The sequence below is a fragment of the Chitinimonas lacunae genome (assembly GCF_042650885.1).
Lineage (GTDB): Bacteria > Pseudomonadota > Gammaproteobacteria > Burkholderiales > Chitinimonadaceae > Chitinimonas_A > Chitinimonas_A lacunae.
Window position 1 is genome coordinate 1025861 of sequence record NZ_JBHSBU010000001.1, and the last position, 115343, is coordinate 1141203.

At 63.8% G+C, this 115343-nt stretch carries 89 protein-coding genes and 1 pseudogene (1 of these 90 cut by a window edge); 65 read left to right on the forward strand and 25 right to left on the reverse strand.

The features are described from left to right. Positions 1-645: 645 nt before the first annotated feature. From ACFOW7_RS04535 to ACFOW7_RS04645, 23 genes are all read left to right on the forward strand, one after another. The gene (locus tag ACFOW7_RS04535; RefSeq protein ID WP_378161504.1) at positions 646-2373 is read left to right on the forward strand and encodes a S8 family peptidase; all 1728 of its coding nucleotides are present in this window, start codon (positions 646-648) and stop codon (positions 2371-2373) included. A gap of 729 nt (positions 2374-3102) precedes the next feature. Beyond that, positions 3103-3372 (forward strand): hypothetical protein, encoded by a 270-nt coding sequence (locus ACFOW7_RS04540; protein ID WP_378161506.1) that lies wholly within the window; start codon positions 3103-3105, stop codon positions 3370-3372. Next, the gene (locus tag ACFOW7_RS04545) at positions 3369-4010 is read left to right on the forward strand and encodes a DUF4255 domain-containing protein (protein WP_378161508.1); all 642 of its coding nucleotides are present in this window, start codon (positions 3369-3371) and stop codon (positions 4008-4010) included. Before ACFOW7_RS04540 ends, ACFOW7_RS04545 begins: the two co-directional genes overlap by 4 nt. After that, positions 4010-5188 (forward strand): hypothetical protein, encoded by a 1179-nt coding sequence (locus tag ACFOW7_RS04550; RefSeq protein ID WP_378161510.1) that lies wholly within the window; start codon positions 4010-4012, stop codon positions 5186-5188. Before ACFOW7_RS04545 ends, ACFOW7_RS04550 begins: the two co-directional genes overlap by 1 nt. 81 nt (positions 5189-5269) lie before the next feature. Beyond that, the gene (locus ACFOW7_RS04555; RefSeq protein ID WP_378161512.1) at positions 5270-9082 is read left to right on the forward strand and encodes a phage tail sheath subtilisin-like domain-containing protein; all 3813 of its coding nucleotides are present in this window, start codon (positions 5270-5272) and stop codon (positions 9080-9082) included. A 175-nt stretch (positions 9083-9257) separates the two neighbouring features. Then, positions 9258-9710, forward strand: coding sequence for a phage tail protein (locus tag ACFOW7_RS04560; RefSeq protein WP_378161515.1), 453 nt, complete (start codon positions 9258-9260; stop codon positions 9708-9710). 15 nt (positions 9711-9725) lie between these two features. Next, entirely contained in the window at positions 9726-11747 is a 2022-nt protein-coding gene (locus tag ACFOW7_RS04565) for a phage tail sheath family protein (protein WP_378161517.1), read from the forward strand. Beyond that, positions 11744-12298 carry a phage tail protein gene (locus ACFOW7_RS04570; protein WP_378161519.1) on the forward strand — a complete coding sequence of 185 codons (555 nt, stop codon included), beginning with the start codon at positions 11744-11746 and terminating at the stop codon, positions 12296-12298. The genes ACFOW7_RS04565 and ACFOW7_RS04570 overlap by 4 nt, the downstream gene beginning before the upstream one ends. Further along, positions 12295-12504: a hypothetical protein gene (locus ACFOW7_RS04575; protein WP_378161521.1), complete on the forward strand. Its 210-nt coding sequence runs from the start codon at positions 12295-12297 to the stop codon at positions 12502-12504. The genes ACFOW7_RS04570 and ACFOW7_RS04575 overlap by 4 nt, the downstream gene beginning before the upstream one ends. Beyond that, entirely contained in the window at positions 12501-13196 is a 696-nt protein-coding gene (locus ACFOW7_RS04580; RefSeq protein WP_378161523.1) for a CIS tube protein, read from the forward strand. Before ACFOW7_RS04575 ends, ACFOW7_RS04580 begins: the two co-directional genes overlap by 4 nt. 5 nt (positions 13197-13201) lie before the next feature. Then, positions 13202-14425 carry a phage late control D family protein gene (locus ACFOW7_RS04585; protein ID WP_378161525.1) on the forward strand — a complete coding sequence of 408 codons (1224 nt, stop codon included), beginning with the start codon at positions 13202-13204 and terminating at the stop codon, positions 14423-14425. A 2-nt stretch (positions 14426-14427) separates the two neighbouring features. Further along, positions 14428-14937 carry a phage baseplate assembly protein V gene (locus ACFOW7_RS04590; RefSeq protein WP_378161528.1) on the forward strand — a complete coding sequence of 170 codons (510 nt, stop codon included), beginning with the start codon at positions 14428-14430 and terminating at the stop codon, positions 14935-14937. 8 nt (positions 14938-14945) lie between these two features. Next, positions 14946-15710 (forward strand): hypothetical protein, encoded by a 765-nt coding sequence (locus ACFOW7_RS04595; RefSeq protein ID WP_378161530.1) that lies wholly within the window; start codon positions 14946-14948, stop codon positions 15708-15710. After that, positions 15710-16105 (forward strand): GPW/gp25 family protein, encoded by a 396-nt coding sequence (locus ACFOW7_RS04600; RefSeq protein WP_378161532.1) that lies wholly within the window; start codon positions 15710-15712, stop codon positions 16103-16105. Before ACFOW7_RS04595 ends, ACFOW7_RS04600 begins: the two co-directional genes overlap by 1 nt. A 29-nt stretch (positions 16106-16134) precedes the next feature. Further along, complete coding sequence (locus tag ACFOW7_RS04605; RefSeq protein ID WP_378161534.1) at positions 16135-18096, forward strand: putative baseplate assembly protein; 1962 nt, start codon at positions 16135-16137, stop codon at positions 18094-18096. After that, positions 18093-20429 (forward strand): phage tail protein, encoded by a 2337-nt coding sequence (locus ACFOW7_RS04610; protein WP_378161536.1) that lies wholly within the window; start codon positions 18093-18095, stop codon positions 20427-20429. Before ACFOW7_RS04605 ends, ACFOW7_RS04610 begins: the two co-directional genes overlap by 4 nt. Before the next feature lie 51 nt (positions 20430-20480). Next, positions 20481-22973, forward strand: coding sequence for a YncE family protein (locus tag ACFOW7_RS04615; protein WP_378161538.1), 2493 nt, complete (start codon positions 20481-20483; stop codon positions 22971-22973). A gap of 4 nt (positions 22974-22977) precedes the next feature. Next, positions 22978-24921, forward strand: a complete 1944-nt coding sequence (locus ACFOW7_RS04620; RefSeq protein WP_378161540.1) for a hypothetical protein — start codon at positions 22978-22980, stop codon at positions 24919-24921. 26 nt (positions 24922-24947) lie between these two features. Further along, positions 24948-26936 (forward strand): H-type lectin domain-containing protein, encoded by a 1989-nt coding sequence (locus ACFOW7_RS04625; RefSeq protein WP_378161542.1) that lies wholly within the window; start codon positions 24948-24950, stop codon positions 26934-26936. A 159-nt stretch (positions 26937-27095) separates the two neighbouring features. After that, on the forward strand, positions 27096-27317 hold the full coding sequence (locus ACFOW7_RS04630) for a hypothetical protein (RefSeq protein WP_378161544.1): 222 nt from the start codon (positions 27096-27098) through the stop codon (positions 27315-27317). 13 nt (positions 27318-27330) lie between these two features. Beyond that, positions 27331-29064 (forward strand): hypothetical protein, encoded by a 1734-nt coding sequence (locus ACFOW7_RS04635; RefSeq protein ID WP_378161546.1) that lies wholly within the window; start codon positions 27331-27333, stop codon positions 29062-29064. Between the two features lie 6 nt (positions 29065-29070). After that, entirely contained in the window at positions 29071-31182 is a 2112-nt protein-coding gene (locus ACFOW7_RS04640; protein ID WP_378161549.1) for an ATP-binding protein, read from the forward strand. A gap of 201 nt (positions 31183-31383) precedes the next feature. After that, positions 31384-34566, forward strand: a complete 3183-nt coding sequence (locus ACFOW7_RS04645; protein ID WP_378161551.1) for an eCIS core domain-containing protein — start codon at positions 31384-31386, stop codon at positions 34564-34566. Positions 34567-34571: 5 nt separating this feature from the next. On the opposite strand, the gene ACFOW7_RS04650 is transcribed toward ACFOW7_RS04645, so the two are convergent. Further along, complete coding sequence (locus tag ACFOW7_RS04650) at positions 34572-34781, reverse strand: hypothetical protein (protein ID WP_378161553.1); 210 nt, start codon at positions 34779-34781, stop codon at positions 34572-34574. A gap of 91 nt (positions 34782-34872) precedes the next feature. Further along, entirely contained in the window at positions 34873-35862 is a 990-nt protein-coding gene (locus tag ACFOW7_RS04655; protein WP_378161555.1) for a sigma-54 interaction domain-containing protein, read from the reverse strand. Positions 35863-36554: 692 nt separating this feature from the next. Here ACFOW7_RS04655 and ACFOW7_RS04660 point away from each other — a divergent pair. Continuing rightward, positions 36555-37472 carry a LysR family transcriptional regulator gene (locus ACFOW7_RS04660; protein ID WP_378161557.1) on the forward strand — a complete coding sequence of 306 codons (918 nt, stop codon included), beginning with the start codon at positions 36555-36557 and terminating at the stop codon, positions 37470-37472. Between the two features lie 155 nt (positions 37473-37627). Here the strand turns inward: ACFOW7_RS04660 and ACFOW7_RS04665 are convergent, their stop codons facing one another. From ACFOW7_RS04665 to ppsA, 3 genes are all read right to left on the reverse strand, one after another. Then, positions 37628-38041, reverse strand: coding sequence for a hypothetical protein (locus ACFOW7_RS04665; RefSeq protein ID WP_378161559.1), 414 nt, complete (start codon positions 38039-38041; stop codon positions 37628-37630). 151 nt (positions 38042-38192) lie between these two features. Continuing rightward, a complete protein-coding gene (locus ACFOW7_RS04670; RefSeq protein WP_378161561.1) occupies positions 38193-38531 on the reverse strand; it encodes a hypothetical protein in 339 nt (112 codons plus the stop codon). A gap of 94 nt (positions 38532-38625) precedes the next feature. Beyond that, positions 38626-41007, reverse strand: a complete 2382-nt coding sequence (gene ppsA / locus ACFOW7_RS04675) for a phosphoenolpyruvate synthase (protein ID WP_378161563.1) — start codon at positions 41005-41007, stop codon at positions 38626-38628. A gap of 233 nt (positions 41008-41240) precedes the next feature. On the opposite strand from ppsA, the gene ppsR reads away from it, so the two are divergent. From ppsR to ACFOW7_RS04705, 6 genes are all read left to right on the forward strand, one after another. Then, positions 41241-42068, forward strand: a complete 828-nt coding sequence (gene ppsR / locus ACFOW7_RS04680; RefSeq protein WP_378161565.1) for a posphoenolpyruvate synthetase regulatory kinase/phosphorylase PpsR — start codon at positions 41241-41243, stop codon at positions 42066-42068. 52 nt (positions 42069-42120) lie between these two features. Next, the gene (locus tag ACFOW7_RS04685) at positions 42121-43011 is read left to right on the forward strand and encodes a mechanosensitive ion channel family protein (RefSeq protein ID WP_378161567.1); all 891 of its coding nucleotides are present in this window, start codon (positions 42121-42123) and stop codon (positions 43009-43011) included. Positions 43012-43220: 209 nt separating this feature from the next. Continuing rightward, on the forward strand, positions 43221-44006 hold the full coding sequence (locus tag ACFOW7_RS04690) for a substrate-binding periplasmic protein (protein WP_378161569.1): 786 nt from the start codon (positions 43221-43223) through the stop codon (positions 44004-44006). Positions 44007-44188: 182 nt separating this feature from the next. Beyond that, positions 44189-46231, forward strand: a complete 2043-nt coding sequence (locus ACFOW7_RS04695) for a DUF4034 domain-containing protein (protein ID WP_378161571.1) — start codon at positions 44189-44191, stop codon at positions 46229-46231. 313 nt (positions 46232-46544) lie between these two features. Beyond that, a complete protein-coding gene (gene mutS / locus ACFOW7_RS04700) occupies positions 46545-49139 on the forward strand; it encodes a DNA mismatch repair protein MutS (protein ID WP_378161573.1) in 2595 nt (864 codons plus the stop codon). 269 nt (positions 49140-49408) lie between these two features. Continuing rightward, a complete protein-coding gene (locus ACFOW7_RS04705) occupies positions 49409-49831 on the forward strand; it encodes a hypothetical protein (protein ID WP_378161575.1) in 423 nt (140 codons plus the stop codon). Between the two features lie 376 nt (positions 49832-50207). On the opposite strand, the gene ACFOW7_RS04710 is transcribed toward ACFOW7_RS04705, so the two are convergent. Further along, positions 50208-51170, reverse strand: a complete 963-nt coding sequence (locus ACFOW7_RS04710; protein WP_378161577.1) for a C40 family peptidase — start codon at positions 51168-51170, stop codon at positions 50208-50210. Positions 51171-51308: 138 nt separating this feature from the next. Between ACFOW7_RS04710 and ACFOW7_RS04715 the strand changes: the two genes are divergently transcribed. Next, complete coding sequence (locus ACFOW7_RS04715) at positions 51309-52988, forward strand: ABC1 kinase family protein (protein WP_378161579.1); 1680 nt, start codon at positions 51309-51311, stop codon at positions 52986-52988. Positions 52989-53278: 290 nt separating this feature from the next. Further along, entirely contained in the window at positions 53279-54139 is an 861-nt protein-coding gene (locus ACFOW7_RS04720; RefSeq protein WP_378161581.1) for an SDR family NAD(P)-dependent oxidoreductase, read from the forward strand. Positions 54140-54161: 22 nt separating this feature from the next. On the opposite strand, the gene ACFOW7_RS04725 is transcribed toward ACFOW7_RS04720, so the two are convergent. Then, complete coding sequence (locus ACFOW7_RS04725; protein WP_378161583.1) at positions 54162-54602, reverse strand: Lrp/AsnC family transcriptional regulator; 441 nt, start codon at positions 54600-54602, stop codon at positions 54162-54164. A 147-nt stretch (positions 54603-54749) separates the two neighbouring features. Here ACFOW7_RS04725 and ACFOW7_RS04730 point away from each other — a divergent pair, with 147 nt between their 5' ends. After that, complete coding sequence (locus ACFOW7_RS04730; RefSeq protein WP_378161585.1) at positions 54750-55763, forward strand: S41 family peptidase; 1014 nt, start codon at positions 54750-54752, stop codon at positions 55761-55763. 630 nt (positions 55764-56393) lie between these two features. Beyond that, a complete protein-coding gene (locus ACFOW7_RS04735) occupies positions 56394-57251 on the forward strand; it encodes a hypothetical protein (protein WP_378161587.1) in 858 nt (285 codons plus the stop codon). 56 nt (positions 57252-57307) lie between these two features. Here the strand turns inward: ACFOW7_RS04735 and ACFOW7_RS04740 are convergent, their stop codons facing one another. Both ACFOW7_RS04740 and ACFOW7_RS04745 read right to left on the reverse strand, forming a co-directional pair. Next, complete coding sequence (locus tag ACFOW7_RS04740; RefSeq protein ID WP_378161589.1) at positions 57308-59095, reverse strand: pseudouridine synthase; 1788 nt, start codon at positions 59093-59095, stop codon at positions 57308-57310. A 217-nt stretch (positions 59096-59312) separates the two neighbouring features. Further along, positions 59313-60308: a lipase family protein gene (locus ACFOW7_RS04745; protein ID WP_378161591.1), complete on the reverse strand. Its 996-nt coding sequence runs from the start codon at positions 60306-60308 to the stop codon at positions 59313-59315. 370 nt (positions 60309-60678) lie between these two features. On the opposite strand from ACFOW7_RS04745, the gene recA reads away from it, so the two are divergent. From recA to ACFOW7_RS04780, 7 genes are all read left to right on the forward strand, one after another. Continuing rightward, positions 60679-61722, forward strand: a complete 1044-nt coding sequence (gene recA, locus ACFOW7_RS04750; RefSeq protein WP_378161593.1) for a recombinase RecA — start codon at positions 60679-60681, stop codon at positions 61720-61722. Further along, a complete protein-coding gene (gene recX, locus ACFOW7_RS04755; RefSeq protein ID WP_378161595.1) occupies positions 61723-62166 on the forward strand; it encodes a recombination regulator RecX in 444 nt (147 codons plus the stop codon). It abuts the gene before it with no gap. Between the two features lie 56 nt (positions 62167-62222). Continuing rightward, positions 62223-64304, forward strand: coding sequence for a prolyl oligopeptidase family serine peptidase (locus ACFOW7_RS04760; RefSeq protein WP_378161598.1), 2082 nt, complete (start codon positions 62223-62225; stop codon positions 64302-64304). A gap of 301 nt (positions 64305-64605) precedes the next feature. After that, the gene (locus ACFOW7_RS04765) at positions 64606-67056 is read left to right on the forward strand and encodes a two-component system response regulator (protein ID WP_378161600.1); all 2451 of its coding nucleotides are present in this window, start codon (positions 64606-64608) and stop codon (positions 67054-67056) included. 177 nt (positions 67057-67233) lie between these two features. Further along, on the forward strand, positions 67234-69126 hold the full coding sequence (locus ACFOW7_RS04770; RefSeq protein WP_378161603.1) for a PAS domain S-box protein: 1893 nt from the start codon (positions 67234-67236) through the stop codon (positions 69124-69126). A 168-nt stretch (positions 69127-69294) separates the two neighbouring features. After that, positions 69295-69753 carry a peroxiredoxin gene (locus ACFOW7_RS04775; RefSeq protein WP_378161605.1) on the forward strand — a complete coding sequence of 153 codons (459 nt, stop codon included), beginning with the start codon at positions 69295-69297 and terminating at the stop codon, positions 69751-69753. Between the two features lie 48 nt (positions 69754-69801). After that, the gene (locus ACFOW7_RS04780; protein WP_378161607.1) at positions 69802-71205 is read left to right on the forward strand and encodes a PhoH family protein; all 1404 of its coding nucleotides are present in this window, start codon (positions 69802-69804) and stop codon (positions 71203-71205) included. Between the two features lie 260 nt (positions 71206-71465). Here the strand turns inward: ACFOW7_RS04780 and ACFOW7_RS04785 are convergent, their stop codons facing one another. The 3 genes from ACFOW7_RS04785 to ACFOW7_RS04795 form a co-directional block, all read right to left on the reverse strand. Continuing rightward, positions 71466-72659, reverse strand: a complete 1194-nt coding sequence (locus ACFOW7_RS04785) for an MFS transporter (protein ID WP_378161609.1) — start codon at positions 72657-72659, stop codon at positions 71466-71468. 211 nt (positions 72660-72870) lie between these two features. Further along, positions 72871-73962, reverse strand: a complete 1092-nt coding sequence (locus ACFOW7_RS04790) for a 3-deoxy-7-phosphoheptulonate synthase (RefSeq protein WP_378161611.1) — start codon at positions 73960-73962, stop codon at positions 72871-72873. 25 nt (positions 73963-73987) lie between these two features. After that, the gene (locus tag ACFOW7_RS04795; protein ID WP_378161614.1) at positions 73988-75973 is read right to left on the reverse strand and encodes a TonB-dependent receptor domain-containing protein; all 1986 of its coding nucleotides are present in this window, start codon (positions 75971-75973) and stop codon (positions 73988-73990) included. Positions 75974-76309: 336 nt separating this feature from the next. Between ACFOW7_RS04795 and ACFOW7_RS04800 the strand changes: the two genes are divergently transcribed. From ACFOW7_RS04800 to ACFOW7_RS04855, 12 genes are all read left to right on the forward strand, one after another. Then, on the forward strand, positions 76310-77512 hold the full coding sequence (locus tag ACFOW7_RS04800) for an isochorismate synthase (protein ID WP_378161616.1): 1203 nt from the start codon (positions 76310-76312) through the stop codon (positions 77510-77512). Next, entirely contained in the window at positions 77509-79146 is a 1638-nt protein-coding gene (locus ACFOW7_RS04805; RefSeq protein ID WP_378161618.1) for a (2,3-dihydroxybenzoyl)adenylate synthase, read from the forward strand. The genes ACFOW7_RS04800 and ACFOW7_RS04805 overlap by 4 nt, the downstream gene beginning before the upstream one ends. Positions 79147-79218: 72 nt before the next feature. Continuing rightward, the gene (locus ACFOW7_RS04810) at positions 79219-80100 is read left to right on the forward strand and encodes an isochorismatase family protein (protein ID WP_378161620.1); all 882 of its coding nucleotides are present in this window, start codon (positions 79219-79221) and stop codon (positions 80098-80100) included. A 366-nt stretch (positions 80101-80466) separates the two neighbouring features. Further along, entirely contained in the window at positions 80467-84390 is a 3924-nt protein-coding gene (locus ACFOW7_RS04815) for an amino acid adenylation domain-containing protein (RefSeq protein WP_378161623.1), read from the forward strand. Positions 84391-84405: 15 nt separating this feature from the next. Continuing rightward, complete coding sequence (locus ACFOW7_RS04820; protein ID WP_378161625.1) at positions 84406-85233, forward strand: siderophore-interacting protein; 828 nt, start codon at positions 84406-84408, stop codon at positions 85231-85233. A 606-nt stretch (positions 85234-85839) separates the two neighbouring features. Continuing rightward, on the forward strand, positions 85840-86763 hold the full coding sequence (locus tag ACFOW7_RS04825; RefSeq protein ID WP_378161627.1) for an ABC transporter substrate-binding protein: 924 nt from the start codon (positions 85840-85842) through the stop codon (positions 86761-86763). 25 nt (positions 86764-86788) lie between these two features. After that, positions 86789-87817: a FecCD family ABC transporter permease gene (locus ACFOW7_RS04830; protein ID WP_378161629.1), complete on the forward strand. Its 1029-nt coding sequence runs from the start codon at positions 86789-86791 to the stop codon at positions 87815-87817. Further along, positions 87814-88866 (forward strand): FecCD family ABC transporter permease, encoded by a 1053-nt coding sequence (locus tag ACFOW7_RS04835; RefSeq protein ID WP_378161631.1) that lies wholly within the window; start codon positions 87814-87816, stop codon positions 88864-88866. The genes ACFOW7_RS04830 and ACFOW7_RS04835 overlap by 4 nt, the downstream gene beginning before the upstream one ends. A gap of 2 nt (positions 88867-88868) precedes the next feature. Then, complete coding sequence (locus ACFOW7_RS04840; RefSeq protein ID WP_378161633.1) at positions 88869-89693, forward strand: ABC transporter ATP-binding protein; 825 nt, start codon at positions 88869-88871, stop codon at positions 89691-89693. A 61-nt stretch (positions 89694-89754) separates the two neighbouring features. Next, entirely contained in the window at positions 89755-90531 is a 777-nt protein-coding gene (locus ACFOW7_RS04845) for a 2,3-dihydro-2,3-dihydroxybenzoate dehydrogenase (protein ID WP_378161635.1), read from the forward strand. A gap of 279 nt (positions 90532-90810) precedes the next feature. After that, complete coding sequence (locus ACFOW7_RS04850; RefSeq protein WP_378161637.1) at positions 90811-91398, forward strand: NAD(P)H-dependent oxidoreductase; 588 nt, start codon at positions 90811-90813, stop codon at positions 91396-91398. 31 nt (positions 91399-91429) lie between these two features. Beyond that, positions 91430-92380 carry a Na/Pi cotransporter family protein gene (locus ACFOW7_RS04855; protein ID WP_378161639.1) on the forward strand — a complete coding sequence of 317 codons (951 nt, stop codon included), beginning with the start codon at positions 91430-91432 and terminating at the stop codon, positions 92378-92380. A 75-nt stretch (positions 92381-92455) separates the two neighbouring features. Here the strand turns inward: ACFOW7_RS04855 and ACFOW7_RS04860 are convergent, their stop codons facing one another. Next, a complete protein-coding gene (locus ACFOW7_RS04860) occupies positions 92456-92953 on the reverse strand; it encodes a KGG domain-containing protein (protein WP_378161641.1) in 498 nt (165 codons plus the stop codon). Between the two features lie 389 nt (positions 92954-93342). Here ACFOW7_RS04860 and ACFOW7_RS04865 point away from each other — a divergent pair, with 389 nt between their 5' ends. After that, entirely contained in the window at positions 93343-93813 is a 471-nt protein-coding gene (locus tag ACFOW7_RS04865; RefSeq protein ID WP_378161643.1) for a hypothetical protein, read from the forward strand. Positions 93814-93974: 161 nt separating this feature from the next. On the opposite strand, the gene ACFOW7_RS04870 is transcribed toward ACFOW7_RS04865, so the two are convergent. The 3 genes from ACFOW7_RS04870 to ACFOW7_RS04880 form a co-directional block, all read right to left on the reverse strand. Next, entirely contained in the window at positions 93975-94316 is a 342-nt protein-coding gene (locus tag ACFOW7_RS04870; protein WP_378161646.1) for a hypothetical protein, read from the reverse strand. A 134-nt stretch (positions 94317-94450) separates the two neighbouring features. Further along, a complete protein-coding gene (locus ACFOW7_RS04875) occupies positions 94451-94711 on the reverse strand; it encodes a hypothetical protein (protein ID WP_378161648.1) in 261 nt (86 codons plus the stop codon). Then, a complete protein-coding gene (locus ACFOW7_RS04880; RefSeq protein WP_378161650.1) occupies positions 94708-95004 on the reverse strand; it encodes a multicopper oxidase domain-containing protein in 297 nt (98 codons plus the stop codon). Before ACFOW7_RS04880 ends, ACFOW7_RS04875 begins: the two co-directional genes overlap by 4 nt. Before the next feature lie 8 nt (positions 95005-95012). On the opposite strand from ACFOW7_RS04880, the pseudogene ACFOW7_RS04885 reads away from it, so the two are divergent. Next, a pseudogene (locus tag ACFOW7_RS04885) lies at positions 95013-95363 on the forward strand (IS30 family transposase); the annotation flags it as partial. A 50-nt stretch (positions 95364-95413) separates the two neighbouring features. Here ACFOW7_RS04885 and ACFOW7_RS04890 read toward each other — a convergent pair. The 3 genes from ACFOW7_RS04890 to ACFOW7_RS04900 all read right to left on the reverse strand — a co-directional run bounded on the left by ACFOW7_RS04890 (position 95414) and on the right by ACFOW7_RS04900 (position 98683). After that, complete coding sequence (locus tag ACFOW7_RS04890; protein ID WP_378161651.1) at positions 95414-96436, reverse strand: cytochrome d ubiquinol oxidase subunit II; 1023 nt, start codon at positions 96434-96436, stop codon at positions 95414-95416. Next, complete coding sequence (locus ACFOW7_RS04895; RefSeq protein WP_378161653.1) at positions 96429-97811, reverse strand: cytochrome ubiquinol oxidase subunit I; 1383 nt, start codon at positions 97809-97811, stop codon at positions 96429-96431. The genes ACFOW7_RS04890 and ACFOW7_RS04895 overlap by 8 nt, the downstream gene beginning before the upstream one ends. A 275-nt stretch (positions 97812-98086) precedes the next feature. Beyond that, positions 98087-98683, reverse strand: a complete 597-nt coding sequence (locus ACFOW7_RS04900; RefSeq protein ID WP_378161655.1) for a hypothetical protein — start codon at positions 98681-98683, stop codon at positions 98087-98089. Between the two features lie 113 nt (positions 98684-98796). Here ACFOW7_RS04900 and ACFOW7_RS04905 point away from each other — a divergent pair, with 113 nt between their 5' ends. Continuing rightward, on the forward strand, positions 98797-98991 hold the full coding sequence (locus ACFOW7_RS04905) for a hypothetical protein (RefSeq protein ID WP_378161657.1): 195 nt from the start codon (positions 98797-98799) through the stop codon (positions 98989-98991). Between the two features lie 144 nt (positions 98992-99135). Here the strand turns inward: ACFOW7_RS04905 and ACFOW7_RS04910 are convergent, their stop codons facing one another. The 4 genes from ACFOW7_RS04910 to ACFOW7_RS04925 form a co-directional block, all read right to left on the reverse strand. Beyond that, positions 99136-99663 carry a DUF421 domain-containing protein gene (locus ACFOW7_RS04910; protein ID WP_378161659.1) on the reverse strand — a complete coding sequence of 176 codons (528 nt, stop codon included), beginning with the start codon at positions 99661-99663 and terminating at the stop codon, positions 99136-99138. Between the two features lie 13 nt (positions 99664-99676). Next, on the reverse strand, positions 99677-101458 hold the full coding sequence (locus ACFOW7_RS04915; protein WP_378161661.1) for a thiamine pyrophosphate-requiring protein: 1782 nt from the start codon (positions 101456-101458) through the stop codon (positions 99677-99679). A 452-nt stretch (positions 101459-101910) separates the two neighbouring features. Further along, complete coding sequence (locus ACFOW7_RS04920) at positions 101911-102828, reverse strand: NAD(P)H-hydrate dehydratase (RefSeq protein ID WP_378161663.1); 918 nt, start codon at positions 102826-102828, stop codon at positions 101911-101913. Between the two features lie 25 nt (positions 102829-102853). Then, the gene (locus ACFOW7_RS04925) at positions 102854-103621 is read right to left on the reverse strand and encodes a histidine phosphatase family protein (RefSeq protein WP_378161665.1); all 768 of its coding nucleotides are present in this window, start codon (positions 103619-103621) and stop codon (positions 102854-102856) included. Positions 103622-103970: 349 nt separating this feature from the next. Here ACFOW7_RS04925 and ACFOW7_RS04930 point away from each other — a divergent pair, with 349 nt between their 5' ends. Then, positions 103971-106034, forward strand: a complete 2064-nt coding sequence (locus tag ACFOW7_RS04930; protein ID WP_378161667.1) for a TerD family protein — start codon at positions 103971-103973, stop codon at positions 106032-106034. Positions 106035-106194: 160 nt separating this feature from the next. On the opposite strand, the gene ACFOW7_RS04935 is transcribed toward ACFOW7_RS04930, so the two are convergent. Then, a complete protein-coding gene (locus ACFOW7_RS04935; protein ID WP_378161669.1) occupies positions 106195-107022 on the reverse strand; it encodes an OBAP family protein in 828 nt (275 codons plus the stop codon). A 223-nt stretch (positions 107023-107245) separates the two neighbouring features. Beyond that, entirely contained in the window at positions 107246-107737 is a 492-nt protein-coding gene (locus ACFOW7_RS04940; RefSeq protein ID WP_378161671.1) for a hypothetical protein, read from the reverse strand. Between the two features lie 51 nt (positions 107738-107788). Between ACFOW7_RS04940 and ACFOW7_RS04945 the strand changes: the two genes are divergently transcribed. The 8 genes from ACFOW7_RS04945 to ACFOW7_RS04980 all read left to right on the forward strand — a co-directional run. Continuing rightward, positions 107789-109045: an SDR family oxidoreductase gene (locus ACFOW7_RS04945; protein WP_378161673.1), complete on the forward strand. Its 1257-nt coding sequence runs from the start codon at positions 107789-107791 to the stop codon at positions 109043-109045. A gap of 15 nt (positions 109046-109060) precedes the next feature. Further along, positions 109061-109525, forward strand: coding sequence for a DUF2269 family protein (locus tag ACFOW7_RS04950; RefSeq protein ID WP_378161676.1), 465 nt, complete (start codon positions 109061-109063; stop codon positions 109523-109525). Between the two features lie 142 nt (positions 109526-109667). Then, positions 109668-110270 (forward strand): DUF4142 domain-containing protein, encoded by a 603-nt coding sequence (locus ACFOW7_RS04955; protein ID WP_378161679.1) that lies wholly within the window; start codon positions 109668-109670, stop codon positions 110268-110270. Positions 110271-110856: 586 nt separating this feature from the next. Then, a complete protein-coding gene (locus ACFOW7_RS04960; RefSeq protein ID WP_378161681.1) occupies positions 110857-112002 on the forward strand; it encodes a hypothetical protein in 1146 nt (381 codons plus the stop codon). 249 nt (positions 112003-112251) lie between these two features. Beyond that, on the forward strand, positions 112252-113592 hold the full coding sequence (locus ACFOW7_RS04965) for an erythromycin esterase family protein (RefSeq protein WP_378161683.1): 1341 nt from the start codon (positions 112252-112254) through the stop codon (positions 113590-113592). A gap of 21 nt (positions 113593-113613) precedes the next feature. Further along, the gene (locus ACFOW7_RS04970) at positions 113614-114270 is read left to right on the forward strand and encodes a phosphoribosyltransferase (RefSeq protein ID WP_378161685.1); all 657 of its coding nucleotides are present in this window, start codon (positions 113614-113616) and stop codon (positions 114268-114270) included. Positions 114271-114475: 205 nt separating this feature from the next. Continuing rightward, entirely contained in the window at positions 114476-114844 is a 369-nt protein-coding gene (locus ACFOW7_RS04975) for a DUF4288 domain-containing protein (protein WP_378161687.1), read from the forward strand. Between the two features lie 236 nt (positions 114845-115080). Beyond that, positions 115081-115343, forward strand: the 5' end (the start) of a protein-coding gene (locus tag ACFOW7_RS04980; RefSeq protein ID WP_378161690.1) for a VRR-NUC domain-containing protein. It continues 1375 nt past the right edge of the window; only the first 263 of its 1638 coding nucleotides appear in the window; its start codon is at positions 115081-115083; its stop codon lies beyond the right edge, outside the window.

A 115343-nucleotide genomic window follows, 5' to 3' on the forward strand; every position in this document is an offset into this window, starting at 1 on the left:
AAGCAAGCCGGAAATGCAGTCTCACCCTGACCAGGCGAGCAGTAGGTCAGCCAAATTTAAAAATTCAGGAAAATCAAAGGCAAGACTTAAAGCCAATTTAATATAAAAACTAAAGATATTTTTCTTGTACCTTTTCACAGCCTACGGGCAGGTCGCTATTGCATGACACAGCCATAAAGCGACCGTCTTCTTAGCACTAATTATTATTTAATTGTTCAGCAACTATCTGTTGCCGATGCGCGACAGCATTAGCAATTCAGAGAATCTCGTCAAACCAACAGCATGAAAATTGGCCTGTTTTCAACGATTTCTCCCTGACAAAACATGCCAGCATCGTTACTGTGCCCCTGAGCGCTAAGCACTGTGCTGCCAATGACTTAGGTCAAGAAACCGGGGTTTTCATGGAATTCGACCCCATGCCAAGTCACCGAAGCAACCACTTGGTCAACTGTCATCCATGACAGTTGTGTGACGAGTTTAAGCTGGACAACTATTTGTCCCGGGTTCCGCCGCTATGGTGCGGCTCCGCTCGATGGGGAATGTCTATCAATAGACAAATTGAACTGACTGGTCTGCTGATCACAGGTTCGCGAGCGGTTGGGAACCCGCTATCGTCATGAGGGGAAAATCTTGAAAAAGTCCAATATGCTTCGTCCGGCTCTGCTGGGCGCTTTGGTGGTCGGCGCGTTGTCGGCCCAAGCTGCCGGTGTGGTCAAGACCGACCGGTTGATCGTGAAGTACAAGCCCACCCTGAATCGCGCCGCCGGTAATACAGCCAATCAGTTCACCGCCACCGCGACCTTGAAGTCGCTGGGCCTCGAAGCCAAAGCGGAACGCACCATCGGCACCGGTGCCCAGGTGATCAAGCTGGCCCAGCCGCTGAGCGAAGCCGAAGCACAGATGCTGGCCGACAATATGGCCGCCCTCGACCGTAACGTCGAATACGCCGAGCCCGATCTGATGATGCGTCACATGATGACGCCCAATGACAAGGGCTTTAACCTGCAATGGGACTACACCGACCCGGTCGGTGGCATGAATCTGCCGGCAGCCTGGGACAAAGCCACCGGCAAGGGCGTGGTGGTGGCAGTGGTCGATACCGGCTACCGCCCGCACGCCGACCTGAAGGGCAATATCGTCGGCGGCTACGACTTTATCAGTGACAAGGATGTCGGCAACGATGGCGACGACGGTCGTGATGCCGACGCCCAGGATCCGGGTGACGCCAATGCCCAAGACGAGTGCGGCCCGGGCGAACCGGCTTCGCCGAGCAGCTGGCACGGCACCCATGTGGCCGGCACGGTCGCCGCCGTCACCAACAACGGCAACGGGATCGCCGGTGTGGCGCCGGATGCCAAGGTACTGCCGGTCCGCGTGCTGGGCAAATGCGGTGGTCTGACCTCCGATATCGCCGACGGCATCATCTGGGCCGCTGGCGGCAAGGTGGACGGTGTGCCGACCAACCCGTATCCGGCCAAGGTGATCAACCTGTCGCTGGGCAGCCCGAAGCCGCGCGCCTGCTCGCCGACCACCCAAGCCGCCATCGACAAGGCCCGCGCCTTGGGCGCCGTGGTGGTGGTGGCCGCCGGCAACGACAACGGCAATGCCGATCTGTACGCCTCGGCCAACTGCAAGGGCGTGGTGGTGGTGGCCGCGACCAACAAGCTCGGCGCACGTGCTCCCTACTCCAACTACGGTTCGGTGGTAACGGTGTCGGCCCCGGGCGGCGATCTGAGCGAGAAGGCCGAGAACGGGATTCTGAGCACGCTCAATATGGGCAAAGCCGGTCCGGAAGCCGATGGTTACGCCTACTACGAAGGCACCTCGATGGCGACGCCGCATGTGGCCGGTCTCGCTGCACTGATCCTGAGCAAGTTCCCGAAACTGACCCCGGATCAGGTCGCCGAGCGACTGAAGAAGAATGTCCGTCCGCTGAGCGAGCGTTGCGACGGTTGCGGTAGCGGTATCGTCGATGCTGCCCGTGCCCTGTCGGACGACATCATCATCGATCCGCCGACCGGCCGCGAAGTCGAGCCCAACGACAGCCAGTCGGGCGCTCAGGATGTGGCCAAGGCCGGCACCATCAACGGCACCTTCACCAGCAGCCGTGACCAGGACTACTACAAGGTCACCCTGCCGCCGGGTGCTACCCTGACTGCCACGCTGACCCCGAACAGCAGCTCGGACTACGATCTGGTGATCTACAACAGCACCGGCAGCGAAATCGGCCGCAGCGAGGAAACCGGCAGCAAGGGGGAAAAGCTGTCCGTCACCAACCGCCTGAGCACGCCGCTGGTGCGCTATGTCCGCGTCCAGTACTACAAGGGCCTCGTAGGCAGCAGCGGCACCTATCAGCTCAAGCTGAGCTGGTAAGTTCAAACCTGCATTACCCCTAAGTTCCAACCAACTTGTGCAAACGGACCGCATCGCGGTCCGTCTTTTTTTGGGGTTTCAGAAAAAATTAAAATATCCAGAAAACCGTCTGTAAGGATCAGAAAGGCATACAAATAAAATATATATTTTTCTGCTCATCCTCCATCAACCCTCCACTATCTATATATAGAGAGAAATCCTCCCTACCATCTCCCCCCGGCACCACCGACCTCCCCGGCTTCCATCGCCTCAGACTCGAATCAGCTTCTACCCCGCCTTACGCCAATCGGCTTTCAACAAGGCGTCCAGCCAAGCAAAGCCACCTTGGCATGAGGGGATTTCCGTTTGAATCGGCGTTGCCACGAAGCCTGCTTGAGTACTGGGTGTCGGGGGTTGAGGTCTGGACAAGCTGACTCCGCATTGGCTGGAAATGCGCTGGAGGCGATGGCGTCGGTTATTCATTGCACGCTGTTTCCTGCCCATGGCCCGATGACTTTCACCTGGGGCGGAATCGTCCCACCCTAGGGCCGTTTGGTCCCACCCTCTGTTTTGCTTGCCGGGCCTTGGATGCGCCGTCCTGGGCCTTGGCTTTCACAGCCGCCTGCCTGGGTGCGCACGGCCTCATGCCCTCGGCACGTATTCCCCAAAAAATCCTTAAAAATCAAACCAATAACAAGCTGGAACAGTGCTTGCGTTGATAGGGACCGTAGAGCCTGGCAGGAGAGCGGAGTGACGACGGCGCGCGAGGCGCGGTTCGAGGCCGAAGCGATCTGGGCTGCGCAGGGAATCCGAGCCTATCTGGCCGAGCGACCCCAAGCGGCGGACACCCGTGACGGCATTATCCGCTGGTGGTTGGGCGCTTTATGGTGCGACCCGCGCGCCGTACAGCGTGCCCTGGACCGTTTGGTCGCTGCCGGCGAGCTGGAGCTGTATCTATTGCCTTCGGGCCAGGCGCTGTATCGCGCGGCCCAGAACCCGGGAGTGGAATCCACATCATGAAAACGGCGATCCGCGATGTCAGCCAGAGTCTGCGCCGCTTTGTCGAGCTGGCACTCCAGGACGACCCCGAGCTGTCGCCCTATTTCGACCCGGCCGACCCCAATCCCGATGCCATCGGCACCATGATCGTGACGCTCGACAACCCGCAGGAACTCGAAGAGAAGGAAAACGAAGGGGTCTCGATCTGGCTGTATCTGCTGCAACGCGAAGAATGCACCCTGAACCGGCCGCTGCGCCGGGTCGCGGCGGATAAGCTGGAGCGGCGGCCGCTCCCGCTGCGTCTGCACTATCTGATCACCCCGCTGGTCGACCACAGCACCCGCAATGATGCGACCGAGCTTGAGCAGTTGATCCTTGGCAAGATTCTCCAGACCTTTCACGACGAATCGAGCCTGAGCGGCGCGCGTCTGCTGGCCAGTCTGGCCGGCTCGGGGCTGGAGCTGTTCATGCGCCTGGAAACGCTGTCGCTCGAAGAGATCACCCGGGTATGGGATGCGCTCGACAAGCCCTACCAGCTCTGTGTGTCGTTTGAACTCAGCATTGTCCCGATCACCTCGGGTCAGGATGCCGAGCAGGTGAAGCCGGTCGATGCGCTGGTATCCGAAACGGGCGCGGCCCGCTTCAAGGAAGCCGTCTGATGGACTGCCGCGAAGAAACGGCCGGCGCTGCCCGCTTCCACTTCTGCCCCGACCGGGCGCCGCCGCCTGCCGACCGATTGCGTGCCCTGGTCCAGGCGCGGGTGCTCGACGAGATCAGCGGGCAGCCGATCGAGCGCTGCCGTGTAACGATGCCGGACCCGGCACTCGCGCCGCATATGGCAGCCCGGGTGGCGGCAGGCGGACTGGTCGGACTGGTGGGGCACCCGGCCCGGCTATTCCCCACACTGGCCACCAGCGCGGTGACGCTGCCGATACAGCTCGAAGCCGATGGCTATCTGCCGCGCCAGCTCAGCGGCACGCTCGGGCCGGTGACAGGCTTTCCCGCCCAGTTTGCCCCACTTGACCATGGCGACGTGGTACTGCATCGGCTGGGCGTGAGGTTCAGCGGCCGGGTGGTCGCACGCGGCACACCGGCCAATCAGCCGCTTGCAGGCGCCCAGCTGCGCATCGATGGCCTGTGGTCCACCTTTCCGCCTGCCAATGCCGCCCCGGGTCCGCTGATGGAACCGGCCCGGATCGTAGGACTCACCCCTGGCCTTTATGCCGACTACCCGACCGCCACCCTGGCGCGCTGCGATGTGGTGCCCGATCTGCCGCGCAGCAAGACGCTGCTGGCGACCGCCCCCCCCGGCAGCCAGCGCCTGCGGCTGAGCGACCGGCGCACGCTGGCAGTCGGCATGGCACTGCTGATCGACGGCAGCGACCCTGATCGGCATGAGCTGATGCCACTCGCCCATATCGATACCAGTTCGTCCGACGACCAGCCGGCCTGGGTCGAACTGGCCCATCCGCTGCGCCATCTGCACCGGCTCAACAGCCCGGCCGTGCCGGCAGCGATACCGGCGACCCACGACCCGCATACCCTGAGCCGCGCGGCCCTGACGGGCGATGCGGTGGCCTTCCTCAATGCAGCGCCGCCATGGAGTGCCGGGACGGTCATCCGGATCGACGACAGCGTTCGGCCGGTCGAGTACCACTGGCTCGAACGTTATGAAACCAGCGCAGACGCCGAAGGCTATTTCCGCCTGCCATGTCTTGCCCGGGTGGCACTGACGCGCTTGCGCGTCACTCATCCAAGCCAGCCGCAGCCGTTGAATCTGGTGGTCGAGCCGAATTACCGGCTGGTCCAGCAAACCCTGGTGGTGGCATTCGAATGAAGTCCGCCGCCCCTGTCGAGTGCCGCCGCGCCCTGGCGCCCGGCCAGATCTCCACCCCAACCCACGCATCGGGAGACCGCCATGCCTGAGTACCTCGCCCCCGGCGTCTATGTCGAGGAAGTCCAAGCGAGCCACAAGCCCATCGAGGGCGTCAGCACCAGCACGGCGGGGCTGGTCGGCGTCACCGAGCGCGGCCCGGTCGACGTTCCGCAGCTGGTGACCAGCGTCGGTGAATACCAGCGCCTGTTCGGCGGCCTGCTGCCACAGGACGAATTCACCGATCCGGCCGGGCGCAGCCACGCCTATCTGCCGCACGCGATCGAAGGCTTTTTCCTCAATGGCGGCAAGCGGGCCTGGGTCAGCCGGGTGCTGCCCGACACGGCCCGGCGTGCCAGTCGCCTGATGTTCCATGCCGATCCGCTCAACAGCGCCGTCGGCCGCAGCGTGCTGCTGCGCACCGCCCAGCAGAACACCGGCACGGCGGTCAATCTGCCGCGGCTCTATGTGCTCGACCCGGCCAATCTGGCGATCGGCGACTGGCTGCGCGTCGGCGACGGCAGCCGCGCCGACTACCGGCGGGTCCAGGCAGTCGGTGCCAGCCAGCAGCATGTGGCGCTGCGCTTCCCGCTCCATGCCTCGCACCCGGCCGGTGCCCCGACCCGGCTGGTGGCCATCACCCCGGCCGCGCCGGCGATCAATCTGACGCTGCAACAGCCGATCAGCGCCGGCGCCAGCGTGATCGTGGTAAGCGGCAGTGCGGCCAGCATCACCAATCTCAACAATGCCCTGAGCGCCGCGGGTTCGCGCCAGTTGCTCCAGGTCGGCTCGACCGCCGCAGCGGCCGAATACGTCCATGCCCTCTCCGCCAGCGCCCTCGGCAGCACCTCGGCCAGCGTCACCCTGGCGCAGCCGCTGCGGCTCGACTACCCGGCCGGCGCCACGGTACGCGGGATGAGCATTCCAGCCGGGGCCAATGTCAATCTCGATCTGGCCGCCAGCGCCGGCGACAGCGTGGTGTACGGGCCAAGTTCGAGCGACACCACCCGGCTATTGGTGGTCGGGGTCGGCAGCGCCCAGGAGGAAGTCCACGCCGTCGGCCAACTGGCTACCCTGCCGCTGGCCGTGCCGGCCTATGCTGCCTATCCGGCCGGCAGCAGCGGCCGCCGCGTCACCGCGGCCGTCGATCAGCGCCAGGTGGTGGCGATTCCGTCCAACCGGGTGGTCCCGCTCGACAGCGTGGCCGGCATGGCCGCCGGGATGGTATTTGCACGCGGCAGCGATGTCGGCGTCGTGGCGACGGTCGACCCGCTGCTTGGCCTGGTCCGGCTGATCGACCCACTACCGGGCGCCGCGCTCGCGGCCGGCGCTGCTGTCACGGTCGGTGGGATTGCCGCCAATGTGGTCGGCTATCCGACCCGCTCGGTACTGCCGCTCAACAGCGTCCATGGCGTCGAAGTCGGCATGACCCTGGTCCATGGTGCCAATAATGGCGTCGTCACCAGCGTGATTCCCGATCTGCGGGTGGTCACGCTGGCCGCGCCGCTTGCCGGGATCGTCGCGGCAGGCGATGCGGTCACGGTCGGCGGCAATCCGTTCACGGCCCAGGCCATGCTGCGGGCCGATGTGATCCCGCTCGACAATGTGGACGGGCTGGTGGCGGGGATGAACCTGACCATCAGCGGCAACAGCCGCCCCATCAGCGCCATCAACACCACGGTCGGCGTCGCCATCCTGCAAAGCCCGCTGCCGGCCGTCCCGGCTGCCGCCACGGCCGCCAGCCTCGATCAGCGCCAGTTGACCGAGGCGGCCAGCGCCGGGGCGCGCACGCTGGCACTCGATAACCGCCTGGGGCTGGTGCCCGGCGATGTGCTGCGCATCGGCAGCTCACCCAACGAGGAATACCTCTCCATCGCCCGCTCGCTCGGCGAGCAGGGTGTGGCGCCCGATGCCGGTGCGCTGCAACTGGTCCATGCGCTGCAAGGCGACTACCCGGCCGGCACCCAGGTCAGCCGGGTCAGCGTCAGCATCGACGCGACCCGCCAGCCGGCCCTGCTAGCCCTGCCGGTCGCCGCCGGCGGCAGCGAACTGCTGGTCAGCGACGGCAGCAGCTATGCCGCCAACGATCTGCTCAGATTCCATGGTCGCGACGGTGTGGTCTATCTGCACCGCCTCAATGGCGCGGCAATCGCGGCCAACCCGCGTGAACTGACGCTCGACGCGGCGCTCGAGCACACCCATGCCGCCGGCGAACCGGCGCTGGAGCGCGATCCGCTGTTTGAGGTCCGCGCGCTCGACGCCGGCGCCTGGGGTGACCGGCTGATGGTGTCCTGTCGCGAAGAAGCCGGTGGTCTGGCGCCGGGAGCGGCGGTCCTGGCGGCCAATCCGCCACCCGGACCCGGCCTGTTCTCCTCCTTGCAACTGACCACGCTCAACGGCATCGAGCCGGGCACCATCCTCGAATTGCTCGACCCCGACGGTGTGTCCGTCAACGGCGCGCCGCTGCTCAAGGCCCGGGCGCTCGATCGGCCCAACCGGCGCGTGCTGCTCGACCCGCCCGGCTTGCAGCCGGCCCATATGAACGCCGTGGCGGCGGCACTCGCTGCCGGCCGCTTTGCCCAGGTCCGTTCGCGCGAATTCAGCCTGACCGTGATGCTGCGCCAGCGTCCCGACCCGGCGGTGCCGACGCGCGATGACAATCTGCTCGATCAGGAGGCTTTCCGCCTGCTGTCGATGGACCCGCGCCATAGCCGCTATATCGAGCGGGTGATCGGCGCAACCTTTAGCCCGGGCGCCCCGGCTGACGACGCCGGCCTGCCGCTGCGCCGCTGGGATCGTCGCTCGGAAGGGGCGTCGGCCTATATCCGGCTGCGCGACCTGGCCGCCGTGGCCAATCGCCAGGCCATCCGGCCCGGCCCCGAGGCGCTGGTCGATCCACAGCCGTCGGGACTGGCCCGGCCGGCCCGGCATCGTCTGAGCGGCGGCAGTGACGATGTGTCCTTGATGAACGATGCCCTCTATGTCGGCGCCGATCATCACGAGCCGAACCGGCGCACCGGACTCTATGCCCTGAAGAATCCGCAGGACCTGTCACTGGTCGCCGTGCCCGGTCAGACCACCGCCTCGGTGCAGCAGGCCCTGATCGACCATTGCGAAGCGATGCGCTACCGCTTTGCCGTGCTCGACGGCCCGGCGCCCGCCAACGACACCCTGAGCGATGTGCAGAATCTGCGCAGCCGCTACGACACGCGCTACGCCGCGCTCTATCACCCCTGGCTGACCCGCAGCGATCCGTTCCCGACCGGACTGGCACGCGACCTGGCCGTGCCGCCTTCGGGCCATATGCTGGGCGTCTATGCCCGGGTCGACAACGAACGCGGCGTCCACAAGGCCCCGGCCAACGAAGTGGTGCGCGGCATCACCGGCCTCACCCGCTACTTCAGCCGGGGCGAGCAGGACCTGCTCAACCCCTATCCGACCAATGTCAATGTGATCCGCGACTTCCGCACGCAGGGCCGTGGCATCCGGGTCTGGGGCGCGCGCTGCATCACCTCGGATGAGGAATACAAGTACATCAATGTGCGCCGCTTGCTGATCTTCCTTGAAGACTCGATCGACCGCGGCCTGCAATGGGTGGTGTTCGAGCCCAATGCCGACGAGCTGTGGGCCCGGGTGCGGCGCAGCGTGAGCAACTTCCTCACCACCGTCTGGCGCAATGGCGCGCTTGAAGGCACCACGCCCGAGCAGGGTTTCTTCGTCAAATGCGACCGCACCACCATGACCCGCGACGATCTCGATAACGGCCGACTGGTGTGCGTGATCGGGGTGGCGCCGGTCAAGCCTGCTGAATTCGTGATCATCCGGCTGGGTCTGTGGACGGCCGACGCCACGTCCTAGCGTCGCTGGGACGACTTTCCCGGGCGCCGCAGCCAAGCCGACTCTCCAATCGGGCTGCGGCGCCCCAGGGACCGATTTTTTACATTTAAATAAATAGACCGCCATACATATAGCACTGCTCTGGCGCAAATATTTATTCAAACCCAGGCGTCCAGTCCTGTCGAGGAGAACCGCGATGACCACCGATGTCCGCATCGACCCGTTCCGGGGATTTAACTTCCGTGTCGAAATCGACGGCCTGACCGTGGCCTCGTTCAGCGAGGTGGGCGGTCTGACCGCCGACGGCGATCCGGTCGATTACCGCGAAGGCAAGGACCCGACCAATGCCGTGCGCAAGCTGGTCGGGCTGCGCAAATACACCAATCTGAGCTTCAAGCGCGGCTATGTGCAGGACAACACGCTGTGGCTCTGGTACCAGCGCATCGCCAACGGCATCCCCGACCGCCGCAGCGGCAGCGTGGTGCTGATGAACGAAGCCCATCGCGATGTGATGCGCTGGAACTTCGAAAACGCCTGGATCAACAAGATCGAAGGCCCGGGCCTCAACGCCACCGGCAATCAGGTCGCCATCGAATCGATGGAGCTGTGCCATGAAGGCTTGATGCTCGAACTCGAGCCGTCGAGCTAAGACAGGGAGGACCGTATGCGCTACGCAACGCCCGGCGTCAGCATCGAACGCACCGACGCAGCCAGCGTCGAGCCCATCGTGCTGCGCACCGATATCACCGGCTTTGTCGGCCTGGCCGAGCGCGGACCGCTCGACACGCCGCTGCCGGTGGAATCGTGGCGGCAGTTCCAGGCGCATTTCGGTGAGCCCCTGTCGAGTGCCTATCTGGCCCATGCCCTGCGCGGCTTTTTCGACAATGGCGGCCGGCGGGCCTGGGTGGTCCGGGTGGCGGCGCGCCAGTTCGGCGCCGACGGCGACCTGGCCTTCGAGGCAGCGGGCGGAGCCTGCCGCGCTGCCCGGCTGATCCACGATACCGCTGGCCGTCCGTGCTGGCGCATCGCCGCCAGCTCGCCCGGCAGTTGGGGCAACGGACTCAGTATCGCCATCCGGCGCGAGCGGCCACAGACCCAGGCCGCCCGCCAGGTCGAGCCGGGTGCCGTGGTGCTGGCCAGCACGGCCGGTTTTGCGGTGGGCGAGCTGGTGCGCTTGAGCCAGCCCGGCCGTCCCGCCGCCTATCGGGTCCTGGTCCAGCTCGACCCCGGCAGCCACACCCTTTACTGGGTCCATCCCGACCCGCTGCGCCGCGACCCCGGTCAGACCTCCTGGCATGGCCACGACCCGGCCCGTCCACTGCTGGTCGAGCGGGTCGCCTATGCCCTGGCGCTGTGGCGCAACGGCCGCTTTATCGCCCAGTACCGCGACCTGCACCCGGCTCCCCAGCATCCGCGCCATATCGGCACGCTGCTGCGTCCGCCCTACCCCTCACCGCTGGCCTTGCTGCGCATGCCGCCCAATAGCGATGGCAATCAGGCAGCGCCCTCGCTGATCCAGGTCGAAGTGCTGGGCAGCGGACCGTCGCTGCCGGTCGAGCCCGACGCCGATGGGCCGCTCTGGCTCACGGGCGGTGCCGATGGCCTGGCGGCGCTGGGGCCGGACGACTTTATCGGCGCGCCGTGCTCCCCGCTCGACGGCGACCTGGTGCGGCTGCGTGCGCTGCGCGGCTTGCAGGCGCTCAGCCATATCGATGAGATTTCGCTGCTGGCCATCCCCGATATCCTGATCCGCCCCGAGCAGGAACCGGTCTATCTGGCCCCGCCAGCCCCACCGTCCCCATCGTGCCGCCCCTGCCCGCCCCCCGAGCCCGTGCGCCGCCCCCATCAACCGCTGCCCCCGGGCGAGCTGCCGCCCAGCTTCGACGAAGCGGCCGTGCTGCGCGTCCAGACTGCCCTGATCGTCGATTGCGAAGCACGCGGCGACCGCTTTGCCCTGCTGTCGCTGCCCTATGAACGGGCGACCGATCCGCGCCAGGGCCCACGCGCCGCCATCGAATGGCGCGGTCTGCTGACCGAGCATCAGGCAGCCCGCCAGGCTGCCCTCTATTCGCCCTGGTTGGCCATTGCCGGCCAGGGCGGACGGGTGCGCTGGATTCCCCCGTGCGGCCATATCGCCGGTGCCATCGCCCGTACCGATCTGTCACGCGGCGTGATGCGGGCACCGGCCAATCTGCCGCTGTCCGGGGTGGTCGATCTGCGGATCGAAGCCGACGCCGTGCAGCACGGCCAGCTCAATCAGGCCGGCGTCAATGTGCTGCGGGCACCGACCGGGCGCGAACCGTTGCTGTTGGGAGCGCGCACGGTCAGCGATGAACCCGAGTGGCGCTATGTGAATACCGTGCGCATGGTGCTGGCGCTCAAACGGGCCTTTGCAGTGGCGCTGCGCTGGGCGGTGTTCGAGCCGGCCGCGCTGACCACCCGCGATGCGGTGGTCAGCACGCTTACCGCCATCCTGACGCTGTTTCACGAGCGCGGCGCCTTTGCCGGCGCCACGCCCGCCGAGTCGTTCTTCGTGCGCAGCGAGGGCGATGGGCGCGACGGCCGGCTGATCGCCCTGGTCGGCATCGCCCCGGTGGCGCCGGCCGAATTCATCGTGCTGCGCGTGGGCCGCCAGGACAATCTGCCAGTGGTGACGCTGGCCCAGGATGAGGCTTTGCTGCCATGAGTATCGATACCCGACTCGACCCGCTGCTTGGCTACAACTTCCTGATCAGTCTGTATGACTCGACCGCCTCGACCGGCGCGGCCGTCAGCCGGATCGCCCTGTCGCCGTTGACGCCCGGCCCCGTGGCCGGTTTCAGCGAATGCAGCGGACTCGATATGAGCATGGAGACCGAGGACTACCGCGAAGGCGGCCTCAACGGCACGGTGCTGCGCTTTCCCAAGCATATCCGCCCGGCCGACCTGACCCTGCGGCGCGGGATCGGCCGCAGTACCGAATTGTTCGACTGGTTCTACGCCTTCACCCAAGGCGCCGGCAAGCGCAAGGACGGTCTGATCACCCTGTGCGACGCCGAACACAAGCCACGGGTGGTATGGGGCTTCCGCCGCGGTCTGCCGATCCGCTACGCCGGACCGCAGCTCAATGCCCAGCAGAACCAGGTCGCCATCGAATCGATCACCATCGCCCACGAAGGCCTCTATCAAATGGCAGGCGCCGCCCAATTGGCCGCTGCCGTCGGCGAGGCGGCGAACGCCATCGGGAGCCTGTTTTGAGCCAGCAAGTCATCATCGACCGGGTGGTCAGCCGGATACGCACCGTAGACGGCGCAGGCGGCCTGTCGGCCGAGACCCTGCGCAGCATCATCGAAGCCGTGCTGCCGGCCGTGGAGGCCATGCTGGCCCATCACGAGCAGATCCGGCGTGAGCGCTCGACCGCCAACGGTTATCTCGACTGGATAGATCAGGGAGGCGAACGATGACCATCCCGGCCAAAGGCATGCTGATGGTGGATACGGCGCCCGATCGGCTCGATATCTACGACATCCAGTACAACCCGACCGAGCTGCAATTCGAGAAGCAGACCCAGCTGGCCGAAATCGCCCTGCCCGGGCTCGATGCCCCGCTCCAGCAGTTTGTCCGCGGCAATGCCGAGAAGCTGTCGCTGGAGATCTTCTGCGATACCACCGACGCCGGCATGGGGCTCGGCGCCACCTCGGTCACGCGCGAGACCGACAAGTATTACCAACTGGTCAAGATCATCCCCGAGCTCCATGCCCCGCCGGTCGTCACCTTTATCTGGCACGACCAGTTCTTCGGCAATGCGCTCGACAGTGCCTGGGGCAACCAGCGCCGCAACAGCTTCACCGGGGTGGCCGAGAGCGTGCGCAGCCGCTTTACCCTGTTCAGCCCCGAAGGCGTGCCGCTGCGCGCCACGGTCAATCTGGTGCTGCGCGAATGGCGGCCGCTCGAGGAGCAGTTGCGCCAGCTCAATCTGAGTTCGCCCGATCGCAGCCATCGCCATGTGCTGCAACAGGGCGAGACGCTGACGGCGCTGGCCACCCGCTACTACGGCGGTCCGGCCGAATGGCGCCGGATTGCCGATGCCAACCGTATCGAAGACCCGCGCCGGCTGGTGGCCGGCATGTCGCTCACCGTGCCCTCGATCCGCTGACCGCCATGACCGATATCGACTTCCAGACCCTAGAACAGACCTCAGTGCAGGCGGGCGGCTTCCGGATCCCGCGCTTTGAGCTGACCATCGACGGCGTCTCGCTCGACCACCGGGTGCTGCGCGATGTGGTAGACCTCAACTACCACGACCATATCGACCAGATCGACGGCTTCGAGCTGACCGTGGCCAACTGGGACAGCAGTCAGCGCCGCCATAAGTACATCGGCTCCGAAGCGCCCGACGGGCCACGCAGCGAACTCGAAACCCTGTTCGAGCCGTGCAGCAAGGTAGTCAGGCTCAAGCTCGGCTATGGCGGCGAACTCAGTGAAATGATGAGCGGCCACTTCACCACCATGGAGCCGACCTTCTCAAGCAACGGCCCGCATACCCTGGCGGTGCGGGCGCTCAATGTGCTGCACCGGCTGCGCCGCAAGAAATACGACGGTCATTGGCAACAGAAGACCGACAGCGAAATCGCCCGCAGCTTCGACGGCCTGACCGACCCCGAGTGGCGCAATGCCGGGCAGGATGCCCGCCGTATCCCGATGCCGGTGCAGATCAACTCCAATGCCCAGGGCAGCGAGCCCACCCTGGTGTTCGTCGGACAGAAGAACGAATACGACATCGACTTCCTGTGGCGACGCGCCCGGATTCGCGGCTATGTGATCGAGATCCGCCGCGACGAGGCCGGCCACGACTATCTGTATTTCGGCCCGTCCGAGCGCAACGGCCCGACGCCCTATCTGCTGCGCTGGGGCGCCGGTCTGATCGAGCTCAAGGCCACCCTGACCACCGCCAACCAGGTGCGCAAGGTCACCGTGCGCGGCTGGGACCGGGCCGCCCAGCGGCCGATCGAGGAGTCGGCCGATTGGGACGACCCGCGCGTGCGCCAGCTCAACCCGTCCCTATCGGAAGTCGTGCGCAACTGCGATCCGCGCGAAGAACGGATCGTCACCCGCCCGGTGGCCACCCGGGCCGAAGCCCAGGCGCTGGCGCGCGATATCCTGCTCGGCCACGCCCAGGAGCTGGTCAAGGTCCAGGCCAGCGTGGTCGGACTGCCCCAGTTGCGGGCCGGCTCGCGGGTGCGGATCGAGGGTATCGGCGGGCGTTTGTCGGGCGAGTATTTCGTCACCGAATCGATCCACAACTTCAGCCATTCGGGCTATCTCACTAAATTCACCGCCCGCCGCGAAGACCCCGATAGCGGCGAACGACTGACGGGAGCGTAGGCATGAGCCATGAACGCAGCGCCGGCATCGTCATCGGCAAGGTCATCAATGTCGACGACCCGGAGAGCCTGGGCCGCATCCAGGTCAACTACCCCTGGCTCAGCGGTCCGGAACAGCGCTGGATTCCCGTTGCCGCGCCGATGGCCGGCCATGATCGCGGGATGTTCTTTATGCCCGAGATCGCCGACGAGGTGATCATCGCCTTCGAGCAGGGCATGTGGGACCACCCCTACGTCATCGGTTTTCTGTGGAATCCGCAGCAGCGGCCGCCGTCGGACGACCCGCGCCAGCGCATGATCCGCTCGGTCAACGGCCATTCGATCCGCTTTCTCGATTCGACCCCGGCCTCAGGCAATCTGGGCTCGCTGATCATCGAAGACGCCCACGGCAACACCATCGTGCTGACCAACGGCTCGATGCGGATCGAAGCAGTCGGCCGGCTCAGCATCCATGCCAGTGGCGATGTCACCATCCAGAACCGGCTGGTACGCCCGCTCGGCGGACCGATCTAGGAGGCCCGATGGATACCCCGATCGATATTCCGCTTCCCGACGGCCTGCGTGAGCTGCTCAGCCAGCCGGCCTGCCTGAGCCTGCCGCGCACCGGCCGATCGACCATCCATCTGCCCGGTGGCGGCACGATGCAAGGGATGGTCGATGTCACCCGCGGCATTCCCGACGACTGCTCGCTCAATTTCTCGCTGGTGATGCCACTGATGTCACTGCTGAGCAGCACCGAATGCCTGATCAAGCTGCTCAAGCTGGTCAAGCCCCTGATCGACATCGTGACCGGGCTGACCAAGGTGCCCCCGGCGCCGCCGGTCGAGGCCGTGGGGGAGTTCGCCAAGGCGGCGGCCGAACTGGCGCCCTGTCTGCTGCTGCCTACACCCGCCGCCATGATTCCGTTCGTGCGCGACATCCTGCTGCTGATCATCAAGCTGCTCAAATGCATCACCGGCCAGCTCAAGAGCATTCTGGCCGTGATGGGCGGGCTGTCCTTGCAGATCAGCTCGGCGCGCCAGAACGGCAATACCGAACTGCTGGCTGCACTCGAATGTGCCCAGGGCAACGCCCAGGCTTCGGCCCAGCACATGATGTCGGCCATCGATCCGGTACTGGTGCTGCTGTCGCTGGCCGAACCATTCCTCGGCATGGCCGGCGTCTCGCCGATCAAGACCCCGGCGCTGGCACCTGGCGAGAGCCTTGAAGCGATGACCGAGGTGGTGACCACGCTCGACGACCTGGTCAAGACCCTGCAACTGATCGCCGACGGGCTGGGGGGATGATGGCAAGCGATTTCCTGGGCGCCGGTTTCGCCTTCCCGTTCGGGGTCACGGCACGCGGCAAGCTGGCCTGGGCCCGGGCCGAGCAGCGGATCGAGGAATCGATCTATCTGATCCTGGCCACCCGGCTGGGCGAGCGGCTGATGCTGCCGCAGTTCGGCTGTGCCGTGCACGACAGCCTGTTTGCCCCCAACGGCCCGGCCACCCGGACCCGGGCGGTCGACAGCGTGCGCCGCGCCCTGGTGGCGTGGGAGCCGCGTATCGACGTGCTCGACGTCAGCGCCGAGGAAGACCCGGCCGAGCCCAGCCTGCTGCTTTTGCGGATCAACTATCGCATCCGCGCCAATAACGCCCTGGCCAATCTGGTCTATCCCTTCTACCTCAACGAATCGAGCTAGCGGCCATGCCTCTCAAGGACTTATACCCGGTGATCGACGACAGGCGCTTTGCCGACCTGGTGGCCGAAGCCCGCACCCGGATTCCGCGCTATACGCCGGAATGGACCGATGTCAACGACAACGAGCCCGGCATGGCCGTGGTGCAGTTGATGGCCTGGATGAGCGAGTTGCTGATCGCCCGGCTGGGCCGCGTGCCGCAGCTCAATTACCTCAAGTTCCTCGAATTGCTCGGGGTCGAGCTGACGCCGGCGCGGCCGGCACGGACCGAGCTGACCTTCCCGGTCCTCCCGGGCGCTACTTCGCCCACCGTGATCGTGCCCTTGCACACCCAGGTCTCGGCCGAGGCGCCCGACGGCGGCCCGGCGGTGATCTTCGAGACCGAGCGCGCGCTGGTTGCCCTGGCTGCCCGGCTTGACGCGGTCCAGGTCGACCAGGGCCGCCAGATCGTCGATGTCAGCCCGGCCAACGCCGAACTGCAAGCGGGCTTCCTGCCCTTCGGCGCCACGGCGCGCACGGGCAATGCCCTGCTGCTGGGCTTCGATTCGCCGCTCGAATTTCCGTCTGTCCCGATCGATCTGACGCTATGGGTAGGCCAGGCACGCCAGCGCGCGCCGCTCTATGTGGACAGTCCCCTGGTCGGGGCGCCGCCCGCCACCTTGGCCTGGGAATACTGGAACGGCAAGGACTGGTATCCGCTCGACACCCTGAGCGATGAAACCGCCGCCTTTACCCGCAGCGGCCATATCCTGATCGGTGCCGCCCCGCGCGGCGGCTTGCAGCGAGCCACGCTGGGCCAGTTTCCCAAGCCGCGCTACTGGCTGCGCGCCCGGCTCGCCGCTGGCGGCTATGTGCAGGCGCCGCGCCTGCTGGCGCTGCGCACCAACACCGTACCGGCCCTGGCGGCAAGCTCGGTCGATGCCGAAGTGGTCGGCCGCAGCAATGGTCTGCCCGATCAGGTATTCCAGCTGGCGCAGCGGCCGGTGCTGGCCGGCACGCTGGCCCTCACCGTCGATGAGGGCGATGGGCCCAAGCCCTGGGTCGAAGTCGCCGACTTCTTCGGCTCGGGCCGTGACGATCCGCACTATGTGCTCAACCGCAGTACCGGCGAGATCCGCTTCAACGGCACCGCCGGCCGCATTCCGGTGGCCAATCCGTCGCGGGTCGCCAATATCGTGGCCCAGCGCTACCGGGTCGGCGGCGGGGCAGCCGGCAATGTCGCGGCCGGTGCCATCGATACCTTGCGTGGCCATCTGCCCGGTATCGATGCCGCCCGGGTGGGCAATCTGTTTGCCGCCTATGGCGGCGCCGACGAGGAGAGCCTCGATGCCGCCCGATTGCGGGCGGCCGGCGCGCTGAAGAGCCGCGAGCGGGCCGTGACGCGCGAGGATTTCGAGCTGCACGCCATCAAGGTCGGCGGCGTGGCCCGCGCCCGGGCGCTGCCGCTCTACCATCCGGCCTTTCCTGCGGTCGCCGTGCCGGGTGCAGTCAGCGTGCTGGTGGTGCCGCAGGCAAGCGACCCACTGCGGCCGCTCGACGATCCTGCCCCCCAGCCGACCGAAGGACTGCTGCGCCAGGTCTGCGCCGAACTCGACGCCAGACGGCTGGCCACCACCGAGCTTTATGTGATCGCCCCGAGCTACCGCCTGTTGCGACTGAGCGCCACCCTGACCGTCAGTGCCGATGCCGATCTGGCGGCGGTCAAGCAAACGGCGCTGTTGACGCTGCGGCGCTATTTCCACCCGCTGATCGGCGGCGAGGACTGCACGCTGACACGCGACGGCAGCGGCTGGCCCTTCGGCGGCGATATCCACTATTCGCGCGTGGTGCAGCGGCTGCTGCTGCCTGGGGTGAACAGCGTGGACGATCTGCTGTTCGAGCTGGATCGGGTCAGCTACCCGCCTTGCAGCAACGTCAGCCTGGACGGCACGGCACTGCTGCGACTCGAAGACGATTCGCTCGACCTGCGGCTTGATTACGAGGTCGAGCCATGAACCAGCCCTGCCATCTGCCATCAAGCACCAGCCCGGCCGGCCCGACCTCGTTTGCCGCTTATCTGCCGCCGCCACCGCGTCCCCCGCACGACCCCTATACCCTGCCCCTCGATGGCCGGCTTGGCTGGCGTGGCGAAGCGGCCTTGCCGGCGGCACTGATGCCACGCGAGACGGACGGCGCCTTGATGCTGCCGGCGCAGCCCGAGTCGGGCCGACGCTTCGATGAACCTGGCGGCAGCTTCGGCGGACTGGTATTGCCGCGCCATCTGGCCTGGACCGAACCGGGCCGCGCCCGCCGCACCGTGCTGCTCTATACGCCGCGCCGCCTGCTGCGCTTCGATCCTTGCGACTGCGTCTTCCACGAGCCCTTCTGCTTTCGCCGCAACGACCCACGCCTGCCGCTTGGGGAGGCCGCCATTGCCGTGGTCTGTCAGCGGCTCTATCTGGCCGATCGGCTCGGACGCCGGGTCATCCTCCTCGACGCCATCCACGGCGCCGCACGCGGGGTATGGCGCGCACCGTTGACCACGCCGGCCGGGCAGTTGGCGCAATGGGAGCCGGTGGCCTTGGCAGCGGGTCCCGATGGCAGCGTCTGGGTGGCGGACCGACTCAACGGCGTATTGCTGCGTTTTGCCGCCGAGGGTCGGGTCATCGAGCGTCACGATGGCTTCGGCGCCGTCTGGGCGCTCGCGCGCGACCGGCATGGCCGCTTGCTGATCCAGTGCGACGGCCATGCCGAACCGATCGACTACGACCCGGTCAGCCGCATCCGCTACCCTTCACCGACCCGGCCGGACGAGTTGATCGAGCGCTTTGCCCCCTTGCCGCTGACCGTTTTCCCCGACGGCTCGGTCGATCTGGCCGGTCTGTGCCTGCCGCCCCGCTCCACCGCGCACCCGTTCGGCCCCGACGGCCAGCCGCTTGCCACGCTGCCCGCCCTCCCGCCCGTCCTGTTCCCGACCCAGGGCCAATGGTGGTCGCAGCCGCTCGATAGCGGGATCGCCGATTGTGTATGGGACCGGATCGTCCTTGATGCCGAATTGCCGCCGCATACCACGCTGGCACTCGATGTCCTGACCGCCGACACCGAACTGCCGCCCGACGAGCTGGTAGCCAGCCGCGACTGGTACACCGTCCTGACGCTCCATGGCGAGCCCGATCAGGCCGAGCGGTTGAGCGGACTCGACTTCCTGCTGCGCGCCCCGCCCGGCCGCTATCTATGGCTGCGGCTGCGCATGTATGGGCAGGGCGGCGACAGCCCGGCGCTCACGGCGCTGCGGATCGACTTCCCGCGCATCAGCTGGCGCCGCTATCTGCCTGCGGCCTTCGGCGCCGAACCGGTCAGTGCGGAATTCACCGATCGCTGGCTCGCTCTGTTCGACCGCACCTTCCGCCAGATCGAGGCGCAGATCGACGGCCAGGCCGGCTGGTTCGATCCGCTGTCCGCCCCAAGCGGCGACGGCGCCGATTTTCTGTCCTGGCTGGCCAGTTGGGTCGGCGTGACGCTCAGCGGCAACTGGCCGCTCGAGCGGCAACGCGAATTCCTCAAGCAGGCGCCGCGCACCTATGCCTGGCGCGGCACCCCGCGTGGCTTGACGCATACCTTGTATCTGCTGCTGGGCCTACAGCGCTGGTGCGACCATCAGCCAGCCCAGGCCGACTGCGTCCCGTGCGGCCTGACCATCGCTGAACGCTACCGCTGGCGGCCGCCGCGTCTGCTGCTCGAACACCATCTGCTGCGGCGTTGGCTGTGGCTGGGCCATGCCCGCCTGTCCGACCATGCCCGGCTGTGGGGCGAGCGCATCGTCAATCGCAGCCAGCTTGGCGCCGGCGCGGCCAAGCCGCCCCAGCCCGGTTGTCCGCGACCAGCCGGCAGCGAAACCGACGGCGAGGCCGGGGTCAGCGATCTCTATATCCAGGGCGCCGTCCCGCCGGCCGCCGGCCGGCCCGGCCAGGCGCAGCTCGGCGTCACCCAGCTCAAGACGTCGCAAGACCCGGCGCGCGATCCCTTCCATGTCTATGCCCACAAGCTGTCGGTGTTCGTGCCGGCCGCCTGCATCAACACGCCCCAGCGCGCCCGCGCGCTCAGCCGGATGCTGCACGCCGATACGCCCGCCCATGTCGAGACCCGGCTGGTGCCGGTCGAGCCGCGTTTCCGGATCGGGGTCCAGGCCATGCTCGGTCTCGATGCCGTGATCGGCTACCGGGCTGCCCCGACCGAGCTCGACGGCATGACGCTGGGCCGGGGCACGGTACTTGACGAGGCCGCCGATGGACGGGCTGGCCTCAGGGTCGGCCACCGCCGCATCGGGATGGATACCAGCCTGCAATAAACAAGCGGCCGATGGCCTGCGCCACCGGCCACAGCTGCCTACGAGGTGAATATGGACCACGCCACGCATAGCCCCTGCGCCGGTTGCGGCGAAAGCTGCCCAAGTTGCGATACCCAGCCGCCGCTGCGCAACCATTACTTCTTCGGCAAGCTGATGGATGTGCCGGATTTCGACGTCGAACAGGCTTATGTGGTGGAGAAGTTCAAGCGCCACCACAGCCGGCTCCATGGCAGCGGGGTGGTCTGCGGCCTCGAAGTGACGGCCCACCCCAACCCGGCCTGTCGCGACCGCTATCTGGTGGTCAAACCGGGCGGCGCCATCGACTGCTGCGGCAACGAGATTCTGCTGACCGAAGAGGAAACGCTCGATCTGGCCGACTACCCCGCGGTACTGGCGCTGGCCGACGAGCCGGACCAGCAGGACCATCTGCTACAGATCTGCCTGCGCTACCGCGAGTGTCCGACCGAGGAAGTGCCGGTGCTCTACGACGAGTGCGGCTGCGACGATACACGCTGTGCGCCGAACCGGATCCTGGAGAGCTATGCGCTCGATGTCCGGGTTGACCCCGAACTGCCGACCACCCCACCGGGCCAGGCACAGCCGCCGACCCTCGAGTGGCAATCCACCGTCGGTCTACCAGGCACTTTCGTCGCCTTGCCCCATAGCGCGAGCGATCGGCTCTATGTCGGCGCCGACCTCGGCAGCGGCAGCGCCCTGCTGCAGCAGTACCGGCTATCGACCCAGGCCCCTGTCGCGCCGCATACCTTTGCCACCATGGTCCACGCGCTGGCCGTGCAGGCCGACGGGACGCGACTGGCCGTCGCCCTCGACAGCGGTGACCCGACCAAGCCCGCCCGGGTGGCACTGCTCGACACCACCACCCCGGCCGCCTTCTCGGGCGCCGAACTCGACAGCCTCGACCTGCCCGGCAGCGAAGCCCCCGACAGCATCCGCCTGCTGACCCTCGCCCCCGACCGGCTGGCCGTGCTGGTCGTCAAAGGCAGCGCCAGCGTGCTCTATCGGCTTGGCATCGATCCGGGCGACCAATGGAGCCTGATCGACAGCGTTGCGCTCACCTTTGCCACCACGGCCTGGACACTGGGCAGCGACGGACGGACGCTTTATCTGGCACCGGCCAGCGGGGCGTTCCGTGCCGTGGATACGGCCGCCAGTCCGCCCACCGTCTCCACGCTGGCGGCCAGCGGCGCCGACATCAGTGCACTTGCCATCATCAAAAGCGCCCTGCCCGATGCGCTGGCCTGGACCGAACACAGCACCCGGCTGCTCAAGCTCGCCAAGACCGACGGCAGCACCATCGGTCAGCTCAATCTGATCGAGCCACCTGTTGCGCTTTATGCCGACGAGGCCGGCCATTACCTCTATGTGCTGATGCAACCCACGGCCGGCAATGCCCTGGTGCAGGCGGTGGACCTGCACCGGCTGCTCGAGCAGAAGCCACCGCTGCTGTCGGCCCCGCTGGCCATCGGCCCGCGGGGACGGATGCTGGCCCTGGCTGACGACCGCCTATGGGTCGCTTATCAGGATGGCGTGGCGGTAGTGGACATCGCCTTCACCGACTGCGCCGACGCAATGGCGCCCCATCCGTGTTCGGCCTGCGTCAGCCCAGATTGCCTTGTACTCGCCACCATCGCCGGCTATCGGCCGGGACGACGGATCGAAGACCCGACCTCGCCACCGAGCGACCCGCTCGCCGATGCCGCAGCCGGGATTGCCCGTCTCGACAATCTGACCTGGCGCCCCTTACTGCCCAGCGTCAACGATCTGGCCATGGCGGTGCGCTGCCTGCTGGAGCGCCGCTGCGATGGCAGCGGCGGCAAGGGGGATAAGGGAGATAAAGGCGATAAGGGCGACAAAGGAGACAAGGGAGACACGGGCGACCCAGGGGAGCCTGGCGAGAAAGGTGACAAAGGCGACAAGGGCGATAAAGGCGACCCGGGCGATCCGGCGCTTGATCCTGATCTGCCACATATCTGCGACATCAGCTGGCGGCACGGTGGCGTGGTGCCGATCCGGCGCAGCACCGTCACCGAGCTGTCGCTGATCATCACCTTTGACACCAATATTCTGGCCATCGACCTGCATCCACAGAGCATCCGGCTGCTGATCCGCCGCCCCGAGATCGAGACCGGCGGCATCGTGCACTGCTGGTGCGAGGTGGCGCTCAGTTCGCAGATGATCCAGCCGGGCGAAACCGAACGGGACTGCGACAGCCGTGGCGCCTTCCGCCCCGTGCCGGTGGGCGGCATGGCGCGGGCGGTACGGATTCGCACCCCGGTCGACCGGCTGTTCGTCCAGACCGAGTCACTCGATTTCCGGGTACTGGTGATGGGCGACTTTATCCGGGGCGAGCATCTACGGACCCGCCGGCTCTGCGCGCTTGACGCCGACCATCTGCCCAAGCGCGACCCGGCCCAGCCGGCCCAGCCGCCGACCTGGCTCTATCCCGGCAGCGAAATGCTGAGCGGCGATGGCATCGAAGGCGGCATTTTCGAAAGTTGGTTCACCCTGAGAGCGGAAGGATAGGCCGATGAACAGCGTCAACGATCTCTACCGCGGACGCCAGGGGGCAAGCCCCAGCGCCTGCCCACCCGAAACGGTCCGCTGCGGCGGCTGCGGCATGCTCGAATGCCTGTGCCGACCCCGCTTCTTCGCCGGCCAGATTCTCAGCGCCGACGATCTCAACCGGCTCGATGCCTATATCCGCGCCAAACACCGGCTGCATAACCGCCAGTTACACGGCTGGGGCGTGGTCAACGGGCTCGAAGCCACCTGCAACCCCTGCGGCAACGGGGTGGCAGTCGGCTGCGGCTATGCCCTTGGCCCTTGTGGCGAGGATATCGTGGTCTGCGAACCCGTCACGGTCGATATATGCGAGCTGATCCGCCGCTGCCGCGATGCCGAGCGCCACACCCAGCCGTGCCAGCCCGGCAATGGCCATCACCCGTGCAATGCCGAGGAGGAAGAATGGATATTGGCCATCCGCTATGCCGAATCGCCGTCACGCGGCGTCAAGCCCCTGCGTCCGAGCGAAGCCTCAGGCAGCCGCAGTTGCGGCTGCGGTGCCGGCAGCACGGCCGGCTCGTGCGGTTGCGGCGGCAGTTGCGGCTGTCATGGCAAGACCTCATCTTCCACCCGGCCACGCAGTGCGCCGGTACAGTGCGAACCGACCGTGGTATGCGAAGGCTTTGCCTTTGAGGTCTACCGCAAACCGGTGGACCAGTCGGACCTGATCAAGCGGCTGTTCAACCTCGACGCCGCCGCGCCCGAGTCACCGCTCTACCAGCGTTTTCTGTGCTGTACCGATCTGCTGATCAAGCAGATGCCGAAGATGCCCGGCAGTTTCAGCAGCCAGGCGGTGATGCAGCAGCCGGCACAGTGGAGCCACTGGGGTCGTCAGTTCCGGGCGGGCCTACAGCGCTATTTCGATAGCCATGGGGCTTATCACTGTTCCTTGCAGGGTCAGTTGCAACAGGTGGTGTTTCCGACCGACCCCGACGACAACGACGTCGCCGGCATCGTCAACGGCATCACCACCCTGACCGTGGTCTGGCTCAATGCCTTGATGGAATGCCTCTGCTCGGCGCTATTGCCACCCTGCCCCGGTCCGGCCGAGCAGACGGGCGTGCCGCTTGCGGTCGTGCGCGTTCGCAATAATCCCTGCCGGGTGATCGAGGTATGCAACTGGACCATCCACCGCAAATTCACCACTACCTTCCCGGCCATCGAGTACTGGTTGTCGATCCTGCCGTTCGGCAACTGGCTGCGCCAATTGATGGAACTCCTGTGCTGCGGTGACTTCGGCGCCTTCACCCGCAATCCCGGCACGGTCGATCACCTGCCCGACCACAATCACGACGGCCCCGCCACCAACCCCGACATCAGCTCACCACCGGTCGGCGGCATCGGCGACAGCGTGATCAAGCCCAAGCTCGCCACCGCCGAGTTGCCGGACGAGAAGCCCTACAGCCGGGCCGACCAGCGGCTCAACCCGAGCCTGCCCAATCTGCGGCGGCTCCATGGCATCAGCGAGCTGTCGAGCAAGGCGCTGCGCCGGGGCAGCAAGGCGCTGCCGTTCCGCACGCTGTTTGAGAGTCTGCTGGCGCCAGAGAGCGCCACGACCGGCAGTGCGCGCCTGTCGGCGGCCGAGATGGGCAATCTGCCGCAGCTGCTGTTGGCCGACCAGTTCCTGCGGCCGCTGGTCAGCGAGATGCTGGGGCCGATGATCGGGGGTCTGCTGGGCGGGGGCCTTGGCAATGTCACGGACCTGGTTCGCGGCCGAGAGGACACCGCCAAGCCTGCCGCGGCAGAACTCGATCTGCTCAAGAGCGAAATCGCCGCCTTGCGCGGCCGGCTCGAAGCGCAGGACCGCCAGATCGCCAGCCTCGCGCAGCACACGGGCAACAAGCCCAAAGCCCCCGGCGGCAAGTCCGAGCCCAAAGCACGCAGCAGCAGGGGTGGCAACAAGCCCTAATCTCAACCGCAAGCGGGAGAGCGCCGATGAGCACCGTATTCGCCGAACGGCCGCAATTCTTCGAAGGCCAGTATCTGGGCGCCAGCGATCTGCAAGCCTTGCTGGACTATCTGAGCGAGTTGCAGCAACGCCATCAGCTATCGAGCCATAGCTGGGGCATCGCCGCAGGAATCGATCTGATCTACCAGACTTCGCCGCTGGGTCATCTCGAAGCCTATCTGACCCCGGGCGTGGCCAGTGACGGCTATGGCCGCACCCTGGTGGTCAATCAGGCTTTCCCGCTTGATCCGAGCCTGTTCACCAGCCAGCCGACCGGACTGGTCAAGGTCTGGCTGCGTTACGACGAGCTGGCCGGTCAAGGGGTACGCCAGGGCTTTGAAGTCTGCGGCACGAGCGACGCCTATGCCCGGGTCAGCGAATCCTTTCTGGTCGAAGTGGGCGAGCGCGTGACCATAGACCGGCGCCAGAGCGGGGTGAACGTCGACCAGACCTTCTACCCCGACGCCCGCGAAGCGCTGGGCGACGCCCTGCCGGGCCAGCCGATCGCACCCGATGGCGCGGTGGCGGCCCAGTTGTTCCCGGGGCCAGACGACCTCAGCCTCTGGCTGGTGCCGGTCGGTCTGGTGCATTGGCAGGGCGGCAAGCTGATGGCGCTCAGTGCCACCGAGCGCAAGCTGTCGCGGCTGTTCCGGCGCTATAGCGGCTGGGTCGGCGAAAGCCTGTCGGGCAGCGGCGGTCTGCTGCGGCTCGGTCGGCGTTTTCTGCCGCGCGAGGCGGGCAAGAGTGTCGAAGCGATCTGTCAGGCGGTCCAGCCGACTGAACTCGATATGATCTATTGCGAAAACGATAAGGACACCCCGGTCTTTCGCGAACCGATCTGGCTCGACAGCCACACCCGGGCCCGTGGCGATCTGCGCTTTTACGGTTCCCGCGCCGAATGGCTCGACCGCGAAGGCACCGACTATCTGGCCGACGGCACGGTCAGCGCCCTGCGCCGCAATGGCCGCAGCCCGCTCAACGGGGTCGATCTGGAAGTATTGCTCGGCAAACGGGCCGGTTCAGCCGGGCCGACCCGGCTGGTGGTGGGTGCGGCCAGCGTCAAGGGCAGCGATCCCTGTGCGGTCGATTTCACCCTGACGGCCGGAATGGTGATCCAGGAAGACGGCTATGTCGGCATCGGCAGCACCAGCACGGTGCTCGACAAGCCGCTGACGCTCAAGGCCGCCACCGCCCACAACGGGCTGATCGGCTTTGAGAACAGCTCGGGGGCGCTGGCCTTCCAGCTCAATCTGGGGCCGGCTGGCGAAGGGCTCAATCTGACCCGCTCCGACCCTGCCAAGAGCGATCTGCTGATCGCCAACAACGGCACCGTCGGCATCAATACCCTGCAACCGTTTGTCGCGCTGACCGTACAGGGCTCACTGGGCTTCAAGGCCGGCAGCGCCCCCGAGATCTATCTGTTCGAGAGCGGCACCCTCAACCCGGACCGGATGATCCTGACCCACTCGCCCGCCTTCCAGGATTGGGGCCTGCAATACCGCGACAGCAACGACAGCTTCGTCTTTCTGGGCGACGGCCAGCCACGTTGCTATATCGGTCTACAGGACGGCCGGGTCGGCATCGGCACCGTCTCTCCGGTCGCGCCGCTTGAAGTACGCGGCGATATCCGGCTCGGCAGCAGCGGCAACTATTTCGCCGTCGGCGCCGGCAATTCGCTGACCATGGTGGCGGGCCGGGTGGCTTCCAACGGCACGCTACAGAGCGGCAGTGGCTTTTCCTCATCGCTGACCAGCACCGGCCAATACAACATCACCTTCAGCAGCAGCTTCGCCGGCACGCCGGTCGTGGTGGTCAGCTCGACGTCGGACGACGCCAGCGGCGTGGACAACCAGGTCTCGACTTCATCGATTTCGACCTCGGGCTTCCGGGTGTCGGCGCGCGATGTCGGCGGTGGCGGCGTCCCCACGCCACAGAACACCTCGTTCACGTTTATCGCGATCGGCCCGCGTCCGTAGTCTCCGCAAAAAAGGAAATTTTCATGCAATTTTTCAGCAATATTTTCTGATGAAAAAACATGTAAATACATAAAGACAGACAATTACTCGAATCGCCCGCCAAGCCAGGCTGAAAGCAGTTTCCGCCCCAGGTTCCGCAGTGGCGTCAAGGAGATCATCATGCAGTCTTCCAACCATCTCGACCGCAGCGTCCTGGTCGCCCGGCTGACCACGCTCAAGAGCGAGTACAGCGCCGGCCAGCGCCAGCTCGCCGAACTCGAAGCCCGTGCCGCCACGCTGCGTGAGCAACTGCTGCGTATCAACGGCGCGGCCCAGGTGCTGGCGGAACTGCTCGACAGCCCGGTCGCCGAGCCGTTCGCCGCCCAGGAACTGGCCGACTAGGCCGGAGCCCGCCATGCGTGGCGTCGATCTGCATATCCATGAGTGGCTCAACGACTACCGTATGCCGCGCGAGCAGCCGGCGGCGCCGACCCTGGGCGCCGATCTCGACCGGCTGGCACCGCGTGTGGCCGCCCTGCTGGCGGAACGGCTGGGGGAATTGCTCGGTGAGGCCGAGGCCGTGGTGCTGCTACCCGATATTGCCGTCGATCTGACGCTTGATATCGCCTCGCCACCCGAGCGCCTGGCGGCCCATTGGTCCGATCAACTTGCCCTGGCCCTTGGCCGGGCGATCTACGACCCGGGCAGCGGCGCCGTGCACTATGCCTCGCAAGCCGCCTATCGGGCGGCGTTTCTCGGCGATCTGCTGCAAGACCGCGCCTGGCATTCCTGGCGCTACCGCCGCTTCGATGGCCTGCGCATCCTGCCCGCTGCGGCGGCTGCCCGGACTTTGCTGGTCGAGGACACGGCGCTGGGTCTGGCCACCCTGGCCCTGCTCGATGATGCCGTCTGGCCGGCCTTTGCTGCCCTGCTGACACCACGCGAAGCACTGCGCATCCTGCTGGCCTGGCACGCTGCGCCACCAGAGGCTTCGGCCGGCACTCCGGGTCGCAGTGACCCTCCTGGCCATCCACTACGCAGCCTCACCGGCCCCTTGGCCGCCCTGCGCCACGTGGCACTCTGGCAGCGTCAGGCCCCGACAGCGGACCTTGCCACGGCCTGTTGGCTAGCAGCACTGCGCTCGCTGCCAGCCAACATCTCCCCAGCCGAACTCGAACGCCTCGTCCGCACCAACGACCTGCGCCGCCTGTTTGCCGGCAGCGGTCCTGCTGCCCACGCCCCGCCCGCCGACCCAGACTGGTTGAGCCTGCTGGCCAGCGCGCCCTTGCCGGCCCGGCTCGCAGCGACCGCGCTGGCGGTGGTCGAGCGGCAGGAGGCAGCGGCAAGCGCAGCCACGCTGTCCGTTCCCGACCTGCTGGATGCCCCATTCGGCGGCCTGGTCTGGCTGCTGCCCTCGCTCCAATCGTTGCTGACGCCGACGCTGCTGGCGGGCTTGCCGGCGCCGGCCGGCTGTTCATCGCTGGACGCCCTGGCGCTGCTGACGCTTGCGGTGGCCACCGGCCCACAGGCCGATGCCGTCTGGCGCGATCCGTTCTGGCGCACGTTCTTCCGTCTGCCGCCACGCTTTGATCAGGTGGCGCTGGCAGCGTGGCTGGCCAAGGCCGAGCCGGCCGCCTTGATGACGGCACTTGCCAATGCCCTCCAGCACCAGGCACGCGGCGAGGCGGTTCGCTTGCGCTACCCGCTTCAGCGGGTACGCCGCGACCGACTGATCGACAGCGCGACGGGCGGCTGGCTTGGAGCGGTGGCGACGGAACAGCCGGTTTCCTGGCGAAGCCGGCTGGCGTTGACGCGCCAATCGCGCCGCGATGAGCGTCTGCTCAGTCAGGCCGGCCCGCTCGCCGCGCTGCCGCCCGGCTGGCATGAACCGGTCCTGCTGCTGGCCCAGGCTGCCCTGCGCCATACCGCTTACCGCATCCCGGGCCATGCCCGCAGTTCGCTGCCTTATCTGTTTGCCCGGCTGTTTGGGGTCAGCGGTCAGGCCGAACTCTGTGCGCCGTGTCAGTGGCGACTGAGGCTGGTCCGACCGCCGCTCCATGTCCTGCTCAGTCTGAGCGGCATGACGCGGCTGCGGCTGCAATGGCCCGGGCAACCCTCGCCAACCCTGACCCTGAGCTGTTCCGGATAAGCCGCTATGAAACGCGACGACCCACTGCTGCCTGCTGCCTGGCCCACGCCCCACCCGTTCGGCAACGAGCGCCTATGGCTCGATTGCCTGATCGAGCGCGAAATCCTGCGTCTGCGTGCCCGCTATGCCTTGTCCCTGGACGAGCTGCGCGGGCTTTATGTATCGGATCGCCAAGTGGACGAACTGGTCAGGCGCCATACCGACTTCCAGGCAGCCGACCCGGCGGACAGCCGCGACCCGATTGCGCTGCTGAGCGCCCAGGCCACGCAGTGGCGCGAGCATTTCGCGGCCGATTCGCCGCTGGCGCTGCTGGGGGAACGCTTGGGACTGGACCAGGAATCGCTGGCACTCGTCTTCGTCGCTGCCGCGCCGGAACTCGATCTGCGCTACGAGACGCTGTACGCCTATCTCAACAACGATGTGACGCGCAAAACCGCTACACCCGATCTGGTGCGCCGGCTGTTGAGCGAGGGCGACGGACGCCCCGACCATGCGCTGGCCGGTCGTCTTCAGGCGCTGCTGGACGCCGGCATACTGGAGCGGCCCGAGGCCGACCCGCAGCGCAGTGCGCTCGGTCAGGCGGTGGTGGCCAGCGGCCCGATACGACGGTTTCTGCTCGGCATCGCACCGCTGCCCAGCGAAGCGGCCGTCCGGCTTGAAGCGGGTACGGGCGTGCCGACGCTGACGCCACGGGGCGAATTATTGATCTGTCGCGGCGACGAAGCGGAGCGCCAACACGGCTGGTGCCGCCAGTGGCTTGGCCGGCGCGGCCTGCATGGCTTGCAGGCGACCGCTGCGGCCTGTCTGCACCAGCCCGAACTGGGGCTGTTGGCTCGACTCGCCCAGGCAGCGCTGGTGCTGCGCGACCCGGCCGGCATCACGCGGGAACCTGCAACCGCCGCACAACTGGCCGAGCGGCTGCGCGGCTGGGTCAGCCTCGGCATCACCATCCTCTGGCTGACCCCACGCCATACCCAGACGCCGGCCGCCTGGGCCGATCTGCCGCTGACCGTGCTCGATCTGCCGCCCACCTGCGCCAGCGAACGTAGCGCCGCCTGGCTCGCGGCGCTGCGCAACAGCCACCTGCCGTGGGAGGACGAAGCACTGATCGAGCAGGAAGCCGACGCGCTGGCCCGCCGCTTCACCCTGGGTCACGAAGGCGCGAGTCAGGCGGTGCGGGCGGCCGAGCTGCTGTACGAGGCCGACCCGGCGGGCCAGGACTGGCGCACCGCCCTGTCCCGTGGCGCCCGCCAGCAGGCAGCGCAGGCGCTGACCCAGGTGGCGCAGCGGGTCGAAACGCCGCATGGCTGGGAACAGCTGGTTCTGCCGGCCACCACGCTGCAACTGCTGCACGAGATCGCCGCCGCCATCGCCGCGCGCGATCAGGTCTACCGGCACTGGAATATGCAGGGCCGCACCGGCCGCAGCGCCGGGCTGATGTTGCTGTTCGCCGGCAGCTCCGGCACCGGCAAGACCATGACCGCCTCGGTGCTGGCCAACCATGTCGGACTCGACCTGTTCCGGGTCGATCTGGCCGGCGTTGTCTCCAAATACATCGGCGAGACCGAAAAGAACCTCGACCGCATCTTCAGTGCCGCCCGCAGTGCCGATGCACTGGTGCTGTTCGACGAAGCCGATGCCTTGCTCGGCAAACGGGCCGAAGTGAAGGACGCCCACGACCGTTACGCCAACCTCGAAGTCGCCTATCTGCTGCAAAAGATGGAGGAGCACGACGGCGTGGTGATCCTGGCCAGCAATCTGCCGAAAAACCTCGATCCGGCCTTCTCCCGCCGTATGCACTACATGGTCGAGTTCGCCCACCCCAACGCCGCCCTGCGCGAACAACTGTGGCGCGGCATGTTCCCCGCCGGCGTCCCGCTTGCCGACGACATCGACTACGGGTTTCTGGCCGAACAGTTCGATTTGAGCGGCGGCGATATCCAGACCCTGGCCCTCGAAGCCGCCTTCCTGGCGGCCGGCCTCGGTGAGCGGGTCGGCATGAGCCACCTGATGCGCGCCATCGCCCGCCGCCAGACCAAACACGGCGACCCGGGCGTGGCCGCACGGTTTCGCCAGCACCAGGAGAACCTGGAACGCGGGCAGAGCTGGCAGACCTGATGGAGTGGTGCGGCGCCGGAGAGCGACTACCGGAACTCCCAGCCAAAAATAAAAATTCAGGAAAAACGACAGCAAGGCATATAGTTATTTTTAGTTGAAATAGAAAATTACCACCAAAACAAGAGATGGCAGCAAGCCACCAGCAGACCGGTCCTGGACCGCCACTCCCTGCCGGCCCGAGCGAACGATCAAGGAGCAGCCATGAGCAAGACCGTCGCCCGCAAGGAAGCCTCCACTCCGCGCAGCCAGGACACGCCTGCGACAGCGGCTGCGCGGCAGGGCAAGGACGCCCAGCCGGCCTTGCAGCTCGACAACCAGACGGTGCAATGGCTGTACGCCAACGGCAATCTGCGCGCCAAGCTCAGCGTGGGCGCGGCAGACGACCCGGTCGAGGCCGAAGCCGACCGGATGGCCGACGCGGCCTTGCGTGGTGCGCCCTGCACCTGCTCGGCCGGCTCGCCGCCGTGTCCGAGCTGTCGCGCCAGGGCCGCCGGCACGATACGGCGCAAGCCACGTAACCGAGAGTCACCGGCCGCAGTCGATAATCTGTCACTGGGCCCGTCGCGCCGGCTCGCCGAGACGGACCGCAGCTTCTTCGAAGCGCGCTTTCAGACCGATCTGTCCGATCTGCATATCCACGACAGCCCCGAAGCCGCCAGCAGCGCCGCCCAGCTCAATGCCCGCGCCTTCAGCGTCGGTGACCGGATCGCTTTCGGCGCCGGCGAATACCAGCCGCAGACCGACAGCGGCCGGCGCCTGCTGGCCCACGAGCTGGCCCATGTGGTGCAAGGGCACGGCGGCATCCGCCGCAACGGCGGCTCGGAACCCGCGGCCGGCAGCGCTTCCGCCGATGCAGGCGGCCCACCTCCGCTACCCGAAGGGCCGGCCCGGGTCGAACATGGCAGCGATTTCGACCCCTGCGCGGTCAATGTCGCCACCTTGACCAACTATCAGTTGCTGGCCGAACTGAACCACGCCAACCCGGTCGTCTCGGCTGGCCGCGATCAGGCCGGTTTTTTCGATTACCGCAATCTGCAACGTCGCATCAACGCTGAAATCAACCGGCGGGTGCAGATGGGCCACGCCTGGCTCGCTACCTCGCCCAATTCGATCCCGGGCACCCTGATCCGCGTCATGCCGCCGGCGGCCGATGGCACGCAGCCCGTGCTGCGCCTGCCCGGCAGCGCGGTGGCTGGCATGCCCGAGGATATGTCGGCGTCCCCATTGCTGACCGAAGGCCAGTTCCAGGGCTTCGTCGATCGGCAACAGCTCGAAACCATCCGCGCCGACGAATACCGGCGCCGAATGATCGAACAATGGCTGGCCGGCTCGACCTCCTCGATGGTCAGCGGCAGCCAGCTCTACAACACGCCGCTTGACCGGGCGCTGCTGGACCCGTATTCGCGCCCCATCCTCGGCAGTACCGGCGGCGAAATCATGAAATGGCGCGGCCGCTTTGGTGAGGCGGCGTTCAGCAGTCGGGCCAGCCAGGGCTTTGGCCTGTTCCTGGATGACCTCAACGCCCGCACCTGGCAGGACCGGCGCGGGGTCACCCATCAGCCGACCGAGGAGAATTTCCCGATCTTCGATTTCGAGCGGACCGCCGCCAGCCGCAGCGCCAGCATTCTCGGCACCGCCCGGATTTCGGTGAAGACCAGCCTCCAGCCCGATCAGGGCGGGCGCTTCGATTATTACCGCAAAGGCTTGCAGGCAATGCTGGAAACCAGCCGCCGCTCGACCCTGCCGACCTATATCAGCAATCAGCCGCAATTCAGCGGCCAGCCGACCAGCGGCCCGCAGTACGAAGCCAATCGCAGTCAGGTCTTGAGCGACGCTTATCTGGCGATCAATAGCGATGATGTCACTGCCTTTCGCGAGATGCTGTCCGATCCGACCCGGACCGAGACCCCCCAAAGCACCGTCGCGCTCTGGGACGACCGGGGCCAGCGCCAGCCCAACGGGCCGCCACGCGCCGGCTGGCGCCAGGTGTTTGTCGGGGAGATGCGCGAGAACCCGGTGTCGATCAACGGTCAGAGCTACAACTCGCCCGATGCCCTCGACCAGGCGCTCAGCAGCGGCCAGATCACGGCCGACCAGCATAGGCAGGCCCAGCGCGAAGTCGGCCGACGGGCCGCCAATCGGGTGGTGGGCGCGGGAATTCTGGGCGCGGAAGTCAGCGGCCTGCGCAGCTCCCGCATGAGCTTTTCTGCCCTCAGCGAGCAGCAGATACGCTCGACGATAACGCGCGAATTCATGCGCAGCCAACGCTTGGGCGGCGGGGTGAGGGGCGAGCTGCGGGCAGCGGGTGGGGCGGGGCTGCATGGTGCCGGGACCGGCAGCGTCATCGCCGTCCTCACCACCGCCGGGGTGATGCTGTGGGACGAACAGGATCATCCGGAATGGGGCACCGAGCTTGCTACCAGCGGCGGCGTGGGCGCAGTCAGCAACTTCTTTGGCAGCAGCATCGAACAGGGAATGATCAGCCGGGGCACCAGTATCGCCCTCAATGATGTAGCGGCAACCGGCGCCTCGCGGCTGTCGCCGGCCATGCTGACGCGCTTTGGCCGCTTCGGTGGCGGCGGGGTCGGTTCGGGCATCGGTGAACTGATCAGCATCGGCGCGCTCGAAGACCGCGAACATTCGGGAGCCGAGGTGGGCGTGCGCACCACTCGCGCCTTTGTCCTGGGCGGGTCAAGCGCCGTGATCGGGGCCGAGGTCGGTGCCGGCGCAGTCGTGCTCTCCACGGCCATTGCCGGCGCCGCCGGCGGCTCGATCGCCCCGGGCGTCGGCACGGCCATCGGCTTTCTGGTGGGGCTGGTGGCCGGCGGGGTGGTCTATTACCTGGGCGACCGCGTCGTTCCAGGCGGCCGCGACTACTGGGATGCCCTCGAAGCCGGCTGCCAGCCGCCCCCGCCGCAACCGAGCGCCTCGTCAGGCTACAGCTCGATCCTGTTCTCCTGCTTCGCGGCCGACACACCCGTGACCCTGGCCGATGGCAGCAGCCGTCCCATCAGCGAACTGGCCGTCGGCGACCAACTGCTGAGCTACAACGAGCGCGAAAAACGGCTGGAGGCCCGCCGCGTCGAAACCATCCACGCCGCCCCGCCTGCCACCATGCTGGCGCTGGCTTTCAGCGACGGCACCATCCTGCACGTCACCCCGGCCCACAAGCTGTCCGGCCCGCAGGGCTGGCTTGCCGCAGCGGAACTGCGCGCAGGCGATGTGCTGTGGTCGTTCGCTCAGAGCGATCCGGCACGCCTGACCAGCAAAACCCTGGCCGCGGTCAGCAATGCTCCGCCGCGCGGCACGGTCTACGATCTCTCGGTCGAGGCCACCCATACCTATTTCGCCGCTGGCGTGCTCGCCCATAATAAGTTGCCTTGAATCATTCAAGGCATAACAAAACCAGCCTCCTGGTTTTTGTTTCTCTGGCTCCAATCCAGCCGATCAGCATCCAGCCCGAATGGTTTTGTTATCTCCAAACAGCCCATCACAAAACCTTCCGCTTCTTCTTTGGAACAGAGATAAAGGAGGAACCCTATTCGGGCATTTTTAATGGCCGAACAGAAGAACACGGAATCAAGCCGCAGCGGAATCATAAATATCGGTGCGTTCAGCCGCTTTACGGCTGACGCACCTTACCTTTGTCCGCCCGGGCTATTTTCGAGAGAAATTGGCGACAGACTGGTATCAGAGATATTCACTGCGATCAATGCCGTGTTTTTTCAGCAGCCGGCCAAATACCCGGCGCTCCTTACCGGCTTGCCGGGCCGCTGCCGAGACATTGCCCTGGCTTTGCGCCAGTACGGCCCGCAGATAGGCCGATTCGAAAGCCACGATGGCCTGGGCCCGGGCCTGGTTGAACGACGGCATGGCCAGCGCGGCCGTCTCAACCGTCTTGCCGGCGCAGTCTTCGAGCTGGATCAGTTCGCCCTCGCAAGCCAGCAGCGCACGTTGCACGAAATTCTCCAGCTCACGCACATTGCCGCGCCACGGCTGGCTGGCAATCCAGGCCAGCGACGCCTCGTCGAAGCGGCAGGCAGACTTGCCATAACGGGCACAGAAGCGTGACACGCAAGCCGCCACCAACTGCGGAATATCGCCAGGGCGCTCGCGCAGGCTGGGCATGCGCACATTGGCCACATTGAGCCGGTAGCTCAGGTCCTCGCGGAACCAGCCCTGCTCCACCCCCTGACACAGATCGCGGTTGGTAGCGGCAAGTATGCGCACATCGGCATGGCGGGACTGGGTGGCACCAAGCGGCCGGTAGGTGAAGTCCTGCAAGAAGCGCAGCAAGGCCGCCTGACTGCGCGCGCTCAATACATGGATCTCGTCGAAGAACAGCGTACCGCCTTCAGCCTGGGCGATCAGGCCGGCGGCATTGCTGCGGGCGTCGGTGAAAGCGCCGCGTACATGGCCGAACAATTCATCCTCGAACAGGGTTTCGGGCAGCGCCCCGCAATCGACCGGCACAAACGGCCGATCACCTCGCTTGCCCAGATAGTGCAGCGCACGCGCCGCCAATTCCTTACCGGTGCCTGTTTCGCCATAGATCAGCACCGGCACATCGACCCGGGCCAGCCGCGAGATAGCGGCCATCGCCTGTAGAAAGGGCTCACTGCGGCCCACCAAGCCCATCCGAGTCCAATCCTCGGGGCTTTTGGTACGAATATTAGTCATAAGCTTTCATCCTCCCCTGAGCGGTGTCCGATCAGGATTATTTTTTATGAGAATAGAATGGCGTATAGCATATCCAATTCAAATTTGCATGAACTCGGAATTCGGGCAAACACCAGAAATCCGGCAATACCACAACCGAGAAGACCGGTTCAAAATATGCTGATTTATGGGATTAGAAACAAGCCACGACAGCGATTGGTCGTTTTTTATGCTCAGCCATAACAGAAAGCTCATCCGGGACGATCTGGACGGGCCTAGGCACATATGAAACAAAACCACCGGAACAAGTCAAGCAATAACTGAGTTATCACCTTGACCATCCTCAGCAATTAATACCAGCTCTGCCAATCGAGACTGATTAATCCAGACAAACCAACAAAAGCAATTGGTTTAAATCATTTACAGACATGAAACTGTCGATCCACTCGGCGTCCGCCTGATTCCCACAGCGCAACACACCACCCTACCGCAGCAAATACCGCCCTCTCCTCTATCGCAGCGAGCTTCAACAGAAGCCGTGGTATCCTGCTGGACGTGCTCCTACTTCTAAATTGCCGAACATTTGCGCAATCGCCTCGATTTTGATGTAACTGAGATTCCCTGCACACTTCAGCAATATGGAGGCACGGTAAGTCTGTCCTCAAGCGCTAGAAAGCGGACAGTGTCGCCTTTTTATTTCGAAATTTTCGACAATGAGATTGAGCCTGGATGTGTTGACCGTGCTCGACGCCATCGACCGGCGTGGCACTTTTGCGGCAGCGGCTGAGGAATTGCATCGGGTACCGTCATCGCTGAGCTATCTGGTACAGAAACTGGAAAGTGAACTCGGGGTGACGGTATTCGACCGCAGTGGCCATCGGGCACGGCTGACTCCGACCGGGACCTTGCTGGTCGAAGAAGGCCGACGCCTATTGCAGGCAGCGGCGACCCTGGAGTCACGTGCCCGTCGAATCGAAACCGGCTGGGAAAGCGAGCTGAGGATCGCGCTCGATACCGTGGTGCCATTCGAGCGCCTGCTGCCGCTGGTCAAGAGCTTCTATGCCGAGCACAGCCACACCCAGATCAGGATCGGCCATGAAGTGCTCGGAGGTTGCTGGGACGCGCTGCTGAGCCAGCGCGCCGATCTGGTGGTGGGTGCGTCGGGCGAGCCGCCGTCGGGCAGCGGGCTGACCTCGCAGTTATTGGAACAGCTTGAAGTGGTATTTTGCGTGGCACCCGATCATCCGCTTGCCCAGGCCGCTGAGCCGCTGTCGTGGCAGACGATTGCCCCGCACCGGCTGGTCAGCCTCAGCGACTCCTCACATCGCCAGCCGCCGCGTGCCATCCCTAGCGCGGGCGGCCAGGAAGTCTTCGGGGTAGCGACTCTCACCGCCCAACTCGAAGCACAACTTGCCGGCCTCGGCTGCGGCCACCTGCCCTGGCAGATCGCCAAACCCCATGTGCAGGCCGGCCGGCTGATCGTCAAAACCCTGCTCGAAGCCCAGCCGCCACAACATTTCCACCTTGGCTGGCGCAGCCATGACGAGGGACCGGCTTTGCGCTGGTGGCTGGAACGGCTGAACCGACCTGACTTTATCCGCGCTGCCCTGTTGGAGCCTGAAATGGAATGATCCTTTAAAAAGCCTTGTAAACAGGCTTCCTCCCTAGTAGATCAAAGACCGATTTTTATTAAAAATCGCATCCGCCATATCAGCCTCGGACTCGGCATCATCGCGGACGCCTTGAAAAGCGTGCTTGACGGCTCTCCCCACCTTGGGCAAGCCCCTCAGGCCGGCTTTGCCCGCTCCTGCTCGAACACCTCATCAGCCCAGGCACTGCCGGTATTGCGCAGCGTCTGCAATGAACCGCTGGCGCGCGCCTCGGTCAGGGCATCTTGGCGTGTCGCCTCAAGCCACAGCCGTTGCAGGCTCCAATGCGCATCGAAATACGCTTCGCTGGCCGTCAGGTCGGAAAACAGCGTCAGGTAATCGGGCTGCCCCGACCAATCGCGCCGCAACGTATCGAGGAACAGGACCTTGATGACGCTGTTGAAACAGGCGCGGAAATCACTTCTTTCCAGATCGTATTCCTCGCCCGACCATAGCAAGGGCTGGGTCAGATAGGCGAAATCGGCTACCTGGGCGAGCCTTGCCAGCAGATGGGGTTGCGGGGAAATCAGGTAGTACATCGTGTGCTGCATAAGACTTGGACTCCGGAACGAAGAGCGCTCCGACAGCGCGGAGCAAGGCCGGCTAAGAGTTGGGCAGCCCCGCTGAAGTTCCAGCGTTATTTTTTAAGAAATGATTAAATTTCGCAAATCACATTTCAGATATTTTTCCTATTATTTTAATTCACTTCCCCGGATAGTCATCGAGAAAACCGTCGCCACTGGGATATTTGGTAAAGAAGGTCACCAGCTCCTTATCCTCGATATAAAGGTCGAAGATTTTGCAGCCCATTTCCTTGAGGCGCAGATCGTAGGCATAAATCTTCGATTCCAGTTCATCGAGCGTCCCCAGCGTCATCGTATTGACTGCCTCGTCATAGGCCGCAACGAGGTTTGCCAGCTCGGCCGGAAATCGATAGTCGAGGATTTCGCCGCCATAGAAATGCGCCATGGAATCGTCCTCGAAGATGTCCACCTCGGCATAAACCTCGCCGGTTTTGCCCGATACGATAAAGTCCTGCATGCGTTTTCTCCGTTGCGAACGCCAGAGCATCCGACTTGATAAAGAAAAAACGCCCCGAACGGTATCGGGGCGTTTTGCTGAAGCGCCGGCTGGCTTAGCCCAGTTCGCGCGCCAGGTAGAGCCAGGTTTCGACCACGGTGTCGGGGTTGAGCGAGACGGTTTCGATGCCTTGCTCGACCAGCCACTTGGCGAAGTCGGGGTGATCCGACGGACCCTGGCCGCAGATGCCGATATATTTGCCCTGGGCACGGCAAGCCTTGATCGCCATCGCCAGCAGTGCCTTGACCGCCTCGTTGCGCTCATCGAACAGGGAAGCGATCGGGCCGCCCGAATCGCGATCGAGTGCCAGCGTCAGCTGGGTCATATCGTTGGAGCCAATCGAGAAGCCATCGAAGTATTCGAGGAACTGCTCGGCCAGAATGGCGTTCGACGGAATTTCGCACATCATGATCAGGCGCAGATCGTTCTTGCCGCGCTCCAGGCCGTTTTCTGCCAGCAGCTCGACCACCTTGCGCGCCTCGTCAAGCGTGCGCACAAACGGGATCATCACTTCGACATTGGTCAGCCCCATCTCATCGCGCACCCGCTTCAGCGCCCGGCATTCGAGTTCGAAGCAATCGCGGAACGAATCGGCGATATAGCGCGACGCGCCACGGAAACCGATCATCGGGTTTTCTTCGTGCGGCTCGTAGCTCTGGCCGCCGATCAGGTTCGAGTACTCGTTGGACTTGAAGTCCGACATCCGCACGATCACCTTCTTCGGATGGAAGGCGGCGGCGATGGTCGCAATGCCCTCGGCCAATCGCTCGACATAGAACTCGACCGCGTCGGGATAGCCGCCGATCCGCTCCTCGACCTGCTGCTTCAGGTCCCACGGCAGGTCCGGATAGGCCAGCAGTGCCTTGGGGTGAACGCCGATCATCCGGTTGATGATGAATTCCAGCCGGGCCAGGCCGACGCCTTCATTGGGCAGATGCGAGAAATCGAAGGCCAGTTCCGGATTGCCGACGTTCATCATCAGCTTGACCGGGCTCTTGGGCATCCGGTCGAGTGCCAGATCGATGATCTCGATATCGAGCAGACCTTCATAGATATTGCCGGTATCGCCTTCGGCGCACGACACGGTGACCTGGTCACCGTCCTTGAGCGCACGGGTGGCGTCGCCACAGCCGACCACCGCCGGAATGCCCAGCTCGCGCGCGATGATCGCCGCGTGGCAGGTCCGGCCGCCACGGTTGGTGACGATGGCGGCGGCGCGCTTCATCACCGGTTCCCAATCGGGGTCGGTCATATCGGTGACCAGCACATCGCCCGGCGCGACCCGCTCCATCTCGGAGGCGTCCTTGATCAGCCGCACCGTGCCCTGGCCGATCTTCTGGCCAATGGCGCGACCCGAAGCCAGGATGGCCGAGCGGTTGCGCAGCCGGTAGCGACGCAGCGTCTCGACGCGGGCTTCCTGGGATTTCACGGTTTCCGGACGGGCTTGCAGGATATACAGCTTGCCGTCGAGACCATCGCGGCCCCACTCGACGTCCATCGGCCGGCCGTAGTGCTGCTCGATGATCAGGGCGTAGCGGGCCAGCTCTTCGACTTCCTTGTCGTCGATGGCGAATTTCATCCGATCGACATCGGGGACGTGCACGGTGCGCACCGACTTGCCGGCGCGGGCCTCGTCGCCGAATTCCATCTTGATCAGCTTGGAGCCGCGCGAACGGCGCAGGATGGCCGGGCGGCCAGCACGCAGATTGGGTTTGTAGACGTAGAACTCGTCGGGGTTGACGGCGCCTTGCACCACGGTCTCGCCCAGACCGTAGGAAGCGGTGATGAACACCACGTCCTGGAAGCCCGATTCGGTGTCGATGGTGAACAGCACGCCGGACGCGCCCTTGTCGGAGCGGACCATCCGTTGCACACCGGCCGACAGGGCGACTTCAGCGTGGTCGAAACCCTTGTGGACCCGATAGGCGATGGCGCGGTCGTTATAGAGCGAAGCGAACACTTCCTTGACCGCGTGCAGCACATGATCGGCGCCGACGATATTGAGGAAGGTTTCCTGTTGGCCGGCAAACGAGGCGTCGGGCAGGTCTTCGGCAGTCGCCGAGGAGCGGACCGCCACCGGGACTTCGACGCCCGAGTCGCTGACCATCTTCTGGTAGGCGGCGCGGATTTCGGCTTCGAGTTGCGGCGGCAGCGGCGTATCCACCACCCATTGCCGGATATCGCGGCCAACGCGGGCCAGCGCCGTCACATCTTCAACATCGAGGGTCTTGAGCGCGGCATCGATCCGTTCGGCCAGGCCCTCATGAGCGAGGAAGGCGCGGTAGGCCGCAGCGGTGGTGGCGAAACCGCCGGGGACACGCACGCCGGCAGTGGCGAGCTGGCTGATCATTTCGCCGAGCGAGGCGTTCTTGCCGCCCACACGCTCGACATCGGTCATGCGCAGTTGCTCGAACCAGATGACGTAGTTCTCTGCCATTTCTAAATTCCTTGCTGGAGGAGTCGCGGATAGGTCGATGGGGCTGGATTCTAGCGCTTTCGCCCCCCGCCCGTCAGCGCTTGGCGGCAAGGTTTTTGCGGTAGACCCGATCGGACCCGGAAAATATGTAGTCGAATCATGGACTACTACATTCGCGCCGGCTTTTGCAGCGCAGCATGAAGCGGCTTTATGGCATGATGCCGCGACCCGTTTCCTGTTCCGAAAGGCCCGCCATGCCTGTTCGCCGTACCGTGTTCTTTATTTCCGACCGTACCGGGATCACCGCCGAGATGCTCGGTCACAGCCTGATCACCCAGTTCGAGGGCATCGACTTCAAGCGCGTCACCCTGCCCTTTGTCGATACTGCCGAGAAAGCCGCCCTGGTGGCCGAACGCATCCGCCGCACGGCCGAACAGGACGGCACCCGTCCCCTGGTGTTCTCCACCATCGTCAAGGAAGAGATCCGCCGCATCATCCATATCGATGCCACGGCGCATATCGTCGATTTCTTCGAGGCCTTTATCGCGCCACTCGAAAACGAGCTGGGCCAGGAATCCTCCCATACGGTCGGCCGCAGCCACAGCATCGAGAACTTTCACGAGTACAACCACCGGATCGAGGCGGTCAATTACTCGCTGGCGCACGACGATGGCGTCAAGCCGACCGATCTGGCCGAAGCCGACATCGTGCTGGTTGGCGTCTCGCGCTCGGGCAAGACCCCGACCTGTCTCTATCTGGCGCTTCAGTACGGCATCAAGACCGCCAACTACCCGCTGACGCCCGAAGATTTCGGCCAGCCGGGGCTGCCCAAGCCGCTACAACCGTTCAAGCACAAGTTGTTCGGTCTGACCATCAGTCCCGAGCGGCTGGCGCAGATCCGCGCCGAGCGCAAACCCGACAGCCGCTATGCCTCGCTCGACAACTGCCGCTTCGAGGTGCTCGAAGCCGAGGCGCTCTACCGTAATGCGGGCATTCCCCACCTCAATACCACCAATAAATCGATTGAGGAACTTGCCAGCACCATCCTGCACAAAGCCAATTTGACCCGTCGAATCTACTGATCCCCCCGGGGCGCCCCGCCCCGCTTTCCGGGGAACAGACCCGACCCTGACGATGAACCCACTATCCTCTATCGACCGTTCTCTGCTGATCGATTCAGCCGCTACGCTGGGCCTGCTGGTCGGCCTGTTTCTGTTGCGGATGGCCCTGCAACGGGCCATTACCAACAATCCCAATTTCAGCCTGGAACAACGCCGCCGCTGGTCGGTGACGCTGCGCAACGGCCTGCTGGTGGCCGGCCTGATCAGCATGATCCTGATCTGGGCCACCGAACTCCACTCGCTGCTGGTCTCGCTGGCTGCCTTTGCCGTGGCCATGGTGATCGCCACCAAGGAACTGCTGCTGTGCTTCTCGGGCGCGGTGATGCGCAGCGGCGGCCGGCTATACGATATTGGCGACCGTATCGAAGTCGCGGGCCATCGCGGCACGGTGATCGACCTCAATATGTTTTCCACCCTGCTGGTCGAGGACGACTCGCAATGCCATCAGCGCACCGGTCGGGTCGTCACCATTCCCAATGCCCTGCTGCTCAATAGCGCCGTGGTGCGCGAGAGCTTTCTCGACCGCTTCGTCACCCACCAGTTCAATGTGCCGATCGGCCCCACGGAAGACTGGCGCGCCGCCGAACACGAACTGCTGCGGCTGGCCCGGGCGGAAGCGGCACCGGTGCTCGATGAAATCCGTGCCACCGCGCAACGGATGATCGAACAGCACGCCCTGTCGGTCCCGGTGCCCGAACCTGCCGTCACCTTGCTGCTCAAGGAGACGGACAAACTGATGCTGGTGGTCCACGTTCCCACCCATCTCGATACCCGCCATCCGGTCGAACAGCGCATCCTGCGCGGCTATCTCGACTGGCGCAGCGGCCGGCCACAGGCCGAGCCGGTGGCGCATGAGGAGACGGCAACCACCGGCCCAGCCAAACCCAAAGCCTCGGTACACTAGAAAATAAATGATTTATGCAAATCGGCTGCTAACAGAGCATCCGGTTTTGTTTATAAATAGCTGAAATCAGCCAATATTGTTCGATGCGGCCGCCTGAGCGCAGGGTCGGACCCGCCGGAGCCTGCCTGAGACCTCTGCGCGGCTGCCGGGCTTTCTGACGGTTTCTGCAACTTCCTATACTGGGACGACCCCGCTTGCGGAGACCCGCCATGTGGCGCCCCCCTACCTTGTTGCTGTCGCTCTGTCTGGCGCTGCTGGCCCATCAGGTGCCGGCCGCCACCGTGACCATCCGGCTCGCCAACGGTGAATGGCCGCCTTATATGTCAGCCAAGCTGCCCCATTACGGCGCCGTCTCGCGCATTGTCAGCGAAGCGTTTGCCAGTGAAGGCATCCAGGTCCGTTACGAGTTCTACCCCTGGAAACGTGGGCTGGAGCTGGCTCGCAACGGCGGTATCGACGGCACCCTTGCCTGGGTCCGCACCGATGACCGCGAGCGTGATTTCTGGCTGTCCGATCCGCTGTTCGAGTCCAACGCCGTGCTGGCCTACCGCAAGGAGAAGCCGGTCGACTGGCAGAAGGCCGACGATCTGGGCCGCTATCTGATCGGCGCCACCATCGGCTATGCCTACGGCCCGCTGTTCAGCCGCTTCGAGCAGCGTTTTCCGCGCAATGTCGAGCGCAGTCCAAGCGACGAGGTCAATCTGAGCAAGCTGATGGCCGGCCGGATCGATGCCTTCGTGACCGAGCGGGAAGTGGCCTATTACCTGGCGACCCAGCATTACGGCCCGGGCGTGCTGCTGCGCTTTGCCACTCACCCGAAGACGCTCGATAGCAACAAGATGTATCTGCTGCTGTCGCGCGAAGTACCGCAAGGCAAGGCTTTTCAGGCGGCTTTCAACCGGGGACTGGCCCGGCTGATGGCTGCCGGCCGGGTCGAGCAGTATCTGCACGAGGCACGCCAGATGGTGCAGACGCCCAACATTCCGCCTTCTTAGTCTATTGGGACTCGATTCTCCCGGATCGGGCTTGAGATTCGCCCTCGGATCACGCCCGCTCGCGTCGGGAAAACCCGCAGCGCCGAGCGGCCCAAAGACAGATAATATTTCAATGTCATAAACATTGCCGTGGCAAGTGACTCATTGCCTTCTTATTTTTCTTGATACCGCCTGACTTTCCGATGATCGACCATCCAAACCACGCCAGCATCAGTGCCCTGCGGGCCCAACAGGCGCAGTGGCGCCTGTGGCTCAGCCAGCAGGATTTTCAAGCGCTCGACCATTACCTCGATGAACAAGAAGCGCTATGGCTTCAAGGCGAGGAGAACCAGCGCGGACGTTACGGCTGGGCGATGGATACGCTGTTCGATCCTCTGCAGACCCCTGATTTCGCCAGCCGTCGCGCCCAGCTCGAACGCTGGGCGGCGGCACGGCCCGACTCCTACCATGCCCAGGTGCAGCTGGGCCGGCTGTGGATCGGGGCCGCCGGCGAGATTCGCGGTACCGGCACAGCCGATGAAGTCGACCTCACCCAATGGATCGGCGCGCAGATGGCTTGCGACCGGGCTTTCACCCATCTGCTGCGGGCCATCGAATGCCATCCGCGCCCTGCCTTTGCCTGCAATGAACTGTTTACCGTCTCGTCCTATCTCGACGAGCCCGAATGGCTGCTCGACCTGTATCAAGGCGAGCCGGCCTCTCCCTATGTGATGCCGCAAGACCCCGAAGCACGCGCCATCTGGCAAGCGGGTCTGGACCATCTGCAGCCCTACGGCGCCGGGCTGCCCGAGCCGCTGCGGAGCCTGCCCGCCTGTCTGCCGCCGCGCGCACCCGATGAAATCGAAAACGGCCGTCTGTACTGGTTCGGGCTGGCCATGCACTTTCACCCGCGCAATCTCGATGCGCTGCGGATTGCCGTCTATTACCTCTATCCACGCTGGTATGGCGACCACAGCCAAATGTCGGCGTTTATCAAGGGGCCGCTGTGCAGCACCCTGAGCGAGACCGAGCGTGGCGTGCTGTGGGAGACCAAGGCGCAGGACATCCTGTGCTTCACGCCCGACTTGCAGGACGAACACGCCGTCGGCCGTCATCTCGATCTGTGGCAGGCATTGCTGCAACGGCCGATGCCAGCCTCGCTGCGCCATCGCTGCCTGGGCCGCTACGCCACCCTGCTTTGCAGTGTCGGCCACCAGGAGGCGGCTTACCGGCTCTATGGCGAAGCGGCCGCACTCGAACAAAGCGGCGCGGTGGAGGAATACTTCGGCTCGAAATCGATGCGCTGGCTGGCCCATCTGGTCATTATCGAGGGCCTGCCCGACCCGGAACGGCTGCTGCCGCGCCTGATGAATCAGGCGCTGTGCTGGCAGGAAGATCCGTGGCATCTGATGCTGGCTGCGCTGGCCTATCAGTACGGCCTATGGGGCTTTCCGCACCAACCGGGCCAGCAGGCCGCCTGGCTCGATCGCGCCGCCGCACTGATCCCGTTCGAGAAAGAGGAGCGCGGCATCTATCGCGCCCTGTGCTGGCTATGGAAGAGCCAACAGTTCGAGGCCGTGGAATGGCTGGCCCTGCAACTGGCCCAACGCGGCACGGCCCAGGCCATGGCCTTCCTGGCCGATATACAGCGCAATCTGCTGCGCCCCGATACTCCCAAGGCCCGACGCAACCCCCAGCAGGCCCAACATTGGCTGCGCGAAGGGGCCGATCGTGGCGAGAGCGAGTGCGCCATCGATCTGTCGCTCGATTTTCTGTGGACCGGCAACCCCGGCAAAGGCCAGGAAGCCCTGATGCAGGAAGCCCAGCAGCGCCTGCTCGCGGTCTTCAAGACCAGCGATGACGCACAGCGGCTGGCGTTGGTATCTCGCCTGGCCAAAAGCAATATCTCGTCACAGGAAAGCTGGGCCCATGACAAGCTGGTGCCGTCGCTGCTGGCGGTCGATGAGGCGGAAATCCGGCTGACGCTGGCCCGGCTGCTCGCCAATATGTACGAATACGGCCAGGGCGGCCCGCAAAGCTCGGTACTGGCCAAGGCCTGGCTGACCCATGCACTGGAAATCGAGCAAGACGACGAAGCAGCGCAAGCCATGCTGCGCGCCAACCAAAGCAACAGCCCGCTGACCTGGCTGTGCCGCAAGCTCGACAATCGAGCCTCCTCGCTCGAAGAGCTGCGCCAGCATCTGCAAGCCGGCCGAGCCTATGCACCGGAAGGATTCGTGGTCTGACTGGGTTTCGGTAAAAAGAAAATTTCCCGCAGAATGTTTGCAAGATAAATAGGCGCATTTGTGCATAAATTGGATAAATGCGCTTTTTTATTGAGAGGCTCGACATGGATGGGAAGCGCTGGGACAGTCCCGCATCGCCGCGCTCTTCGGCAGTCCCGGGAGCCGAACCTCCACCGTCTGCCGCCCATCGCTTTGCCATGACGCACCGCGCCAGTCGAACACGGTAAAATGCCGCCCCGCCCGGGTCGGCGCGAGCGTCGCCGTCCCGCAACGACTAAACAAGACGGCCCGTGGGGCCGTCCGCGAGGAACGCATGGCTGTCAGCACCAGCAAGACCAAGACCCCGGCCGGCGCCGGCCAACCCACGCCGATGATGCAGCAATATCAGCGCATCAAGGCCGAACACCCTGACAAGCTCGTGTTCTACCGCATGGGCGACTTCTACGAGCTGTTCTACGACGACGCCATCAAGGCTTCGCGTCTGCTCGACATCACCCTGACCGCCCGTGGCCAATCGGGCGGCGAGCCGATCAAGATGGCCGGTGTGCCGTTTCATGCGGTCGAGCAATATCTGGCGCGGCTGGTCAAGCTCGGCGAATCGGTGGCGATCTGCGAACAGATCGGCGACCCCAATACCAGCAAAGGGCCGGTCGAGCGCAAGGTGGTCCGGGTCGTGACGCCGGGCACGCTGACCGATGCCGCACTGCTCGACGACAAACGGGAAAACCGGCTGCTGGCGCTCAACGCGATCAAAGGCCGCCTGGGGCTGGCCTGGCTGACCTTGAGTTCGGGCGAATTCAAGCTGATGGAGACCGAGGCCGAGTCCCTGCTGTCCGAACTCGAACGTCTGCGGCCGGCCGAAGTGCTGCTGCCTGACGATCTGGCGCTCGAACTGCCCACCACCGCCGGCTTTGCCGTGCGCCGCCTGCCGCCATGGAAATTCAGCATCGACAGCGCCGAGCGCAGCCTGACCCGGCAGTTCCAGACCCAGGATCTGGCCGGTTTCGGCGTCGAACGCGCCGGGGTCGGCGTTGGCTGTGCCGGCGCGTTGATCGACTATGCGCGCGATACCCAGTGTGGCGCCCTTCCCCATGTCACCGCGCTGTCGGTCGAGTCGCCCGGCCTGTATCTGACGCTCGATGGCGCCACCCGGCGCAATCTGGAGCTGACCGAGACCATCCGGGGCGAGAGCCATCCGACGCTGTTCTCGCTGCTCGACGTCTGCGCCACCGCCATGGGCAGCCGGCTGCTGCGGCACTGGCTGCACCATCCGCTGCGCCGACACGGCAAGATCATGCGGCGGCGCGATGCAGTCGCCAGCCTGGTCGAATCGGTCCAACTGGGCGATCTGCGCAATGGCCTGGCGCAGATCCACGATATCGAACGTATCGCCGCCCGCGTGGCACTGCGCTCGGCCCGGCCGCGCGATCTGGCCGCGCTGCGCGACAGCCTGCGCGCCCTGCCCGATCTGGCTGCCCGGGTGCCCGACAATGCACTGCTGGCCGATATTGCCCAGCGCATCGTGCCACCGCCCGTGACGCTTGCCCTGCTCGAAGCGGCCATCCTGGACGAGCCGGCGGCACTGGTGCGCGAAGGCGGGGTGATCCGTGACGGCTACGACGCCACGCTCGATGAGCTGCGGGCGATCCAGAGCAATTGCGGCGACTTCCTGCTGGCGCTCGAAGCGAGCGAGCGGGCACGCACCGGCATTCCCAATCTGCGGGTCGAATACAACCGGGTCCATGGCTTTTATATCGAAGTCACCAATGGCCAGACCGACAAGGTGCCCGACGACTACCGCCGCCGTCAGACCCTGAAGAACGCCGAACGCTATATCACCCCCGAACTCAAGGCATTCGAGGACAAGGCCCTGTCGGCCCAGGAGCGGGCGCTGGCGTTGGAAAAGTCGCTCTACGACACGATTCTCGACACGCTGGCACCCGAAGTACCCGCCTTGCAGGCCCTGGCCCAGGCCGTGGCGGCGCTCGATGTGCTGACCGCCTTTGCCGACCGCGCCGCGGCGCTTGACTGGACGGCACCGGCATTCGTCGACGAGATCCGGCTCGATATCGAAGGCGGCCGCCATCCGGTGGTGGAGCAGCAACTGCTCGATGCCGGCAGCGAAGCCTTTATCGCCAACGATCTGCGGCTCGAACCGCAACGCAAGCTGCTGCTGATCACCGGCCCCAATATGGGTGGCAAATCGACCTATATGCGGCAGGCGGCGCTGATCGTGCTGCTGGCCCATTGCGGCAGCTTCGTGCCGGCGCGCCGCGCCTGCCTTGGCCGCATCGACCGCATCTTCACCCGGATCGGCGCCAGCGACGATCTGGCCGGTGGTCGCTCGACCTTTATGGTGGAGATGACCGAAACGGCCAATATCCTCAATAACGCCAGCGAAGAAGCGCTGGTGCTGATGGATGAAGTCGGCCGGGGCACCTCGACCTTCGACGGCCTCGCGCTGGCCTGGGCCATTGCCCGGGCGCTGATCGAGAAGAACCGCAGCTATACCTTGTTCGCCACCCACTACTTCGAGCTGACCCGCCTGGCCAGCGAATATGCCCAGGTGGCCAACGTCCATCTGGACGCGGTGGAACACAAGGACAAGATCGTGTTCCTGCATAGCGTCGAAGAAGGCCCGGCCAGCCAGAGCTATGGCTTGCAGGTCGCCCAGCTCGCCGGGGTGCCGCGCGACACCATCCGTCAGGCCAAACGCCATCTGGTCGAGCTGGAAAACCAGAGTGTGGGCCGCCAGATCCAGGGCGACCTGTTTGCGCAGCCGGTGCCGGTGGTGGCCGAGCCCGAACCGCATCCCGTACTCGAACGGCTCGCCGCGCTCGACCCCGATAGCCTGACCCCACGGGCGGCGCTGGAGCTGCTGTACGAACTCCACCGCGCCGCTAACTAAACCCGCGCCGGCGGCGGACGACCGTCACCGGCAATTCTGGTTATGAAACAAAACACGCCATATCTTCTCCAGACATGGCAACACCATTTATAAAAAATAACAATATTACGCCAAAAACCCTGCTAAACCGACTCAAGCTTGTCAGCAGGGTAAAAGGCTTACGCCAAGGTTGCCCTCATCAGCCAAGTCGTCTATAACTCCTTTCTAAAAAACACTGATACTGGCAGCGCTTCTCAGCGCTGCATTGTTATTTCTTGGAGAAGAGCAAAGTGGAAACCCTTGTAAGCAATGAGCAGTTGGATCAGGGACTGGCGAAAATTTTCGGTATCAAACCTGATCAGGCGGGGGTCAATCTGGAGGCAATCCGGCTGCGGGCAGCCACGGCACTGGACAAATATGGCCGCACGGTCGCCGAATTGTTCGCCCGCCAGTCAGTACCCGTCCCGCCGCCGGTTCACCTGCAATGGTGGGCCGAAGGCAGCCGGGTACAAGTCGTCAACGCCCACCCTGATCGCGAGCGGATCGAAGTCATCCTCAACGGCCACGGCGACGTGGTCGAGGATTTCAAGGAGCTGGAACTGCTGCACGAAATCCTGCGCAACACGGAATTGGCCGGCGCCGGCACCACCGCCGACCAGCACTTCAGCGTAGGCATCACCAGCAGCGGACCCATCGCCTTCTTCAGCGAATAACCCGCCCCCAGTAGTCATCTTCAGCTAAGCAGGCGCCACGGTTTCGATTGCCGTCGCGCCTTTTTCCTTATCCAGCGCACGTCCGGTCAAATCCAAGCCCCAGGTCTGCCTCATCGAACACTTCGGTGTCCGCTTCGACGGACAGCCAGGGTGCGTCAGTCGCAAAGCAGCGTCACGTGCCAGCGTTTCCATCACGTGCCGTCGCTCGAGCGTCCGCGAGAACGGAACTTCCCGCTTCGCTGTACTGATCCCGTGTCTTCCCTAAATGCGCTGCCGCATTTCCAGCCAATTCGGAGTCAGCGTGTCCGAACCGCCAAGCGCAAGCGTGCAGCGCTCCGCCAGGCTTAGCGGCGACTCCGATTTAAATGGAAATGCGCTAGCGCCGCGATTTCCCCTTGCGCGGCTTTTTCGCCTTGCCCGCCGCCTTGGACTTCGATTTCGCCTTGGACTTGCCGGCTGCACTGAGCTTTTTCTTGCGCTTGCCTTTCTTGACTCCGGTCTCGCCGGCCATATCTTTGGCGGCTTGCGCGAGCAGGCTGCCCAGAATCGGCGTGCGGGCATCAACGGTTTCCTGCGTCACCCGGCGAGCACCGTTGTAGCGCTTGATCCAGTAGGCGTCGTTCATCGACACCACCTTGATCTTGCCGCCCGAGGACGGCGAATGGATAAAGCGGTCGTCCCCCAGATAGATGCCAACATGGGAAAAGCGCCGGCCCAGGGTATTGAAGAACACCAGATCACCCGGCTTCAGCTCTTCCTTCTCGATCTCCTGCCCCAGCCGGCTGATGGCGAAGGCGTTGTGCGGCAGCGCGATATTGAGGGCGTTCTGGAACACATAGCGGATGAAACCGCTGCAATCGAGCCCGGTCTCCGGGCTGTTGCCGCCGTAACGATAGGTGACACCGATCAGGCCCAGGGCCTGCAACATGATGTCCTGGGCAAAGGTCTGGTCGGGCTGTACCTGGGTTTGCGGAGAGGCGGGCTTGACCCGGGCGGGTCGGTCGCTATCACCCCTGCCTTCCTTGACGGAATCCTTGCCGGTTTCGCGGAGAGAGTCCTTGGAGTCCTTGGAGTCCTTGGAGTCCTTGGAGTCCTTGGAGTCCTTGGAGTCCTTGGAGTCCTTGGAGTCCTTGGAGTCCTTGGAGTCCTTGGAGTCCTTGGAGTCCTTGTCTCTAGTGTCGCTGGCTTCCTTGTCCTTGCTGGTGGATTTATCCGCATCGTGGGAGCGGCTTTCCTGTGGCGGGCTGGCCTCAGGAGCGGGGCTGGCGGGGGCGCCGGGTTCGGCGAGGGCAATCGCGCTGAACAACAGCGCAAGCATGTGTCGGAGCGGGGTATTCATGCCGGCACGTTCTGTCTCGGTTTGGAGGACCACTTATCGCTCGGGCGATAGCATCCGGACGACGCCGGACTCGACCGGCGACGCGGGGGTCACAAAATGGTTTGGGGGAATTCACTGCGGCCTGTTATAAATCGGGCCATGCTGCGAGAAACCCTGAACTTGATGCGCGATATGCCGCGCATCCGCGAGATTATTGGCACGCTCGCTAGACACGGCTTCGGCGACTTGGTTCGCCGGCTCGGTGTCGAGCGTACATTCGAGCGCGCGGGCGAGATGTTGCACATACCTCAGCCGGAGGGCAACCATCATTTGGCCCCGGCAGAACGCGCCCGCATCGCGCTGGAGGAATTGGGCCCCACCTTTATCAAGCTTGGGCAGGTCATGGCCACCCGGGTAGATGTGTTCCCGCCCGAGTGGATAGCCGAATTCGAGAAGCTGCAATCGAGCGTGCCGCCAGTGCCGTTCGCCGAACTCGAAGCCGAATTGCATACCGCCTGGGGCCGACCGGCCAATGAGCTGTTCGAGGAACTCGACCCACATCCGATCGGCGCGGCCTCGATTGCCCAGGTCCATCGCGCCAGACTGGCCGATGGCACGGCGGTGATCCTGAAAATCCGCCGCCCCCATATCCTGCCCAAGATCGAGGCCGATCTGCGCATCCTGCATCACCTCGCTGGCCTGATCGAATTCGAATTCCCTGAAACCAAGCAGTACCAGCCCGTACGCATCGTCGAGCAGTTCGCCAAGAGCCTGCGGCGCGAGCTTGATCTGGGCATCGAAGCACATAACCACGCCCGCTTTGCGAAGAACTTCGCCGAATACCCCGATATCGTGATCCCGACGGTGTACTGGGAGTACACCAACCCCATCGTCAATGTGCAGAGCTATATCGAGGGCATGCCCGGCAATGAGCTGTCCCAGCTCACCGAAGCTGGGCTGGACCGCAAGGTGCTGGCTCAGCGCGGCGCCGATGCGGTGCTCAAGATGATCCTGATCGACGGCTATTTCCACGCCGACCCGCATCCGGGCAACGTGATCTATCTGCCGGGCAACCGGATCGCCTTTATCGACTTCGGCATGGTCGGCCGGCTGCCGCATCCGCGCCGCGATCAGATCGTCGATCTGCTGGCAGCGCTGGCAAGCCGCGATGAACAGGGCATCCTCAATGTGCTGGTCGACTGGACCGAGGATGAAGTCATCGACGAGGAGAAGCTCGGCGCCGATATTGCCGAGTTCATGTTCAACTACGAGAACCTGCCGCTGAAGGACATCCGCTTCGGCCAGTTGCTCAACGACGTGGTAGCCATCCTGCGCGACCATAACGTCACGCTGCCGGCCGACCTGACGCTGCTGTTCAAGGCGCTGCTGACGCTCGAAGGACTGGGCCGCCAGCTCGACCCCGATTTCCAGATGGTCAAGCATCTGACGCCGTTTGTGCGTCAGGTGATGGTCCAGCGCTGGTCGCCCTCGGCCCTGCTCAAAAAGGGCCAGCACAATCTGGTCGAAGTGGCCAATCTGGTGGGTGGCCTGCCGCGCGATGCCTCGCGGCTGATCAAGGCAGCCCGGCGCGGCAAGGTCAAGATCGATCTGGACCTCAAGCGACTCGACCATTTCGGCCAGCAGATCAACCGCAGCACCAACCGGCTGACGCTGGGCATCGTGACGGGCTGCCTGATCATCGGTTCCAGCATCGTCATGACCGTGCCAGCCGGCCCGCGTCTGTTCGGCTTGCCGGCGTTTGGCCTGATCGGCTTTCTGATCGCCTTCTGCAACAGCGTCTGGTTGATCTACTCGATTTGGCGTTCAGGCAAGGACTGATCACCGTTTGCCTTGAGTATGGCGTTCAAGCTCCACTATCCGCAGCAGCGCTGCATTCTGCTGTCAGGCAGATCTGAGCGCCCACTCTAACGGTAAGAATACAGGCCGGCTCCGTCGAATCCGTACCCTGCTTGCGCTCCTGCGGGAAGCACACAGAGCGAGGCTCAGCGGAGCCGGCGAGCCTGACCCGGGTGAATTCAGGACAATAATTTTAAATTCTTAATGTACAGGCCTAAATAACTAGCAAAGCCATTTCCTGAAATTTTCCATCTACAGAAGAAAGACAAACCATGGCCACAGCGCCAACGATTTTCATCACCGGCTGCTCTTCCGGCATTGGCGCCTGCTGCGCCGAGGGGCTACGCCAGCGCGGTTGGCGGGTATTTGCCGGCACCCGTCGTCAGGAGGATGTCGCCCGGCTGGCGGCGGCCGGTTTTGAGGCGATCCAGATCGATCTCGACGACAGCGACTCGATTGCAGCGGCTGCCCGCACGGTCCTCGCTGCCAGCGAGGGCCGCCTCGATGCGCTGTTCAACAATGCCGGCTTTGGCCAGCCCGGCGCGGTGGAAGACCTGAGCCGGACGGCTTTGCGTGAGCAATTCGAAACCAATCTGTTTGGCACGGTCGAGCTGACCAATCTGCTGCTGCCGGCCATGGTGGCGCGTAAACAGGGTCGGGTGCTGTTCAATAGTTCTGTGCTCGGCTTTGCCGCGATGCCCTATCGCGGCGCCTACAACGCCAGCAAGTTTGCGATGGAAGGGTTGGTCGATACGCTGCGGCTCGAGCTGGCCGGCACGGGCGTGCACCCGGTGCTGATCGAGCCCGGGCCGATTGTCAGTCGTTTCCGCCCCAATGCCTTTGCCCGCTACCAGCGCCATATTGCCGGCCGCCCCAGCCGCCATGCCGCCGTCTATCAGGCGATGGAAGACCGGCTTAACAAGCCTGGGCCGGTTGCCCCCTTTACCCTGCCTCCCGAAGCAGTACTCGATGCCGTCCTGAAAGCCCTGACGGCCCGTCGGCCTCGACCGCGCTATCGGGTGACTTTGCCGACCAAATTCTTTGCCCTGGCCAAACGGCTGCTGCCGACCCGGCTGCTCGATCAACTGCTGCAAGCCGGCGCCGGCAGCGAATCACGGCCGCGTCCGGGCTGACCCCTCCTGTCGGCGGCGACACCTACCAGCGCCCCTTGACCGGCACGGTGCGCAGAATCAGCCGACTATAGGTTTCCTGCACCCCTGCCCGCTCGCGTAGCGCCTCGATCAGCCGGACCAGGTCCTGCTGATCGGTGCAGGCCGTGCGCAGCATATAGTCGAACGAGCCGGTCAATAAGGAGGCTTCGACAATGCCGGGAATCGTGCGGATCACCGCCTCGAAATGCTCGGCACTGGTGCCCGGCCGCATCTTCACATCGATCAAGGCTTCCAGCCGCAGCCCCAAGGCTGCCGGGTCCACATCGGCATGAAAGCCGCGCAGGCTGCCGTCGGCCTGGAGCCGCCGCACCCGTTCGGCCACCGCATTGGCGCTCAGATGCACCTTTTCTCCGAGTTCGCGGTAGCTGAGCCTTCCCTCCAGTCGCAGCAAATTGAGGATATCTCTATCTATCTTGTCCAACACAGCGTTTTCCTCTGAAAAAAGGCCGATTATCCAACAATATCGTGGCCAAACTCGGTAACAGCTTCGTTAAACTTCTCGACGATTCCCTGCCAGAGACGGTCTATGACAATCACCAAAACCCTTCACACCAGTGTCCTGATGCTTACCATGTCCCTTCTCCCCGCCGTTGCCGCTCCCAAAGACATGACCCTCGATGCAGCCGCCCGTAACGAGGTCATCAGCAATACCGCCAAACATCTACGTGCCGATTACGTATTCCCGGACCTAGGGGAAAAGATGGCCGCTTCGCTGCAAGCACGGCAGCAACGCGGCGAATACGACAGGATCGACAGCGCGCTGCGCTTTGCCGAACAACTGAGCGAGGATATGCAGGCGATCAGCCACGATAAGCATCTGCGGCTGCGCTATCGCGAACAGGAGATCGCCAAAGACAGCATCCGGGACGAGGATTCGCCCGAAGAAGTCGCGCGCTACCAGCGCGCAGCCCAGCGAAACAACTACGGCTTTCGCAAGGTGGAAATCCTCGATGGCAATATCGGCTATCTGCGGCTCGACAGCTTTGACGAACCCTCGATTGCCGCCAGCACCGCCACCGCCGCCATGACCCTGCTGGCCGGCAGCAGCGCCCTGATCATCGATCTGCGCCATAACGGCGGCGGCAGCCCGGAGATGGTGCAGTTCCTGACTTCCTACCTGTTCGGGCCGACGCCGGTGCATCTGAACGACCTCTACTACCGCCCGGAAAACAGCACCACCCAATACCGCACCCTGCCTTATGTGCCTGGACCACGGCTGACCAATACCCCGGTCTATCTGCTCACCGCCCGCCGCACCTTCTCGGCCGCCGAAGAATTCAGCTACAACCTGAAACAACTCAAGCGCGCCACCTTGGTCGGTGAAACCACCGGCGGCGGCGCCCATCCAGGCGGGATGTACCGGGTTCACCCGCACTTCCAGGTCTTCGTTGCCACCGGCCGTGCGATCAACCCCATCAGCAAGAGCAACTGGGAAGGCACGGGCGTCATCCCCGACATCGCCACTCCCGCAGCCGATGCCCTGAGCACCACCCATAAGCTGGCACTCGAAGCTACCGCCAAGTCGGCCGCCGATACCGAATATCGCCAGCTGGCAGAAGCTGCCCTCGGCCGTCTCGCCAAGTAAAACGTTACTTCGCCATCGCCAAAGCAAACCGGCCCATGTTGATCCATGGGCCGGTTTTTTAATTCAGATCATTCTGTTCGCGCGACTCACAGGCAGCGATGCCACGCAGCCGTTATTCGACAGAGGCTTGGGGTGTTTTTGCCTAGAATGGCCTTCCACACTGTCCACAATAATTTTTCGGAACCTCAATGATCACTGAACCGTTCTACTGGACAAATAATTCTTTAATAAATATTTCTGCAAAATTCTCTCTATACACAAGGCATAACAATGAAAATAAGTAATTTTTTATGACAACTATAATCATCGTGGCTCCCCGCCACTCTACTGGACATCTCGGCTTTTCAACCATAAAAATCCTCACTCAATCCTTCTCAAGAAGAAAAAAACCATTCGCCTGATTTTCTTGGTTTTTTATTACTCGGATATTATCGATTGATTTCAAGTATCCGAATCTCCAATCCCATCGAAATTTGTATGGTCCACCCGTATAGACAAGCACGGGGAAACCTCGTAGATTCCAGCGTCATGCCCGACCATCGACCGATTAATAGCTATTGAATAACTTGTCCTTATAGAGATAAGCCGCTTATGACATTGCAACGGATGCCCGTCTTCTTTGATCGCCGCATGGTTGTCCGTGGTGATCTGCCGTCCCCCTCGGCCCGCAAACCGGAACAGGCCGTCGAAGCCTGGGTAAAGGCCGGTCTGGCGATCAAGGTCCAGTCTTTTGCGCCGGTAGCGCAACAGGATTTCCATCTGGCGCATCAGCCGCGCCATGTCAGCGAAATCCTCAACCTGAGCCGTCGTAACGGTTTCGATACCTTCTGTCCCGAAGTCTGCGCCACGTTGCCCTGGACCACCGGCTCGATGCTGGCCGCCGCGCGCTACGCCCTGACCCACCGCACCATTGCCTGCTCGCCCACCTCGGGCTTTCACCATGCCGGCTACGAAACAAGCTGGGGTTTCTGCACCTTCAACGGCCTGATGGTGACCGCACGCAAGCTGTTGCAGGAAGGGCTGGTACGGCGGGTAGGGATTCTCGACTGCGACCGCCACCTGGGCGATGGCACCGAAGACATCATTGCCCGCACCAGAAGCCGTCACCAGATCGTCCATTTCACCGTCCGCGCCCACTATCCCGACGAGGCGGAGGGCTTCTTCCAAGCCCTGCCCGGCATGCTGGCCACACTTGCCAGTTGTGATCTGGTGCTGTATCAGGCAGGGGCCGATGTTCATGTGGACGATCCGCTGGGTGGCTATCTCGACAGCGAACAGATGCGGCTGCGCGACCGTATGGTGCTGAGTTTCCTGGCTGAACGCGGCGTCCCGACCGCCTGGAATCTGGCCGGCGGTTATCAGGAAGAGACGCTGCCCGACGGCCGCGCCAGCCTCGACAAGGTGCTGGCGCTGCATATCGCCACCATGGAAGAGTCGCTGGCAGCCGCCCGCGGCTTCCGTCGCCGTGCCGAGGCTATCCTGCTGTAAACGACAACGGCCCGTGTCTCTCGACACGAGCCGTTGCTGAAAACCCAGAACCTTGTTTAGTGCGCCCGTCCCGTCAGCGACAGGCCGGCCCACTTCAGCACCGACAGCACTTCCGTCTCGCTGAGTTCGTAGTATTGGCCACGCTTGAGACGGGGCGGCAGTTGCAGGGGGCCAAAACGCACCCGCATCAGCCGCGACACGGTCAGGTCGAAATGCTCGAACATCCGCCGCACTTCCCGGTTACGGCCTTCACGCAGAATGACGCGATACCAGTGGTTCTTGCCTTTGCCGTCGCCGCCTTGATCCTGTAGCACGTCGAAGTGGGCTTCGCCGTCGTCCAACTGAATGCCCGACAACAATTGCTGACGCTGCTCTTCGGTCAATTCACCCAGCAGACGCACGGCATACTCACGCTCGACTTCAAAACGCGGATGCATCAGCCGGTTGGCCAGTTCGCCCGAGGTCGTGAAGACCAGCAGGCCCGAGGTATTGAAATCGAGGCGGCCCACTGCCACCCAGGCCGAACTCAGCACTTTGGGCAGCCGTTCGAAGACGGTGACACGGCCTTCCGGGTCGTCCCGGCTCACCAGCTCGCCTTCCTGCTTGTGGTACAGCACGATACGCGGCAGACGGTCGGGCCAACGGATATCGACGGGACGCCCATCAAACCGGACCATATCGCCCGGCCGTACCCGGGTACCCGGCTCGGCTACCGTGCCATTGACGCTGACCCGGCCGGCCGCCACCCATTCATCACAGTCACGCCGCGAACCGACGCCAGACAGCGCCAGGGCTTTCTGCAAGCGCAAGTCACCGATATAACGGGCCTCGACCCGCTTTTCCCGCAGTTGTTGTTCCTGTTTCTGCTGCTTTTCGCTGCCGGCACGCAGCCGCATCTTGCGGGCGCGCTCGACCGGCTGGAAACGCTCGGTATCGGCGCGGGAACGACGACCATCGTGTTCGATGCTATTGAAGCCCGGCCCCAGATTGGTGGCACCGCTCCTACCATGACGACGGGCTTGCGAGCCATAGCCTTCACCAGCTTGTTCCGACTGGCCACGACCACCGAAACCTTGACCTCCGGCCTGGCCGCGACCACGCGAACCATGGCCTTCACCAGCTTGTTCTGACCGACCACGGCCACCAAAGCCCTGACCACCGGCTTGGCCACGACCACGCGAGCCATAGCCTTCACCGCCCTGCTCGGACCGGCCACGACCGCCGAAACCTTGGCCACTGGCCTGACCACGACCACGCGAACCGTAGCCTTCACCACCTTGCTCGGACTGGCCGCGACCGCCAAAGCCTTGTCCACCGGCCTGACCACGACCACGCGAACCGTAGCCTTCACCACCTTGCTCGGACTGGCCGCGGCCGCCGAAGCCTTGGCCACCGGCCTGACCACGACCACGCGAACCGTAGCCTTCACCACCTTGCTCGGACCGGCCACGACCGCCAAAGCCTTGGCCACGACCACGCGAGCCATAGCCTTCACCACCTTGTTCGGACCGGTCGCGACCGCCGAAACCCTGACCGCCAGCACCAGTCCGGCCGCGGCCTTGCGAGCCGTAGCCCTCGCCGCCTTGCTCGGACCGGCCGCGACCGCCGAAACCCTGACCTGCCGCACCTGCTCGGCCACGCCCCTGCGAGCCGTAGCCCTCGCCGCCCTGTTCGGACCGGCCGCGACCGCCGAAGTCCTGGCCGCCTTGACCACGGCCGCCGAAACCTTGACCTCGACCTTGCGAGCCGCCGTGGCCGCCCTGCCGTCCGCCGCCCTCGCCACGGGCACCCGTTCCTTGTCGCGGCGGGGAAGTATGGGATCTGGGCTTTCTCGGCGTGCTCATGCTGAACTCCTTGTGCAATAGAAAAACGAAACGGCGGTCAGATACCGCCGTCACGTCCTCATCGATCGATCGAATGCGCCATTATAGCCCGTCCCACCCGATCCACCGCCACAACAAACGGTGTTCGGCAAAAATCTAAATAATTAGGACAAATAGCTACAAGGTTTATAGCGGCATTCAAGAAAATTGGAAATTTTCCCCCGGACCCGCACTGCGCTCAGCCTAGCGAGGCCACCCAATCGTTCCATAGATGGGTCGTATATAACACCGGCGCATGGTCGCGGATCATCGCCGGCACCGCCGCCTGCCACCAGCCGTCAGGCCCGAGCCACAACTGACCGAACGCGGCCGGGAAAGCACCGGGCAACAGGTCGAGATAGTCGCTGCGCCAACCGCCACGCGTTTCGACACCGCCCTGGCGGCCGATAAAGCGGGTTTCGCGGATCTCGGCATAGCGATCAAGATAAGGCAGCCACAGCACATGGCGCGGCGGCACCCGCGCCACTAGATCGAGGTCATTGACCACATGATGCAGCGGCACCCCGGCAAACAGCTTCATAAACGCAGCATTGCCGACACGCGGGGCGCCAAATACATAGACCCCTTCCACTTCGGCCACCGCCCCACAGTGACAGTCGGCCGCGGTGAGCAGCGCCAGCGCACCGCCCAGACTGTGTCCGGTCAGCCAGAGTGGCTTATCGCCGTCATCGACGGCCAGCGCCGCGCGCACCTCGTCGCGCATTTCCTGGTAGGCACTGCGAAAGCCGGTATGGACCCGCCCACCGTGTTCATAGCGCGACAACATGGCGGCAGCATCGGTAAACAGCCAGTCCTGGATCGGCCCTTCGATCCACAAGCGGCTGCGCTCGGCCGTAGACACCAGGCCGCCGCCCCGGAACACCAGCAGCTTGAGATCGCGGCAGTGAAGCAAAAACCAATTACCGCCAAGCGCCCGCGTTGATCCGCATTGCACCGACTCGACGCCAAGCGGCGCAAAGCCGCGCTGTAGCGTCTCGATGGCTTCCTGATCGGGCAGATAAGCCGCCAGCGAGGTCTCGGCACACCACCAGGCCGTGCCACGCTGGTAATCGGGCGTTCGGATAAAGCGGCACAGCGCCGCCTGCTCGAAATAAGCATACCCCTCGGCAGGGGGAAACAGCGCCGACAGGGCCGTCGGTACCTGGCGCGGCAGGGGCACGGGACCAGCATTCATAGCCAACGCTCCTCCTTGGCAGTAAGCAGCCCCCTTTCGGACGAAACGGGAGCCTCTATATAGAAGAGGTTGTAGTCTGCCCGCTCCACCAGCGCCAAACCGCAGGCTTGCCCAGCGGGCAGGATCGGTCGTGTAAAGGGTTTACGGATCGGTTGCAGACCCGGTTTTCAGCCGTTTTTGCGCTGCTGCCAGCCGGTTTTACGGCCGTTTGTCGGGGCGCGAAAAATTCACATCCTTGTTTAACAAGGGGTTCGCCGGTTTTTGCTGTGGGGAAGGTTTTTCGGTGAACGAATGATCACAGACCGTGTCATAATCCGTCCTGTCCACATCAACCCACCGGGCCTGCCGGCCCGTCTTTGAGGATTCCAGCATGGATGAGAACAAGAGCAAGGCGCTGGCGGCAGCGCTGGCCCAGATCGAAAAGCAGTTCGGTAAAGGTTCGATCATGAAGATGGGCGAAGCCCAGATCGAGAACGATCTTCAGGTAGTCTCCACCGGCTCGCTCGGTCTCGATCTCGCCCTTGGCATCGGCGGCCTGCCTCGTGGCCGTATCGTTGAAATCTATGGTCCCGAATCGTCGGGTAAAACCACCCTCTGTCTGCATGCGGTGGCCGAAATCCAGAAACTGGGCGGTGTCGCCGCCTATATCGATGCAGAGAATGCGCTCGACCCGGTCTACGCCCAGAAACTCGGAGTCAATGTGGGCGACATGCTGATCTCCCAGCCCGACACCGGCGAACAGGCGCTTGAAATCGCCGATATGCTGGTCCGCTCGGGTGGCGTCGATATCATCGTGATCGACTCGGTCGCCGCCTTGACGCCCAAGGCCGAAATCGAAGGCGAGATGGGCGACAGCCACGTCGGCTTGCAGGCCCGCCTGATGTCCCAGGCCCTGCGAAAACTCACCGCCAACATCAAACGCACCAACACCCTGGTGGTCTTTATCAACCAGATCCGGATGAAGATCGGCGTGATGTTCGGCAATCCCGAAACCACCACCGGCGGCAACGCCCTCAAGTTCTATGCCTCGGTCCGGCTCGATATCCGCCGCACCGGCGCCATCAAGCGTGGCGAAGAAGTGGTCGGCAACGAGACCCGGGTCAAAGTGGTCAAGAACAAGGTCTCGCCCCCGTTCCGCGAAGCCAACTTCGACATCCTCTACGGCGAGGGCATCTCGCGCGAAGGCGAGATCGTCGAACTCGGCGTCACCCATAAAATCATCGACAAGTCAGGCGCCTGGTACGCCTACAACGGCAGCAAGATCGGCCAGGGCAAGGACAATGCACGCGAGTATCTGCGTGAGAATCCGGCCATCGCCCGCGATATCGAAGGCAAGATCCGCGCAGCCGTCGGCGTCACCATGCCGCTGCCCGGTGCCGAAGCCGAAGAAGAAGAACTGCCGGAAGACCTGTAAATGGCCGACACGCTGCGCGACCGGGCGCTCGCCCTGCTGGCGCGGCGTGAGCACAGCCGCGCCGAGCTGCGTCGCAAGCTCGGCGGCGGCGACGAGGTCGAGTCGGTGCTCGATGAACTCGAAGCGCGCGACTGGCTCAGCGATGCCCGCTTTGCCGCGCGCTATGTCGAGTCCTACCGTAGCCGCTTCGGCCGCCGTCGCCTCGAGTACGGCCTGCGCGAACGCGGCATCGCCGAGTCCCTGATCCACGAAGTGCTGGCCGATACCAGCGACGAGGACGGCAACCACGAACTCAGCCGCGCCCGCACCCTATGGGCCCGCAAATTTGGCAACCCGCCTGCCGATGCGCGCGAGAAGGCGCGACAGGTACGCTTTCTACAGTCGCGCGGCTTCGATTTCGATATCATTCGTCGTGTTCTGGGTGGTGAGGACGACGAGTCCTGAGCCGCCTGCGATGCATTGGCGGCATCGACTGCCGCCTTCACGACGAGAGAGAAACGATGAAGAAGGTATTAGCCATCTCGCTGGCACTGCTTGGTACCGCCCTGCCGGTCCAGGCCAAGGAGGGTGCCGACCCTTACCAATGGCTGGAAGAAGTCAACGGTAAGAAACCGCTTGATTGGGTCAAGCAACGCAATCACCTCACCCGTAAAACCCTCGACCACGATCCGCAGTTCACCACGCTGCGCAAAGATATTCTGACCGTGCTCGACTCCAAGGAACGCATCCCCTACGTGGCCAAGATGGGGGAGTTCTACTACAACTTCTGGACCGATGCCGACCATCCGCGTGGCATCTGGCGCCGCACCAGCGCGGCCGAATACCGCAAGGCCAACCCCAAATGGGAAACCGTGCTCGATGTCGATGCATTGGGCCGCAATGAGAAAACCAACTGGGTCTACAAGGGCGCCAATTGCCGCTACCCGGTGTACGACCGCTGTCTGGTCAAGCTGTCGCGCGGCGGCGCCGATGCCTCGATCGTGCGCGAGTTCGATCTGGCCAGTAAATCATTTGTCAAAGACGGCTTCCAATTGCCCGAAGCCAAGAGCCGGGTCGAGTGGATCGACCGCGATGCCATCTATGTCGGCACCGATTTCGGCAGCGGCAGCATGACCGATTCGGGCTATCCGCGTCAGGTCAAGCACTGGCAGCGCGGCACGCCGCTTGGCGAGGCCAAGCTGGTATTCGAGGGCCAGGCCAAAGACCTGTCGGTCGATGCCAATGTCTGGCACACCAACGGCCGTCGCTACGAACTGATCAACTACACCCACGCCTACTACAACAGCGAATATCTGCTCAACGAAGCCGGCAAGCTGCACAAGATCGATGTGCCCCTGCATGCCGAGATCGGCTTCTTCGGCGAGCAGATGCTGGTGCAACTGCGCGAGTCGTGGACCGTCGCCGACAAGACCTGGCCCGGCGGCAGCCTGCTGGCCATCGATTTCGCCGCCTTCCGTGAAGGCAAGCGCGACTTCGTGGCGCTGTTCGAGCCGCGTGATCAGGTGGCGCTGTCGGGTTATACCGCGACCAAGAATTTCCTGATCATCGAAACGCTCGACAACGTCAAGAGCCGGTTGACCGAATGGAAATTCGCCGATGGCCGCTGGAGTTCGCGTGCGATCGACGCCCCGACCTTTGGCTCGCTGGGTGTGCAGCCGGTCGACAGCGACCTGAGCGACGACTATTTCCTCACCCATACCGACTTCCTGACCCCGGCCTCGCTCTACCAGGCCCAGGCAGGCAACGACAAGCGTGAGCTGCTCAAGCGCAATCCGGCCTTCTTCAACAGCACCGACCTCGAAATCGGCCAGAACCAGGCTGTGTCGCGCGACGGCACCAAAGTGCCCTACTTCATCGTGCGGCGCAAAGACCTCAAGCTCGACGGCAGCACCCCCACCCTGCTCTATGGCTATGGCGGCTTTGAAATCTCGCTGACGCCGTGGTACAGCGCCGGCGCCGGCAAGGGTTGGCTCGAAAAGGGCGGCGTCTATGTGGTGGCCAATATCCGGGGCGGCGGCGAATTCGGGCCGGCCTGGCACCAGGCAGCCAAGAAGGAGAACCGCCAGAAAGCCTACGACGACTTTATCGCCGTGGCCGAAGATCTGATCGCCCGCAAGATCACCAGCCCGAAGAAGCTGGCGGCCATGGGCGGCAGCAATGGCGGTCTGCTCGCCGGTGTGATGCTGACCCAGCGCCCCGAACTGTTCGGTGCCGTGCTGTCCTCGGTGCCGCTGCTCGATATGCAGCGCTACAACAAGCTGCTTGCCGGTGCCTCCTGGATGGGCGAATACGGCGACCCCGACGATCCCAAGCAGTGGGACTTCATCCAGCGTTATTCGCCCTACCATAACGTCAAGCCCGGGGTGAACTATCCCAAGGTGCTGTTCACCACCTCGACCCGCGACGACCGCGTCCACCCGGGCCATGCCCGCAAAATGGTCGCCAAGATGCTCGACCAGGGCCACAAGAACGTCTGGTATTACGAAAATATCGAAGGCGGCCATGCCGGCGCTGCCGATAACCGCCAGCGGGCCGATCTACAGGCGCTTGAGTACACCTTCCTGTGGAAGATGCTCAATTAAGCACCTGCCCAGAGCAATCATCGGACGGACTCTCCACGGAGAGTCCGTTTTTATTTATATATAGCCACATAGTTCATTATATCTTGCACAATTTTTGCAAAATATTTGTTTTTAAACACCCCCCCACTTCCTGCTGCCCGTCGGACCGCCCACTAGCGTGCTCAGCACCAAGCGGTGCCGACCGGATCATCGGTCATCGTCCGCGTTCACCCATCGTCGCTACCGGCTGGCGGAGGCACGCACGAGCGTCTTTAATGGGCTAAGCGGTTGTCAGACCGCCGCTTCCAAGGACTGCCCGCCGATGTCCCAATCAGAGTTGTCTCCCCGCCAGTCGTTGATCCTGATCGTCGAAGACGAAGGCATCATCGCCCTCAACTTGCAGCAGCAATTGCTCAGCTTTGGCACCTATGCCGTCGTGGCCATCGCCCCAACCGGGGAAGAAGCGATCGAGCTGGCCCAGACCACCAAGCCCGATCTGGTGCTGATGGATGTTCATCTGGCCGGCGAAATGGATGGCATCGACGCGGCCCAGCATATCTACGACCAGTTGCGCATTCCCATCGTCTTTCTCAGTGCCTACGCCGAGGACTCGATGCTTGAGCGGGCACGCCATGCCTTTCCCTATGGCTATCTGGTCAAGCCGTTCGAGCCACGCGAACTCAATGCCACGATCCAGATGGCCCTGTCGCGCCGCGCCGCCGAATCCGAAGTCGAGCGCAGCGAAGAGCGGCTGCGCCTGGCGCTCGATGCGGCAAGTCTCGGCGTGTGGGAGTGGGATTCGCACTCGGGCAAGGTGACCACGTCGGGCCATATGCAGTTGATCTTCGGCGGCCCGCTCGAACCGATCAGCGAAAGCCCGCAGGATTTTCTCAGCTGGGTCCATCCCGACGACCGGCAACTGGCCCGCCAGAAGCTCGAACGGGTGATGGGCGGCGACAACTCGCTCAATATGGTGCTACGTCATCTGCGTGCCGGCGGCGAATCGGGCTGGGTGGAAGTGCTGGCGCGGGCTTTTCCGGGCGATACGCTCGAAACCACCCGGGTGGTCGGGGTGATCAAGGACATCAGCGAGCGACGCAAGCTCGAAGAACGGCTGCGCCAGACCTGTGTCGCGTTCGAGACCACCGCTGAAGCCATCTTTATCCTCGATCGGCAGCGGCGCATCGTCTCCACCAATCCGGCCTTTACCGAAATCACCGGCTACCGGCCTGAAGAAGTTCTAGGACTCGACCCCGAAACCCTGCTGTTCACCCAGCCGCGCGGCCAACCGTTCTATGAGCGACTCAGCGGCAGCGAAACCGGGCAGTGGCAGGGCGAAGTGCAATGTCGGCGGCGCAGCGGCGAGCTGTTTCCGGCCTGGCAGAGCATCAGCTATGTGCCCGACAGCAATGGCGATGTCACCCACTATGTGCTGGCATTGGCCGATATCAGCGCGATTCGTCATGCGGAAGACCAGTTGCTGATCCTGGCCCATTTCGATGCCCTGACCGGCCTGCCCAACCGGGTGGTGTTCAATGACCGGCTCGATCAGGCGCTGGCGCAGGCACGCCGGCTCAGACAACGGCTGGCCGTGATGTTCATGGACCTCGACGGCTTCAAGGGCGTCAACGACACACTGGGCCATGCGATTGGCGACCTGCTGCTGCAAGCGGTGGCCGAGCGGATCAAGAGTTTCGTGCGCAGCAACGACACCGCCGCTCGGTTGGGCGGCGACGAATTTGTGCTGCTGATGGCCGGCATCAGCTCGGGCACCGAAGCGGCCCAGTTCTGCCGCCGACTGCTGCGGGCGATCGAAGCGCCGATCGAGCTGGAAAGCCACCAGGTGTCGGTATCGGCCAGCCTTGGCATCAGCGTCTATCCCGACGACGGCCACGACCGCCACAGCCTGTTGATGGCAGCCGATACGGCCATGTACAGCGCCAAGAACGCCGGCCGCAACCGCTACTGCTTTTTCAGCCACGAGATGGGCGAGCGCGCCGCCGAGCGCATGAATATCGAGCAGGGGCTTAAACTCGCCGTCGAGAAGAACCATCTGGTGCTGCATTACCAGCCGCAAATCTCGCTGGCCGACGGCCGTCTGATCGGCATCGAGGCGCTGATGCGCTGGCGCCATCCAAGCGAAGGGATGGTGATGCCGGCCCGCTTTATTCCGGTAGCCGAAGAAACCGGTTCGATCGTGGCGCTGGGCAACTGGGCGCTCCATACCGCCTGCCGCGATACCGGCTCGCTGCCGCTGCGGCTGTCGGTCAATGTCTCCGCCTTGCAACTGGGCCGCGACGACTTTATCGATACCCTGCATGCCCTGCTCGACCAGACCGGTTTTCCGCCGAGCCAGCTCGAAATCGAAATCACCGAGAGCACGCTCCAGGTGATCGAACACAGCCGCCAGCGGCTGGCTGCCTTGAAGTCGCTCGGGATAGGCATTGCCATCGACGACTTCGGCACGGGCTATTCCTCGCTGAGCCTGCTCAAGCATCTACCGATCGACCATGTAAAGATCGACCGCTCCTTTGTCCAGGATCTGCCGGACGACCACAGCAGCCTCGCCATCGTCCGCGCCGTGATCGTGCTGGCCCATAGCCTGGGCCTGCGCGTGATCGCCGAAGGGATCGAGACCGAAGCCCAGCGCATCACCCTGTGCGAACTGGGGTGCGAGGAGGGCCAGGGCTATCTGTTCGGTCGACCCCAGCCCCTGGCCGATCTGCAAGCGCTACAGCAACGTTGGCGGGCCGGACGCTGGATGCCTGAATAAATAAGTTTTATTTTTATTTTAAATCAGCTACCCATATAGCATTATTTTTGCACAATTTTTTCTATTGGATGATCTTTCCATAAGCGCAATCACCCTTTGCAGTGCTTGGCAGGACAGGCAATGCGTGATGGATTGTCATGCCGGTCCAGCGAGCCGGCAGTTTGAGGAGCCACCGTCATGTCCGACCAGGACCGCAGCACCAGTCAGGCCCGGCTCAACGAACTCGAAGCCGAAAACGCCCGGTTGCGCGAAAACGAGGCGCGCTATCGCACCATGCTGGAGAGCGTGCGCGACTACGCCATCGTGCTGCTCGATTCGCACGGTCTGGTGGTCAGCTGGGGCAGCGGCGCCGAAGTCCTGACCGGCTACAGCGCCACCGAGATGGTGGGGCAATCGATTGCCAGGCTCTATCCGCCTGAAGACGTGGCGCTCGACATTCTCGGCCGTGAATTGGCACAGGCGCGCCAGAAAGGCCGGGTTGAGGCCGAATATTGGCGCGAGCGCAAGGATGGCTCGCGTTTCTGGGCCAATACGGTGATCACGGCCTTGCAGGGCCGCAGTGATGGGCAGAATGGCTTTGTGGTGGTGGCCCGCGATCTGACCGAGGCGCGTGCCGCCAACGATGCGCTGCGGCAGGCGCGCGACGATCTGGAAATCCGGGTCAACGAACGCACGGCCGAGTTGCAGGCCAGCGAAACCCGTTTCCGCATGCTGCTCGAAGGCGCGCCTGACGCAGTGATTGCGGTCGACCACGACGGCAAGATCATCTTCGCCAACGGCCAGACCGAGGTGCTGTTCGGCTATAGCCAGCCCGAACTGCTCGGCAAGCCGATCGAGATGCTGATCCCCGAGCGCTACCACCATCATCATGTCGAGCACCGCAGCCACTACAGCACCACCCCCCGGGTCCGGGCCATGGGCAGCGGCCTGTCGCTGTCGGGTCGCCGCGCCAACGGCAGCGAATTCCCGGTCGATCTGATGCTGAGCCCCATCATTACCGAGCAAGGGCCGCTCACCATGGCCATCGTGCGCGACGTGACCGAGCGGCGCGAGGCCGAGGCGCGGATCAAGGCGAGCGAAATGCGTTTTCGCACCCTGCTCGAAGGCGCACCTGATGCCGTGATCGCCGTGGATCAGCAAGGCAAGATCACCTTTGCCAACGGCCAGACCGAAGTGCTGTTCGGCTATCCGTATGCCTCGCTGCTCGGCCAGTCGATCGAGATGCTGATCCCTCAGCGCTACCACCATCGCCATCTGCAACACCGCCAGAACTACACCGACGCACCACGGGTCCGGGCCATGGGCAGCGGTCTTGCGCTGTCGGGCCGGCGCGCCGATGGCAGCGAATTCCCGGTCGATCTGATGCTGAGCCCGATTGCAACCGAGCAAGGCACGCTCACCATGGCCATCGTGCGCAACGTGACCGAGCGGCGCCAGGCAGAGGAGCGCATTCAGGCGGCGTTGGAGGAAAAGGAGACGCTGCTCAAGGAAATCCACCATCGGGTCAAGAACAATCTTCAGGTGGTCGCCAGCCTGTTTGACCTGCAAGCCGGCACCACCACCGACCCCGCAGTGATCGCCGCGCTGCGCGAAGGCCAGTGTCGGGTGCGTTCGATGGCCTTGATCCATGAGACGCTGTACCGCACACAGGATTTCTCGCGCATTCCGTTTACCACCTATCTGGAGCAGCTCAGCCGCACCTTGCTGAGTTCCTATGCCGGCGACACCCATCATGTGGCGCTCGATATCGAGGCCGAGCATGTGTTTCTCGATCTACAGATCGCCACGCCCTGCGGTCTGCTGGTCAACGAGCTGTTGGCCAATTCGCTCAAGCACGCGTTTCCCAACAAACGACCCGGCCGCATCACTGTCACATTGCGACGCCAGGATGAGAAAACCGTCTGCCTGATGGTGGCCGACGACGGCATTGGCCTGCCGCCGGGCTTCGAGCCGACACGGGCGACCTCGCTGGGGCTGCAACTGGTGCAGATGCTGTCGCGGCAGATCCGCGGCAAACCACACTGGGACAGTCAGCACGGCACCCGCTTCGAGCTGAACTTCCCGGCTTGATCACTTGAGATCACTCCATTAACAGCCCGTCGCTTTCTCTGGCGACGACAAAGGGACAGATGTATAAATTATTGACGCGGATCGACCGGAAACTTGTTGCGAGTCCGCGCTTGTTGGACGCGGCGCTTTACGAGGACAATACCGTGCATCCCTTTCCGGAGACCATGCATGCTCAATCAAGTCGTTCCCGCCCTCAATCTGCCGATGACCGGCACTGCCGCCTTTGATACCGCCGCGCTGCAAGGCGCGCGTTATGTGCTGTATTTCTACCCCAAGGACAACACCCCCGGCTGTACCACGGAGAGTGCCGATTTCCGCGATCGGCATGCCGAGTTCAGCGCCGCCGGCTGGCAGGTGTTTGGCCTGAGCCGCGACAGCATGAAGTCGCACGACAATTTCAAACAGAAACTGAGCCTGCCATTCGAGCTGATCTCGGACCCCGAGGAGCTCGCCTGTGGCGCCTTTGGCGTGATGAAGATGAAAAACCTGTATGGCAAGCAGGTGCGTGGCGTCGAGCGCAGTACCTTTGTGATCGACCGTGACGGCCAGGTGCTGCGCGAATGGCGTGGCGTCAAGGTTCCGGGTCATGTCGAGGAGGTGCTGGCCTTCGTCAAGACGCAGAACTGAGTCGTCCGCCGTTTTTTCTTTGTCGAACCGCACTGGAGAAGAAAACCCATGGCCGCCCGCAAAGCCAAATCGACCAAGCTGTTCGTCCTTGATACCAACGTGCTGATGCACGATCCGACTTCGCTGTACCGTTTCGAAGAACACGACGTCTACCTGCCGATGGTGACGCTCGAAGAGCTGGACAACCATAAGAAAGGCATGTCCGAAGTGGCGCGCAACGCCCGTCAGGCCAGCCGTTTTCTCGATGAGATCGTCAGCGGCAAGGAAAGCGAAATCGCCTACGGCGTGGCACTCAAGGGAGCGAGCAAGAGTCTGGCACAGGGCAATCTGTTTCTGCAGACCGAGGCGGTCAGCCGCGAGCTGCCCGTGCAGTTGCCGGTGGGCAAGGCGGACAATCAGATCCTTGGGGTAGTGATCCATCTGGTGCACCAGTTTCCCAAGCGTCAGGTGATCCTGGTCACCAAGGACATCAATATGCGGATCAAGGCCCGGGCACTCGGGCTGGCCGCAGAGGATTACTTCAACGATCAGGTGCTCGAGGACACCGATCTGCTCTATACCGGCACGCGCGAAATCGACCAGTCGTTCTGGGAGAAGAACGGGCGCGATCTGGAATCCTGGCAGGACGGCGGCCGCATCCATTACCGGATCAGGGGTGCCGACTGCTCGGGCCTGCTGCTCAACCAGATGATCTTCCAGGAAGGCGGCGACAAGCCGTTTCTGGCCATCGTCAAGGAAGTCAACGGCAAGACGGCGCGGCTTGAGTCGATCAAGGACTACAGCCACCCCAAAAACGCCATCTGGGGCATCACTGCACGCAACCGCGAACAGAATTTCGCGCTGAATCTGCTGATGAACCACGATATTGATTTCGTCACCCTGCTCGGTCAGGCCGGGACCGGCAAGACGCTGCTGACCCTGGCAGCCGGCTTGATGATGACGCTGGAGGAAAAGCGTTACTCCGAAATCATCATGACCCGGGTAACGGTGCCGGTGGGCGAGGATATCGGCTTCCTGCCGGGTACCGAGGAAGAAAAAATGGCGCCGTGGATGGGAGCGCTCGAAGACAATCTCGACGTTCTCAACCAGACCGACAACGAAAGCGGCGACTGGGGCCGTGCCGCCACGCGCGATCTGATCCGTTCGCGGATCAAGATCAAATCGCTCAACTTTATGCGCGGCCGCACCTTCCTCAATAAGTTCCTGATCATCGACGAGGCGCAGAACCTGACGCCCAAGCAGATGAAGACGCTGATTACCCGGGCAGGTCCAGGCACCAAGGTGGTCTGCCTGGGCAATATTGCCCAGATCGACACGCCCTATCTGACCGAAGGCAGTTCAGGGCTGACCTATGTGGTCGACCGCTTCAAAGGCTGGGCCCACTCGGGCCATATCACGCTGCAGCGCGGTGAGCGCTCGCGCCTGGCTGATCATGCGGCGGAGGTTTTGTAGGGTTGGAGAAAATGACAAGGGCGGACGGGATTATCCGTTCGCCCTGTTTCTGACCCTTTGCCAACAGACAATCATCGATTGCCTGTTTCTCCAACAAAAACAAGATATTGCCAACACATCATTCCCATCACCCTCTCCAAGCAGACCAGTAACTGTTCAATAAACGGGGCCAGACCGTCACGATCAGCCTCAACAGTGATCGGACACAAAAAAACCGGCACGTTCACAGCTACCGGTTTCTTCGTTGCAGTACCGGCAAATCAGGCCGCTACGGTCTGTCCAATCCGCCGCGTCAGCAGCGACAGGGCGCCCAGCACGCCCAGGCTGCACAGCACGGTCAGGAAGGCCACCGTCGGCATATTGCCGAGCTTGCCGTCAGACAGGGTGGTCAACAACTGGCTCGATACGACCGAAGCCAGCGCAATCGCCAGATTCTGTACCAATCCTTGCAAGGACATGAAACCCGCCCGTTCATATGGCTGCGGCACCTGGCTCGTCACCGCGGCCAGCGTCACGCCACGGCCGGCGTTGCCGGCCATGAACATCATAAAGGCCAGCATCAGCGGCAGTACGTGCAGACCGAACAGCGGCGTCATCCCCACCGCCACCGAAATCGTGGTCAGCAGCAGACCCGGGAACGGCCCGGCCCGGTCCACCAGCCGCCCCAGACCCAGCATCGTCACCATCGCTGTGATGCCGCCGACGAAATACAGCATGCCCAGGTGTTCGCGCGGATAGCCCAGGTTGAGCAGGAAGTAAGCCGAGAAATTCGGGATCACCAGGAAAGCCGAGAACTGGGTCAGTCCCTGTACCAGACAGGCGGCCTGTACCGCCGGTCGGGCCAGCAGCGTGCGTGGCGAGACGGCGGCATCGCGTCCCATATGCTCGCGCATCGACGGCAGAATCAGCGCCAGCGCCAGCCAGACCAGCGCAGCCATGGCGGCAACGGCATAGAAAGGCAGCGTCCAGCCGCCCAGCCGGGCCAGCTCCAGTGCCAGCGGCACCCCGCCGATGGCGGCGACCGAGAAGCCCAGCATGGTGCGGCTGATCGCCTGGCCCCGCTCCTGGGGCGGCGTCGAGTCGATCACGATGGCCATGCCCAGCGCCAGGGCCGGACCGCCAAACAGACCGGTCAGCGCCCGGGCGATAAACAGCGTCCACTGATCGACCGCCCAGGCCCCCGCCACCGTGGCGACGGCCAGCAGACCGAAAGTCAGCAGCACCGCAGGTTTACGGTCGAAGCGATCGAGCAGCCGGATCGACAGCAACCCCGACAGCACGGCCGCGGCCGTATAGGCCGCCGACATCCACGGCAGCCGGTCGGGCGCCACACCAAGTGCCTTGGCCAGATCGGGGCCAAGAGGCATCACCATCATGAAATCGAGGATATAGACAAACTGCATCGCCCCTACCAGCGCGACCGCCTGTCCTGAACTCAAGGTTTTCTGACCCATGGGAATCCTTGCCCCGCCGAAACGGGAATACCATGGCCGCACCACCTACCGGCCTGCTACCTTTATTAAAATTTTCGGAAAAACAGGCGCCAGGTGTGTTCTGCCATGTGGTTGAAAAGGATAGTTTCATGCATTGAACACAGTAAAACTGTCCCGCAAACGAAAAAGCCGCCGGCGCGGCATGATCCGCGTCCGGCGGCAACAGACCGAATCAGGCAGCCTGACGTCGGCTCCGTGCCTCGCGCAGCTCGGCGGCTGCGCGGCGCAGCATGTCTTCGGTGGTCGCCCAATCGACGCAGGCGTCGGTGACGGAACAGCCGTAGCGCAATTGCGAGAGATCAGCCGGAATCGGCTGATTGCCTGCCTCCAGAAAGCTCTCGACCATCGCCCCCACAATGGAACGGTTGCCCCGGCACAATTGCTGTACCACGTCGTCCAGCACCAGCGGCTGCATATCGTGCCGCTTGTACGAATTACCGTGCGAGCAGTCGATCACGATATTGGGCTGCAGACCGGCCTTGACCAGGGCCTTCTCGGCCATGGCGACACTGACCGTATCGTAGTTGGGCCGGCCACCACCGCCACGCAGCACCAGATGGCCGTAGGCATTGCCGCGACTGCGCACCACAGCGGCCCGGCCTTCGGCGTCGATGCCCAGGAAGGCATGCGGCCGCGACGCCGAGACGATGGCGTTGACCGCGGCCTCCACCCCGCCGTCCGTACCGTTCTTGAAACCGACCGGCATCGGCAGCGCCGAGGACAGTTCACGATGGACCTGCGACTCGGTGGTACGGGCACCGATGGCGGCCCAGCTCACCAGATCGCCCAGATATTGCGGCGAGATCGGATCGAGCACTTCGGTCGCGGCCGGCAGGCCCATCTCATTGACCCGGAGAAGAAAACGCCGGGCCTGGGCCATGCCGTCGGCGATCCGGAACGAATCGTCCATGCCCGGATCGTTGATCAGCCCTTTCCAGCCGGTAGTGGTGCGCGGCTTTTCGAAATAGGCGCGCATCACCAGGAAGAGCGTGTCAGACAACTCCTCGGCCAATTGCTGTAGCCGCCGGGCATAGTCGAGTCCGGCATCGATGTCGTGGATCGAGCACGGACCGATCGCCACCAGCAGACGCGGATCGCGCCGCGTCAGAATCTCGGCCAGCGTCTGCCGTCCCGCCGCCACCGTGGCGGCAGCGGTGGCGCTCAGCGGCAGCCGGGCGCGCAGCGCCGCAGGCGACGGCATCGACTCGAACTCGGCCTGATGGAACACGGCGGCATCAGCAATCGCGAGTGTTTCTCTTTTCATCGCTCCTCCTCCCGACCGAACGGTCTTAGAAACGCAGACCCACGGTCAGACGGACATCACGACCCGGCTCAGGCAGACCTGCCACGGCGCCCCAACGGGCGCTGTAACCGAAGCTGCCCTGGTCATAGTAGAACTTGTCGAACACGTTCTTGACCGTCAGGGTGGCGTTGAAGTCTTCCTTGCCCGTCGGCAGCCAGCGCACATAGACGTCATGCACGTCATAACCCTTCTTCAGCGCCGACGGCACCGACAGATGCTTCAGGTCTTCGGCCAGACGGCCGGTCCAACCGAACTTCAGATGTTGGGCCGGCAGCGCGTAGTCCACCTGGGCCACCCAGGTACGACCGGTCGAGGTGCCCAGCAGCAACACATCGGCATCGCCGAGCGCCTGGTTGTTCAGCTTGGGACGGGCGTAGGACATGCCAAGGCTCGCCGACAGTTGCTGATCCTGGTAGGCCACGCTGGCGCTATAGCCCGGCACGCGCAGATCGCCCAGGTTCTCGCGGAAATCGTCGTAGCCGATGTAGTGGCGGATATTCTGCCGGTAGATGGCAGCGTTCACGGTCCACGGACCTTGTTGCCATTGCAGGCCCAGCTCGGAATTGCGGGCTTTCTCGGCTTCGATCTGGCTGGCGTTGGCCTGGTGCTGCTTGAGGAAGGGCTCGACCACGCCGACGCCACGCAGGGCACGGGCATGGCTCAGACGCAGGGTCAGGCTGTCGATCGGCGAGAAGGCGATGCTGGCGCTGGGCGAGAAGCTCTTGGACTCGTAGTTGCGGCCCAGCATATCGCGGTAGTCGTAGCGGTCGTAACGGGTACCGGCGCCGAGCAGCCACTGGTCGTTCAGAGCATATTCATCCTGAATATAGAAACCGTGGACCGTGGCCCGCTCATCGGCGAGCGAATTGCCGGCGATATTGGCGTAGCCGATATCGCGGCGGTAGTCGTAGCCATAGCTCAGCTTATGCTCGCCCAGCCGCGACACATTGCCGAGATTGAAACCCCGGCTGCGCGTGCCGACATGCTCGCGGGTCGGCTTGCCGAGACCGAGCCAGGCCGAGTTGTCGTTCAGATAGGCCACCAGATGGAGCTTGAGCAGCGGGTTGCCCGAGTTGAAATCGTAGTTGAGGGTGGTCGATTCGCGCTCGAAACGCTGCCGCTCGACCGGGTTGAATGCAGCCGGCAGCAGGTTGGTGCGCTTATTGCGCAGACCCTCGTCCTCATATTCGGAATAGGCCAGCTCAAGCCGATGGCCCTGGGCCGGGCGGGCGCCCAGCTTGATGAAGCGGCTTTCCACGTCGGTTTCGCTATTGGCGACCCGCCGACCGTTGCCGTCGCGGTATTCCTTGCTGTCGAGCTGACTCACCCCGGCCAGCAGATCGAACTGTTCGCTCAGGCGGCCAAACACATTGCCGCTGAGTTTCTTGCCCTTGCTATTGCTGAAGTAAGCACCCTTGACCAGGCCACCGATGCGCTCGCCCGGTCGCAGCAGATCGTCGGCGCTCTTGGTGGTCAGGCGGATGGCGCCGGCCAGGGCGCCGGGACCTGCCGTCGCGGCACCGGTACCGGCTTCGACTTCGACGCGCTTGAGCAGATCGGGATCGACCATAATCTGGCCGCTATGGTGATAGGCCGATTCAGGTTGGGCGGCGCCGTCGATGGTGACGGTCAGCATCCGTTCGCCCAGGCCGCGCACAAACACCTTCTGCGCGACCGGCAGGCCGCCGGCCACATTGACTTCGGGAATCTGCTTGAACAAGTCCTGCACGCTGGTGGCTTGCTGCACTTCGATCCGGTTGGCGCGCACCACGGTATTGGTGTCGCTGCCGCGCTCGGCCGTCACCAGCACCGGGTCGAGCCGTTCCTGCTCCTGCTTCGCTGCTTGGGTTTCTTTATTTTCTTTGCGCTCGGCTTCGGCGGCATGGACAGCCTGACCGGCAAAGGCAACGGCCAGGGCCAGCGATAGCGGCTTCAAGGCGCCGCCCAAGGAATCACGGAGGAAATCGGACATATTTCTTCTCGGTAGTTAGATAAAAGTCGTTCGCCTGACGCTCGGGGCAGCGGGCGCGGCGGAACCGCAAGCAGCTCCGGCTTTGCGGCAGCAGCGCCCTGTCCTACCGCGCTGTCTGCCAGGTGATGTCGGCGGGCATCATGCCAACTCCGCAAATGAGAGTCAATCTCATTATTGTTGATAGCAATTCTTGTTTTCGTTTAGCATACGCCCCGACTCGTCCCGTCAGCAGACCAGACCGACCCCGTGCGCAGGATCGACAAACTGGTGTTGCCGACGTTCTTTCGCGATGCCAAGGACGCCTGCCCGAAGCGCCCGGCAACAAGGAAAACTCCCATGAACGATATACTTCGCGACTCTTCCCTGGCCGCTCCGCGCGCGGTCGATCTGCTACAGCACTACCAGCCGGGCAGTACGCTGTTCGCTTCGTCTCGCCAGACTCTGCTGGCCGAAGGCGTCGACACCCTGCTTCCCCAGGCCGACCACGCCAGCATGGCTGCCGAGGCCATGGCGCATCTGGCCGAGCGGCGGGCAGCAGGTGAGCGGCGGCCGGTGGCACTGGGTGCCCTGCCGTTCCGGCCCGACGCGCCGGCCCGGCTGTGGTTGCCACGGACCACCCTGTTCGGCCAGGGGGTCGAAGCGGCCGAGATTGCGCACGCCCCGGCCCAGCCGGGCGGCCGCCGGGCCGGGACGGTGACGGCACTGCCAAGCCCGCAACGCTATCAGGACAATGTGACACGCGCCCTGGCCGCCATCGCTGCCGGTGAATTCGAGAAAGTGGTGCTGTCGCGCTCGCTGCAAGTCGAGGCCCAGATCGACCTGGCCGCCTTGCTGCAACGGCTGGCCCGGCGCAATCCGATCGGCTACACCTTCGCCTTCGATCTGGCCGACCGGCCAGCCAGCCGCACCCTGATCGGCGCCAGCCCCGAGCTGCTGCTGGCCCGGCGCGGCCGCCGCGTGGTGTCGCACCCGCTGGCGGGGTCGATCCCGCGCAGCGCCGATCCGGTCGAGGACGCGCGCCGCGCCGCCGGCCTGCTGCGCTCGGCCAAGGACCGCCACGAGCATGCGCTGGTGGTCGACGCCGTGGCTGCGGCACTGCGGCCGTTCTGCCGGGAACTCACGGTGCCGGCCGAGCCGACCCTGCTGTCCACCCCGACCATGTGGCATCTGGGCACCGAAGTGGCCGGTCAGCTCGACGACCCGACGGTCAGCTCGCTGCAACTGGCCCTGGCGCTTCACCCGACCCCGGCCGTCTGCGGCCATCCCACCGCGCCTGCGCGCGACTTCATTCAGGCGGTCGAAGGCTTCGACCGTGGTCTGTTTACCGGTCTGATCGGCTGGTGCAGCGACGATGGCGACGGCGAATGGGCCGTGACCATCCGCTGCGCCGAAGCCCACAAAGACAGGGTATCGCTCTATGCCGGCGCCGGCATCGTCGCCGGTTCCGACCCGGCGCTCGAACTGGCTGAAACCGCCGCCAAGCTGCGCACCATGCTCAATGCCATGGATCTGGAATCGGCTCTGGAACAACAACTATGACACTGCAACACCCCAGCCCCCTGCCCGGCTTCACCCCCTGGCCCGAGGAATTTGCCCAACGTTACCGCCAGCAAGGCTATTGGACCGGCCAGACCCTGGGCGACATGCTGCGTGAACAGGCCCGCCGTCACCCCGAGCGGATCGCCCTGGTATGCGGCCAGCGCCGTTGGGACTACGCCGAATTCGACCGCCGCGCCGACCAGCTCGCGGCCGGTTTCGCCCGGCTGGGCATCGGCGCCCGTGACCGGGTGGTGGTGCAACTGCCCAATGTGGCCGAATTCTTTACGGTGTGCTTTGCCCTGTTCCGCCTGGGCGCCCTGCCGGTCTTCGCCCTGCCGGCCCATCGCCGCACCGAGATCGGCCATTTCTGCCGGTTTGCCCAAGCCAAGGCCTATGTGATCCCTGACCGCGATGGTGGTTTCGATTACCGCAGCCTGGCCCGCGAAGTGGGTCCGGAAGCGCCGACCCTGCAACATGTGGTGGTGCTCGGCGAAGCCGAGGAATTCGTGGCGCTCGATTCGCTCTACGACGCGCCGCGCGAGCTGGTCGGCCCCAGCGCTGACGAGGTCGCCTTCTTGCAGCTGTCGGGCGGCAGCACCGGCCTGCCCAAGCTGATCCCGCGCACCCACGACGACTATCTGTACAGCGTGCGCGCCAGCGCCGACATCTGCGGGCTCGATCAGGACACGGTCTATCTGTGTGCGCTGCCGGTCGCCCATAACTTCCCGCTCAGTTCGCCTGGCACGCTCGGGGTGTTCCACGCCGGCGGCCGGGTGGTGCTGGCACGTCGTCCCAGCCCCGATGATGCTTTCCCGCTGATCGAGGCGGAACGGGTGACGCTGACGGCGCTGGTGCCGCCGCTGGCGATGGCCTGGCTCGATGCGGCCAGTTCGCGCCAGGTCGATCTGTCGAGCCTGCGTCTGCTGCAAGTCGGTGGCGCCAAGCTGGGCGCCGAAGCGGCACGCCGCGTACAACCGGTGCTGGGCTGCCGCTTGCAGCAGGTGTTTGGCATGGCCGAGGGCCTGGTCAACTACACCCGCGCAGACGATCCCGAGGAAATCGTCTTCGAGAGCCAGGGCCGGCCGATTTCGCCGGCCGATGAAGTCCGGGTGGTCGATGACGACGACCGCGATGTCGCCCCGGGCGAAACAGGCCATCTGCTGACGCGCGGCCCCTACACCATCCGTGGCTACTACCTGGCTCCGGAACACAACGCCCGCGCCTTCACTTCCGACGGCTTCTACCGCACCGGCGACCTGGTGCGCCTGCTGCCAAGCGGCCATCTGGTGGTCGAAGGACGGGCCAAGGACCAGATCAACCGCGGCGGCGACAAGGTGGCAGCGGCCGAGGTCGAAGACCATCTGCTGGCCCATCCGGCCGTGCACGATGCAGCCGTCGTGGCCATGCCCGACGCCTATCTGGGCGAACGCAGCTGCGCTTTCGTGATCGCCCGCGACACCCCGCCGCGAGCGATGGAGCTGCTGCGTTTCCTGCGGGAGCGCGGCATGGCCCAGTACAAGATTCCGGACCGGATCGAGTTTATCGACCACTTCCCCAAGACCGGGGTAGGCAAGGTCGACAAGCGGGCGCTGCGTGAACGCATCGCGGCGCTGCTGGCTCAGCAACCGGCCTAACCGGCATGCCGGTCCCGACCGGACCGGCACTCTCCCTTTTCGTTTTTACCGTCGCAGGACCGATTTTTACCGATGACCATCCCGACCATTGCCAGCTATCCGATTCCCACCGACTTGCCGCAGAACCGGGTGAATTGGCTGCCTGACCCCAGCCGTGCCGTGCTGCTGATCCACGATATGCAGGAATATTTCCTCGACTTCTACGACAGCGCCGCCGCCCCGATCCCCACCTTGATCGAACATATCCGCCAGTTGCGCGAAGCCTGTGACGCTGCCGGTGTGCCGGTGGTCTACACGGCCCAGCCCGGTGAGCAGTCGCTCAAGGATCGGGCGCTGTTGCAGGAATTCTGGGGTCCGGGCCTCACTGCCCGCCCCGAGCGTGCCCCGGTGGTGGCTGCCCTGGCGCCGCGTGCCGGCGATGTGGTGCTGACCAAATGGCGCTACAGCGCTTTCGCCCGCACCGATCTGGCCGAGCGGATGCAGGCCTGGGGCCGTGACCAGCTGATCGTGTGCGGCGTCTACGCCCATATCGGCTGCCAGGTGTCGGCGACCGAAGCCTTTATGCGCGATATCCAGCCGTTCATGGTCAGCGATGCGGTGGCCGACTTCTCGCTCGACAGACATCTCCAGGCGCTCGACTATGTGGCGCAACGCAGCGGCGTGGTGCTCGACACCGCCAAGACGCTCGCATGCCTGCGCCCGGCCGCAGCCGCCGAGACGCTGCCGGCCAACCCGGCCGCCCTCAAGGCCGACGTGGCAGCCTTGCTGCAAATCCCGGCCTCCGATCTGCACGACGACGACAATCTGCTGTTCGCCGGTCTCGATTCGATCCGCCTGATGAGCCTGATCGAGCGCTGGCGCCGTGCTGGCGCCACCCTGGCCTTTATCGATCTGGCCGAGCGGCCGACGCTACAGGACTGGTGGCAACTGCTCGAAGCCAGCCAGCAGGGTTGAGCGAGATTCTCTTTACTGCTGGTGTCCATCCTCATGTCTGCCCAGGCTGCATCAGTCATGCATCCTGGCCTCGGTTCCCGCTATGGTTTGCGATGGAGAGGACAGTGGATAAGTGGCTGCGGCCGATTTTTTTTTGGACGCCAGGCAGAAGGAAAATTGATGGCAGATTGAGCGTCCGGCCTGACCGGACGCCCGTGGCGCCTGTTTCCCCTGCCATGCCTTGTCCGGCTTGGTGGCTGGTGCGGCACAGGCGCCTCGAACGATTTTTACGGCGGGCCGACTACAGATGGTCCGCGCCGGCGTGGGCGATGCCGCCCCGCCGCCCATTCCGCAGCGGAACGGGTTCCTTACAGCGACAGGTATCAGATGGAACAGCAACAAACGGCCACAGCGGCCGACCGGCTGCCCTTGTCGGCGGCCCAGTACGGCATCTGGCTCGGCCAGCAGCTCGACCCGGCCAGCCCCGCCTATCTGACCGCCGAGGCGATCGAACTGCGCGGTGCGCTCGACGAGGCAGCGTTTCTGGCGGCCGTGCGCCGCACGCTCGACCGTTGCGAGGCGCTCCATATGCGCTATCGCAGCGACGGTGAATCGGTCTGGCAGACCCACGAGCCGCGCCATGACTGGCCGCTGCCCTGTCCCGACCTCTCCGCCGCCGCCTCGCCCTGGCAGGCAGCCCAGGACTGGATGAGCGCCGATCTGGCCCAACCGGTCGATCTGGCCGACGGCCCGCTGTTCGCCACCGCCTTGCTGCGGCTGGGGCCGGAGCGCCATCTCTGGTATCTGCGCATCCACCATGTGGCCTGCGACGGCTTTGGCTATACGCTGCTGTCGCGCCGGGTGGCCGCGCTCTATGCCGCGCTGCGCCAGGGGGTGGCTGCACCGGCCGATCCCGAATGGCGGCTGGCGCCGGTCGTCGAGGAGGATCGCCGCTACCAGGAATCCGCCGCCGCCGAACGCGACCGCGCCTTCTGGCTGGCCCAGGCAAGCGACACCCCGGCTCCGTTCACCCTGGCTCCGCCCGCGACCATCGCCCATACGGTGCGACGCCGCCATGGCGCCCTGACCCCGGCTCTGCAAGCCCGCTGGCAGGAAGCCGCCGCGGCCGCCGGTGTCGACTGGGCCGCCTGGCTGATCGCCGCCATCGCAGCCTGGCTCCATCGTGAAGGCGGTACGCGCGAATTGACGCTGGGACTCCCGGTCATGGGCCGCCTGGGCTCGGTGGCGCTGACCATCCCCTGCATGGCAATGAATATCGTGCCGCTGCATCTGCGGGTCGATCCGGCCGGCAGCCTCAGCGATCTGGCCCGCCATACGGCTGCCGCGATGAAGGCGCTGCGGCCGCACCAGCGCTACCGCTACGAGCGGCTGCGTCACGATCTGGGTCTGGTCGGCAGCAGTCGCCGCCTGTTCGGCCCGGTGATCAATCTGATGCCGTTCGACCGCCCGCTCGACTTCGGTGGCCTCGAAGCGCTGTCGCATCCGGTGTCGGCCGGCCCGGTCGAGGATCTGTCGATTACCGTGGCCGTCCGCGCCGACGGCATCCGACTCGACTTTGAAGCCAACCCCGACGCCTATGACGCCGCCCGGCTCGATCAGGCGCGCGAGACGCTGATCGAGGCACTGGACAGGCTGACCGCCGCCCCCGACCGTCCCATCGGCGACGTGCTGGGCGCTGCCGCGCCGGCTGCCCAGGCGCTGCTTGCCGGCGAATCGCTGCCCGGCCGGCCGGCGCGGGTGCTCGATCTGCTGACGGCCCATGCGCTGACTTCGCCCAACCGTATCGCGCTGGAGCAGGACGGTGAGCCGGCACTCAGTTACGGCGAACTGCTTGCCCAGGTGCAGGCACTCGCCGGCCGGCTGCACGCCCATGGGGTGAAGGCCGATGACCGGGTCGGCATTCTGTTGCCACGCTCGTCCGATAGCGTGATCGCCCTGCTGGCCACGCTATGGGCCGGTGCAGGCTATTTGCCGCTTGACCCTGAGGGTCCGACCACCCGGCTGGCGGCCTTGCTCGAAGACGCCAAGCCGGCGCTGGTACTGACCCGGCGCGATCAGGCCGCCCGGCTGCCGCAGGGGGTGGCGCACTGGTGTCTCGACGAAGCCGCGCCGGCGGCCAAACCGCTTGAACTGGCGGTTCCGGTCGACGACAGCGCACTTGCCTATGTGATCTACACCTCCGGCTCGACCGGCAAACCCAACGGGGTAATGCTGGGTCGTGATGCACTGGCCCATTTTGTGGCCGGCGCCGGCGCGCGTTATCAGATGCGTGCCGACGACCGGATGTTGCAGTTCGCCCCGCTGCATTTCGACGCCAGCGTCGAGGAAATCTTCCTGCCGCTGTGCCACGGCGCCACCGTGGTGCTGCGCACCGAAGCCATGCTCGAATCGCTGCCGCGCTTTATCGCTGCCTGCGCGCGGCTGCGCATCAGCGTGCTCGATCTGCCGACCGCCTTCTGGCATGAATTGACCTATAGCCTGGGCAGTCACGATGCCTATCTGTCCGACAGCATCCGCCTGGTCATCATCGGCGGCGAAGCGGCGCTGGCCGAACGGGTGGCGCGCTGGCGCAGCGCGGCGCCGGCCTCGACGGTGCTGCTCAATACCTATGGTCCGACCGAAACCACGGTGATCTGCACCACGGCCGAGCTGGCCGGACCGCAGGCCATCGACTGGCAAGGCGACAGCGTGCCCATCGGCCGCCCGCTGCCGGGATTGACGGTCGCCGTGGTCGACGAGTCGCTGCGCCCCGTCGCCCCCGGCATGCCCGGCGAGCTGTGCCTGCTCGGTGGCGCGCTGGCACGCGGCTATCTGGGCCGCGATGCGCTGACCGCGACCCGCTTCGTCCAGCTCCATGCCCTGCCCGACGCGCCGCGTGCCTACCGTACCGGCGACCGGGTATTGCTCGACGGGCAAGGCCAGTTGCGCTACCTGGGCCGGCTCGATGATGAATTCAAGATCAGCGGCCACCGGGTCGATCCGTCCGAGGTGGAGACTGCGCTGTTGGCCTATCCGGGCATCCGCGAAGCTGCCGTGGTCGGCCTGACCCAGCCAGGCGGGCTCAAGCGTCTGGTGGGTTTCCTGGTCGGCGACGCAACCGACCCGGCGCCGCTGCGCGCCTTCCTGGCCGAACGCCTGCCGGCGGCGGCCGTGCCGTCCCAACTGCTGTGGCTGGAGCGGCTGCCGCGCAACGCCAATAACAAGATCGACCGGGGTGCATTGCGTCAGCTGCCGCTCGATGACGAGGACGAGGCCATCGTCGCCACCGAACTCGAACACGCCGTGATGGCCGTCTGGCGCGAAGTGCTGGGCTGCGGCCGTCTCGGCCCCGAGGCCGATTTCTTTGCCTTGGGCGGCCGCTCGCTCCAGGCCATCCAGGTCGCCAACCGCCTGAGCACCCGGCTGGGCCGCGAAGTCCCGATGTCCTCGCTGTTCCGCCATCCGACCGTGGCCGCACTGGCCCAGTCGCTCGGCACCACCACGGGCCGCAAGCCGCCCACCGAGGAAAGCGGTGCCGAGTTCGCCCCGCTTCTGACCATCCAGGAAGGCGAGGGACGGCCGCTGTTCTGCATCCACCCGGCCGAAGGTCTGTCCTGGTGCTACCTGGGTCTGGCCAATTCGCTGCCGGGGCTGGCGATCCACGCCTTGCAGGCCCGCGGCCTGAGCGGGGCACTGCCCGACTCGTTCGAAGCGATGGCAGGCGACTATCTGGCGCAGATCCGGACGATCCAGCCCGAAGGCCCGTATCGGCTGCTGGGCTGGTCGGCCGGCGGTGCCGTGGCGCAGGCGATGGCGGTACAATTGCGCGCCGCCGGCGAGGCAGTCGAATTGCTGGCGCTGCTCGATAGCTACCCCAGCATTGCCTGGCAACACCGCCCGGCTCCCGCCCGGCGGGAAGCACTCGAAGCGCTGCTCGATGTGGTGGGCGACCCGCCCATCGGCGCCGATGGTCAAGCGCTGACCGAACCGGAAATCCTGGCCCGGCTGCGCCGTCCCGGCAGTCCGCTGGCAGGTTTCGACGCCGCACGGATCGAGAATCTGACCGAAGTGGCGCTCCACACCATGCGGCTGTTCCGCACGGCCGAAGCCAAGCATTTCGACGGTGATCTGCTGCTGTTCCGCGCCCTGCGCCGCCCGGCCAGCGCGCCCGACTGGGAGCAGTGGACGCCCTATATCGGCGGTCAGATCGAGCGCATCGATATCGACAGCAGCCACGCCGGCATGACCCAGGCCGCACCGCTGGCCCGGATTGGCCGTCTGCTGGCCGAACGGCTTGGTTGTTCCGCATAAGAAAAAAGGATTGTCATGAGCACCGAAGCTACGCCACGCCGCACCCCGCCACGTCTGTTGCGGGTCCGGCGCATCCGTCAACTGAGCCCGCAGATGCGGCGTATCACCCTGGCCGGCGAAGCGCTGGCCGGCTTTCCCGTCGGCAGCGACGGCGCGCATATCAAGCTGATGCTGCCGCGCGCCCACCAGATCGAACCGGTGCTGCCGACCCTGGGTCCCGACGGCCCGATCTGGCCGCCGGCCGACCAGCGTCCGATTACCCGTACCTATACCGTCAGCCGCTACGACGAGGCGGCCGGTGAACTCGACGTCGATTTCGTGCTGCACGGCGACGACGGCCCGGCTTCGAGCTGGGCGCTGCGTGCCCAGTTGGGCGATGCGATCGGCGTGGCCGGTCCCGGAGGTCCCGACCGCTTCATGGCCGGTGCCGACTGGTATCTGGTGGTGGGCGACCCGAGTTCGCTCGCCCTGGTCCACGCCGTGCTGGCGGCGCTGCCAGCCGATGCCCAAGGTCAGGTACTGATCGAAGTGCCGGATGAAGCGGAAATCCAGCCACTGACCGCTCCGCCGGGCGTCGCCGTGCGCTGGCTGTCGCGCGAAGGCGGTCATGCGGGCGAAAGTACCCTGTTGATCGACGCGCTACGCCGGCTCGACTGGCCAGACGGCAAGGTGTCGGTGACGCTCGCCGGCGAAAACGCCCAGGTGGTGGCGATGCGCGATTTCCTGCTCAAAGAGCGCGGCGTGCCGCGTCAGGCCATGTATGCCGTGCCCTATTGGAAAGACCGCCACACCGAGGAGGCTTACCACGAAGAGCGCCACCGCATCATGGACGAACTGGCCTGAGCGCCGGTACGGCTCGCCACGGAGAGGGGCCGTGGCGGGCCGTTTTTGCCCCATCGGCGCTTAAATATCCGTTTATTAAAATTTTCTGAAAATTATCTGCAAGACTGGTAGCGACTTATAGAGATTAAGGAACAATACTCGCCACTCCAGGTGCCGTGAGACCGAAGGCCCTAACGCCCCATTGTTGACGTCCTCACGGCTTGCTCCACGGAGCGTGTCCGACCCGACAGCGCATGACACCGCTTTGCCGCTAACGGCACCTCACAGGGGGCGATGGTTCGGCAAATGGGAATCGGCCGCCATGCACCGTTTGCGTCCGATCTTCTCACCACCTCGGACGGTGACAAATGGGACGCATCGAAACATCAGGCGGATCAGTCAAAACCGCAAATAGAAATTTTTGCGAAAAACGTCTGCAAGACAAATAGCCGTTTTTGTAAAAAATTGAATAGAATCCAGCGGATTTTTCGCACAGGCTCCATTTCCAGCGTCCCAAGGCGAACTCCAGCCCGTGCCCTGGCGGCTGCGGCGATCGCTGAACCGAGCCTGGAGGGAGCGCTTACAATCCGCCCCTCGATTTATTCCCGTGAGCAAGGAAGTCGTTCGATGAGATCGTTGTTATCCGTTCTGCGCGGGTCCGCGCTGGCCCTGTCTGCCCTGCTCTGCCTGCCGTCCTGGGCTGCCGACCGTAGCGTGGTCGATGCCAGCGGCGCCACCGTCACCGTACCGGACAAACCGCAGCGACCGCTGGCCCTGTCGGAACTCGACCTCGACGCCCTGTTGGCGCTCAAGCTGACGCCGGTGGGGACGGTCAAGGGCCGTGGTCAGGACACGGCACCGCGCTATCTCGGCCCGGCGGCCGCCCGCGTGCCGCTGGTCGGCGGTTTCGGCGCGCCGGTGCTTGACCGGGTGATTGCCTTGCAACCCGATCTGATCCTGGCCGGCGGCATTCCCGACCCGGAACTGCTGGCCCAGCTCAAGCGCATTGCCCCCACCGTGATCACTTACCGGCTCGGCGAGGACTGGAAAGCCGCGTTCGAGCGCATCGGCCGGCTGGTCAACCGCGCGCCGCAGCATAGGGAATTCATGACCGGCTACCAGAAGCGTGTCGAGGAAGTCCGCACCCGACTCGGCAAGCAGGCCAGCGCCACCGTCAGCGTGGTGCGCTGGAACCCGCAGGGACCGGCTTATATGCTCAAGGATTCGTTCGCCAGCCTGGTGCTGGCCGATCTGCAACTCAAGCGGCCGGCCAGTCAGCTCCAGCCGGGCGTCGCCCATTCCCAGCCGCTGAGTCTCGAAGCGCTTGATCGGATCGACGGCGACTGGCTGTTCATCGGCACGCTGTCGCCGACCGGTCAGGCGACCGAAGCGCTCAATACGGCCCGCCAATCGCCGGCTTTCCGCCAGCTGCGGGCGGTGCAGCAGCAAAGGATGGTCGGGGTCGATGGCTCGCTGTGGACCAGCCTGGGCGGTCCGCTGGCAGCGCTGACGCTGCTGGGCGATGTGGACCGTGCCATGGCCGGGCGCTGAGGGCAGTGTTTCTTCTGGAGTCCCCATGATGTTCTCGATTCGCCGGCCCCGGTCGGCGGTGCTATGGCTGGCAGCGGCACTGGCCCTGCCGGCCCTGGCCTTGCTGGCGCTGGTGCAAGGGGCAGGTTCGACCAGCGTCGGCGATAGCCTGGCCTTCCTGTTCGGCGCGCCGGCGGCGCGTGCCGACCTCCATCTGCATAACGTGATCGTTTCGCTGCGGCTGCCGCGCATGCTGGCAGCGCTGCTGGTCGGCAGCGCACTGGGCGTTGCCGGTGCGCTGATGCAGGCCGTGACGCGCAATCCGCTGGCCGAACCGGGTCTGCTTGGCGTCAACGCCGGCGCCGCGCTGGGCGTGGTGGTGGGTATCGGCTGGTTCGGCGCCGAAAGCGGTCCGGGCTATCTGGTCTGGGCGGGGCTTGGTGCCTTGCTTGGCAATGTCTGCGTACTGGGCGCGTCCCATATCGGCCATGGCCGCACCGATGCACCCTTGCGGCTGGTGCTGGCCGGAGCGGCGCTCGGCGCCACCTTCCATGGCCTGGCGTCGGCGATCCTGCTGAGCCAGCCGACCGGTTATGACCAATACCGTTTCTGGGTGCTCGGCTCGCTGTCGGGCATCACGTCGATGATGACCGGCTGGACCGCCATTCCGGTCATCACCGGTCTGATCTTCACCGCCCTGCTGGCGCGTCCGCTGTCGGCCCTGCTGCTGGGCGACGAAGTGGCCAGCGCACTGGGGCACCGGCCCCGGCTGCTGCGGCTGATGGCGGCGCTGACGGTGACGCTGTTGACCGGCAGTGCCGTGGCGCTGGCCGGACCTGTGGCATTTCTGGGGCTGATGGCACCGTTTCTGGCGCGCGGCCTGGTTGGCAGCAGCCTGCCGGCCCAACTGGCCCTGTCGGCCTGGCTGGGCGCCAGTCTGCTGTTGCTGGCCGATCTGGCCGCGCGTTATGTGGCGCAGCCGTTCGAGACTCCGATCAGCGTCCTGACCGCCCTGCTGGGCGCTCCGCTGCTGGTCTGGGTAGCCCGCAGCCAACGTGACGGGAGCGACGCATGAGCCAGTCCACCGTTCTTGAACCGGGCCTGCGCGCCCTGCGGTGTGGTGCCTACTCGCTGCTGCTGCCCACCCGGCCGCTGTGGAGTGCGTTCGGCTTGGCCGTGACCCTCCTTCTCGCTTTCTGTATTGCCCTGTTGGCCGGCTCGACCTGGCTGAGTCCCGCTCAACTCCTGACCGCCCTGACTGGCGATGGCACGGGCGGCACGGCGCTGCTGATCGAATTCCGTCTGCCGCGCGTGCTGGTGGCCGTGCTGGGCGGCGCGGCGCTGGGGATGGCCGGCTGTCTGATCCAGGCGCTGATGCGCAACCGGCTGGCTTCGCCCGATCTGCTGGGCGTGGCCGACGGCGCGACCTTTGCCGTGCTGCTGGCGCTGATGGCCAGCCCGACCGGCATGCTCGGTCCCTGGTGGGTCGGCCCGCTTGGTGCCATCGCGGCCGTGACGCTGCTCGTTGGCGCCGCCGGCCGGCTTGGCACGCGCGGCCAGCGGGTGCTGGTGGTGGGATTGGGCTTGTCCAGCCTGCTGCGGGCGCTGACCGAACTGGCCTTGTCGCGCGAAAACCTGATGCATGCCAATGCGCTCTATAGCTGGAGCATCGGCAATCTGGCGGGCCGCAGCATTGAATCGGTCTGGCCGCTGGCTGCCACCCTGACCCTGCTGTTGCCGCTGGCCGCCTTCAATGCCCGCCGACTGGCCTTGCTGCGTTTCGATAGCGAGGTGGCGGCCACGCTGGGCCTGCCGGTACGGCGGACCCAGTGGCAGGCGCTGGCGATGGCCGTGCTGCTCGCCGGGGTCGCGGTCGGCGTGTGCGGCCCGATCGCCTTCGTGGCGCTGGCGGCACCCGTTCTGGCCGAACGGCTGGCCGGCGGCGGTCGTATCGCCCCGATCGGCGCAGCACTTGCTGGTGCCAGCCTGGTCGTCCTCGCCGATACCGTCGGCCGCACCACCCTCGCCACGGCTGAACTGCCCGCTGGCGTGATCTGCAATCTGCTCGGCGGCCCCTTCCTGCTCTGGCTGCTGCTGAGCGACAACTCGGCAAAGGAAGATTGAACATGACCCGGCTGCTCGTGGAACAGGTCAGCGCCCGTCATCGCAGGCATGCGGTCCTGCACGGGGTAGACCTTACCGTCGCCCCGGGCCAGGTGGCCGTGATCGTCGGTCCCAACGGCTGCGGCAAGTCAACCTTGTTGCGCTGTATCGCCCGATTGCATCGTCCCGAACATGGCACGATCCGGATCGATGGCGACGATCTGTGGAAGCTGTCACCGCGCGAAGCCGCCCGCCGACTTGCCCTGTTGCCGCAATCGCCACAGGCACCGGAAGGCATGACGGTCAGCGGCCTGGTGCGGCATGGCCGCCATCCGCATCAAGGGCTATTCCGCCAATGGTCGGCCGAGGACGAACGTGCCGTGCAGCGCGCACTCGACGCCACCGGCACGCTCGATCTGGCCACCCGGCAACTCGATGAATTGTCGGGCGGTCAGCGTCAGCGCTGCTGGCTCGCCATGGCCCTGGCGCAGGAAACCCCGCTTTTATTGCTTGACGAGCCGACCAGCATGCTCGACCTGGGTCATCAGGTCGAAGTCCTGAGCCGGATTCGCCATCTGGCCGCCGGCGGCCGCAGCGTGGTGATCGTGCTGCACGATCTGATCGCCGCGGCGCGGTATGCCGATCAACTGGTGGCCATGCGCGACGGCCGGATCGTGGCAGCCGGCCGGCCGCGCGAAGTGGTGACGCCGGCATTGGTGCGCCAGCTCTACGATATCGACGCCGATGTGCTGACCGCCCCGGGCGACGGTACGCCGGTAGTGGTGCCGATGGCGGGCCACCCTCTGCCCGTCAGCAGCCCGCTTGTGCCGGCCTTGGCCACCGTCTGAGGCCGCTGCGGCCGGGTCCAGTCATCTTGAATCAATCCGTGAACTGCAAAAGGACTAAGCGATGGAATTCCAGGGCAAGGTAGCACTGGTGACGGGCGCCGCCCAAGGTATCGGCGCCGCCGTGGCACGCATGCTGGCCGGACGCGGGGCCAAGGTCGCCCTGCTCGACCGGCAGGCCGACGCCGTCGAAGCCGTGGCGGCCAGCCTGCGCGTCGATGGCCGCCGCGCGCTCGGTTTCGGTGTCGATGTCACCGATGCCGAACGGGTACGGCAGATGATCGACGTGGTCGAACAGGAACTCGGGCCGATCGATGTATTGGCCAATGTGGCAGCCATTCTGCGGATGGGACGGATTCTGGAATTGTCCGACGCCGACTGGGACGACACCTTCTCGGTCAATGTGCGTGGCGTCTTCAACGTCAGCCGTGCCGTCGCCAACCGGATGGTGCAACGGCGCAGCGGTGCCATCGTCACCGTGGCCTCCAACGCCGCCGATGTGCCCCGGATGAAAATGGCCGCCTATGCGGCCTCTAAGGCCGCTTCAGCCCATTTCACCCGCTGTCTGGGGCTTGAACTGGCCGAGTACGGCATCCGCTGCAATGTGGTGTCGCCCGGCTCGACCGATACCGCGATGCAGCGCCAGCTGTGGACCGGCCCGGAAAGCGAGCAGGCAGTCATCCGCGGTTCGCTCGACGACCACCGTCTGGGCATCCCGACCGGCCGGATGGCCAGCCCCGAAGATATCGCCGAAGCGGTCTGCTTCCTGGCCTCCGACCGTGCCCGCCAGATCACCATGCACGATCTGCGCGTAGACGGCGGCGCCACGCTGGGCGCCTGAGCCCAGGCAAGCGGCCCCGATGCCACGTCATTAGTGCTTCAGGGGGCTTACTCAAGATCATCAGCGACAAGTGGAAAGTCATGCTTTTCCACAGCGCCTCCATCGGCGCCGCTCCAGGCATCAAGTAGGCCCCCTCTTCCTGCTGCCCCTGTCTCACTGTTTCTGTAAACACTGTTCTTTCCTCGGTCGAACGGCGGAAACTTGGCTTAAATCAAATCAGACAATTTAGATTTGTCCAAAACTATTCATCCGAACCATTGACAGTGAAGGAACAGAAAGATGGGAAAACGCATTCTGCTGATTCAAGGCCACCCCGACCCCCAGCCCAACCATCTAGGGCATGCACTCGATGAAGCCTATGCCGAGGGAGCGCAAAGTGCTGGACACGAAATTCGTCGGATCAATGTGGCTCAGCTCGACTTTCCGCTGCTGCGCAATCTCGATGAATGGAAGAACAGTCCACTGCCGCCGACCCTGCAAGAGAGCCAGGCTGCCATTGAGTGGTGTGAGCATCTGGTGCTGTTTTTCCCGCTCTGGCTGGGCGACATGCCGGCACTGCTGAAAGGCTTTCTTGAACAGGTGGCTCGTCCCGGTTTTGCCTTTGACCGGAGCAGCAAGAATCCTCTGACCCGCCAAGCCCTGAACGGCCGCTCGGCGCGAGTGGTCGTCACGATGGGGATGCCAGCCTCGCTCTATCGCTGGTATTTCCGGGCCCATAGCCTGCGTTCGCTCGAGCGCAATATCCTCGGCATGGTCGGCATTGCGCCGGTCGATGAAACACTGATCGGAATGGTGGACGAGCTAAGTCCCGAGGCCACTCAGCGCTTGATGAAGAAACTGCGCAAGCTCGGCCAGAATGGCGACTGAGGCCCTGGCAGGCCACAGCGGACCTTAATAGATGCCTTCCTTTCTTACCCTGCTGTTTTCGGTGCTGGCCGCCGTCATGCTGTTTCTCTATGGCCTGGCAGCCTTCTCGGCTGAGATGGCTAGGCTGGGAGGTCAGCGACTGCATAACCATTTGCAGTGGCTGACTCGGGCAGACTGGCGCGGAGCCTTGACCGGCGCGGCATTCACGGCGGTAGTCCAATCATCGTCAGCAGTTACCTCCATCGCCGTTACGCTGGCTCATCAAGGCACTGTGTCTTATCGGGCTGCCTTATCCCTGATGATCGGTGCCAATGTCGGCACCACGCTCACGGCCTGGTTAGTGGCACTGCATATCGGTGGCCTGGGGCCGGTGTTCGTCTCGCTCGGGGGAATATGGTCGCTGGTCGGTCCGCCGCTATGGCGCCCTTACGGCAAGGCCGTGTTCTACTTCGGCCTGATCTTCCTGGCACTCGATCTGATCGGGACCGCCCTGGCTCCGCTGGGCCGCGATCCGGCACTGTTGCGCTGGTACGGACTGCTGGGCAGTCCGATCATCGCACTGCTGGCTGGCATGCTGCTGACCGTCGTCGTACAGTCGTCCTCGGTTGTCAGCGGGCTGGCGGTACTGCTGGTATCCCAGTCCCTGGTTGCGCCAGCAACGGCCGTATGGATGGTGGCCGGCGCCAATGTCGGCACCACCTCGACTGCCTTGCTGGCCAGTTCGGCACTCGACAATACCGCCCGCAAACTGGCCTTGCTCAATACCGGCTTCAACCTGCTGGGCGTTGTTCTGTTTGCGACGCTGTTGCGGCCGCTGACTGCCAGTGTGCTGGCTTCTTCCCTTGATCCGACGCAACAGGTGGCGCTGGTCCATTCACTGTTCAATCTGACGGCAGCCCTGGTCTCGCTGTTTCTGCTACCGGCCTGCTGGCCGGCCATCAGCACGTGGCTGGAACGCCCATCGAACCGAACGCTGGACTGAGTGCCGTGGTGCCAATAGAAAAAACGGGGGGAAATCCCCCCGTTTTCATGGCATTGAGATGCTACAGCTCAACCTTTAGCTGTTCTTGTTGTTCTGATTCTGACGGTTCGAGCTGGGCGAGCCTTGTTCGCGGTTGCTGCTGGCCGAGCTGCTGCCGCCGCTGCTGCTGCCGCTCTCACGGCTGCTGCTGCCACCGCTGCTGCCTTCACGACCGCCGCTGCTGCTGCTGCTTTCACGGCCGCCGCTGCTGCCACCGCTGCTGCCACCGCTGCTTTCACGGTTGCTGCCGCTCGAAGACGAGGAACTGCTACCGCTTTCACGATTGCTGCTGGCGCTGCTGGAACTGCCCCGGCCGCCATGGCTGTTTTCACCACCCTTGCGGCCTGCTTCGCGCGCTTCTTCAGATGTGAACTCATGCGCAGTACCACGCTCATGGGCAGCCTGACCGCCCTTGCTGGCGATCTCGCGTTGACGTTCCGGATCCATCGAGGCGAAACCACGCTTGCTGGTGTCACCACTACGGTTTTCGTTGTCGTTGTTGTTGTTGTTGTTGCCTTGGTTATTGGTAGCCATGAGGATTTCCTTTCACGTTGGGTTAGTGACGGAAGGATGACTATTGAAATCGCCCCGGTTATTTTCCAAGCCTGATTCTTGTTTAGGCGATACCAGCAGACTCCTTCGGCCCTCTGTTTATGGCAATGGCTGTGCCCACCCGAAAAATAGAATCCCCGCAAAAAGCTCATCAATATAAATATCTGATTATAAAGGGCAAAAATTCACACCATTTAGATGTCTCGATAATAATCCTTTGCAAGACCGTAAAATGCACCGTCGCGATTGAAAGAGTTACCAGAAGAGCAAGATATTCAGACAAGCTCAGCCATATCAGCCCGCTATGGCCTGGGTAATTCAGGAATAGGAATTGCCTCGCAACGGAACGTCCAAACAAGGAGGATAAGAAAATGACGACCGTTGCATGGGATGGCACCACCGTTGCCGCCGACACCCAGGCCAATAACAGCGGCCTGCGCTCACGGACCAAGAAACTGCACCGACTGCAAGATGGCCGGATCTACGCTTTCAGCGGTGAGATTCAGGACGGCCGCGCCGTCTATGACTGGCTCAATGGTGGCGAGAAAAGTCCCAAACCGGCAGTTTCGTCGAGCTTTGTCGCCTTATTGATCTGTCCCAACGGCCATGCCTACACCATCGAAGACAAGTTGGTGCTGTTGCCGGTACTTGAGGGCTTTCGCGCCATCGGCTCGGGCCGCAACTTCGCCATGGGCGCCATGGCGGTCGGGGCCGATGCGGTCAAGGCGGTCGCCGCCGCCATCCAGCTCGATGTCTACTCGGGCGGCGATATCGAAACCCTGACCAGCACCATTCCCATCGAAAGCGTCGATCCGCACATCAACTGTATTACGCCTCAATAATTAAAATTATTGGCAAAATCACTGCAAGATTTTTAGCCACAAGAAAAATATTTAGAAATATTTACGCCCTTTTCTACCTTGTCGCGCCCGGGGCCGCCACAAGCTCAGCCCGTTCCGGCATCCCGGCCGCGATCCATGGCTTGAACAGGGCGATCTGCTCATCAGGCAGCCCCTGGTGCGCCGGTGGTGGCGTCCCGTACTGGGCGGCGGCATCGGATGGGGTGCCGCGGCCCTGGGCTGAAGGCGAGCAGATAGGGCGAGGTATAGGGGAAGCGGCTATCGACCGGCTCATGGTTGCGCTTGACGTGATAGAGCGGCGAGGCCGGATTCTCGAACGCCCTGGGATAGCGCTTACCCGAAGGAGGCTGACTGAAATTCCAGTACGGCACCGTCACATTGGCCGTACTGGGCCCATAGCGTCCGTCGGGATCAGCCGCTTGCAGCGCCTTCTCGTAGTAGTAGAACTGTGCCAGGGCAGGAACAGGTCCTTGCCGTGTTCGCACATTCCCGGATATTCCAGGTGATAGTCAGGCCGAGGCGCCTGATGCTGCGTCATGGCGCACTGCTCGTTGGCAGCCCGGTTGACCGGATCGGGCAAGTGATCGGGCGTCACCCATACCGAGGGACAGTTATGCACTCAGGCTTGCCAGGTAAAGCCCTGCCGATCGAACGGATTGGCCTGACTCTTGTGCCGCATCATGGCCACGGCATGTTCGTAGGCCGCCAATTCCTGCGCCGACAGATCGTCGATATTGCGCCGCAATAGCCGTTTGACCGGTGGTGCCGAGACCGAGGCAGGCGCCGCCATGGCGACCGTAGCGGGCGCCGCCGGCTGGCGGGTGGCACAGCCCGTGATCCCCAGCAGCAGCCCCATCACCCATAGACGGAGAGTCATCACCTGGCGCCTCCGTGAGGGGCATGGGCCGAGCCGCCTTCGGGTTCGATTTCGACCAGTTGCATCATGCCCTGGTCCTCATGGTCGAGGATATGGCCGTGCAGAACGAACCGGCCGATATAGTCCTCGTAGGGGCTGTAGATCTCCACCGGCTCGTCCTGCTTGACCATCAAGGTATCGCGCCACACCACCTGATCACGACCGCGTGAGTCCTTGCGCATCATTTGGAACGGGTTGACATGAATATGGAAGGAGTGATTGACCAGCTTGGAATTGAGCGTCCACACCGAGGTCATGCCCAGCCTTTACCCGACGACTTCGCCATGTGCCAGCCAGCGTCCGCAAGACGCTGACCTACGATCAGGGCAAAGAGATGGCCCATCATGCTGAATTGGCCCGCAGACTCAAGATTCAGGTGTATTTCGCTGACCCGCATAGCCCTTGGCAGCGGCCCAGCAACGAAAACATAAATGGCTTCATTCGCGAGTACCTGCCCAAGGGCATCGACCTGTCGGTTTTCTCTCAAACCTACCTCAACGACATTGCGCGTAGCCTCAATACCAGGCCTCGGAAATATCTTGGCTTTCGCACTCCGGAAGAAGTATTTCAGGAGCACATCAACCGCTTGAAGGCCAGTGTTGCACTTCAAAATTGAATTCGCCGTGAATAAAACACCCATTCGTCTTTCCACCTTGCCCTCCCCCCTTATTCGTACCCCAACGGTTCGGCTTTTCCCCAGAACACCCGATAGGAAAAGATGGTGTAGAACACGATGCAAGGCAATACCACGGCAATTCCCACCAACATAAATCCCAGCGAGGCCGGTGCGCTGGCGGCTTGCCAGATGGTCAGCTTATCGACCACCAGAAAAGGGAACAGGCTGTAGGCCAATCCGCAGAACGCCAGCACAAATACCCCGGCGATACAGGCAAATGGCTTCCAGATATCCCGCTCATCGCCCAGCCCGAGCCGCTCGGGCAGGCGCCGCAACAACAGCTCGCCCATCACCAGAAGCGCCACGGTTGCCAGCGGAATGGGTGCAAGCAGCAACATATTGGGCAGCGCAAACCACTTCTCGAATATCTGGTCGCTCACCAGCGGCGTCACCAGCGAAATCGCCGCCACGCCAAGCGCGGTCAGCCACAGACTGCCACGCGCCCAATTGACCGCCCGGCGTTGTAGCGCACCGGTGGTCTTGATCAGCAGCCAACAGGCGCCCAGCAGCGTGTAGCCCGCCAGCAGTGCCAGTCCGACAAAGGCGGCGAACAGATAGCTCCAGATATCGCGGCCAAAACCGGTGATATACAGCCCAAGCATCAACCCTTGCGAGAAACCGGCCAGCACGGAGCCGGCGTAGAAAGCCCGGTTCCACCACGGTTTATGTTGATCGCGCGCCTTGACCCGGAAATCGAAGGCCACGCCACGCAGGATCAGACCGGTCAACATCAGCGCCACCGGCAGATAGAGCGCGCTCAGTATCATCCCGTGCGCCAGCGGAAAGGCACTCAGCAGCACCCCGACCCCCAGCACCAGCCAGGTTTCATTGGCATCCCAAAAGGGACCGATCGAGGCAATCATCATGTCCTGCTCTTCCGGTCCCGCCCGCCGCAGCAAGACGCCGACGCCAAGGTCATAGCCATCGAGCACCACATAGACCAGCATCGCCAGTCCCATCAGCATCATGAAAACCAGGGGCATCCAGCCAGTCGGCTGTGAGTAGTCAACCATGTCGGGGCTCCTTGGAATCGTCGGGAATAAGCGGTTGCGGCGTCTCAGCCGCCGGTGGCTCGGCAGGCGGCGGATAGTCGCTCGCCCGGCGCGCCAGATAGAACAGCACGGAGATATAGGAAAGCAGCAGGAAGCCGTAGAGACCAACATAGCCGGCAAGCGACAGGCCGACCATCTCGCCGGGCACGTTGGACACGGCATCGCGCGTCAGCAGCAGACCCGAAATCAGCCAGGGCTGACGGCCGATCTCGGTCACATACCAACCGGCCAGCAGGGCAATCCAGCCGGAAAAGGTCATCGCCACCAGCACCCGGGCCAGCCAGGTGGGCAGACTGGCGCGTCGGATCAGGTTCCAGGCCGCCAGCCACGACACCAGCAGCATCAGCACGCCCGTGCCCACCATCACCCTAAAGGCCAGAAATACCGGCAGAACCGGTGGATGCAGGTCGGGAAAGGCATCGATGCCCTGCACCTCGCCTTCGAAATCATGGGTCAGATAGAAAGAGCCGAGCCGGGGAATGGCCACTTCACCGTAGGTCTTCTTCTCGATCTCGTCGGGCCAGCCGAACAGCACGGCGGGAACACCGCGACCGGTGGTCCAGATGCCTTCCATTGCGGCAATCTTGGCGGGCTGATGGCGCAGGGTATTGAGACCATGCAGGTCGCCCGCGATGATCTGGAGCGGAATCAGCATCGCTGCCAGATAAACCCCCGTGCGCAGCCCTGCTGCCATTTCCAGGCAACGGTCGCCGCGCAGCCAGCGATAGGCCGATATACCGGCCAGCAAGAACGCCACGGTCAGGCCCGAGGCGATCAGCGTATGGACCAGCCGGTAGGGAAACGAGGGATTGAAGATCACCGCCAGCCAGTCCACCCCATGCAGCCGACCATCGATCAGGGCATAACCAGCCGGGGTCTGCATCCAGGAATTGAGCGCCAGAATCCAGAACGCCGACAGCGTGGTGCCGACAGCCACCAGGATCGTGGCCCCGGTATGTACCGCCGGGCTGACCCGCCGGCTGCCGAACAGCATGATGCCAAGAAACGTGGCCTCCAGAAAAAAGGCCGTCAGCACTTCATAAGCGAGCAATGGCCCGGCGATATTGCCGGCGAAGTCCATAAAACCTGGCCAGTTGGTGCCGAACTGGAAACTCATGGTGACACCGCTCACCACCCCCAGACCGAAGCTGAGCGCAAAGACCTTGACCCAGAAGCCATAGGCAAGCATCCAGCGTTCTTCGCCGCTGTGACGGTAGCGCAGCTTGAAATACACCAGCACCCAAGCCAGGCCGATCGTGATGGTGGGAAACAGGATATGGAAGCTGATATTGGCCGCAAATTGCAGCCGAGACAGGATAAAGGGATCAAACGACAACGCAGGTTCCTTTCCACGCGAAGCTGATCCGAAAACGGACACAGCGCGAGCAAAGGGGCAAACCGTATGCCTTGGCCCGATGGCGGTCTCAGTGGGCGAGGACGCTTGCCGGAGGCGAAGGCTGGCCGCCGAGACCGATACCCATGGCTCGGCGTGTCCAGGATGGCAGTGCCAGACAAGCTGTGCTGAACACAGAGGCCCGCTGAGCGGAACAGGCGGTGATGGGCTGTAGATTTTTCATTGGCCCAGCCGAATTTGCCAAAGCGCAGGCAGGCTCATTGATGCAGCAGAAAGGCCCGGTTGGCCTGTAGCGCCCGATTCTGCAGCAGTCGATGACGATAGGCGCGCCACAACTCTTCCAGATAGGGCAGAAAAGCCAGAATGCCCGCCACGCCCAAGCCTGTGGTGACATAGAAGGCAGGCAGCGGCTGCTCCTTCAGAACCAGATCGAACTGGCCCGGTTGATCGGTCCGGTCAGCCAGAGCCAGCACCGCCTCCGGATAGAGCGCAGCACCAACCAGGATGATGGCCAGCGGCAACATCTCCAGCACGCTGTGGATATGTTGCTCCAGCGGCGGAATCCGTCGTCTGGCCGAGGCATAGCTTAAATCCCAGATCGTCGTCGCTTCATGAAGCAGGAAGGTCAGCAGCGCCACCAGCAAGACAATGGCGCGGAATTCAAACAGCAGCACAGCCAGCAGCAACACCCCCATCTCGACCAGCAACAGCAGATGGAGCAAGGATTCCTTCGGCCCGGTGGTGCCGGGCAGATCGTTGAGACGATGGCACAGCCAGTCAGCCAGACCCGCCACCACCCAGATCGGCAGCAGAACAAACAGCACCATCACGGTCAGCGTCATACTGGGATTCATGGCAGCCACTCCTTTGCTCATCCGGCAACAGTGTTGGCAAACACAATGCCAGCCGGCCCCGGCGAGAATGGCGTTTGCTGCAAGCTATCCATCTCCCGTCCGAGGTCACCATCATGCCAACCCCCACTCCCCACCCTGCCGCCACGCCCAACCAGACTCAAGCACCGCCAGTCGATACCGACCGCATGATCGAGGCCAACCTTGGAGACGAAGCCGATATCATCAACAGCTCGCCCGACACACCACCCGATCTTTCCCCGGCCAGCCCCGTCGATCGCTCATCGAGCCGGTCACGGGAGAAGCACTGAGGTGGGCGAGAGAAGTTGGAGTGTCCTGAGCGGCGTGGAGCTGGACCCATAGAGGATTTATCGAAGGAATATTTATTTTTTCTTATATATAGCACCATATATTGCACGCATATGGCACAAATATTTAATTATTCAAAAACCGCTCTACGGCACCACTTCAGGCTTACCCGAGTTGTCGGTCGGCTTATCTTGGGTGTCGAATTCGATCACGCTGATCTCGCCATCGCTTTCCATACAGGCGCTTTTGACCTCGGCCAGGTCTTCGATGCCGTGTTCACGCAATTTGGCCTTCAGCTCTTCCAGGGTGATGAATTCCTTGCGCATATTGCGGTGCAATAAGCGGCCGTTGACGATCAAGGGCAAGGGGCGTGGCTCCAGCAGGGTGCGGATCGCGGGAAAGCGATAGTTGAGCCAATCGATCAGCAGATTCCAGCTCACGATGCTCAACACCAGCACGCAGCCGTCGCTGATCGACTTGTATTCGCCGGCCATGGCGTTCTGTGAGGCATCGGCGATCAGCATCAGCACCAGCATGTCGGCCACCGTGACGGCGCCGATATCGCGCCGGAACAAGGTGCGGAACACCACGAACAGAAACCAGTACATGGCCGTGCCCCGCACGATCAGCTCGAACGGGTGCACGGTGAAAACGAACAGCTCGGCCCAGTCCATCTTTGTGCTCCGCTCAACGGCCAGTCGTCCGCACCAGGGTTTCGCGCACGGTGGTGGTAATCACGGCCGCGGCATCGGGGTCGCCCTTGAGCATCGATAAGGTGAAGTTCTTGATCTGACCCAAGGTCAGATGGGGCGGTATCGGCGGCACATGCGGATCGACCACCGCCTCGATCAATACGGGACGCTCGGCCCGGAACGCCCGCTCCCACGCCGGCGCCACAGCGTCGGGCGTATCGACCACCACGCCCTCGAAACCAAGCAGTTCGGCATAACGGGCATAGGGAAAATCGGGCAAGGTCTGCGAATCCTCGAATTTGGGGTTGCCTTCAAGCACCCGTTGCTCCCAGGTCACATGGCCCAGGTCGCGGTTATTGAGCACCAGCACCACAAAACGCGGATCACGCCAGCGGCGCCAATACCTGAGCAGCGTCACCAGCTCGGCGCAGCCATTCATCTGCATGGCGCCGTCGCCAACCAGGGCGACGACCGGGCGGTCCGGATAGGCGAACTTGGCCGCGATGCCATACGGAATGGCCGGCCCCATGGTTGACAAGCCGCCCGACACCGCAGCCAGCATGCCGGGCTTGACTTTGACATCACGGGCATACCAGTTGGTGCAGGTACCGGTATCGACAGTAATCACGGCATCGGACGGCAGACGGGCCGACAGCTCCCAGAACACGCGCTGCGGATTGAGCCGAGGTCCCGTGCGCATGGCCCGGTCCTCGAGCAGCGCCCACCATTCGGTCACCTGGGCGGCGATCTCTTCCTGCCAGTCACGCGCCTCCTTGCGCCACAACAGCGGCAGCAGCAGACGCAGCGTCTCGCGGGCATCACCGACCAGGCCGACTTCCATCGGATAGCGCAGATTGATCCGGCGCGGGTCGATCTCGATCTGGATACCGCGCGCCTGACCCTCTTTGGGCAGATATTCGGAATAGGGAAAGTTGGAACCGATCATCAGAAGCGTGTCGCACTGCTGCATCATTTCCCAACTCGGTTTGGTGCCAAGCAGGCCGATCGAACCGGTGACGAACGGTAGGGACTCGTCCACGATCACCCGCCCAAGCAGCGCCTTGGCGACCCCTGCCCCCAACAGATCGGCCAGCGCCACCACCTCGTCACCGGCACCTGAGGCGCCCGCCCCGACCAGAATGGCGATACGACGACCGGCGTTGAGAATGTCGGCGGCTTTTTGCAGGTCTTCCTTGCGCGGCACCACCCGGGGCGGCTGCCAGCCGATGCCCGAATGCACCGTGCCATGTTCACGCGGCGGCTCGACGGCAGCCAGCTTCTGCACATCGCTGGGCACGATCACGCAGGTCACGCAGCGCTGCGACAATGCCACCCGCAAGGCCTGATCGATCACATGACGCATCTGCTCGGGGGTGGTGACGGTCTGGACATATTCGTGCGCCACGTCCTTGAACAGGTTTTGCAGGTCGATCTCCTGCTGATAACCGCCGCCCAAGGCCGCACGGGCCTGCTGACCGACGATGGCGACCACGGGCTGATGATCGAGCATGGCGTCGTACAGGCCGTTCAGCAGATGCACGGCACCCGGCCCTGAAGTCGCCAGACAGACGCCCACTTCGCCAGTCAATTTGGCATGGCCGACGGCCATAAACGCCGCCATTTCCTCGTGACGCGCCTGGACAAATTCAATGGCGTCGCTGGCCCGGTCGCACGCCCCCAGAATCCCATTGATGCCGTCGCCCGGATAACCGAATACCCGTCGCACTCCCCAATCGATCAGGCGCTGCACCAGAAAATCGCTGACTGTATCCGCCATGGCTGGACTCCTTATTGGCTTTTGCCACGGATCGCGCCAGCTATCGAACAACGATAAAACCGCGAAATCCGCCAGATATGCCCTTCACAGCAGGCAGCGTGCCGTGGGACGAGAGCCAGCAGGCGAAACGTCAGGAGACAGGAAGAAGTCGAGCTGTTATTTGAGGCATCCAGGCACGCTGACACCAGCAGAGAGAACCCATGCAATATTCTCTTTACAAGAGTCGTCCAAAAAACCATTCCATCTCCGACTCCAGCAATCATGACGCAGCATGCTGTCCCAGCATATATGCCTTGCTACAGCTTATTGCGGACACAAAAATGGGCTAAGGAAGCCAACCTGCACCCGATGCAAGCTGGCGCATTGTCGACGCCAATCGGAAGGGAAATCTATATCGGGATGTGAAAGGGGATTGCACGGTACCGAAAGCCATGGACGGGCTGGAGAGAGGGTTACTCCTGCCCGCATCCACAACAAGTCTGGGTCTGTTGTAGATCGTGCAGCGCCGGAGGGATTTCTGCCGCAATCTCGCTGGCGAGATAGCCCACGGCGCCCATCCGTTTGGACAGCCTGGCCCCCGCCAGCGCATGGAGCTTGACCGCCCAGGCGGCAGCCTGCTCCAGCGCGAGTCCACCGGCAGCCAGCCCCGCTACCACGCCGGCCAGCACATCGCCCGAGCCTGAGGTGGCCAGTCCGATCTGATGGCCGTTATGACACCAGGTGCGGCCATCGGGCAGGGCCAGATAGCTGATCGGCCCTTTGAGCAGCACCATGGCCCGCCAGGCTTCGGCGGCCATCCGGGCCAGTGCGCGTGGCCGGGCCAGGATGTCTTCCTTGCTCCAGCCGGTCAGATGGGCCAATTCGCCGGCATGCGGCGTCAACAGCGTCGCGCCGGCCAGCGGTACGACGCCGGGCGCGCTCAGGGCATCCATGGCGCGGGCGTCGAGAATGGTCTGCTTACTGGCCAGTGACGGCAGCAAGGCGGCGACGAAATGGCGGGTACGCTCTTCATCCTGCATGCCCGGCCCGACCAGGACACAGTCGGCGCGGGCAATAACCGGCTCGAGTCGCTGCAGGCCAATCACATCGAGTCCGCCATCGCCGCACTCGGGCAGCCCGATCACCCGGGCCTCGGGCCAGGCACAGGCTGCTGCCGGCGCGCAACTGGCCCCGGTGGCCACGGTGAGTTTGCCAGCGCCGGCCCGCAGTGCAGCCATGGCGGCAAGCCAGGCGCTACCAGGCATTTCGGGGCCGCCACCGATGACCAGCACATGACCACGGGTTTCCTTGTCGCCATGCGCGGCATATTCAGGCAGAGGTTGCAGATGCAGGCTATCGGCATCGAGCGCTTGCTCGGTCATCAGGCTCATGGCAGCAGGCTTTCTGGACGAGAAATCAAGGTTTGGCCGCCACCGGGCGATCGGGCTCGACCGTGATCGGCGCCCCGCCTTCGCGCAGCGGCGCGACGAAATTCACCAGATCGGCCACCAGCTTGCCGTGACGGCCGGCCGTCGGATCGAAACGATAGGAAGTGACCCCGCAATTGGGCACATCGCCCAAGCGGTCGATGGCCAGAATCTGCTGTTCATCGAGCCGTTCGAGCAGATAGCGGAAGCAGTTGACGATCACCTGGTGCGCCACGATCAGCACCCGTTCGCCGCGATATTCGCGGGTAATGGTGTCGATCACGCTGCGCAGACGCAGAATCACGTCGCACCAGCTCTCGCCCCCGGGCGGGCGGAAATAGAATTTGCCGACATGGGCGCGCTGCTCGGCCAGTTCGGGATATTGGGCGGCGATGCCATGGACGGTCAGCCGGTCGAGGATGCCGAATTCCTTCTCGCGCAGACGCTCATCCTGATGAAAGCGCAATGGCGTCAGACCAGCCGCGCTCAACAGCATGGCGGCGGTTTGGCGGGCACGCAGATAAGGCGAACAAAGCACGATGCTCGGCTGCTGCGCTTCGGGCAATTCACCGAACCAATGCCCGAGCGCCCGTGCCTGCGACTCCCCGAGCCGCGACAAGGGAACATCGACATCGCGCTCAGCCAGATCGATCATGGCCAAGCGCGCCGCCTCCGCCGCATCGCGCGCCACATTGCCGGCACTTTGCCCGTGTCGCACCACCCATATCGTGTCGGGCCATTTCTGTTCGGGCTGCACACTGTCCTCCCACTCACCCACTGCCATTGATCGCAGCCAACGGTGCAAGGCGTGTACCCAGGCCAGTTTTTCCAGCTGACGGCCAGATGGCTATACGGCGGATTTTTTGCTTTCCGGACTGTCCTCGTTCACCCACGGATCAAGTGAAAGCCACCTTGAAAATTTTTCCCTGTCCCACTTGCCAAACTGCCGAGTTGCCATTATCTTGCCGGCCGTGGCTATGGGAGTCCTTCCTTCTCTTCTTATCGACATCGTAGGGTTCCCGCTTTCCACACTGCCCGCCATTCAAGCGGGCTTGTTTATTTCTTGGTGATCGATTTTTTATTGTCTTATTGGATCTGCTGGCCGGATGAATACCCTATTCCTGCGCCGTCAAGGCAAGTTGTATCTGAAAGCCGGCAACGGCAGCGCCTCCCGCCAGCAAGTGGCGACCTTACAGCGCGAAATCGAACTCTACGGCTACGTTTTCTCCGACGCCCTGTTCGCCCAACTCCAGACCCACACCCCTGAATCGCTTTCCTGGTTTCTGCGCAACCTGCGCGAGGACCTACAGACCATGACCGGTGGCCATCGCCAATATGGCCCGCTGTTTCCGGGCTTTCCCGAGCAGGTCATGGTGGCCGATGAAGTAGAGCTCTATCTCAGCGCCATCGAGCACTACCGCACCCTGAAACGTCAGCCTGCCAGCCCGAGGCAGCACCCGCCCTTGCTCCATGGCCGTGCCCCGAAAGAAGTCGATCTCGGCACCCTGGAGGAATTCGAGGCCATCTTTACCCGACTGGCCGGCGGCCGTGCCTCGCTGTCGAAGCAAGACCGCGACGATCTGGTCTGGTTTATCCGCCATTACCGCGACGATATCTTCCGTCTCTTGCCGACCAGCTTCTCGTTCCGGGAAAACCTGGCCCTGAGCAGCAGCGCCCTGCTGACCCATCTGCCGGGTGACAAAACCCTGGACTTTCTGTTCCGGCACCACAAGACCGCCACCGACGTACTGCGTCTGGTGGTGGCACTGAGCGGTGGCGATATTTCCCTGGCCGAACCCACCCGCTTTCGACCGATGAAGCGCGGCCTGCGCCGCACCGTGCTGCAATTGCTGGAAAACTGTGCCGACCCGACGGAAGACATGCGGCGCCAGCGCGAAGCCTGGAAACGGCTCGGCGAAATCCTGCATCCGGGCGATTACGCCGAGCGTTTTCCGAAGACCTATGCGGCATTCCGGCATATCCGCGACGATCTGCCGTCAACCTCGTTCAACACCCTGGTCGAGCGCCAACTGGCCGCTGCCGACTTTGCCGGCGCCACGGCCACGCTGAGCCAGCGCCCAGGCGAAATGGGCCGTCGGCTTGATCTGCTGCTGCGTCACAGCGATCAGCCCGAAACCGTGCTGACCCGCTTTGCCGAGATTGCACCGGCCATTTCCACGCTGGTGCTCCTACAGATGCATGCGCATTTCCATCATCGCCAGCAGCCTGTTGCGCTGCGCACCTTCTTTCCGAAGGGCGATATGGCCAATGCCTTTGCCATCCCCGACCGCCGCCGCGGCATTTCCCCCGACCTGGCCGCCAGGACCGTCGCCCTGATCGAATTGGTGCTGCAAGAACGTTTCTCGCGCCTGACGCCGCTCGGCAGGTGCTATCTGGACCCCGCACTCAGCGGCTTTATGGCCCCGCTGGCCCAACGCTCGGCCTCGAAAGCCCTGCGTACCCTGGTGCGCGGCAGTCGCCTGCCGTTTGAGCATGAACGCTATATCCGACTGTTCCTGTGGTGGAAAAACGGCAAGGAACGCACCGATATCGATCTGTCCGCCGTGTTCTACGATGAGCAGTTCAACTATCGCGATACCGTGTCCTACTACAATCTGCGCGGCTACGGCGGCCACCATAGCGGCGATATCGTCGATGCCCCCGAAGGCGCAGCCGAATTCATCGATCTGGACCTCGATCGGCTGAGCCAGCGCTCGATCCGCTTCGTCGTCGTCACCCTCAACAGCTATACCGAACAGCCCTACTGCGAGCTGCCCGAATGCTTTGCCGGTTGGATGGCCCGGATCGATGTCGCTTCCGGGGAAGTCTTCGAGCCCAGGACCGTCGAGAACCGCATCGACCTCGCTGCCGATACCCGGATGTGCATTCCGTTCATCATTGATGTCAGCGAGCGGCAGATCATCTGGACCGATATAGGTCTGACCGGTCAGGTCGGCTGGAATAACGTCCACAATAATCTCTCGGGCATCTCGCTGATGCTGCGGGCCATGCACAAACTGCCGCGCCCCGATCTGCACACGCTGTTTCGCCTGCATGCCCAGGCACGTGGCCAGATCGTCGATAGCCCCACAGCAGCCGATACCGTGTTCAGCCTTCAGCAGGGCATTACCCCGTTCCATACCGATCTGATCCGCGCCGAATATTTCTGACCGATACGGCAGAGCCGGCCGAAAAACAAAGCCATGATTACTCATGGCTTTGTTTTTTCCTCTCTGTTCAGTCAGGACCGAGAGACGGGTCGATGGCTGAATAAAGCGGGCAGTGCGCTCAAGACTGCAGGCGAAACGTGTTTCATGGAAAGGGATTCACTCAGCGCCCCTGTTTGCCGATCTCGCCCTTCTGGCCCAGTTCGGACTGGCCCGGACCCGTTGCCGTCGCCGGATGATGAATTCCCCGTCCCTGCTCACCCGCGCCGGCCACCCGGCCAAGCTGGATCACTTCGCCCTTTTCCCAGGCATCGGCCCCGCTCACCACCTTGGGCTCGGGCAAACTGGCCCGGCCCCGGGCGATTGCCGCCGTATCGATGCCAAAGCGGCGGTCGCGGTCGGCCAGCAGGCGCGGGTCGAGTTGGCCGTCCTTGGTGAATCCCATCATCAGCGCAGGCACGCCCAGCGGCAGCGCCTTATCGCGGTCGGTATGCCAGGTGTGCCAGGTCTTGCCATAGGTCGAGACGATTTTGCCCATCAAGGCTTTTTCCGCCACTTCCGGCAGGCCCGGTGCCACCAGCGAGCCAGATTTGACCTCGTAGCGGTGGCTGTGCCACAGCTTCTTCTCTTCTTCAGGCAAGCCCAGGAACAGCCGCTCGCTAATAATGTATTCGACCCCCATCAGCTTGGCGTCCCTGGTATTGCCGTCGTAGATCACGGCCTGCATCACGTCTTCGTTGAGAACCGTGACGTAATGGTGGGCTTCCATCTGGCCATCCATATCGCCGTTGTAGAAATGAAAGCCGTCGAGATAGGCACTGACCGCCTCCAGCGGCCGGCGCTCCTGCAAGACCTTGGCGCCCGCTTCGAGCACTCGGGTCTTGGGCGTCTCGGGGGCGCCCGGGGTGGGAATATAGGACTCGGTGTTGTTCTCGCCGCAGCCACTCAGCCACAGCATGGCGAGCGCAAGGCCCGCAATCGTCTGGCGCATTGGATCAGTTCCTTATTGAAATTTTCTTTAGAAATGGCGTCCAAAAATTCGCTGGATCCATCGGATGGACCAGACCACAGGCTGCCAGCCAGCATCAGGTCTGTTACGAGCTGTTAGAAGAACGAAGACAATGGTGCTGGCAGCGATCTGCGGCTCAAGCACCTTGCGGATTGGCGAAAATCCACGCCATCCTGAAGACGAATGGACAGTAGATTGAGCCGACCTAGCGGCTGGGCAACATCCGCCGCCGCCATAAGGTGGCCAGGGCCAGGCCGAAGGCAAAGGCGCCATAGACGCCGGTCATCGACGCGGGCTTGAGGTGTTTTTCATAACCGGGCCGGAAACGCGGCGGGGTAATGGTGTAGTCGATGGTGAAGGCCATGGCGGCGACAGCCTCGGCCCGCTTGAGCACCGCAGTCGGGTCGGCCGCTGGATTGGCCGCCAGCCAGCGTTCATAGATCGTGGCCCACATGATCGAGCAGGCATGGTGGATGGCATAGCCCAGCAGCGTATGTCGCGCGCTGAACCCATGCCGGTGCAAGGCTTGCTCACCCCATACCCATTGACTGGTGGCATTGGTGCCGGAAAACAGCGAACCGGCATCGGTCCGGCTGCGCAGTGCGATCACGGCCGTCGAGCAAAGACTGGCCAGTCCGCCGGATAGCAGGGCATGGCCCAGTGCGTTTTTCCAGCTATTGGTTTTGAGAGCCGTCATGATCCGTCACCTCCTTCTTGAACGACAGGCCGGGCATTGCCCGGAATCCTTATGCGCATATTGATCGTGGGCAGCAGCGGTTTTCTGGGCGGCGCCATCGCAGCCGCATTACACAGCGCTGGCCATGAAGTCGTCGGCACAGCGCGCCGTCCGGCAGCAGGAACAGGACTGGTCGAAGCCGACTTCGCGCGCGACCACGACCCCGCGGTATGGCGCTCGCGGCTGGCGGGCTTCGATGCCGTAGTCAACGCCGTCGGCATCCTGCGCGAGAGTCCAGGGCAGCATTTCGACGACCTGCATCAGCGTGGGCCTTGCGCCCTGTTCTCGGCTTGCGTGGCAGCAGGGGTACCGAGGGTGGTGCAGATCTCGGCACTGGGCGCCGATGCCGCTGCCACCAGTCGCTACCATCTCAGCAAACAACAAGCCGACGATTTCCTGTTGTCGCTGCCACTCACCGCCACGGTGCTGCAACCGTCGCTGGTGTACGGCCCAGGCGGCACCAGCGCCCGGCTGTTCGACGCACTGGCAGCCTTGCCGCTGATTCCACTGCCTGGCCAGGGCCGGCAATTGCTCCAACCGATACATCTCGACGATCTGTGCGCCACCGTGGTGAAGCTGCTCGAGATGCCAGCGCCGCCGCGCCGGCTCGCCGCAGTCGGTCCCGCCGCGCTGACCCTGCGCGACTATCTCGCTACACTGCGGCGCGCGCTTGGCCTCGGGCGAGGGTGCTTTATCAATGTCCCGAATGCCCTAGTCGATCTGGCGGCCACGCTGGGCGAAAAGCTGCCGGGCGCCTTACTCGATCGCGACACCTTGACGATGCTGGAGCGTGGCAACCATGCCGATGCCGGACCGATCAGCGCCGTATTGGGCCATCCGCCGCGTCCGCCCGCCAACTTTGTGGCGGCACGCGAGGTGCGAACAGCCCGCTTGACGGCGCAACTCGACTTGCTGCTGCCCATGCTGCGGCTCAGTCTGGCAGTGGTATGGATCGTGACGGCGGTGGTGTCGGTCTTCTTCTATCCAGTGACCGACAGCCTCGAACTGCTGGCCCGAACCGGCATCAGCGGTGCCGCCGGACCGCTGGCGCTTTATGGGGCGGCGGGGCTGGATCTGCTGTTCGGGCTGGGCATGCTGTTTCTGCCGCGCCGGCGACTGCTCTATAAGGCGCAGATCGGCCTGATCCTGTTCTATACGCTGACGATCAGCCTGTTTCTGCCCGAGTTCTGGTTTCACCCGTATGGGCCGCTGCTCAAGAATCTGCCGATGCTGGCGGTGCTATGGGTATTGCACGATCTGGAGGAATAAGGTCTGGAGGACTGGATGGAATACCTGATCGCCAAATGGCTCCATATTCTGTCGTCGACTTTGCTGTTTGGAACCGGCATCGGTTCCGCGTTCTACCTGCTGACTGCCACCATCGACCGCGATCCGCGCGTGGTGGCGGCGGTGGCGCGCTGGGTGGTGGTCGCCGACTGGATGTTCACCGCGACCACCGCGATCTTCCAGCCCTTGAGCGGGCTGTGGATGATGCATCTGGTCGGCTTCACCCTGGAAAGCCGCTGGCTGCTGTGGTCGGTGATCCTCTACGCGATTGCGATTGCCTGCTGGCTGCCAGTGGTATGGCTACAGATGCGGCTGCGCGATACGGCCAGGCAGGCCGCTGACACGGGAAAGCCGCTCAGTCCGGCCTACTGGCGCTATTTCCGCGCCTGGATGGCGCTGGGTTTTCCGGCCTTTTTCGCCTTTCTGGCAGTGTTCTATCTGATGGTGGCGAAACCGAACTGAGTCGATGCAAGAATTATCTGGCTCTGAGTAAAATCTGCATCCCACACGGCAGCCTGGCATAGAAAGGCGCTTTGCCGCGCGGGAATATGATTTGCAGAGGAAAATCCGTTTCCCCTGCCCTCCCACCGAATAAGGAAAATCCATGCAACCCATCATTGGCCTGTTTGTGGGCTTGTGCTTCACGCTTGCCCTGCCCGCCCAGGCAGCCGACACCACGCCGCCGCCTGCCACCACTACGCCTCCGCCCAACAGCCAGGTCAACCCGCCCGAGACGATCGACGATCAGACCTTCGTGCAGAAAGCCGGCATGTCGGGCGCCACGGAAATCGCGGCCAGCAAGCGGGCCGTCGCCCTGTCGGCCTCGGAAAAGGTCAAGACCTTCGCCCGCCAGATGATCAAGGACCACACCAAGGTTGCCGGCCAGCTCAAAGCCACCGCCAGCAAGGCCGGTCTGCAACCGCCCGGCGATGAACCCGATCCGGCCGTGATGTCGAAACTGAGCGGCCTCACCGGCGCCGACTTCGACAAGGCCTATATCGAACATGTTGCCGTCAAGGCCCACGCCGATGCCGTGAGTCTGTTCTCGCTCCAGGCCGCCAGCGGCAAGAACGCCACGATGAAAACCTGGGCCAAGCGCACGCTGCCGGCGCTTCAGCACCATCTGACCATGGCGCAGAAACTCGCCAAGGACAGCAACGTCACGGTTCAACCGAGCGATACCGGTACTCAGAACCGTACCTATTAAGCGCGGTTTCGCCCGCTCAGCGACGGGCATGACCTACCGACCGGCCATGCCCACTACCGCAGCAAAACGCCCCGAACAGGGGCGTTTTTTTATGAGCGACTGCCGACTGCCTGTTGTGTCCACCTCCACGGATCTGGGATGGCGATGTCACTTGGGAGACGTGGTGGTGATGGCAAGGTCGGTGAGGACTGATACAGCGGTGTGTTTGTGACGCTGAGAATGACGGATAATATTTTTATTTATTTAATTTATCAGCCGTATATCTAGCAGATATTTTTCATATTTATTTGTTATTTGTTCTGGATCTTCTGCTCTGAATCTTCCCTCCCCCTGCCCCACCTCTCTCCATTTCCTCCTCACCCCCCATCCCCCGCACCTTCAGGCAAAAGGCGTTATTTTTCTTTTTGTACAATTTCTCTTGCCGCATCCAGCAACACTGATACCGAATATTTTATTTTCAACAGACTACACACCGGTTTTTTTCTATAGCGGATGTCGGCGCCCCAGGCAGAATGATGGCGCCCTGACCAGCGTTCAGACCGGTCGGGTTGATTTCCTTCCAACCCTTTCTGCGGAAAACCCTCCCATGCGTCCTTTTCTTCTCAGCGCCGTGCTGCTGGCCTGCTCGTCCATCCTGGCCGCGCCCGCCACGGTCGAGGAACAACGTCTTGAGGCAGCTCTGGCGGCCTTGCCCGATCTCAAGCCCACGATTGATGGCTGGAGCGGCCGGATCTACTACAACCTGCGCCAGTCCGGCAATGAAGCCGGTTTGATCCGGCAGGCGGCCTGGAACGGTCAGCAGCTTTGGCAGGCGGCTGTGCGCAAGCAGCGGCAGGAGGGAAGCTATGACGATCGACCGCTTTACTGGACCCGTCTGGCCATCACCCGTCAACTGCGCAACGGCAGCTTTGCCTTTCCGCTCAGTGAGGCCGGTCGCCAGCGGGCACTGGCGGCCTTTGAGCGCAGTAGCCGTGGCATCGACGATCTGGCGCTCGACGAGCCAGGCAGCAAGCGCGTGTTGATCAGCGGTTTTGATCCGTTTGGACTCGACGGCAATCTGGCCCAGATGAACCCATCGGGCATCACCGCCCTGGCGCTCGATGGCGCGCGCCTGCAATGCGGCCAGCGCAGCGCCCGGATCGAGGCGTTTGCCGTGCCGGTGCGTTTTCGCGATTTCGACCAGGGTTTGATCGAGGACACCCTGAGCCCGATCCTGCGCAGCCACCGCGCCGATCTGGTCGCCACCGTCAGCATGGGTCGCTGGGCGTTCGATCTGGAGCGCTTCCCGGGCGGACGGCGCAGTTCAGGCAGCTTTCCCGACAATGAAGGCGTCACCCAGGGCAGCGAAAGCGATCCACTGCCGCTTAACTACCGGGGTGCGCCGCTCGGCGGACCCGAGTTTGTCGAATTCAGCCTGCCGGCCGAAGCGATGCAGCGGGTCCAGACGCCCTATGTGGTCAACGACAATCGTTGGGTGATGAGCAATCTGGGCTGGCAGGAAGCGCCAAGCCTGGCCGCGCTCGCGGGTCAGATCGCGATTGCCGGCTCGGGCGGCACTTATCTCTCGAACGAGATCAGCTACCGCAGCGTGCTGCTGCGCGACCGGCTGGGCTTGAAGCTGCCGGTGGGGCATATCCATACACCTGCGGTCTATGAGTTCGACCGCGCGACCCAGAAGCAGATCGTCGAACAGATCAAGACCATGCTGTGTGCGGCGGTGGAAACGCTGTAAGCACGCTTCACGTTCCAACTGGCGTCGACCGGGGCCAGCCCCGCCATGGACGCCCGCCCTCGCTGGCCGGGAGACTTTCTTCCGGCCATTTCTCCTATCGAGAATTTCGCAAACAGCAAACGAGAATTTCCAGAGGGCGCCGAGCGGGTGCGAGGCTTGCCACGGGTATCTGGTAGACCTGGTTTTTTCGCTCATTACGCCGTTGCCTGATTGTGCTGCGCAGCGTACGCATCCGCCCAAGGAGGCGCCATGAATCAGACCTTGTCACCTCCCGTGGTCTCCGGCCTTGATCGGGCGGCGCTGCTCGACGAGTTGCGCCGGGCGGCCGAACCGCTGCCGCCGCTTGACGATATTGAACGCTTCGGCCGCTGTTTCGACCGCTATGGCGATGCCCATGTGGTGCTGCTGGGTGAGGCCACCCATGGCAGTTCCGAGTTCTACCGTGCCCGGGCGCTGATCACCCGTTATCTGATCGAAGCGCATGGCTTCAATATCGTAGCCGTTGAGGCCGACTGGCCTGAAGCGGCGCGTTTCGATGCCTATATCCGCAATCGCCAGACCGCGTTTGCCGGCTGGGGTCCGGCCCGCTTTCCGTCCTGGATGTGGCGTAACCGCGAAGTCGTCGAATTCGCCCGCTGGCTGCGCACCCATAACGCCCCGCTGGCGCCCGAATCGCGGGTGGAGTTCCGTGGCCTCGATATCTACAGCCTCAGCGACTCGATCGACGCCGTGCTCGAATACCTGGAGCGGATCGACCCCAGCGAGGCGGCCCGCGCGCGGCAGCGCTATGACTGCCTGATGCCGTGGCAATCCGACCCGGCCAGCTATGGTCTGGCCGCCTTCGGCCGCACCCACGCCACCTGCGAAGATGAAGCGGTGGCCCAGCTCCATGCCCTGCTGGCCAAGCGACTCGACTATATGGGCCAGGATGGCGAAGCCTTCCACGATGCGGCGCAGAATGCCCGGATCGTCCAGGCGGCCGAGCGTTACTACCGGATCATGTATCAGGGCTCGACCCCGTCGTGGAATCTGCGCGACCAGCATATGTTCGACACGCTCGAACGGCTGATGACGCTGCGACCGCTGGCCAAGGCGGTGGTCTGGGCGCACAACTCGCATATCGGCAACGCCGCCGCCACCCGGATGGGCTGGCGCGGCCAGACCAATATCGGCGAGCTGTGCCGCAAGCGCTTCAACCATGCGGCGGTGGCCATCGGTTTCGGCACCGACCGTGGCACGGTGGCAGCGGCCTCGCAATGGGATGGGGAAATGGAAGTGATGTTGATCCGGCCGGCGCGCTACGACAGCTACGAGCGTCTCTTCCACGATACCGGCTTTGCCGCCTCGCTGACCGACTGGCGCCAACCCGAACGCGAATCGCTGCGCCAGGCGCTGACCCCGCTGATGCTCGAGCGGGCCATCGGCGTGCTGTACCGGCCGCGCACCGAATTGCTGAGCCACTATTTCGAAGCCAATCTGGCCGAGCAGTTCGATGCCTATGTCTGGTTCGACCAGACCACGGCGGTCACGCCGCTCCCCACCCTCAAAGACCACAGTGCCGTGCCCGACACCTATCCTTTCGGTCTGTAAGTGCCGTGGCAAGGAGGCTTTATGAAATCGATCCCCCTGTTTATCGACCGCCGCGATGCCGGCCGCCGGCTGGCCATCGCCCTGCGTCGCCATGCTGCCTACCGGCCGCTGGTGCTGGCCCTGCCGCGCGGCGGTGTGCCGGTCGGTTACGAGGTCGCCCAGGCGCTGCAAGCGCCGCTCGATCTATTGCTGGTGCGCAAGATCGGCTACCCGGGCCAGCCCGAAGTGGCACTGGGCGCGGTGATCGACCTGCCCGAGCCGCAATGCCTGATCAACGAAAGCACCGACACCGCGATCCTGCCGCCTGACTATCTGGAACAGACCCGCCAGCGCGAACTGGAGGAAATCCGTCGCCGCCGCCAACGCTACGGCGCCACCCAATTGCCCGATCTGACCGATCGCACGGTGATCGTGGTCGATGACGGCATCGCCACTGGCGCCACCATGCGTGCGGCCTTACTGGGACTCAGCAAAGCCAAGCTGCGCAGTCTGGTGGTGGCCGTGCCGGTGGCCGCGGAATCGGCGCTGGAACTGTTGCCCGATATCGTCGACGAGGTGGTATGTCTGGCCATGCCCGACCCTTTCTATGCAGTCGGCCCGCACTACGCCAATTTCGCCCAGACCAGCGATGCCGAAGTGATCGAATTGCTTGAGAAGGCGCGGGTACAGCAGGTTTGACGGAGCGGTGCATCAGCCTTATCTATGCGTCCTACGCATAGTAAATTACCTGCGTGCCCCCATATATCTCGAAAAATAAAAACTATTCATTCCCTCTACGCATAGCTTGATCACTCCTTCTTTACCTCCCCGACCGAGCCGGAGATTTTCCTGCTGCCCGCGTTTGTTGACGCTTTCTTCCCAACTTCCCCAAAGGCAAAAATAAATGACCTGGTATGCCATGCATTTGATTATGCAGATCAGATTCAAGGCAGCGACGCAGCCGTATTTTCCCGCCTGGGAAGAGGTCTTTCTGGTCGAAGCCGACACGCCGGACGAAGCCTACAGCAAAGCCGAAACCATCGGCCTGTCCCTTGAGGGCGACAGCCAGGGCACGTTTCATTGGGATGAGCAACCGGCAACCCATGTATTTAGCGGCGTGCGCAAATGCATCGAACTGTCGTGCCCGCGCAGCCCGCTCAATGCCCCGAAAGACGGGTGTGAATTGACCTATTCACTGTTCGAGTTTTCCAGTCAGGCAGATCTGCGCAAATATGTCGAAGGCGATGAAGTGTTGCTCAAGGCTTTGAAGTGATCGCTGTCCGAACCGAGGTGACAGCGTGGACAGGTCGCTGAAGAGGCACTTGCGACGGCAGGAGTCGGCCACCCAACCGATCAGCTTTGTAAATTTCACGCAGCGTATAGAAATTACAGTCGTGCTGCAGCCAGGTTACAGCGCCGTCCTGACCACCCCGGCCTGACTGCCGCCGCGCTTGCCAAGAGAACGAGCGCTCACCGACAATGGTGGCGCGAATCTTCTGTGGCTGCGCCATGCTCCCCGACCATCCCAAGCCCTTCTATTACCTAGAGAATTTCCAACTGCTGCTCGACCATGTCGCCAGCCGTTATGCCGATCTTCTGCAAGAAGCGGAGCGCGATTTCCTGCACCGTTTCCCGCCACTGCCGCAAGCCGCCCAGGCACTGCTGGTGCGGATGGTGATGCGTAAAGGCGAGCTGTTTCGTGCCAGCAAGCTCGACTACAGCGAGATCGGCCCCAGCACCACAGCCTGGGAACCACTGGCCGAAGCGGGCTG

Excerpts from the sequence above, each read along its gene's own strand:
- ACFOW7_RS04535 (WP_378161504.1), top strand. The coding sequence starts at position 646 with ATGCTTCGTCCGGCTCTGCTGGGCGCTTTGGTGGTCGGCGCGTTGTCG.
- ACFOW7_RS04545 (WP_378161508.1), top strand. The coding sequence starts at position 3,369 with ATGAAAACGGCGATCCGCGATGTCAGCCAGAGTCTGCGCCGCTTTGTC.
- ACFOW7_RS04550 (WP_378161510.1), top strand. The coding sequence starts at position 4,010 with ATGGACTGCCGCGAAGAAACGGCCGGCGCTGCCCGCTTCCACTTCTGC.
- ACFOW7_RS04555 (WP_378161512.1), top strand. The coding sequence starts at position 5,270 with ATGCCTGAGTACCTCGCCCCCGGCGTCTATGTCGAGGAAGTCCAAGCG.
- ACFOW7_RS04560 (WP_378161515.1), top strand. The coding sequence starts at position 9,258 with ATGACCACCGATGTCCGCATCGACCCGTTCCGGGGATTTAACTTCCGT.
- ACFOW7_RS04565 (WP_378161517.1), top strand. The coding sequence starts at position 9,726 with ATGCGCTACGCAACGCCCGGCGTCAGCATCGAACGCACCGACGCAGCC.
- ACFOW7_RS04570 (WP_378161519.1), top strand. The coding sequence starts at position 11,744 with ATGAGTATCGATACCCGACTCGACCCGCTGCTTGGCTACAACTTCCTG.
- ACFOW7_RS04580 (WP_378161523.1), top strand. The coding sequence starts at position 12,501 with ATGACCATCCCGGCCAAAGGCATGCTGATGGTGGATACGGCGCCCGAT.
- ACFOW7_RS04585 (WP_378161525.1), top strand. The coding sequence starts at position 13,202 with ATGACCGATATCGACTTCCAGACCCTAGAACAGACCTCAGTGCAGGCG.
- ACFOW7_RS04590 (WP_378161528.1), top strand. The coding sequence starts at position 14,428 with ATGAGCCATGAACGCAGCGCCGGCATCGTCATCGGCAAGGTCATCAAT.
- ACFOW7_RS04595 (WP_378161530.1), top strand. The coding sequence starts at position 14,946 with ATGGATACCCCGATCGATATTCCGCTTCCCGACGGCCTGCGTGAGCTG.
- ACFOW7_RS04600 (WP_378161532.1), top strand. The coding sequence starts at position 15,710 with ATGGCAAGCGATTTCCTGGGCGCCGGTTTCGCCTTCCCGTTCGGGGTC.
- ACFOW7_RS04610 (WP_378161536.1), top strand. The coding sequence starts at position 18,093 with ATGAACCAGCCCTGCCATCTGCCATCAAGCACCAGCCCGGCCGGCCCG.
- ACFOW7_RS04615 (WP_378161538.1), top strand. The coding sequence starts at position 20,481 with ATGGACCACGCCACGCATAGCCCCTGCGCCGGTTGCGGCGAAAGCTGC.
- ACFOW7_RS04620 (WP_378161540.1), top strand. The coding sequence starts at position 22,978 with ATGAACAGCGTCAACGATCTCTACCGCGGACGCCAGGGGGCAAGCCCC.
- ACFOW7_RS04625 (WP_378161542.1), top strand. The coding sequence starts at position 24,948 with ATGAGCACCGTATTCGCCGAACGGCCGCAATTCTTCGAAGGCCAGTAT.
- ACFOW7_RS04630 (WP_378161544.1), top strand. The coding sequence starts at position 27,096 with ATGCAGTCTTCCAACCATCTCGACCGCAGCGTCCTGGTCGCCCGGCTG.
- ACFOW7_RS04635 (WP_378161546.1), top strand. The coding sequence starts at position 27,331 with ATGCGTGGCGTCGATCTGCATATCCATGAGTGGCTCAACGACTACCGT.
- ACFOW7_RS04640 (WP_378161549.1), top strand. The coding sequence starts at position 29,071 with ATGAAACGCGACGACCCACTGCTGCCTGCTGCCTGGCCCACGCCCCAC.
- ACFOW7_RS04645 (WP_378161551.1), top strand. The coding sequence starts at position 31,384 with ATGAGCAAGACCGTCGCCCGCAAGGAAGCCTCCACTCCGCGCAGCCAG.
- ACFOW7_RS04650 (WP_378161553.1), bottom strand. The coding sequence starts at position 34,781 with ATGATTCCGCTGCGGCTTGATTCCGTGTTCTTCTGTTCGGCCATTAAA.
- ACFOW7_RS04655 (WP_378161555.1), bottom strand. The coding sequence starts at position 35,862 with ATGACTAATATTCGTACCAAAAGCCCCGAGGATTGGACTCGGATGGGC.
- ACFOW7_RS04660 (WP_378161557.1), top strand. The coding sequence starts at position 36,555 with ATGAGATTGAGCCTGGATGTGTTGACCGTGCTCGACGCCATCGACCGG.
- ACFOW7_RS04665 (WP_378161559.1), bottom strand. The coding sequence starts at position 38,041 with ATGCAGCACACGATGTACTACCTGATTTCCCCGCAACCCCATCTGCTG.
- ACFOW7_RS04670 (WP_378161561.1), bottom strand. The coding sequence starts at position 38,531 with ATGCAGGACTTTATCGTATCGGGCAAAACCGGCGAGGTTTATGCCGAG.
- ppsA (WP_378161563.1), bottom strand. The coding sequence starts at position 41,007 with ATGGCAGAGAACTACGTCATCTGGTTCGAGCAACTGCGCATGACCGAT.
- ppsR (WP_378161565.1), top strand. The coding sequence starts at position 41,241 with ATGCCTGTTCGCCGTACCGTGTTCTTTATTTCCGACCGTACCGGGATC.
- ACFOW7_RS04685 (WP_378161567.1), top strand. The coding sequence starts at position 42,121 with ATGAACCCACTATCCTCTATCGACCGTTCTCTGCTGATCGATTCAGCC.
- ACFOW7_RS04690 (WP_378161569.1), top strand. The coding sequence starts at position 43,221 with ATGTGGCGCCCCCCTACCTTGTTGCTGTCGCTCTGTCTGGCGCTGCTG.
- ACFOW7_RS04695 (WP_378161571.1), top strand. The coding sequence starts at position 44,189 with ATGATCGACCATCCAAACCACGCCAGCATCAGTGCCCTGCGGGCCCAA.
- mutS (WP_378161573.1), top strand. The coding sequence starts at position 46,545 with ATGGCTGTCAGCACCAGCAAGACCAAGACCCCGGCCGGCGCCGGCCAA.
- ACFOW7_RS04710 (WP_378161577.1), bottom strand. The coding sequence starts at position 51,170 with ATGAATACCCCGCTCCGACACATGCTTGCGCTGTTGTTCAGCGCGATT.
- ACFOW7_RS04715 (WP_378161579.1), top strand. The coding sequence starts at position 51,309 with ATGCTGCGAGAAACCCTGAACTTGATGCGCGATATGCCGCGCATCCGC.
- ACFOW7_RS04720 (WP_378161581.1), top strand. The coding sequence starts at position 53,279 with ATGGCCACAGCGCCAACGATTTTCATCACCGGCTGCTCTTCCGGCATT.
- ACFOW7_RS04730 (WP_378161585.1), top strand. The coding sequence starts at position 54,750 with ATGTCCCTTCTCCCCGCCGTTGCCGCTCCCAAAGACATGACCCTCGAT.
- ACFOW7_RS04735 (WP_378161587.1), top strand. The coding sequence starts at position 56,394 with ATGGTTGTCCGTGGTGATCTGCCGTCCCCCTCGGCCCGCAAACCGGAA.
- ACFOW7_RS04740 (WP_378161589.1), bottom strand. The coding sequence starts at position 59,095 with ATGAGCACGCCGAGAAAGCCCAGATCCCATACTTCCCCGCCGCGACAA.
- ACFOW7_RS04745 (WP_378161591.1), bottom strand. The coding sequence starts at position 60,308 with ATGAATGCTGGTCCCGTGCCCCTGCCGCGCCAGGTACCGACGGCCCTG.
- recA (WP_378161593.1), top strand. The coding sequence starts at position 60,679 with ATGGATGAGAACAAGAGCAAGGCGCTGGCGGCAGCGCTGGCCCAGATC.
- recX (WP_378161595.1), top strand. The coding sequence starts at position 61,723 with ATGGCCGACACGCTGCGCGACCGGGCGCTCGCCCTGCTGGCGCGGCGT.
- ACFOW7_RS04760 (WP_378161598.1), top strand. The coding sequence starts at position 62,223 with ATGAAGAAGGTATTAGCCATCTCGCTGGCACTGCTTGGTACCGCCCTG.
- ACFOW7_RS04765 (WP_378161600.1), top strand. The coding sequence starts at position 64,606 with ATGTCCCAATCAGAGTTGTCTCCCCGCCAGTCGTTGATCCTGATCGTC.
- ACFOW7_RS04770 (WP_378161603.1), top strand. The coding sequence starts at position 67,234 with ATGTCCGACCAGGACCGCAGCACCAGTCAGGCCCGGCTCAACGAACTC.
- ACFOW7_RS04775 (WP_378161605.1), top strand. The coding sequence starts at position 69,295 with ATGCTCAATCAAGTCGTTCCCGCCCTCAATCTGCCGATGACCGGCACT.
- ACFOW7_RS04780 (WP_378161607.1), top strand. The coding sequence starts at position 69,802 with ATGGCCGCCCGCAAAGCCAAATCGACCAAGCTGTTCGTCCTTGATACC.
- ACFOW7_RS04785 (WP_378161609.1), bottom strand. The coding sequence starts at position 72,659 with ATGGGTCAGAAAACCTTGAGTTCAGGACAGGCGGTCGCGCTGGTAGGG.
- ACFOW7_RS04790 (WP_378161611.1), bottom strand. The coding sequence starts at position 73,962 with ATGAAAAGAGAAACACTCGCGATTGCTGATGCCGCCGTGTTCCATCAG.
- ACFOW7_RS04795 (WP_378161614.1), bottom strand. The coding sequence starts at position 75,973 with ATGTCCGATTTCCTCCGTGATTCCTTGGGCGGCGCCTTGAAGCCGCTA.
- ACFOW7_RS04800 (WP_378161616.1), top strand. The coding sequence starts at position 76,310 with ATGAACGATATACTTCGCGACTCTTCCCTGGCCGCTCCGCGCGCGGTC.
- ACFOW7_RS04805 (WP_378161618.1), top strand. The coding sequence starts at position 77,509 with ATGACACTGCAACACCCCAGCCCCCTGCCCGGCTTCACCCCCTGGCCC.
- ACFOW7_RS04810 (WP_378161620.1), top strand. The coding sequence starts at position 79,219 with ATGACCATCCCGACCATTGCCAGCTATCCGATTCCCACCGACTTGCCG.
- ACFOW7_RS04815 (WP_378161623.1), top strand. The coding sequence starts at position 80,467 with ATGGAACAGCAACAAACGGCCACAGCGGCCGACCGGCTGCCCTTGTCG.
- ACFOW7_RS04820 (WP_378161625.1), top strand. The coding sequence starts at position 84,406 with ATGAGCACCGAAGCTACGCCACGCCGCACCCCGCCACGTCTGTTGCGG.
- ACFOW7_RS04825 (WP_378161627.1), top strand. The coding sequence starts at position 85,840 with ATGAGATCGTTGTTATCCGTTCTGCGCGGGTCCGCGCTGGCCCTGTCT.
- ACFOW7_RS04830 (WP_378161629.1), top strand. The coding sequence starts at position 86,789 with ATGATGTTCTCGATTCGCCGGCCCCGGTCGGCGGTGCTATGGCTGGCA.
- ACFOW7_RS04835 (WP_378161631.1), top strand. The coding sequence starts at position 87,814 with ATGAGCCAGTCCACCGTTCTTGAACCGGGCCTGCGCGCCCTGCGGTGT.
- ACFOW7_RS04840 (WP_378161633.1), top strand. The coding sequence starts at position 88,869 with ATGACCCGGCTGCTCGTGGAACAGGTCAGCGCCCGTCATCGCAGGCAT.
- ACFOW7_RS04845 (WP_378161635.1), top strand. The coding sequence starts at position 89,755 with ATGGAATTCCAGGGCAAGGTAGCACTGGTGACGGGCGCCGCCCAAGGT.
- ACFOW7_RS04850 (WP_378161637.1), top strand. The coding sequence starts at position 90,811 with ATGGGAAAACGCATTCTGCTGATTCAAGGCCACCCCGACCCCCAGCCC.
- ACFOW7_RS04855 (WP_378161639.1), top strand. The coding sequence starts at position 91,430 with ATGCCTTCCTTTCTTACCCTGCTGTTTTCGGTGCTGGCCGCCGTCATG.
- ACFOW7_RS04860 (WP_378161641.1), bottom strand. The coding sequence starts at position 92,953 with ATGGCTACCAATAACCAAGGCAACAACAACAACAACAACGACAACGAA.
- ACFOW7_RS04865 (WP_378161643.1), top strand. The coding sequence starts at position 93,343 with ATGACGACCGTTGCATGGGATGGCACCACCGTTGCCGCCGACACCCAG.
- ACFOW7_RS04880 (WP_378161650.1), bottom strand. The coding sequence starts at position 95,004 with ATGACCTCGGTGTGGACGCTCAATTCCAAGCTGGTCAATCACTCCTTC.
- ACFOW7_RS04890 (WP_378161651.1), bottom strand. The coding sequence starts at position 96,436 with ATGGTTGACTACTCACAGCCGACTGGCTGGATGCCCCTGGTTTTCATG.
- ACFOW7_RS04900 (WP_378161655.1), bottom strand. The coding sequence starts at position 98,683 with ATGAATCCCAGTATGACGCTGACCGTGATGGTGCTGTTTGTTCTGCTG.
- ACFOW7_RS04905 (WP_378161657.1), top strand. The coding sequence starts at position 98,797 with ATGCCAACCCCCACTCCCCACCCTGCCGCCACGCCCAACCAGACTCAA.
- ACFOW7_RS04910 (WP_378161659.1), bottom strand. The coding sequence starts at position 99,663 with ATGGACTGGGCCGAGCTGTTCGTTTTCACCGTGCACCCGTTCGAGCTG.
- ACFOW7_RS04915 (WP_378161661.1), bottom strand. The coding sequence starts at position 101,458 with ATGGCGGATACAGTCAGCGATTTTCTGGTGCAGCGCCTGATCGATTGG.
- ACFOW7_RS04920 (WP_378161663.1), bottom strand. The coding sequence starts at position 102,828 with ATGAGCCTGATGACCGAGCAAGCGCTCGATGCCGATAGCCTGCATCTG.
- ACFOW7_RS04930 (WP_378161667.1), top strand. The coding sequence starts at position 103,971 with ATGAATACCCTATTCCTGCGCCGTCAAGGCAAGTTGTATCTGAAAGCC.
- ACFOW7_RS04935 (WP_378161669.1), bottom strand. The coding sequence starts at position 107,022 with ATGCGCCAGACGATTGCGGGCCTTGCGCTCGCCATGCTGTGGCTGAGT.
- ACFOW7_RS04940 (WP_378161671.1), bottom strand. The coding sequence starts at position 107,737 with ATGACGGCTCTCAAAACCAATAGCTGGAAAAACGCACTGGGCCATGCC.
- ACFOW7_RS04945 (WP_378161673.1), top strand. The coding sequence starts at position 107,789 with ATGCGCATATTGATCGTGGGCAGCAGCGGTTTTCTGGGCGGCGCCATC.
- ACFOW7_RS04950 (WP_378161676.1), top strand. The coding sequence starts at position 109,061 with ATGGAATACCTGATCGCCAAATGGCTCCATATTCTGTCGTCGACTTTG.
- ACFOW7_RS04955 (WP_378161679.1), top strand. The coding sequence starts at position 109,668 with ATGCAACCCATCATTGGCCTGTTTGTGGGCTTGTGCTTCACGCTTGCC.
- ACFOW7_RS04960 (WP_378161681.1), top strand. The coding sequence starts at position 110,857 with ATGCGTCCTTTTCTTCTCAGCGCCGTGCTGCTGGCCTGCTCGTCCATC.
- ACFOW7_RS04965 (WP_378161683.1), top strand. The coding sequence starts at position 112,252 with ATGAATCAGACCTTGTCACCTCCCGTGGTCTCCGGCCTTGATCGGGCG.
- ACFOW7_RS04970 (WP_378161685.1), top strand. The coding sequence starts at position 113,614 with ATGAAATCGATCCCCCTGTTTATCGACCGCCGCGATGCCGGCCGCCGG.
- ACFOW7_RS04975 (WP_378161687.1), top strand. The coding sequence starts at position 114,476 with ATGACCTGGTATGCCATGCATTTGATTATGCAGATCAGATTCAAGGCA.